This is a genomic window from Paenibacillus sp. 10L310 (assembly GCF_056395745.1).
Genome location: NZ_JBFTKC010000006.1, coordinates 115,343 through 230,685, shown reverse-complemented (window position 1 = coordinate 230,685; position 115,343 = coordinate 115,343). Strand labels below are relative to the sequence as shown.

The following is a 115,343-nucleotide window of genomic DNA, read 5'->3' as shown; positions in this document are numbered from 1 at the left end:
AACGTACACCCTGCTGTCCGTATTTGGAAATATCGGAAAAGGGATCGCCATTATCTTCATGGTGTTCCAGTTCTCCAGCTCCGGCGGTACGTTCCCAATCAGCATGACATCACCCTTTTTCCAAGCATTGAATCCGTTCATGCCCTTCACGTATGCGATCAGTCTGCTGCGTGAGTCGGTCGGCGGCATATTGTGGTCTACTGCCATCAAGGATATTCTGTGGTTGTGTATGTTCATCGCGCTGAGTCTCATTGTTGCTCTCGCTTTGAAACGTCCACTCAGCAGTCTCACCAAACGTTCAGCCGAGAATGCCAAGAAGACCAAAATTATTGCTTAACTCATTTTGCTCAACACTAATTAAGAAAAGGCCATTGGACTTTACATCCAATGGCCTTTTCTCGTTTCATTATATGAATCGATACATTTACTATTTGACTATTTCACTGAGCGTTCCTGTTCCAACTGATTATAGGATTGTTTGATTGTTGTTAATGTTTCTACATGGCGATAGATGTTGTTACTTGCCGTAACGATAACACATAACATGATCAAGCCTATAACCACTTTTTTCCCCAATCCCGGACGAAGGCTGATGACGAAACCTCCACCCAACAGGAAGAACGCAAACAGATAATGTCCCGCATACAGGTACATATCATATTGAAATACAGCCAGACCAAAGCCCACGACGACATGAAGCAAAAAGGCAAACAGAATATATGGCACAATGGTCCACACTTCACGTTCACGAATGCCCTTAATGAAGCCCATGAATGCCAGTAGTAAAACAAAGATACCTGTCATCTGCACATAGATTGGATTGGAACGTGATAGATCCGTAACAAAGGCTGCCATGCCCGGGTCCAGTAAATGCATCTTCGGTGTCAGCATCGGATTAATGGTTAACATGTTCAATGCTTTCCAATGAACAGCGAACTGGAATGGTGTTGCATAGCTTGTTCCACCATTTTGAATGCCCAACAGCCAGTTACTAACCCAGCTACGGCCCCCAAAGGCAACATACTGAATGCCAGTTAATACGACGATGATCAGAACCGCCAGTGCCATGATGCCGATGTATTTTTTCAAATTCGCCTTATTGCGCCATGTATTCATATTAAAGAATGTGGCAGCAGCAAATGGTACGATATTGGTCGAGGTTAGTCCAAAGTTAATCGATGCAAGCAATGCATTGGGTACATAACGTACGTCCTGACGCTCACGAGTATACTGCATGTAAACCACCGACAACAGAATAACGAACTGTACATAAGGATACGAATCCGGGATCAACGCGGTATACATCAGGTATGAACTGAAACCAAACAGTAAGGCAAACAGCAGCGGTACGATGGTCGGTTTATCTTCTTTTTGACTCAGGAACAGATACGCCAGCACCACCGAACCCGCATTCACCAGCGATTGCAAAATTAGAAAGAACCAGTTGCCTCCCAGAAGTTTCGCTACAGCCGCAAGGGTGACTGCGAGAAAGGAAATCAGCGGATGGATCACGGAAGAACTGTTGTCCCCATAATACATTGAAGGATCAAAGTTGAATAAATTAATTGGAAACAGCGTCGTATTAAATGGGCTATACGCCCCAAGCATCTCTGCATTATTTTCAATGTACAGAACATAAGAGCCGTTCATTAAACCATAGAACAGAGCAAATCCCGCAAACAGGTAAAAGGCTGTCCAGTTGGCTCTGCGATTATAAAATAAGTGATCTAAAAAGTTCATGCTTTCATTTCACATCCTGATTAATTAAGTTCTAAAATACCAGTAATAGTAAGCCACCCATAATACATGCCACACCTATCCAGCGTAAAGGGCCCACTGTCTCTTTAAATACCAGCCGAGCTATGATAAGAGTCCACACATATGTTAATGCGTTCGCAGGCAACACTACGGTTAATGGAAGAAACTTCAGCAATACAATATTCAGCAACGCACCAGTTCCGTAGAATCCAAGTCCCATGAGTACATGCAGACGATTGCGACTGGATGCATAAGCTTTCAATCCGGCCCCGCCCAATGCACCGCACATCGTCATGACGATTAATACGGCAATCATCCAGCTATCGATCAACACTGGTTAATGTCACCCCGATTCCAAGCAACACAACTGCTGCCAGCTTTTGCACCGTAATTTCTTCCCCAAGCAAAAAATACCCATAGATTAAGGCAAATACGTAGCTGGCACACATCAGAGGATAAGCAACAGAGAGTTTTTCCAGAGCAAAAGCTTTAATCATCAAAATCGCTCCAAGTCCATAACACAGAAAACCAACACCCAGGTAAATCCACTCGGTTAGTCCCCATTTCCAAAACAATTGACCCGTTGCTGTCAGAAAAGCGGAAACGAGCATCAACCATTTACCAGTATGACGCGATTTTATTTCCCCCACGTTAATGCCTCCATGTCCGGAACACGCTTGTTAATAAAGTATCGTTGACTTACAAGTTGCATGACTGGAAGGTCGGATAAGGAGTCCGAGTAGGAACATGACTGGTCATAATCAATGACCATATTCTTCTCACTCAGATAAGCCTGAATTCGGCGTACCTTCTCTTCCCCTTTGCAGTTGCTACCATCAACTCTGCATGTGTAACCATTCTCATGACGGACAAGTTCAGTTCCAATTACATGATCCACCCAGGGAAAATTATTAAAGTATTTCATATAGGCATGCGGAGATGCAGTTACTAGCAAGACATGATACCCTGCTTCTTTGCGATGTTGCATCTCTACACTAGCCTCGGCAAAAATGGACGTACGCAAGCGAGTATCAAAGAAATGTTCGAGATCTTTTTCAGACATACGCTCAATTTCTTGAAAGTAGGATCGTTTGACTTGTTCAACCGTCATGAAACCTGCCTTGAATAACACGGTATGTAATGCAATGACAGGTAATCTCCATACCTGCCACGGGTAACGGCGAACACCGTAATGCACAAATTGAAACATGGAATCACTGCGTATGATCGTTTTATCAATATCAAAAATTGCGACTTTCGTGCTTTTCACCCTGATCCCCCTCAGCCTTTATTCAAAGATTGCAAAGATTGTAACAACACTTATCACATACAACATAACCGTAATTAATATAGGCTTGTCCTCAAACAGCACACGATCGGGCGAACCTCCCTGGTTCTTCATGTGGATCAGATACAGGTAACGGAACATGCCGTAAATGACCAATGGAATCGTCCACATGAGATGAATGGTACGATCTGAAGTGAATGTAAACAGGGAATAACTGATAATTGTAGCTGTCGTCACAATCGTATTGAATTGATCCAGTAACGTAATGGAGTAGTTATCCAAAACCTTACGGTGTGATCCCGTATTTCCTTCAAGCAACGTAAGTTCATTTCTCCGTTTGCCAATGGCCAGAAATAACGACAACAGCATGGTACAGATCAAAAACCACGGCGTGAATGGCACATGGATCAGCACACCCCCTGCAATGGCACGAAGTACAAAGCCGGCTGCAATGGTCATCATATCCAGGATAACAAGATGTTTCAGCACAAATGAATACGATACATTCAACAGGAAATAGACGATACATAACACCCCGAATAGAGGGTTCATCATGAAGGCCGTTCCTACGGAAAGGATTAATAGAATAATGCCAAACAACAAAGCATGACTCGGATTCACCTGCCCAGAAGCCATAGGACGATACTTTTTCACCGGATGCTGTCGATCCCTGTCCCGGTCTACAAAGTCATTCAAAATATAAACACAGCCTGCAACAAGGCTAAATAGAATAAAACCAAGCAACGTCGCAAGAATGGTTTCAGTCCGAATCTCCTCAAAAGAGAATAGTAACGCAGCAAATAACAGCAGATTTTTAGTCCACTGTTTGGGTCTTAACAATCTGATTAATCCTGACACTGTACTGCCTGTTCCTGTAGCCGGTGAGGACACCGTACTTGTTCGTGATGATAACAATTGTAATAACTCCCTTCAACAACAACTTCTGTATATAACAAATAACGTAAAGATCTAATCATATGTTGCTTGTATAATTTTGTAAAGGGAGTAAATGAAAAAATTCTAATATGGGCATAAAAAAAGAGACCGTTTCCGGTCTCTTCGTTAGTACATGATTGAACTATTGGGTAATGCGATTAAAATTCAAATTGTACGTCGCTCAGACGACGTTTGATCTCAGCAATAACACGTTTCTCTTCCTCTTCACCCTTCGCTTCAAAGGTTACGGAGAAACGAACGAAGTTACCCGCATCATCCCAAGGTACGGATGAGATCAGTTTCTCCCGGATCAGGAATTGGGAGAAATCTTCGCCTGATTCGAAGCGACGTCCGCCAACCACACCTTTTGGTGCTTCTACATACAGGAAGAATGAACCTTTAGGTTTTTCAGCCTGGAAGCCCAAATCGTTCAATGCGGCAACGAGCATGTCATGACGGCGAGAATATTTCTCTGCAATTTTTTCCGTAATTTCAGGGTGATTCAATCCATAAGCAGCAGCCTTTTGAATCGCGATGAACTGACCGGAGTCATTGTTGTCCTTCACGTCGCTGAATGCTTTGACTACAAGCGGGTTACCCGCTACAAATCCGATTCTCCAACCTGTCATGTTGTAGGACTTGGACAGAGAGTGCAGCTCTACGCCGACATCCTTAGCACCAGGTACCGAGAGAAAGCTGAACGGTTTTTTGCCATCATACGTCAATGCTGCATATGGAGCATCATGTACAACCACAACATTATATTTCTTAGCCCATTCAACGACTTCAGTGAAGAACTCCACCGTCGCGCTTGCGCCTGTTGGGTTGTTCGGATAGTTCAGGTAGAGCAACTTCGCACGTTTTGCGATGTCTTCCGGGATAGCCGTCAGATCAGGCAAGAAGTTGTTCTCTTTCGTCAACTGGATGTTGAACACTTCTCCACCCAGATACTTCGTATGTGTACCCATAACCGGGTAACCTGGAACGGTCATGATCGTCACATCACCCGGATTGATGAAGCATGAAGGCATCATCGCCAAAGCCGGTTTTGAACCAATGGAGTGCACGATCTCAGTATCTGCATCGATACCTTCTACGTTGAATACGTTTTTCAGGTAGGAAGCAGCAGCAGCTTTGAATTCAGGAATACCATTGTCGGCATAACCACGGTTCTCAGGTCTGGAAGCTTCTTCTGCAAGTGCAGCTACAATGCCTGCATCAGCCATTTCGTCCGGTTCACCTACACCAAGGTCAATCAGTTCCACATCGGGAAAATCTTTTTTGGCCGAAGCTTTGGCACGTTTGATTTTCTCGAATTTATAAATGTTCGTGTCTTTACCATAGTTGGAGCCACCGATACGGTCGGCAAAATTAGTCTGAATGTAAGTTTCTTGGTATTTATCGATACTCATAACGTTGTTCATCTCCTCATTTGACGCAAATTTCTACACTTTAATATGAAGCATTTGCGTGATCAAAGCCATGGACAAAGTATCCGAACATTTGTACTTTCTTGGAGCTGTTAACGACTGCGTAGCGAGGCGAGCACGTCTTCCATATCTTGCGGAATCGGAGCTGAAAATTCAAGGTATTCTCCCGTTGTTGGATGCACAAATCCAAGAATGGCCGCATGAAGAGCCTGTCCTTGCATTTTGATGCCTTTATTCCGTCCATAAGTTGGATCTCCTACAAGCGGGTGACCAATAAATTTCATGTGAACCCGAATCTGGTGAGTACGTCCTGTCTCCAGTTTCAATTCCAGCAAGGTGTAATCATTAATCCGCTCTGTAACGGTAAAATGCGTAACGGCATGTTTACTGTTACGTTCTGTGACCGTATACATTTTGCGGTCATTGGTATCCCGTCCAATCGGTGCATCAATGGTACCTTGATCATGATTAAGATGACCATGAACAAGCGCAATATACCGTCTATTCACCGTATGTTCCTTCAACTGAGCAGCCAGTGATGCATGAGCACGATCGTTCTTGGCAGCCATGATCAGGCCGGATGTATCCTTATCGATACGATGCACAATACCAGGACGCAACTCCCCATTAATACCCGAGAGGTCTTTGCAGTGATGCATAAGTGCATTAACGAGGGTACCCGACGTGTGTCCTGGTGCCGGATGCACCACAAGACCACGCTGTTTGTTGATCACGATCAGGTCGCTATCTTCATATACCACTTCCAGCGGAATATCTTCGGCAATGATCTCCACAGCAGCTGGTTCTGGAATCTGTAACTCAACCAGATCCCCTTCGGATAACTTGGCATTGGCTTTGACTACAGCACCATTTACCGTAACCATTCCGTCTCCGATCCACAATTGAACTTGGGAGCGAGATACGTTATCCACGGCTTCCGTAATATATTTGTCAATTCGTTCTTTTTTATGTTCAGCGGCAACGGTCCATTCCATACGTTCATTGCCATTCATTAGTTCTTCGTCGTTAATCTGTTCCTTATTCGGATTACTCATGATGTTCATTCCCTTCAATCTTCGCGGCTGCTTTTTCGCGCCGTCCTTCAAGCAATGTCTCCACTATGATCAACCCTACACCGATGCAGATTGCCGAATCGGCGATGTTAAAAATGGGAAACGTATAACTTCCAAAATTAAGTTGTACAAAATCTACAACTTCTCCGGTCAATGCCCGGTCAAGGAAGTTGCCAATTGCTCCACCAAGCACCAAACTAAGCGCCACAGGCAGCAATTTGTGCGGGGTATCTTTTACCTTTTGCAAATACCAAATCAAGGCAACGACCACAATCAACGTAACCACGATAAAGAACCAACGCTGGTCTTGCAGAATGCCAAATGCTGCTCCTGAGTTACGATGTGATGTGATGACAAAGAAATTGCCAATGACCGGAATTTCTTCTCTGAGTTCCATCCGCGTTGCAATCAGATACTTGGTTCCCTGATCCAATAAAAATACGATAAAAGCGAGGATATAATACACCACGTTTGTTTGTCACTCCGTTCTTGTCTTTTCCAAACGATACCAGGCTTACGCCAGACTTGTTTATTGTAGCACAGCTGTTTGGAAATCGTCCACGACGCGCTACATCGCAATGCTTATGGCAAAAACGATAACATTTCCCTTCTGTAATCTTGCCCTCAATGGCACATCCTACAATAGAGTCAAAATCCGGATTTCAGCATGAAAGCAGAAAGGGGAAAATCATGTCACATTTTACTAACGAACAGCTACAATTTCTACGTTCCCAACTGATGTCCGATAAGCGCGATATTGAACATAGACTTTCGGAAAACGAGCATTATGGCCTTGGAGATTCCCTTAAACTACAGACAGGTGAATTATCACCAATTGATAATCATCCTGGAGACATAGCTACGGAGGTGTATGAACGCGAGAAAGATATTTCCCTACTGGAACATGATGAATTCCAATTGGAACGAATCGATTCTGCACTGCACTCCATCGAAGAAGGACATTACGGTACATGTGCGGTCTGCCAGCAACCCATCCCTTATGAACGCATGGAAGCTGTCCCCTACACCAAATACTGCAAAAAACATCAACCAGAAACTGTTGTCTCTGAGAACCGCCCTGTAGAGGAAGAATTCCTTGCCCCGGCATTTGGTCGAACCAGTCTGGACGAGCGTGATGATCAAAATGGCTTCGATGGTGAAGACACCTGGCAGATTGTTGAAAGCTGGGGCACATCGAACTCACCAGCCATGGCTGAAGGACGCGATATCGACAGCTATGATGTTATGGCGATTGAAGCCACCGATGAAGTGGAAGGCTGCGTTGAAGCGTACGAAAGCTTTGTTGCCACGGACATCTATGGTCATGACGTCTCCATCGTGCGCAATCGGCAATATCGCCAGTACCTGGAGAACCGTGAGGGCGAGGGTCTGTTAGAACCGGATATGGAGACGGATGACACGTATTAATTGCATTTTGATATCATTTGCTTTTTTCGCTTAATCGCTTAGTATGTGTTCATATCAAGTTGGCGCTGGACAATGCGCACAATATCAGCGATGTAATCTCCAACAATGGGAAGATTGAGCGCCCCAAGTAGCTGCAAAACGTAAATGATCGTTGCTGCGAAAAAGGTAAACCCAATCGCAATCCCCACACCTCGTGCGGCTCCAGACAACAGGTTAAGTCCAATCAATTTCCATGGTCTGTTCAGCAATTCTGTGTATTGCGCTATTCGTGAACGTTCCAGTTCATTCGCCAGACGGTTCGTCAGGGTATGTAACTCTTCAATTTTGTCATGGGAATTGAGATTATCTGATGTTGATTGTTGTGAAGTGGATGCGGTTTGCTTGTCATGTTCGCTCATGTTTTGGTCAGTTCCTTTGATCAATATAGATTGACTGCACTATAGAATCATTGCCTTATTGCCTAAAAAACAAACGAGCCCAGAACCAGGGAATATGTCCCTGCCTCTGCGGCTCGTTTGTTTATACTCTATATTCTGTCCTAATTGAATGGGACATGCTCCGAATTACGCTTCGATGTAAATACCGATCGATTTGCCTCCGGCTTCAACGCGTTCCATGGACTCATTCGAGCCAAATGTAACTTCGGTTACGAGAACATTTTCACGCAACACATCATCAAACGCCTGAATAGCTTCCTGAAGGGATGCATCCACATCCAGTGTCAAACGTACTCTTTTCTCAATCGGCAGGTCCAGACGTTTCCGGGTATCCTGCACAGCACGAACCACTTCACGGACCCAACCTTCCTGTTCCAAGGCTACCGTGATTTCGGTATTCAGCGCAACCGTCAGACCGTAACCTGATGCTGAAGCAAAACCTGATTTGGCCTGTTTATCAACCAATAATTCTTCGCTCGTTACTTGCAGCTCTTCGCCTTCCGGTGAAACGATGTTCAGTACACCTTCCGAAACCACTTTACGCGTCTCATCGGCTGACATTCCCTTGAAGAAGTTTTGCAGGAACCCTACGTTTTTACCGTATTTCTTACCTGCAACTTTCAGGTTCAGCTTCAATGTAAAGTCAACGAATTCCGCATCATTATGCTCCGTACGGATTCCTTTTACATTGATCTCTTCTTTGATGATCTCTTCATAACTTGTCAGGTCAAAGCCTTTATCCAGGGAAACGATCAATTCAGACAGCGGCTGACGTGTCTTGATGCCTGTTTCGTTACGAACGTTACGGGCAAGTTCAACCACGCGGCGAGCCGTCTCCATATCCTGTTCCAGTCCTGCATCAATCAGCGCTTCGTTAGCTACCGGATAGTCTTCCATGTGCACACTCTCACCTGTTGCAAGGTTCAAATAGATGTCTTCTGCCAGCATCGGTGTGAACGGAGCAACCAACTTCGCGGTAGTCACCAGTACCTCAGTCAATGTACGGTAAGCGTCCAGTTTATCCTCTGTCAGCCCACTTCCCCAGAACCGGTCACGGGAACGACGGATGTACCAGTTACTCAACTCATCAACAAATGCTTCAATCGCTTTGGAGGAGTTCAGATAATCGTTAACCAGCAATGCTTTTTCTACAACCAGGATCAGGCTGTTCAGTCTCGACAGAATCCAGCGATCCAGCTTGTGTGCGGACAGTTGGAACGGGTGCTCCTGTGGATCAAATCCATCAATGGTAGCATAAAGCGTCAGGAATGCATGGGTGTTAACCAGCGTATCCACCATTTTGGATTTTGCTTCCCCTACGATACCTTTGGAGAAACGTTTGCTGTTCCACGGTGCACTGTCAGACAACAAAGCCCAGCGGAATGCATCTGTACCGTATTCTTCAATCACTTCCCAAGGATCGATAACGTTACCTTTGGATTTGGACATCTTCTGTCCGTTCTCGTCAAGAACGTGTCCTGTAGCCATAACCGCTTTGTAAGGCGCTTTGCCTGTCAAAAGGGTAGAAACCGCCAACAAGCTGTAGAACCAACCACGTGTCTGGTCAATCCCTTCACAGATCATATCCGCAGGATACTGCTGTTCGAATACTTCTTTATTTTCAAATGGATAGTGTTGCTGGGCAAACGGCATGGAGCCGCTGTCGAACCAGACATCGATCACTTCCGGTGTACGTTTCATTTCATATTTGCCACAAGAGCTCATGACTTTAACGTCATCCACATATGGTTTATGCAATTCAAGATTCTCAGGCACATCACCTACCGCACGAGCACGCAATTCTGCAATGCTGTGTGGTGCAAATTGTTCGCCAGTCTCCTCGCACACCCAGATGTTCAGCGGAGTTCCCCAATAACGATCACGGCTGATGTTCCAATCCACCAGATCCTCAAGGAATTTCCCGAAGCGACCTTCACGAACGTGACCTGGGTACCAATCCACTTCACTGTTGTTGGCAATCAATTGGTCCTTGATGGCTGTTGTTTGGATAAACCAGCTGTCCATCGCATAGTACAGAAGCGGTGTATCACAACGCCAGCAGAATGGATAGCTGTGCTCATATTTTTCTTTGCTGAACAAACGTCCATGCTCAGACAGATATCTTACGATATCAATATCACAATCCTTCACGAAACGTCCGGCAAAGTCAGTAACCTCAGCGACAAATTTGCCTTCCAAGTCCACCATGTTCACAAAGCTGATCCCATTCTCACGGCATACACGGTAGTCATCTTCACCATGGGCAGGAGCCATGTGTACGATACCCGTACCACTTGCATCCGTTACAAAGCCTGCACCCAGAATGATGTTGGCTTTCTCAGCCTGTACGTAGTTGAACGGAGGATCATACGTTTTGCCAACCAGATTGGCACCTTTCAGTGCACCGATGATCTCATACTCACCCTTGGTATCTTTCATCACTTTTTCAACCAGATTGGTTGCCATGATGTACACTTCATCACCTTGACGAACACGGGAGTAGTCCATATCCGGATTCACGGCAAGTGCAACGTGTGAAGGCAGTGTCCAAGGTGTTGTCGTCCAAGCCAGTACAAATTCTCCGCTGTCATTCAGTTTGAATTTCGCTGTAGCACTCAGATCTTTGACGTCTTTGTACCCTTGTGCAACTTCATGGGAACTCAGTGTTGTCTGACAAGAAGGACAATACGGGCTCACACGGTGACCACGATACAACAGGCCTTTCTCATGGATTGTCGCCAGGATGTTCCATACACTCTCGATGTAGTTGTTATCAAGGGTGATATACGGGTTATTCATATCCGTCCAATATCCGATACCTTCTGTCAGATCACGCCATTGTTGCTCGTATTCGAATACGCTCGCTTTACATTCGTTAATGAATTTCTCCACGCCGTAATCTTCGATTTCCCACTTGTGGGAGATACCAAGCTTTTTCTGTACACCCAGTTCTACAGGCAGACCATGTGTATCCCAACCCGCTTTACGAACGACACGGTAACCTTTCATCGTGTTATACCGTCCAACAAAATCCTTGATTACCCGTCCCAGTACGTGACCGATATGCGGTTTTCCGTTCGCTGTAGGCGGCCCTTCATAAAATACGAAGTTTGGCTTGCCCTCCCGGTTTTCGATGGACCTTTTGAATGTATTCTCCGTTTTCCATTTATCTAACACGCGTAATTCTCTGGCACGTGCCTTCTCTTTGACGTCAACTCGTTGCATGATGATTATCTTCCCTTTCTTTGGTTGGATTGTGGACCGTCCACAAAAAGCGTTTCAATCCCCCTAAATCCCCCTTGCCAAGGGGGACCCCATAGGCGCTCCGCCCTCTGGACACCCGGGATGGGTTGTCGTTGGCGGATCGGTGGCGGTTATGGGCGAGGGTTAATGTGCGTGATGGCGGCCATTTTGCGGCTGTTCCCTGCGTGAACGCCGCATGGCCTTACCACGAGGCGGGTGTTGCCGGGCGCTTTGCTTTCCCGGCGAGCGGCTCTCTCCCTGAGGTCCCTTCGGGCCTCATGAACGCTCGCCTTAGCGAAACCCGTGTGCCGGGTGCTTCGCTCCCCCGGCGGGTGGGCTCTCTCCCTGAGGTCCTTTCGGGCCTCATGGACGCTCACCTTAGCGAAACCCGTGTGCCGGGTGCTTTGCTTTCCCGGCGAGCGGCTCTCTCCCTGAGGTCCTTTCGGGCCTCATGGACGTTCGCCTTAGCGAACCCGTGTGCCGGGTGCTTCGCTTCCCCGGCAGGTGGCTCTCTCCTTGAGGTCCCTTCGGGCCTCATGGACGTTCGCCTTTTTTGGACACAAAAAAGCCCCGTCCCTGGAAAGGGACGAGGCTATACTCGCGTTACCACCCTAATTCTGTTCATCACAAACCACATCCAGGCAAACCTGGGTATGCTCTGTCATCAACAGCGCTTATGCCCCGCTATACTACCGCAGGGTGCCGTTATAACGTACGGCTTACGGTTCGGCTTACACACGGCAATCATAATCACCGCTTCAGCGTCACTTCTCCGGGGAGATATTCGGCTATAACTCATCCATTGGTTTGCACCAACCACCAACTCTCTGAGGGATGAGATCATAACGTACTGAACCCGTCATGGAATCACTATTCATTATGAATATAGTTATAGCCTCTTTGCAGACAAAAGTCAACCAGGCGACAGACTAATAAATTTCTTTCATCTCCCGCTCACGGTCACGCACTTCCTGCTCCCGGCTCTCCAGCACTTCCCAACCATCCTGAGTCAACAGTTCAAGCTGCGCTTCAACAAGCGTGCGGAAACGGGCACGATAAATCGAGGCCTGCTTTTTCAGTTCTTCCACTTCCAAAGCAATTTTGCGAGATTTGCCCAACGATTCGTTCACGATCCGGTCTGCATTTTTCTCTGCTTCCTTCACGATCAACTGCGCTTCTTTCTTCGCATTACCCTTCACATCATCAGCAGCTTCCTGCGCAATGATAATCGTTTTGCTAAGCGTCTCTTCAATTGTAGAAAAATGATCCAGTTTCTCCTGAACGGACAGCAACTGATTGCTCAGCTCTTTGTTCTCGCGAATGACGCCTTCGTAATCTTTGATGACTTGATCCAGGAATTCATTGACTTCATCCTCGTCATACCCGCGCAAACGTCGGGAAAATTCCTTGTTGTGTATGTCCAGCGGCGTTAATGGCATGCTGTCCACCTCCTGTTAAAGTTCCTTCCCGTCCAGAGAAGGTTTGCAGCATATGGGTACCACCCAAGGGGCCGTATCGTTGATGCCTAACCTTGGCAACGTATACGGAATGCAGGATCAGAATTGCATCCTCCAACGTTCATGTAAAGCTTTGACTTAATGTTTATCGGATACACCGCGTATTTTCTACACCTTTATGATAAACATTTCGACAAGAAAGCGGATTTTCCTGCAACAGACTCAGGCAAATTTGCCGATTTTCACTCGGCAACGCCCTTTTTTGGTCATCCCATCCTGTTCCATAACCTTGAAGCGGCCAAATCCCTGAATGGATACGACATCACCCGCTTTTAGCGACTTGGAGGGATCTTCCTCAACTTTCCAGTTCACACGGCAGCGACCAGCTTTGATCGGAGCCAGCACTTTACTGCGACTAAGCCGATACACATCTGCGCAGATTCCATCCAAACGAAGCGAAGCGACCGTAATGTCCATCGTCTCCAGTTTACTCTCTGACCATCGCATCTGATCCAAAGAAAGTAACTCTGTGAACACATGTAACCGATGCACCTGATTCAGTTGAAGCGATAAAAAAGCGCCGGTTTCCGCCGCCACCACTGTATGGCAACCGTCCTCCAGCACTTGGATATCCCCGATCTTTCCACGTTTCATCCCAAGCCCGAGCAGGGAACCCATATAGTCCCCATGCTCCAGCTCCGAGATTTTCTGATCATCAGACGTAATACTGAGCACCTGCATACCCATATCCTCATCATCCAGATACATATAATCAGGTGCAACCAGCGCACGCTTGCGTTCAGCAGCCTCGTAACCACCATCCAGACGAATCTGAACGTCGTTACGGCGATTGGCAAGAGTCTGTAATATAAAAACCTGTCTTGGATCAAGAAAGTCAGTTAGCTTCATGTCATGATACTTACCCGCCTGCTCAACCCAATCCGAAGCCTTATCTACAAAATCCCGCTCATCATGGCTAAAATGTTCGTAAATTTCACCGCTCATCTATGTCACCCTACCCTAATAGTCCGTGTTCAAAAAGACCGGTTTTCAGTACCGAGAAGATGGGATAAAGCTAGAAATGGAGTAGCGGAGCGTAGAAAAAAACTACGTGAGCAACTACAATGTTTCCGAAGGAAACATACTTCGTAAGCCTCCCGCTTATTTCGGCTGAATTCCATATTCGATGCTGACGATGCCACTAGGCATCCTTCGTAATCAAAAGCGGACTTTTTGAACAACCTCTAATATGCAAAATACCGGAGTATGGAGATTAGCCCATTAAGCGCAAGTTGCAGAACGATCAGCGCCACAATCGGGGAAATATCCAGCACACCGAACAAAGGCGGTATAAATCGGCGAAACGGACTTAGATATGGTTCCACTAATTTGCCCAGCCATTCACCGATAAAGCTTTCCCGTGCGTTGGGAAGCCATGACATCAATATGTAGACGATGACCATGTAAAAGTAAATTTGATATGCAAAACCCAAAATATTAACTAACGACTCCAAAAACGGCTCACCTCATTCTGTTATAATCTTGCTCGCTGTCAGCCAGTATTTCCGTAATTGATCCCTGAATTTCAACCGTATCTGGCGTACAGAGAAAAATGTTTCCGCCGATTTTGGAAATACCGCCACCCAATGCATATACCGTGCCACTCAGAAAATCAATAACGCGCAACGCTTGGTCCTGGCGAATTCGTTGCAAGTTCACCACAACGGTACGATGCGAACGCAGATGGTCGGCAATTTCCTGAGCCTCGTCATAAGAACGCGGTTCATACAGGACAACTTTAACATTTTTCTGGGAATGAATGCTCACCACATTATTCCCCCTTTGGTTTCTACGTTTATCGAGACTGGAGGTTTCAGCTTCCTGATGTTCAGATTCATTTTCCTCCTGCGCAGCCATTCGTTCACGTTCCACAATCTCTTCCTCTTCCTGAAGTCCGAGGAAATTCATAAATTTATTCATTACGCCCATCGTGAACCCTCCTCTTTTCCTACGAGAATCGATCCTAGCCGTACCCAGGTTGCACCTTCTTCAATGGCCACTTCAAAATCATTGGACATCCCCATCGACAGCTCAGTCAATGGCTCTGCTGTAAGGGCTTGTCCATTTAATTGATCTCTCAGCTCACGCAATCCACGAAATACGGGACGCGTCAGCTCCGGATCTTCCTCATGAGGTGCCATAGTCATCAGGCCAACGACCTTGAGATTGTTGAACGAACGAATATCACGCAAAAAAGAACTTGCCTGTTCAGGCTGTAATCCATACTTGCTCTCTTCACCCGAAATATTCACCTGCAAAAACGTTTCCACTTGGACGCCAAGTGAAGCAGCTTTTTTATCCAACTCCTTCGCCAATGACAAACGATCCAGTGAATGGATGTAACGAAACTTGCCAATCACGTCTTTCACCTTGTTTGTCTGCAAATGACCGATAAAATGCCAGGTACCCTGCTGACCAAAAGCTTCCCATTTGGCCTGTGCATCCTGCCACCGATTTTCTCCAATATGCTCAAGACCATGATCCAGCACCGATCCCGTTGTTTCAAGTGAGACATATTTCGTGACCGCAATCACATTCACATCATCACGATGACGGTTACTGCGCCGACATGCATCCTCGATCTTCTGATTTACCTGTTGTATACGCTCCTCCAATGACACAGAGGGTCACCTCTCTTCCAGCCCAATCCAGCTCGCCATCCGCCCTGTAACACCATTTTCCTTCCGATAGGAGAAAAATAGTTCGGGATGACAACTTGTACACCATGTTGTACATTCGATATGATCCGGCATTATTCCTGCTTTCATCATAATGTGTCGATTACATTCTTTCAAGTTTAACATCGTTTTACCGTTATTCACGGCTCGATATGCTTGTTTAGAAGCAGAATCCTCGTATTTATCATTAACCGGGGAATCATCAAACCAAACCCGTACATGCTGCATGACCGCCTCATCCACTTCATAACAGCAATCCCCAATCGACGGACCGATTGCAACTCGAATGTCCTGCCTACGGCTGCCATACTCCCGTTCCATCGTCTCCACCATGGATACAGCGATACCCGCGACTGTGCCTTTCCAGCCGGCATGAGCAAGACCTACCGCCTGCTGCACAGGGTCATAGAAATAAAGCGGAACACAGTCTGCGTAGAAAGAAGTCAACAGCACACCAGGCACATTCGTGACCAATCCATCCGTATCCTGCAACGCAGATTCACGATCAAGTAATCCTCTGCTCCGATCTTCAGCGGTAATTACAGCCACATGTTTGCCATGCACCTGCTCTCCACAGGTCCATGCTTCTGCTGCAAAACCAAGCTTCTCGATTACAAGCCTGCGGTTGTTAAGTACAACTTCAGGATCATCCCCCACATGATAAGCACAATTAAGCGTAGCATACGGAACTTTTCCAACTCCACCATGTCTCGTCGTAAACCCGACTGACAGCTGTTCAAATTGCTGTGTCCAGGGCTCAACATATAATAATAACGGATCAGGACCGAAATCTGAATTTGGGTTCTTGGTCCGTTCAAGTAATTCTTTATCCAATACAAAGGGTTCCATTATCTCACCTCACCACTTCCAGTGTACCAAATGAGCCACATTCTGTCTCATTTATATCGTTCGACGCTGATTACGTTCTGACCGTTCAATGCGTTCCACTCGCTCTGTGCGGTTATGCTGCTGTTCATCATACAGGCGCGCTTCGCGATCACGCTCGTCATACGTATTTTCCTTCACCTCATCCATCTTCACCAGTATCACATCTGAACCAATCTTCACAATGTTTCTCCAGGGAATCACCAGATCCGTTCCCCCGCCAAAAAGACCCATAAAACGGCTGTACCCTGGCACAACAATCGCTTCAATTCGTCCCTGCTTCAGATCCAGCTCCAAATCACTGATCTGACCGAGGCGTTTACCATCCGTAATGTTAATGACATCCTTTGTCTGAAAGTCCGAGATTTTCATGCCTCGTGCCGCTACTTCGCTCGTATTTACTTTCATTCATTCCCGCCCCCTGTTATTCCTCTTCTGCCCGTTCTTCACGCTTCTATACAATATATGTTTCAGGGGCGAAAAATGTCCTGTTTTTCATCGAATGTGGAAACGGTCCAAAACAAAAAGACGACCAACGGTATACACTGCCCCGATTGATCGTCCTTCTGCCTTTGCATCGTGTTATGACTTTACATGTTTTTGCATCTGCTGTATCGCTGATTTCTCCAGACGTGATACCTGAGCCTGGGAAATGCCAATTTCATCAGCCACTTCCATCTGGGTTTTCCCTTCGAAAAACCGCATCGACAGAATCATTTTTTCCCGCTGACCAAGACGATGCATCGCTTCACGAAGTGCAATTTCCTCGATCCATGACACATCTTTGTTTCTGTCATCGCTGATCTGATCCATAACATAGATCGGATCTCCACCATCATGATAAATCGGTTCGAAGAGCGAGACCGGGTCCTGAATGGCGTCCAATGCAAAAACAACATCTTCCTTCGGCACATTCAGTACTTCCGCAATTTCAAATATCGTCGGTTCCCGGGAATTTTTATTCGTCAGGCTGTCACGGACCTGAAGTGCTTTGTAAGCAATGTCCCTCAAGGAGCGAGATACCCGAATTGGGTTATTATCACGCAGGTATCGACGGATTTCACCGATAATCATCGGCACCGCGTAGGTTGAAAATTTGACATTCTGGGATAAATCAAAATTATCAATGGCTTTCATCAGGCCGATGCAACCAACCTGGAACAGATCATCGACAAACTCCCCCCGATTGTTAAAACGCTGAATGACACTGAGTACCAGACGCAGGTTGCCATTCACTAATTTCTCTCTTGCTGAGCGATCATGGTGTTGCTGAAGGGAATGAAACAATTCCCTCATTTCAGTGTTGGTGAGGACAGGCAATTTTGCGGTGTCCACGCCACAAATCTCGACTTTGTTTCGGGTCATCGTGATTTACCTCCCAAGGAGAAACATTAATGTACATTATCTCCGGGGCAGGCTTTTTTATTCGTACTTGGCACCCTTGCCAGTAATACCCATTCTGACCAATGATGTATTTCAGACCATTTTATTGAACTCCTTGCGGAGTCTTTTAATGATTCTTTTTTCGAGTCGAGAGATGTAGGATTGGGAGATTCCGAGGAGATCGGCTACATCTTTTTGTGTCTTTTCTTCCCCATCCGTCAAGCCAAAACGAAGCTCCATAATCATTCGCTCACGCTCCGTTAATTTTTCCAGTGCCTTGTGCAAAAGTTTCCGGTCTACCTGCTCTTCAATATTCCGATAGATTGTATCGTTTTCTGTACCCAATACATCGGATAATAATAGTTCATTTCCATCCCAATCAATGTTGAGCGGTTCATCAAAAGAAACTTCAGTTCGGATCTTACTATTACGTCTCAGGTACATTAAAATTTCATTTTCGATACAACGTGAAGCATAGGTTGCCAGTTTGATTTTCTTTTCCGGGTCAAATGTATTAACTGCCTTGATCAATCCGATCGCTCCAATGGAGACCAAATCCTCAATATTGATTCCTGTGTTTTCAAATTTTCGTGCAATGTACACCACCAGACGCAGGTTGCGCTCAATAAGCATCGCGCGAATGGCCGAGTCTCCAGAGGATAATTTTTGCAGCAAAAATTCTTCCTCTTCCCTTGTCAAAGGCGGCGGAAGTGCCTCACTTCCCCCAATATAATAGATCTCTTCACTTTTGAGCCCCAACAAAAATAACAGACGGTAATATTGCAGCTGCGCCACCAGTTTCCATTTCACAAGCATGTACGTTCCTCCTATACCACATTCAGCGGCTTTTCTGTTGCTCCCGCAGAGAGAGCCGTAGACTGCGCAGAAGCAGCGTCTTGCACAAGTTCAGGATGAATCACGGCCTGGTATTTCCCATCCGACGACAAAACACCTCCATCCAGACCAATAAGTACCCTTGTCGTCTCATAACATGTTTCCTCCATCGTCACCTTCACCCGGTCCGGCTTCATTGCCAGCATAAACGCAGTCCCTTTGTTAATGCCCCGATAAGGCACCAGCCGCAGTCGATCCTGCCACTGAAAACTTTCCTGATCAAGCTCCAGAATAAGGTTGTCCGGCGCCTCATCCTTGAGTCTACCCTTCCATGAAGCGGGTAACATGTCTTGCCATAACGAAACCTCCATCACCATGACCGGCATGCGCGATAAGGGATCTGTAAGTTGATTGCCCGTATCCAGAAGGCCTGTACAAGAAATGACTACCTCATCGATGCAGACCTCAACTTTACCCAAATAGGTCGTCATGCGATCCGTTTTCCGTTTTGAGCTCTGCACAGCTTTGAATAAAAACAGGACAGAAAAAAATACGATAAACGTGAACCAGAAAGCAATTTTCAGATCAAATGACATACCGCCAGAAGCCGTGAACCAAATGCCGTTAAACAACTCACCGGAGCTCTGAAGCATGTAATGCACACCCAGAATACCTCCGGCAGCGACAAAATTAATCACATAGAAGGTACCGAGCGTCCTCGCAAAAGCCTGCAGACCTTTAAAACCAAAAGCAATCGTAAGCATGACCAGCGAGAACCCGAACTTGATCAGAAAGGTGAACATAAAATCAAACTCCGGTACAAACATCATGACCACATATAATGCACCCACAATGGCTGACAGCAACCATCGCCACCAAACCAGCTTTGTCTTGCGCATCCAGGCGGTCATTCCGATGAGTGCACCGTCAATACACAGGTTTGTCAAAAAAATCAGATCCACATAAACAACCAAAGTCTTCACCTGCCTGCGCGCAACATATCGAAATACCGGTACCCGATATCCTGATATTCATGAGCATATTCACAAGTATACGGAGCCCCCTGTTCAAAGTCTGTCTAATCATGGGGGTGTGGTTCCAACTTTTTTTGTCGGAATTGCTCAGGCCCTTTGTTCAGATTTTGTTCATTACTGTATGCTATGATATCTAAATAAACAGAAAAAACCCGGTCGCTCCATAAGGAGTACCGGGTTTCCAATAAATTGATTTGCGTATTAATCGTTGTTATTATTGCGTGAACGATTGCGTAAAAATGTCGGAATGTCCAGCTGATCATTGCTCGGCTGATTTCCGAAAGGACGCAGGTTCGGCGAACGCGTATCTGTCGTCTCCGCTGTTGCTGGAGCTGGCTTACGTCCTGGTGGTGGTGGAGCAGGTTTATCTTCAAAACCAGTTGCGATAACCGTAACCTTAATCTCCTCTTTCAGGTCTTCGTCAATGATGGCACCAAAGATCATATTCACTTCCGGGTCGGAAGCAGAAGTTACGATCTCTGCCGCTTCGTTCACTTCATACAGAGACAGATTAACGCCACCCGTAATATTCATGATTACGCCGCGAGCACCTTCAATAGAAGTTTCCAGCAAAGGACTCATAATGGCTTTCCGTGCTGCTTCTGCGGCACGATTCTCACCAGTTGATTCACCAATTCCCATAAGAGCTGAACCACGTTCGTGCATAATCGTTTTGACGTCAGCAAAGTCAAGGTTGATCAGACCCGGTACAGCGATCAAATCAGAGATACCTTGTACAGCTTGACGAAGTACGTTATCCGCTTGACGGAATGCTTCAAGCATAGGAGTCTTTTTGTCTACGATTTCGAGCAAACGATCATTAGGAATCACGATCAGTGTGTCGACTTTTTCCTTGAGAGCTTCAATACCTTGCTCTGCATGGCTGGAACGCTTGCGTCCTTCAAATGTAAATGGACGAGTTACAACACCAACGGTAAGTGCACCACACTCTTTAGCGATTTCGGCAATAACCGGAGCCGCACCTGTACCTGTACCACCGCCCATACCGGCTGTAACAAATACCATGTCTGCACCTTTCAACGTGTTCATGATCAGATCGCGGGACTCTTCCGCTGCTTTTTTACCTACATCCGGGTTGGCACCAGCACCAAGACCACGAGTCAATTTATCACCGATTTGCAATTTATGCTCGGATTTCGCCAGGTGTAACGCCTGAGCATCCGTATTCACCGTAATAAATTCAACACCTTGTACACCATTTTCAATCATACGGTTGACTGCATTGCTTCCGCCGCCGCCTACACCGATGACTTTAATTTGAGCCAAGCTCTCCATCTCGAAATCAAATTCCAACATATTATTCCATCTCCCCCTCAATGTGCATGGATGGCCCGTCCAATTTTTGATTTGAACCGAATCAATTTCATATATCGACGAACGAAAGCGTTTATTTTAGTACCGGCGCATTCAGACGGCTTCAAGAATGTATGAAATGGATCCAACCTGTTATATAAATTCGCTGAACATATTCTTCAGCCGCTCGAACAGACCGGGTTTTTGCTCCGATTCCTGTGCCGAATTTGGCTTCGGACGGTTGGTCGGTTTCTTGTTGTTATTATTGTTGTTGTTGTTATTTCCACCGCCGTTATTGATCGAGGGACGAATGCGCAAACTGCGAATTACACTGTGCAATATGCCGACTCCGCTTGTAAACCCGGGGTCACGCACACCAATATAATCCGGAACTGCAACTCGTACCGAAGCAGCAAGCTCATGCTGAGCGACCTGCAGAACCCCCGGCATAGAGACCGTACCTCCCGTTAGTATATAACCTCCAGGAAGCTCGTTGTAACCAAGACGCTTCACTTCTTGGGATATCATCTGGAATATTTCTTGAACCCTAGGTTCAATAATTGCTGCCAGATCCTCCTGTGAAAACTCCTTGTCTACATTACTGCCAATTCGGGTGACTTTGAACATCACATCCGCAGCAGCATCATCCAACCAGGCGCAACCATATTTCAGTTTCACTTTCTCTGCCTGATCCGTTAACGTGCGTAAGCCATAGGCGATATCATTTGTTACGAATTCCCCACCTATAGGCAACGTTGATGTTGCAACAAGACTGTCTTCTTCAAAAATGGCGATGGTTGTTGCACCTGCTCCAATATCAACAAGCACTGAACCCATCGTTTTTTCATCTTTGGACAAAGCCAGTTGACCCGCTCCAAGCGACATGAGAACCAGATCGCTTACTTTCAGACCCGCTTTTTCCACGCAGCGCAAAAGATTATGTATCGCGGTTTTTGCACCCGTTATGATCGTTGCTTCAACTTCCAGACGAACACCAATCATACCACGGGGGTCCTGTATGCCCTCCAAGCCATCCACAACATATTGCTTGGCGACAACATCAATAATTTCCCGTTCCGGCGGAACTGCAATGACTTCGGCTGCTTTCAACACCCGTTCCATGTCTTCTTCTCCGATTTCACGATCCTCGTTAGACACAGCCACGACGCCGTGACTGCTCATCAGTCCGATATGATTTCCCGAGATTCCAACATACACTTCGGATATTTGAATACCTACCATACGTTCTGCATGATCCACTGCGTTGCGAATCGACTGCACCGTCTGATCGATATCTACGATTACACCTTTGCGAATTCCCTCCGAGTCGGCAGATCCAACTCCTATAATATTAAAGGTTCCATTATTCATTTCCCCAATAATAGCGCGAATTTTGGATGTACCGATGTCCAAACTAACAATGATGTCATTGTTGCTCAAGTCTGTGGCACCTCCTGACTCCAATAGTAAATTACGTTCGAATTTAAACACTCTTAAAACATATTCAACACACTTCAGGCTTTCCCTCTTTTTTCTACAATGTTTTTGGGTGTCAAAATCTGGTTGCCAGACATAAAACATTGAAGAAAAAAGAAGGAGGCAACTCATGTGCCATAAGTTCAAGTGTATCATTTTTTCTTCATCTCAGAAAGAACAAGTTTCATTGCTCTGACGGGGTCAAACCCCGACCTGCCTAGGCTTTCATATTCAGTCCAGCCTCATAATGGCAAAGATCAGGGGCTTGCTCCTGGTTCAGCATCATCTTCCGGGTCATCCGGGATGAAAGGGACATAGGTATCTGCCTCAAGCATAGTGATTTTCCCAGGCCGTTCGGTCTCAATCACCTGATTCAGATACTCCACTTTATCCGATAAAAGAGAGACGGTTGTAATCACTTCAAACTGCGATTTGGTATACATCCGAATCTGATCCGGAAATGAAGGCGTTGGATTCGGAATAATTTCCGAAATATCCGTCGTCAATTCATTCGGAATTTTAGCCAGTGTCTGACTCAGTTTGGCTTTGAGTGGATCATCAGCCTTCCATTGGGTCAATATGGGCTTCTCCACAGCAACACCAATTGTTGCCGGAACCGTCAAGCTTGTCCCACTAGCTAATATCGCTTTGAGCGTACCGTCAGAACCAAGCTCATAAGCAACCGTGGCATATTCCTGAACCTTGATATGGATAATCCCAGGAAATTGCTTGTCCACTGTAACGGTGGAAATCGCCTTGATGGTCTTGAGACGCTCAATAACCTCGGCTGTACTTGTCCCAAAAAATTGTTCGCCTTCTTTCAGTCCGCTTTTCTCCAGCAGTTCTGAAGTTGCTGTATATACATTACCCGTAATTTCAATTGCCGAAATCCGACTCATGGAAGAACGAAAGAATAATACAGCCAGCAATACAATAAATAATAATAAGAGAATAATTACAATTTTGCGGCTTGTGTTTCCTTTTGGCCGATTCTTCTTCAGAACCGGAATTTGACTTTTAGGCATAAGTAGCGCTCCACAAAGCCTCAGGTCCCCTCCCTTCAAGAAGGGGACGCCAAGGACGTTAATTGGCAAAATCCAACTGTTTCGAAACGGGCGACTGTCGCTCAACCGATGCTCCAAGACTTTGGAATAACTTCTCGATCTGATCGTAGCCCCGGTCAATATGATGCACTTGCTCCACAACCGTTTTGCCTTGAGCAGCCAGACCAGCAATTACCAAGGCTGCACCTGCACGAAGATCGGTTGCTTCTACTGTAGCCCCGTACAGACGGGGAACACCACGGATAAATGCTGCGTTCAGATCGACTGAAATATCAGCCCCCATCACATTCAGTTCATCCACATGTTTGAACCGGCCCTCGAATACCGTTTCCTTCATCACACTGAATCCGTCTGCCAAACTGAGCAGCACCATGATTTGCGATTGCAAATCTGTCGGAAACGAAGGATACGGAGAAGTCACAATACGGTCTACTGATTTTGGACGGCTCATACAGCTCACCGTCATTATATCATTGCAGACTGTGATTTGAACACCAGTGCGCTTCAATACATGTATAAGTGAAGTAAGATGAGCAGGATTGCAGTGTGTAAGCGTAACATTGCCTCGTGTTGCTGCTGCTGCAATCATTACGGTTCCGGCCACGATTCGATCCGGTATAATCTCATACGAACAAGGTTTTAGTTTCTCAACGCCATTGATCGTGATTGTGTCCGTTCCTGCACCAATAATGCTTGCACCCATAGCATTCAAAAAGTGTTGCAGGTCCTGGATTTCAGGTTCTCTTGCGGCGTTGCAGATGGTTGTCGTCCCTTTAGCCATAACGGCTGCCATCATGATATTCTCGGTCGCTCCCACACTTGGGAAATCCAAATGAATATCTGTACCCACCAGATTGTGCCCATGACAGATAATCTGTTGGTCCTGCTCTTCAATCAAAGCTCCGAGCGCTTCCAGGCCCCGGAGGTGAAGATCAATTTTGCGTTCTCCAATGGCACAGCCTCCTGGCTGATACACTGACACTTGCCCAAACTTAGCCAGCAATGGTCCCATCAAAAAAATGGAAGAGCGCATCTGCTTCATTAGATCTTCTGGCACATCATATGACCGGATAGACGAGGTATTAATCGTCACTGTTCCCTGTTCATGCCGACACGTGCATCCAAGCCGTTCCAGGATATACAGCATCACTTCAATGTCCAGCAAGTGTGGAACGTTATGCAGTGTAACTTCTCCATCTGCCAACAAACTTGCGGCCATAATCGGTAAAGCGGCATTTTTTGCTCCATGGATGCGTATGGATCCTGAGAGGGGTTTCCCGCCTTCAATCACCAATTTGTCCAATGTATCACCTCCGGGGTTTACCGCTCACCCACTACGAAGACTTCCGGTACCAGGTTAATACCGTTTTGAGATGATATAGTGCTCTGTATCTGCTGCATTAGGGTGATAACGTCCTCTGCTGTTGCTTGGTCTGTATTAACAATGAAATTGGCATGCATGGTGGATACCTGTGCGCCTCCCTGGGTCATTCCTTTCAGCCCTGCTGCTTCAATCAGGCGGGCTGCATGATCACCCGGTGGATTTCGGAATACACTACCTGCACATGCCATCTGCAGTGGCTGTGTGCGGCGCCGGCGGTCTTTGTAAGCCGCCATCGTTTCCGAAATGACGTTGCGCTCTCCATGCTGGAGTTCAAACGTAGCTTCCAGCACAATGCCTCTCCGATCATGCAGAACAGAGTGGCGGTAGGCAAAATCCATGTCCTCCTTGCTGTAACGCACCAATTCCCCTGTCTCCAGTACAATCTCAGCGAATTTGAATATCCGTGACACATCCGATCCATGCGCGCCTGCATTCATGTATACGGCTCCACCGACAGTGCCGGGGATACCGCTGCCGAATTCCAGACCGGTCCATTCCTTTTTGGCAGCAACCACGCTGAGTTTAACAAAAGAATGCGCCGCTCCGGCGGTTACACCGCCTTCGTGAAATTCGGCATAATCAAAGCCCTCGCCTGGTTTCACCACAACACCACGTATTCCTTTGTCCGACACCAGCATGTTTGAGCCCCGTCCAAGTTGCATCCACGGAATCTGATAAGTGTGAAGCAATTGAACGAGATTCATCATCTGCTCTTTATTCTCGGGAATGACCAGTGCATCCGCAGGACCGCCGATCTTCCATGTGGTGTATTTGGCTAGTGATTCGTTTTCAAGAACTCTGCCAACATTATTCTGGGATAGTAACGATATCCACTGAAGCATGTTTGCTTCCTCCTTTGCTTCAAAACCGATGAGCACGGTATGTTCTGTTGTTACAGACCGTGTTCTGGCGCCATGGAACGATGGTCACGATTTATACGGTATCTTATGTCAGCCCCGTCTTGTGTGTGACAATCGCCCACAATCGCACTTTATCGGCGTGTAGCAAGACGCTGAATTTCATGAACAAGCACTTCAGCTGCATCGGGTTTCCCCAGTTTCCGGGATGCTTCAGCCATTCGTTTGCGTCCCGATTCATCATTCATAATCTTGGCGATGGCTTCATACAGGACTTTGCCTGTAAGATCCTTCTCCAGCATCGTGAGTGATGCGCCTCCACCTTCAAGCGTGCGAGCATTGGCTTCCTGATGATTATTAGTCACGTTAGGTGACGGAATCAGAATCGAAGGAATACCCAGTGATGTAATCTCCGCAAGGAATGATGCACCTGCGCGGTTTACAATCAAGGATGTGCAGGCAAGCACCTCAGGCATATTATGCACGTAAGGCAGGACATGCAGGTGGTTTGGCATCGTACCCAATGAGCTACGAATGGCTTCACGCGTTTCATCAAAATAGGTATCCCCTGTAACGTAAACTACATGTACATCATCCAGTTGTTCCAGCAATGGAGCCATGTCCACCATGGCCTGATTGATTGCTTTTGCCCCGCGACTGCCACCAACCACAAGAACAACACGGCTGTTCATCGGTACACCTAACGTTGCAAAACCACGATCACGGCTAGCCTGGGCTACCGTAGTCGCTCGCGGATTACCGGTGTACATCACCTTTTTTGCGCCGGAAAACGATTTTTCAGAACCTTCAAAGCTAACGGCAACCGTGTCCACATAACGCATCAAAAATTTGTTCGTCAGACCAGGGATGGCGTTCTGTTCATGAATTATACTCGGAATCCCCAGTTTTGTTGCTGCATATACCACAGGTCCACATACATATCCACCTGTACCAATCACAACATCCGGTTTGAATTCCTTCAGCATTTTTTTGGACTTGCGTACACCTTGAATGAAACGCATGACCGTTTTCAGGTTGTCGATGGACAATTTCCGCCGAAAGCCCGTAATATCAATGGATTTAAAAGGAATATTTTCTTGGGGAACCAGTTTACTTTCCAGACCTCTGGTTCCTCCGATGTATAGAAATGTAGAGTCCGGGTTCTCCGCCTCGCATTGTCTTGCTATGGCAACGGCCGGATAGATATGTCCACCCGTACCGCCACCGCTTAGAACGACTCGCATCGCATAGTCACCTCGCATAACGGGATAAATTCACTAAAATGCCCAGTGCTGTGAGCATGAGGGTCAATGATGATCCGCCGTAACTGATCAGAGGCAATGTAATGCCCGTAACAGGCATCATGCCAATGACAACACCAATGTTAATAATGACCTGTACGGCGACCATACCTACGATACCAACACCAAGCAGACTGCCGAAGGCATCCGGAACGGTCATGGCTACACGCATCCCTCTCCACACCAGCACCAGAAACAACAATAATACAATCATTCCACCTATAAAGCCGAGTTCTTCGGCCAAAATACTAAAAATAAAGTCCGTTTGCGGTTCAGGTACATAACTGTACTTCTGCCGGCTCATACCCAGTCCCAATCCCGCCAGTCCACCAGGACCAATTGCGTATAAGGATTGAATGATCTGATATCCGGCACCCAGCGGATCGGACCACGGGTCCAAAAACGCTGTGATGCGCTGCAACCGATAGGGTGCTGCAGCAATCAAAGCTGCAAACCCCGCTACGCCGCCAAGAGCAAGCAAGCTCAGATGTTTCATTCGCGCTCCGGCTGTGAAAATAATAAGCATCGATGCGCCCATCATCACGGTGCCAGTCCCCAAATCAGGTTGCAACATAATAATCCCAAAAGCCAACCCGATCAATCCCAGCGGTGGCAGAAGCCCCGATGTGAAGGTTTTGATTTTACCCGGTTCCTTACTCAGCCAGTGAGCGAGAAACAGAATCATGCCCAGCTTCATGAATTCTGAGGGCTGAATACCAAACGAACCAATGCCCAGCCAACTTCGTGCACCACCGCGAACCACACCAATTCCAGGAATGAGCACCGCAATGAGCATAATAAAACAGGCAATCAATATAGGCTTGGCATATTTCCTCCACACCCGGTAGTCTACATTAGCAGTTACGAACATGGCCACAAGCCCAAGCACCGCAAACAGGGCCTGTCTTTTTACAAAATAAAATGAATCGCCATAGTCATGAAAGGCAAGCACCGAGCCCGCACTATATACCATAATAATGCCGATGGCAAGCAATGCCAAAATACAAATCAGCAACCAAATATCTGGTGCCGGTCGCGTCTGTTTCATCAGGAGGCCACCCCTTGCATGGAAGTAGGGGCTTTTCCACCCCCCTACTTACAAGTTATGCGCCGCCTCTTTAAAAATGCGTCCCCGCTCTTCATAGGAAGCAAACATGTCCCAACTTGCACATGCCGGGGATAACAAAACGACATCACCGGCACTGGCAAGCTTCGATGCTTCCTGCACAGCAACGGTTAACGTCCGGGCAGCGTCCTCCTCATTATCGACGACCTTAATTTGCTTTAATCCGGCAAGTTCCGCGACCTTGGCAATTTTTGTCCGTGTCTCGCCAATTGCAACGACAGCTTTTACCCGTTCCTGGAACAAGGGTAACAACTCCATCATGTCTGACCCGCGATCCAAACCTCCAGCAATTAATACGACCGGTTCCTTGAACGAATTCAGGGCCATAACCGTAGCTTTCGAATTGGTCGCTTTGGAGTTGTTGTAGTATGCAGAACCGTTATGCTGCAGGACATATTCAAGTCGGTGTTCAACTCCCTTGAAGTCTGCAAGCGGAGCAGCCAGCACCGCAGGATCAGCTCCTGCCGCTACGGCAATAGCCACAGCAGCCAGTGCATTTTCCACATTAAATCGCCCAGGAAGGCCAATGTCCTCAACGTCGATAATGATGTGGTGATCTTCGTTTTCATCCGCGTAAATTACCTGACGCTTCACATCATCCTCTTCTCCATCCACATAAGGAGGATCTGCATACACACCTGTATCCAATTTCTCTGTCACGGAGAAGGGGATCAATCTGCCTTTGATGTAAGGAATCAGACCACGACATACCGCATCATCCCAATTCAAGATGGCTACGTCGTCAGGCTGCTGATTGGCGAACAGTTTCGCTTTGGCAGCCACATAATCATCCATGTTCCCGTGATAATCCAGATGCGTCTCTGCAACGTTAAGCAAGCTGGCAATCTGAGGACGGAAATCAACCGTTCCTTTGAGCTGGAAACTGCTAAGCTCAACAACCATCCAGTTATCTGGAGAAGCTTGCTCTGCCGCTTCACAGAGAGGTGTTCCGATATTACCGGCAACGATCGGCTTGAGGCCAGCATGCTCCAACATTTTACCCACCCAAGTGGTGGTTGTTGTTTTGCCGTTGGATCCCGTAATCCCGATCATGGGTGCAGCACATAGATGATAAGCAACCTCTACTTCGGTCACCACTTCAATGCCCAATGCCAAAGCTTGCTGCACAGGAGCTGCATGGTATGGGATACCGGGGTTTTTGACAACCAGCTTCACACCAGTGTGAATCAGATCATCCGGATGCCCTCCGCATACAACAGAAATTCCCAAAGCCTCCAATTCGGAAGCTTCGGGACATTGATCTCTCTCTTTTTTATCATTTACTGTAACCTTCGCTCCAGCGCGATCCAGCACTTTGGCGACCTGTACGCCGCTTTTAGCCAATCCGAGCACAACGACTTGTTGTCCGCGATATGATTCAGGATGGTTCATGATCTACAACCCCTTGTTGAGATAAAGTCCAAGAGCGGCCAAAATTGCGCCTACCGCCCAAAAGGTAATAACAACCCGCCATTCTGACCAACCACTTAATTCAAAGTGATGGTGAATGGGGCTCATTTTGAATACACGCTTGCCACGAGTCTTGAAAGATACCACTTGAATGATGACAGACAGGATCTCGATAACAAAAATACCGCCAATGATGACAAATAGAAGCTCTGTTTTGGTTACAATGGCTACCGCACCAATCGCACCGCCAATCCCCAGAGAACCGGTGTCTCCCATAAACACTTTGGCCGGATGTGCATTGTATACCAGAAAACCGAGTACGGCTCCGATCATCGCTGCTGCACACACTGCTGCCGGCATCGACGTGGCTTGCATCGCCACAATGGCAAACGCGCCAAAGGCAATCGCACTTACCCCTGATAGCAAACCATCCAAACCGTCAGTAAAGTTAACCGCATTGGTAATGGCAAGCATCATGAATACGACAAACGGATAATAGAACCATCCGGTCCAGTCAAACGAGAATGACGTTCCCGGAATAGAGATGGCTGTGCTGTGTCCATTCTGGATCAGCAAGAAACACATCACTGCACTGAAGAACAATTGGCCCAGCATTTTTTGTCTGGCCGTCAGTCCCAGCGAACGTTTGAACACAATTTTGATGTAATCATCCAGGAAGCCAATCAGCCCGAATCCCAGCGTAGCCACGAGCAAGACATAAAAGTCTGTATTCTTGACTGCCGAAAATTTCAAAAAGGCCAATGTGAACGCAACTAAAATGACGACTCCACCCATTGTAGGTGTTCCGCTTTTTTTCAAATGGCTCTGAGGCCCATCTTCCCTAACTTGCTGTCCGAATTTCATCCGGCGTAACAGCGGAATCAGGAGCGGTGCGGCAATCACCGCCAGAATAAATGAAACGCCGATTGTTAACAGTAATACCTGAAAATCCATGGGTTCACCCCTCTAGTCTACTCGATTCTGTAATGGTGCTATTAGTAGTGCTTCGACCACGTCTTCCAGCTTCATGCCTCTTGAGGCTTTGAACAAGACAACGTCTCTGGGATGTAGTTTCTCCAGTAGATAACGGGTCATTTCTTCTTTATCTATAAAAGCATGCACAGCCTCTGTAGGCATATGCTTGCTTGCTCCTTCAGCAATCTTGGCTGATAGCGGACCATATACCAGCACCATGTCCATTTTGGCCGATGTGATATACTCTCCGATTCCGTAATGCAGATCCTGCTCTTGGGGACCGAGTTCAAGCATATCACCAAGCACAGCCACTTTCATGCGGTATCCTTTCAGACCTTCTAGTACATCGATTGCGGCCTTCATGGAGGTTGGACTTGCATTGTATGCATCATTCAGCAGGGTTAGACCACTAACGCCTTGCGTAACCTCAATACGCATGCCTGTCAGTTTCAAGCGAGACAATCCCGCGGCAATCTGTTCCGTCGTCACTTTGAAATGACGGGCTACTGCCAAAGCAGCCAGACAGTTAACGACATTATGCGTTCCTAGCAGAGGTAGCGTAAATGCATGTTCTCCAGACTGTTTGGTGGTGAAAACTACCCCGTTCTGCGCATTCATAAGTCCGGTAGGATAGTCATCATTATCGGTTTGCAGACCAAATGTAAACCGCTGCAATCCATCGGGTTGTTTCGTTGCGGGCTCTTCAAGGACTTGTGCAATTAAAGGCTCGTCTCCGTTGTAGATCAGTAACCCGCCAGGCTTCAATCCCGCTACAATCTCGGCTTTGGCTCTGGCAATCTCCAGTCTGGACCCCAGCTGAAGCAGATGTGATTCACCAATATTGGTAATGACCGCTACATCAGGCTGCGCAATAACCGACAGATCGTTAATTTCCCCGCGACCACTCATACCCATCTCCAAAATGATAATCTCGGTATCCGGGTCCATGCTTAGTACAGTCAGTGGTAAACCAATGTGATTATTGAAGTTGCCTTGCGTCTTATGCACTTTAAACGTCGTCGAGAGAATGGCATCCACGATGTCCTTTGTTGTTGTCTTGCCGTTGCTGCCTGTAATGCCGACTACAGCCGCTTTATTCTCCGTTAGATAAGCAGATGCGAGTGCTTGCAGTGCGACAAGTGTGTCGTCAACAACAATGACAGCTCCTTGTGGCGGAATACCATGATCCTTTTGCCAGATCGTGCCTGCAGCCCCCTTCTCTAGACAGGCTTGCACAAATTCGTGTCCGTCAAACCTTTCACCCACTAGCGGGATAAATAAACTGCCTTCCAGAGGTTTACGCGAATCGGTAAACACCCCTTCGACCATTACATTGCCATGAGTAGCAACGTCACTTAATGTTCCTCCACACATCTCGGCCAATTGTGCCAATGTTCTTTTTATCAATTGGATTTGCCCCTTATCGCTTCTTTGGCTATGATTCGGTCATCAAAATCGGTTTTGGTTGTGCCGATAATCTGATAGGTCTCGTGACCCTTGCCCGCAATCAATACTACATCGGCTGGGCTTGCCATTTCAATAGCTTCATGAATCGCCTGGCGTCGATCCACAATCATCATATAACGTTCAGCAGGAACGGATTCTTCAATCAGGCCCTGTTCAATGTCTTTGAGAATCAGATCCGGATCTTCTGTCCGCGGATTATCGGAAGTAACCAGTACAAAATCACTATAATTCGCAGCAATTTTCCCCATGAGAGGACGTTTGGTACGGTCCCTGTCACCACCACAGCCAAACACGCAAATTACACGCCCTTCGGCAAATTCTTTCACCGTCCGCAACACATTCTCCAGTCCATCCGGTGTATGGGCATAATCGACAATAACAGCAAATGGCTGTCCTTCGTCCACTCCTTCAACACGTCCATCCACGCCTGGAACCGTCTCCAGACTGCGCTTGATCTCTTCCAACGGAATACCTTCCACCAGCGCTGCAGAGATGGCTGCCATTGCATTGTACACATTGAATTTCCCTACCATGCGCAAGCGAATATCTGTGTTGCCTGCAAATGTATCTACGTGGAAAGAAGTTCCCTGAGACGTGATTGAGATTTGGGATGCGCGTACATCCGCCTTTTCACCCATGCCATATGTAATCACTTCAGCCGCAGTCACAGAGATGAAATAATCCGCTGCCGGGTCATCTGCATTGATAACAGCGAATTTACGCTGTGAGACATCTTCCGTATAACCGTTACCTAGACGTGCAAAGAATAATCCTTTGGCCCCGCGATATTCCTCCATGGAATGGTGGTAGTCCAAATGATCCTGCGTCAGGTTAGTAAATACCGCAGTACGGAAATTTGTTCCCTTTACTCGCCCTTGTTCCAATGCGTGAGAAGAAACTTCCATAACACAGCAGTCCGTACCCTTCTGAACCATATCATGCAGACTACGCTGCAGATCAAGCGCCTCTGGTGTTGTTCCTGACATCGGGTAGGTGCGACCGTCATACCGCATTTGAATAGTACCGATCAATCCCGTCTTGCGTCCGTAATCACTCATGATTTTTTCAATCAAATAGGTGGTCGTTGTTTTTCCGTTCGTTCCCGTTACACCAATCATATTCATCTTCTGGCTTGGCGAGTCAAAAAAGAAATCTGCCAAAACAGCCATCGCAAATCGGCTATCCTTCACCAGCAATTGTGGTACAGGCAGATCCAGTTGCCGTTCAACCACTAATGCAACTGCACCGGCATTTACAGCTTTTTCTGCATAATCATGACCATCTACTGTATGTCCCGGAAGACAGATAAACAGATCACCCGGTTTTACCTGCCGGGAATCTGTCTGAAGGTTTTGGCATTCTGTATTTGATTCGCCCACGAGGCGGGCGGTGGTCAGCATCGATGCAAATTGTTTTAAAAGCACATGAATAACCTCACTTTTCCAATTATACTTCTGTTTTAACATATGTCTGTATTTATTAATATCGTCAATACAACCCTATAATGAAACGCACTTGAATGAATTTTGTTGCGCTAGAAGCTTCAAACTACCCCTAAGCCCCGTTATTCATCCTTTGTGTGATCATGTGCATCGTTCAGTACATTCCCCATATAAATGCGGATGGTTGATCCCTGATCTACCCTCGCCCCAGGTTTGGGTGCCTGATTAATCACGTATTTACCACTGCCAGACTTCGCCAGCATAAAATTCATGTTCAGGTCTTCGTACAGATCTTCAACAGTAGCTCCTGTCAGGTCTGGGACTGTCACGATTTTGGTTTCACCATACTTGTATTCTTTGGCGACCTGATCCTTCCGAACAGGGACATTCATATAATGCAAAGCATCTTCAAGGATGTTCTGCACAATCGGGGCGGCAACCACGCCTCCGAACTGAATTCCTTTGGGGTTATCAACTGCGGTATAGACCACAATCTGTGGATCATCTGCTGGTGCAAATCCGATAAAGGATACGATATGCTCGGTCGAGGAATAACGTCCGTTGATAACCTTCTGGGCTGTACCTGTTTTGCCACCGACCCGGTATCCATCAATGAATGCTGGACGCCCGGTACCTTTTGCAACAACACTCTCGAGTGCTTCACGTACTTGTTTGGATGTATTCTCCGAGATCACCTGACGAACCAGTTCCGGCTTGGCTTCTTCCATGACTTCTCCTGTGACCGGATGGACCCACGCTTTCGTAACATAAGGCTTGTAAAGTTTACCCCCATTGATGGCCGCTGACACAGCTGCTACTTGCTGGATGGGCGTTACGGATACACCTTGACCAAAAGCCGTCGTTGCAAGCTCGACAGGTCCCACTCTGGACAGTTTGAACAGAATTCCACTGGCTTCTCCGCTGAGGTCGATCCCTGTCTTGGTACCGAAACCAAAGTCTTTAATATAGGAGAAGAGCGATTCTTTGCCCAGCCTCTGCCCCAAAGCCACAAAGCCCGGGTTACATGAGTTCTCCACAACTTGCAAAAAGGTCTGACTTCCGTGGCCGCCCTTTTTCCAGCAACGCAGACGGGCTCCACCCACCTCAACATATCCGGGATCAAAAAATTGATCCTGTTGCAGATTGACCTTTTTCTCTTCAAGCGCTGCTGCCAAAGTAATGATCTTAAATGTTGAGCCCGGCTCGTAGGTCATCCAGATCGGTAAATTGCGATTGTATATCTCCGCTGGATATTGCTGATAATCGGCAGGTTCGTATCCCGGCCTGCTGGACATCCCCAAAATTTCACCCGTTTTGGGATTCATCGCTATGGCCAATGCTGAGTTCGCCTGGAACTTCACCATGGCCTGATCCAGTTCTCTCTCCATGATGGACTGAATGGATTTATCAATGGTCAGCTTGAGGTTAAGGCCGTCCTTCGGTTCCACATACTTCTCGGATGAGCCCGGCATTAGCCTTCCGGCCGCATCGGACAAGTAGGACACACTGCCATTCAAACCATTCAGCTTATCATCATACTTCTTCTCGACACCCGTTAAGCCCTGATTATCAATGCCCGTAAAACCAAGAATATGGGCAGCCAAATCATCATAAGGATAAAAACGTTTATTGTCTTCAGCAACAACGATACCCGGAAGCTTCAAATCACGGATGCGCTGAGCTTTCTCCATCGTAATTTTGCGGCCGCCGGGTTGTAGTCGTACAATGAGTTCTCGTTTCTTGATGGTTGCGAGCACTTTTTCTTCCGTCATCCCAAGCAATGGGGCCAGCGCTTTAGCCGTCGTTTCAGCTTCTTTAACCTGAGCCGGAATGGCCATAATGGTTGGTGTTGTCACATTATAGGCCAGAGAGGTTCCATTTCGATCCAGGATCTCCCCTCGCTTAGCTGAGTAAGGAATATTACGCCGCCAGGATTCTTCTGCTTTTGCTGACAATTCAGGGCCTTCCCCGAGCTGTACATAAGCAAGCCTGATCATCAGGGCCGAAAATAACAAAACTAAAATCATTAAACTCCATAGCAACCTGCGTCGCAGATTTACGCTTGATCCCTTCACGAAAAGATCCCCCCACTCGTCCCAAAATCATGACATTCGTTCCATTCATGAATATTCAGGACAACCGGGGGTTAGAACAAGCTGTCAGAGCTCTCTAAGGAAGCGTAGCTCCGTTTGTTGCTGGATCGTCAGAGGATTCGGATTCATTGGCAGGAGTCTTGTTGTTATCTGTTTCGTCTGTTTCGTCTGTTCCGTCGGTTTTACCTTCTCCGCCCGAAGGCTCTTGTTCCTTCACTTCAGCTTCTGACGACGGATCAGAAGAGATCGGAGCCTCATCGGCTATACCTGTCACTGCAGCTTTGGCAGTTTGCAAGTTCAACTGCACAGTTCTCTGCTCACCTGCGACCTGCTCGGTTTGCTTCACGACATAACCCTCGCCCTTGACCGTAACCCCCACTTTCATGAGAGAAAGTACTTCAAGGGCATCCCGGAGAGATTCACCTGTTAGATCGGGAATCTTCATCTTGCTGCTTTCTTCCGTTAGCAGATAGATTCGTTGGCCTGGATTCATAGAGGCGCCAGCAACCGGATACTGCCGAATTACATTATCACCTTGACCAAGTGTCACATAAGCAATACCTGCGCTTAGAAGCTGGCTTCTGGCCTGTTTGGCTGTCTTGCCACTCAAGTCAGGCGCCTTGGCTTGCACGACAGAGACTTCTTTTGACTTTTTGTCAGGAGTTTTGGCTGTATCTTTGGGTATCCCCATGTATTGAAGAGTCTGGCTGACAATCTTTTTGAACACCGGCGCAGCTGCGGTTCCTCCCCCAATGTTGGTTCCATCCGGTTGGTCAATGACAACAAGTATAGCAATCTTCGGATTATTCACAGGCGCGAATCCAATAAACGATACAACGTCTTTTGACTTGCTGTATGCTCCGTTAACAACCTTTCTTGCTGTACCTGTCTTACCAGCTACACGGTAACCTTCAATATAGGCGTTACGACCGGTACCAATCGTTTGGTCTGCAACCACTTGTTCCAGATAACCGCTCACCAGTTTGGAAGATTCCTTGGAAATCACCTGACGAACAACTTTAGGTTTGATGACTTCCGTTGTTCCATCATTCGGGTTCTTGATCTCCTTCACCAGATGTGGCTCCAGCAATTTGCCGCCGTTGGCAATCGCAGAGATGGCTGCGACCTGTTGAATTGGTGTTACCTGTACAAGACCGTGACCGTAAGCAGCAGTAGCAATCTCGGATTTGTAAACCAGTGGCTTGATCGGGGACGCTGCCTCATTTGGCAGATCAATACCCGTCTTTTTGCCGAAGCCGAATTCGTCTATGTAATGACGCAGACGTTCGCCGCCAAGCATGTTGTAACCCAAGTTAACAAAAGCAATGTTACTTGACCGTTTGACACCTTCGAGATACGAGATCCAACCATAGGAATGACCATTATCACTAATCGGGAAACCACCGATATACATGCGTTTGGATTCAAAACTTGCATTGGGATCGAAGAGTTTTTCTTCAACAGCCCCTGCTAGAGTAACTATTTTGAATGTACTACCTGGCTCATAGATGGATTGAGTAGCATGGTTGATAAAATTCTTTTGATCAGGTGTACTCCCATACGTATTCGGGTTAAAGGTTGGCCAGTTCGCCATCCCTAGAATCTCCATCGTGTTTGGGTCCGCGGCAATGACCGTCATGCTCAGTGGATTATACTTGGCAACGGCTTCTTTCATTGCATCCTCAATGTAGAACTGGATCGTATCATCGATGGTCAGCGTAAGGTTCTTACCGTTCTGAGGTGGCAGATAGTTATCCTGTGAATCCGGAAGTTTAATGCCTTTGGCATCCTTCTGATAATTCAAATATCCATCTGTACCTGTCAGTGCTTCATCATATGAGACTTCAAGTCCATTGACAGCTTTCCCATCACGGCTCATATATCCCAAGAGGTGAGAAGCAAGTGTTTCTTCAGGGTAAAAACGCTTCGACTCCTGAGCCATCACAATTGCATTACGCGCCTTATATTCATCTTGCAGTTCTTCACGCAATTCGTTGACTTGTGCCGCAAGTTCAGGACTTATTTTATAACCTTCACTGCGTACTTCACGTTGCTGATAGAAAATTCCATCTTTATTTTTGGCTGTTACCAGAGCACGCATCTCACTCTCATTTTTCCCTAGAAGGGTAGAGAGTTTCTCCGTGACAACATCCTGTATGCCAAGTTCATCGATCAAGAGGGGATTGACCGAGACCGTGTATGCAGGCGCATCGGTAGCCAAAATATTACCATTTCGATCCGTAATCGTTCCACGTGCAGCCTTAATCGTCTGTTCCCGCTCTACCAAACCGGCTGCCCGTTCCTGCCATACACCGCCATTCACAACTTGAATGAAAAAGATTCGGGTTACGAGTACAAGAAAAAAGAGGGTAATACATCCCCCTATAAGCAACGTGCGCATCTTTATTCTTTTTATCATCGGAACACCTCTTTACTTACTGCTTGCTGTATTCGAGGACGACTCAGTACCAGTTGATTTCGTACTTGTTGAGCGAGGTACATAAATGACATCCTTACCGGAAGCTTCAACGTAACCAAGTTGTTTTGCATTTTCGATGACCTGGTTGTTCAATGTTTCTTTTTCCACCTGTAGGTCTGCAATCGTCTTTTCATACCCCTTAATATCCGAAATAGTGGACTGCGCCTGCTTGTTCAGATCATAGATATGAGCATAACGAGACATCAAGGCTCCTCCAACAAGGATAACTGCAACCAGGGTAATCAGATACAAAATCTTCTCGCGTGCCGGAAGACCCGTACGACGGGTCACCACTTTGGTGGTTTCTTTGTATCGTTGCTGGGTCACACGTTCCTGGGACGCTTTTTCTTTTACAGCGAGATTACCACGTGTATATGCCATACTCCGATTCTCTCCTCCACTCTTGATCTACAATTTCTCGGCTACGCGCAGCTTGGCTGAACGAGCACGTGAATTTTCGGTCAATTCCGTTTCCGTTGGAATCAACGGTTTTCTGTTAACTAAACGCAGGGTCCCCTTGCCGCCGCATACACACAACGGAAAATCGGGTGGACATGTACATTTTTCCAGATAACTGCTGAAAATCTGTTTACATATCCGATCCTCAAGGGAGTGGAAGGTAATAACAGATACACGTCCTCCTGGTGCCAGACAACGAACAGCCTGATGTAAGCCTTCTTCAAAGGCACCCAACTCATCGTTGACGGCAATGCGTAATGCCTGGAAGCTGCGTTTGGCAGGATGTCCACCTGTACGGCGAGCTGCCGCCGGGATGCCTTCCTTGATCAGTTCCACGAGTTCACCTGTCGTCTCAATGGTAGATTGCGCTCGTTTTCCCACGATAACACGGGCAATTCTTCTCGAAAACTTCTCTTCACCATAGCGATACAAAATTCGAGCAATCTCTTCTTCTGGCCACTCATTCACAATCTCTTTGGCCGTCAGCATTGCATCCTGGTCCATTCGCATATCGAGCGGAGCATCGTGATTGTAGCTGAATCCACGTTCTCCTTCATCAAATTGCGGGGATGACACACCCAAGTCGTACAAAATACCGTCGACCTGTGGTGCACCATCCTTCATTGGTACATCCAGATCCTTGAGTACCTGTTCCAGATCTCGAAAATTGGTTTTCACCAATGTTACACGTTCTCCATAAGCCGCGAGCTTCTCGCGAGCATTATCCAAAGCCCAATCATCCTGATCAAGTGCGATCAGACGTCCCCCTGGACCGAGCTTGGAAGCAATCACGGAGCTATGTCCGCCACCGCCTAAAGTGCAGTCCACGTATATACCGTCCTGCTTGATGTTTAATCCCTCTGTTGCCTCTTCTTTGAGTACGGTTATGTGGTGAAACAACCTGCACCCCTCCTGACTTTATAAATCAAAATTAAAATCGACCAGCTTTTCGGCAATGTCGTTGAATGCTTCTTCGGATTGATTGAAATAACTCTCCCATATGCCTTTGCTCCAAATCTCCACCCGGTTCGACACGCCAAGAACAACACAATCCTTGTCCAGCTTGGCATACTCTCTTAAATTGCCCGGCAGATTTACCCTGCCCTGTTTGTCCAGTTCACATTCGGTTGCACCCGAGAAAAAAAAACGGGTAAACGCACGTGCATCAGATTTCATCAATGGCAGTGCTTTGAGCTTCTGTTCCATGACCCCCCACTCCTCCATGGGGTACACGAAAAGACACTGGTCCAAACCCCGTGTGACAACGAAAGACGGTCCCAGAGATTCGCGGAATTTAGCCGGAATGATAACCCGACCCTTATCATCAATGCTATGTTGGAACTCCCCCATAAACATTGGCCCACTCACTCCTCACCCGTTTCTCCCACTTTGCCCCACTTTCCACCACCTAAGCATAATAGATTCGCACAAAAAAATCAAAACCCTTCTTGCATGACTTGATTTTTTAATTTTTCAGCATAAAAAAACGTCCTTGATCCTGTCACTCAGGATCAAAGACGCTTCCCTTAAACGGGCAATCGTATGTCTACCCGCACATGAGCCATATCATCAATAAACCATTCTATACCTATTGAATCATTTCATCAGCTTGTAATTATTGGATAGTGCTTAAAATTTCCAGCTATCCAGGTATTTCTCTTGCTCAGCTGACAAGGAGTCGATGCCAATATGCAGGCTTTCAAGTTTATAGCTGGCAACCTGCTGGTCAATATCATAAGGTACATTAACAACGTTTTTACCCAAGTTTTCATAATTCTCACTTACATAACGCAGACCAAGCGCCTGCAGAGCAAACGTCGTATCCATGATTTCGGCAGGGTGACCATCTGCTGCACCCAGGTTCACAAGACGACCTTCTGCAAGAAGGTACATTTTACGACCGTCTTTGAAACGATATTCCTCAATGTTGCGACGAACTGTGCGAATCGATTCGGAACGTTTAGCCAGTTCAGGTTTATTCACTTCAACATCAAAGTGACCTGCATTGCTCAGGATCGCTCCGTCCTTCATCACATCGTAATGCTCACCTGTGATAACATCCTTATTGCCTGTAACTGCGATAAAGAAATCGCCCAATTTGGCGGCTTCCACCATCGTCATGACCCGGAACCCGTCCATGTGTGCTTCTACCGCTTTGATTGGATCGATCTCGGTTACGATCACATTTGCACCAAGACCTTTGGCGCGCATCGCTACACCTTTACCACACCAGCCATAACCTGCTACCACTACGTTTTTACCAGCGATAACCAGGTTAGTTGTACGAATAATCCCGTCGAATGCAGATTGTCCAGTACCGTAGCGATTGTCAAACAGATACTTGCAGTATGCGTCATTAACCGCAACCATCGGAAACTTCAATTGGCCTTCTTTCGCCAATGCTTTCAAACGAATAATACCCGTTGTCGTTTCTTCTGCTCCTCCGCGAATGGTTGCTGCGAGGTCAGGGCGCTCGGATGCAATAATGGTTGCAAAGTCTCCACCATCATCAATAATGAGATCAGGCTTCACCTCAAGCGCACGCAGTTGCAGTGATTTGAATTCCGCAGGCTCCGGGTTGTACTTCGCATACACCGTAACGCCGTCTTCCACCAATGCTGCGCAAACATCATCTTGTGTAGACAATGGATTGCTATGCGTAATTGTTACTTCTGCACCACCCGCTTGGATCACTTTTGCCAAGTAAGCTGTTTTCGCTTCCAGATGAAGACAAATGGCAACCTTCAGACCTTTGAAGGGCAGATCCTGTTCGAACTGGCGACGAATGCGGTTTAGTACCGGCATATGCGCTTCTACCCAATCAATTTTCAGGTGACCCTCTGAAGCGAGTCCCATATCTTTAACAATACTGTTTTGCAATGCAGGTGTAGTCATATCATATCCTCCTCGTTTTGGTGTTTCTTCTATTATAAAGGGCTCTATAGTGCAATAACCTTGTGCTCTCCAAGGAATTCACTTGAGGCCTTAATCAGTTCATCGATCCACTCGGTGCCATAACGATTCAGGTAAAAGAGTGCATTATGTACTCGTTCCTGTGGTTTGCCCGTTGGGAATAAGGAGTTCTGAATGCCGTTCCAGTGCCTTAGACTCACATTGTGTTTATCTTCGATAGCTTTGTGAGTCTGCTGTTTCAGATACTGCATTTGCTCGTTGATTTTACTCAAATTGGTATCGCCAATTCGTTCCAGCCCCGGATGAATCTCCGCGATCTCATCTAGCAACGGTCCATACAGATCAAGAAACGCCTCCTGAACCTTGTCAAATTGTTCATCTACCTGGAACGTCTCCTGCTGTGCGAGCCATTGCTCCTTCTTTTCTTCCATATGATATTGAACATCCTGAAAAGAAAGTCCATATTGTTTCATATGTTTGTGATGAATATCTTCCATAATGGTGAAAGACAACCGCGGCAACAAAATGGGCATTTGCAGTCCGAACTGACGGAATGCTTCCCGTGTCAAACCCCAATATGCAATTTCACCTTGCCCCAGAATAACGGCGGCTACCGGCAACACGGAATCTTGCATTAATGGTCGTGTCAATACGTTGTTACTGAAGCGCTCCGGATGTTCACCCAGTTCCTGAAGCAAACGTTCCTCTGTGAAAGAAACCAAACCTTTGCGATCACTATATAAACCGTCCTTCAACAACAAGAGCAGACGCGTACCTTCATGAATGTAGAACAGATTGGCTCCATCCTCCGCTACTTCGGCAGGCATAGCATAACCAGCTTGTTGTACCAGCGAAGCACCTTGTGTGTATGCGCTGCGCAGCACTTCATTTTTTCGTATCAACATCTCAAACACGGGCTGTTCCAACCTGCGTAAATCTGGATCCGATGCATCCATTAGAACAAGTCCACTACTCGCAAACAAGGCAGATATCATGCGGGCAAATGCATCACTCAGATTTGAACTGGATTGATGGATCTCTGTGATGCATTTCATCAGTCCTGGTTTATGTATCGTATCAGGTAAAAGATGTTCCACCTGTTCGAGTACATTCATCCACTGCTGCGTATCCACATGAACATTACTCACAGAATCCCTTCCTGCGAATCGCCCTTGTAACTTAACCTTCTTCATGTCTCCCTGATGATCAGGAAGATATGTGTGGTTAACCTCATCCCAGTCATGGTCTTCACCGGCAATCCAAAATACTGGGACTACCGGGCGTTGAAGTCTTTCTTCCGCTTCACGCGCAGCTGCCACTACGCTGGCGGCTTTGTATATGACGAACAGTGGTCCGGTGAGCAGACCGCTCTGCTGTCCTCCTGTAACCACTAGTGCATCTTGTTCTGCAAGACGTGTGATGGACGCATGAACCTCTCCATGGTCGTTCACCCTCTTATTATATATACGTAAATACTCTGCCAGATCACGACGATCAATACGTGTGTTTTCCGATTGGTCCAGCCACTCGGCACGCGCCTGAAGTCCTGATTCCCAGCGAATGTCATACTCGTAAAGGCCACGCGCAGCATCTCTTGAACAGATATAATCTTCTGCAAGTCTTGATCCGCTGCGGAGTGCCTCGGTAATACCGTTCATGAGGTCTGCCTCCTATTCTGCTTCAAAGAGCCTTTCTTGATTGTACCGAATTCAAGGCCGCTTCGTCAAAAGAAAGTGATTAAAATACGAAAAAAACCGCCGAACGAGTCGGCGGCATTTAATACATCAATAATAGCATATCGCATTAATATTCCTATTATACGTAAGGTTCTGCAACCCAGTGACCTTTGGAAACCTCAATCAATTGAGCATTTTCCAGGTTGTACGGGTCATTTGCAGGACCACCAGATCCATTTTGAATCGGGCTCATATGCTCTTCCGGCAGCAAGATGCGACGTTTGTTCGCTTCCACTTCCGGATCAGGTACAGGGATTGCTGAGAGCAATGTTTTGGTATAAGGGTGGATAGGGTTCGCATACAGTTCTTCACTTTCTGCGAGCTCAACCACTTTACCCATGTACATTACAGCGACACGGTCACTGATATGTTTAACCATCGACAAGTCATGCGCGATAAACAGGTAAGTCAAGCCGAGACGTTGCTGAAGTTCTTCAAGCAATTTAACGACCTGTGCCTGAATGGATACATCCAGTGCAGACAATGGCTCATCACAGATGATGAATTTAGGGTCTACAGCAAGTGCACGCGCAATCCCGATCCGTTGTCTTTGACCACCGGAGAATTCATGTGGATAACGAAGAGCATGACTTGGATTCAAACCAACCAGATCAAGCAATTCCTCCACTCGTCTCTTGCGCTCTTTAGAGCTGGAAGCCAGACCATGAATATCGAGGGACTCCCCGATAATATCCATAACATTGAAACGCGGGTTAAGAGATGCATATGGATCTTGGAAAATCATCTGCATATCTTTACGCATTTCTTTCATTTTACGCGGAGACAATTTGTAGATATCCGTTCCGTTGAAGTTAACATTTCCGCCAGTTGGCTCATAAAGACGCAGAATGGTACGACCTGTTGTCGATTTACCACAGCCAGACTCGCCTACAACGCCAAGTGTTTCACCTTCAAAGATATCAAAGCTTACGTCATTGACCGCTTTGAGAATGTTACCTTTACCCAAATTAAAGTACTGTTTCAAGTTTTTCACTTGTACCAGAGGCTTATTGCTACCTTTGATAATACCAGCCGGAGCTGGTTTTTCCTTTTTGGGCTCGTCCAGACGAGGCAAGGCATTCAGCAATTTAATCGTGTATGGATGTTGAGGGTTACTAAAGATTTCAGCAGTTGTTCCTGTTTCAACAACTTCGCCTTCCTTCATAACAACAACACGGTCACACATACCCGCTACGACACCAAGGTCATGCGTAATCAGCATGATCGATGTTCCAAGCTTTTGCTGCATGTCTTTCATGACATCCAGAATTTGAGCCTGAATTGTAACGTCAAGTGCAGTTGTCGGTTCATCCGCAATCAGGAGGGATGGACGACATGCAAGCGCGATCGCAATCATAGCACGCTGACGCATACCACCAGAGAATTGGTGAGGATAATGATTCATGCGGATAGCCGCATTCTTGATACCTACAAGTTCCAACATCTCCAAAGCCGCTTTATTCGCCGCTTGTTTGGACATGTTCTGATGCTTGCGCAATACTTCGGTAATTTGTTTACCAATTTTAATGGTAGGATTCAATGAAGTCATTGGATCTTGGAAGATCATACCGATATCTTTACCACGAATCGCTTCCATTTGTTTGTCTGTCTTATTCAGCAGGTCTTGCCCGTGAAAAGTAATTTCTCCGCTTTTGACCTTCGAAGGCGGGGAGGGAATCAATTTCATGATGGTTTGGGCGGTAACACTCTTACCACTACCCGATTCACCTACGATCCCCAGCGTCTCTCCTTTGCCAAGTTCAAAACTCACATGTTTAACGGCATCAAATTCACCAGAACGTGTTGAGAACGACACACTCAGGTCTTTGACTGTTAAAATCGGCTCCATAATCCCACCTCCTGTTTCTATTTACGTAATTTCGGATCGAGTGCGTCACGCAGACCGTCTCCGAGCAAGTTAAATGCAAGCATCGTAAGAACCATCAGACCTGCTGGGAACCACATCCGCCACGGGAATAGCGTCCAGCCTGTAAGTGCATCATTGATCATAGAACCAAGTGAAGATCTTGGTGCTGATACACCCAATCCAAGGAAGCTCAGGAACGCTTCAGCAAAGATTGCATTTGGAATGGACAATGTCAATGTTACAAGAATCGGTCCTATTGCATTGGGCAGCAAGTGGCGGAACAATTGACGCCCTGTGCTTGCACCCATGGACCTTGCAGCAAGAATAAAGTCTCTGTTTTTGAGTTGCATAATTTCACCACGCACAATCCATGACATGCTGATCCAGCCTGTGATGGTGAGAGCAATGATAATCGTTGTCAGACTTGGTTCCAATACAACCAGCAACAAAATTACAACCAGCATGTACGGCAAGGAGTAGAGGATTTCTGAGAACTTGTTCATAATTCCATCTACACGTCCACCGTAGAAACCCATGATCGCTCCATAAATAACCCCGATTACAAGGTCAATCAAAGCTGCGGCCAAACCTACAGTAAGGGATACACGTGCCCCTACCCAAGTTCTTACCCACACGTCACGTCCAAGCTCGTCCGTACCGAACCAATGCTCCGCACTCGGCGCTGCATTGGAATTCAGCAAATCATTGGAATAATAATTATAACTGGTAAACAAAGAAGTTGGACCAATCACAGAGAAAATCACGACAAGAACCAATACACCTAGACTAATCATAGCAGCCTTATTGGTTGCAAGTCTGTACATAGCATCTTTAAAAAGGGATACACTTTCTTGCGGTTTAACCGCTGCCTGACTAGTCAGGTTCGTGTTCGCCGTTTCATTCTTTTTATTATTCGTGCCAGACAACGTTATGCCCCCTTCCGGCTTTCTAGCTTAATTCTAGGATCAATTAGCACGTAAGCGATATCCGTAAAGAAACGCGCCAACATCAGTAGGATACCATAAAAAATCGTAATCCCCATGATCATGGTATAATCCCGATTTGTGATACTTTCTACGAATACCTTTCCTATGCCACCAATGTTAAAGATCTGTTCAATAACTACGGAACCTGTGATGATATTCGCTGTCATTGGACCAACATAAGTTACTACTGGTAGAATACCGTTTCTTACAACGTGTTTAAACATAATTGCAGGCCATTTCAGACCTTTGGCTTTAGCTGTTTTGATATAATCTGCATGCAAGACTTCAAGCATGCTCGAACGCGTCAAACGAGCGATAAAAGCAATCGGAGATGCAGATAGCGCTGCAACCGGAAGAACGTAATCCAATGGACCATCAAAGCCCATAACGTTAAACCAGCCTAATTTAGTAGCAAAGAGATACTGCAATAGTGACGCAAGCAAGAAGCTCGGAACAGCTATCCCTATGACAGCGAGGATCATCGTGATATCATCAATGAGTTTACGATGGTAAACTGCAGCAATAAGTCCCAGTAAAACACCCACGATAATGGAGATAACAATCGCAAATACTCCAAGCTTCAACGAAGCAGTGAAAGTTTCATTGATCATTCCCGCCACATCTCGATTGAGATATTTCATCGATACCCCAAAGTCTCCCTTAATGATTCCACCCATATACTTCAGGTATTGTTCATACATCGGTTTGTCCAATCCATACTTCTGTTCCAGCAAGGCACGAATTTCAGGTGAAACTTTTTTCTCGGCTGTAAAAGGGTCACCCGGAATCGCCTTCATCAGGAAGAAGGTTGCAGATGCGAGTATGAAAAGCGATAGCAGCATAAATAGCAATTTTTTCAAAACGTACTTAATCAACCCTTGCACACCTCCACAAACAATATTTTGTATACAAATCGATTGTAGAATTAGACTGAAATAAAGTCCAATCCATTTATCGGAAATTTCAAGAATTATAAGGAAAATCGGTGCACATACAAAAAAATCGGGATATATATGGAATTCCACATATATATCCCGAAGTAATCATATTAGACTTCAGAACAACTTATTTCTCTTCCAGATATGCACGAGTGTAGTCAATAGCTCCACTGAAATCAAGTTGTACACCTTTCAGGTAAGGCTTGGTCAACGATACATTAGTGTAGTAATAGATTGGCATTACACCCATTTCATCTTGAACCAGAATTTTTTCAGCGTCAGCAAATGCAGCCATACGTGCAGCTGGATCAGCAGATTTCACAGTGTCTTTAACATCTTTGTCATACTGTTCATTGCTGAACTTGGAGTCATTGTTAGTGTTTCCAGTAGTCCACATTTCCAAGAAGTTGTACGGATCGTTGTAGTCAGCAGACCAACCTGCACGAGCTACTTGGAAGTTTTGGTTTTGACGGTTCTCAAGGAATACGCCCCACTCTTGGTTTTCCGTTTTCACATCAACACCAAGGTTTTTCTTCCACATATCAGCAACAGCCAAAGCAATTTTCGCATGATTGTCACTTGTGTTGTAGATCAAAGTAACTGCTGGCAATGTTGTGTAGCCTTCTTCTTTCATACCTTCAGCAAGCAATGCTTTAGCTTCTTCTACATTTTCAGTGAAGTAATCGTCTTTGTGCTCATCACGGAATTCGCCCTTTTCACCACGGATACCTGGAGGTACAAAGCCAAATGCTGGAATTTGTCCACCTTGCGTTACTTTATCAACAATGAGTTGACGTTCGATGGACATCGCAAATGCTTTACGGATTTTAGCATTGTTAAATGGAGCTTCATTTACATTGAACTGGTAGTAGTACGTACTTGCAATACCAGTAGCTTTGAACTCATCTGGCAACTCTGCTTTTACAGAAGGAATTTGATCTGTTGGAATCTCACCGTTAGGTGCACCAGTGTAATCCAACTGTCCTGATTTGTAAGCTTGCAGTTCGGAAGCACTGCTACTTGTTAGAGACATATTAATTTCAGATAATTTAATATCAGAAGCTGCATGGTAAGCATCATTTTTCTTCACAATAATTTTTTGACCTTTAGCGAATTGATCCATAGTGAATGGTCCGTTAACGATCATGTTTTTGTAGTCTGTGAAGAATTTGTCATTGGTGTCAGCAGATGCATGTACTGGGTAGTACGTGTAAAATGCTGTCAGACCCAAGAAGTAAGGTGTTGGGTTTTCCAACGTTACTTCTAATGTGTGTTCATCAGTAGCTTTAACGCCTACTTGTGAGAAATCTGTGATTTTAGTACCAGTGTATGTTTCATCTTTGCTGAGGTTGTAACCTTCAGCACCTTTGATGTAGTACAATTGGTATGCATATGGAGAAGCTGTTTCCGGTTTCAAAGCACGTTCCCAAGAACGAACAAAGTCTTCGGCAGTGATTGCATCACCGTTACTCCATTTAGCATCCGGGTTCAAGCTAAAAACATATTTCAAACCATCTTCGGAGATTGTCCAGTCTTTAGCTACGCCAGCTTGTTCTTTACCGTTTTCATCGATGCGTACAAGACCTTCATACAAGAATTTCAGAACTGTGTTGGTTTGGCTGTCTTTTGCTTGAGCCGGGTCCAACGTAGGAGGTTCAGCAGTCAGGTTGATTTTCAGAATTTGATCTTTAGCAAGACCATTTCCTTCGTTTGCAGAACCAGTATCGGTGTTACCTGTGCCTTCGTTTTTCGATCCGCACGCTGCAAGTACGGTACCGAACGCCAAAATCAGCGTCAAAAGGACTAATAGACTTTTCCTTTTCATCTAACACGTTCCCCCTAAATTGATATGGTTTATATGTTTATAGATTATACAACCACCGGTCAAAAAAATCTACATTACTTTTTCAGAAAGTAATGTTTTTTTCAGTTTTCGACAAAATCGACACATTTTTCGCCTCTTTTGCGTTATGTAACCTCACATCTGTTGCATGAAGTATCTAAATAATCCAAATAAAGTAAACAAAACATACCCGAAACTCATGATGACGAAAGACATGCGCCATACGGCCCGGAACATTCTACCCCTATCGACCTTCCCTTTTAGTCGATTTTGCGCACCCCCGATGAATCCAAGTGCTACTAGTATGAGTATTAATGTCAGATAAAAACCAAAATTCGAATCAAATGTTAAGTTGAATAACGCTGAAACTGAAAATACAAGAAAAAAAGTGGTTACATCCATTGCCATTCGCAATGCTTTACGTTTGTCTTTTTTCCATACATACATGCCCCAATAGACAAGAAAGAACGGAAAAAAGGGCAATATGCTTAATACAATAAAAAGTCCCATTAATTCACTCCTTCCGGTTGCATTCCTTCAATCAGATGAAGCAGTATTTCATGTGTAGGTGCAACAAGGTCCAACTTCTGTGCCATCTTTATAATATGACCGTTAATTGACCTCACTTCTGTACCACGTCCAGCGAGAACATCTGCAAGCATGGAGGAAGTATTCGTGGCAGTAGAACGACAGACCGATATCAGTTGATCCCACATATCCTGATCCAAACATATTCCACTTGCAGAGTAGATTAACAATACTTCATCATATAACTGGCGCATTAGCCTCTTTCGTTCTTCCTTGACGATCAACTCTCCATTAGGGATTCGCCATAGTGCCGTGAGCGGGTTAATGATTGAATTAATCAATAGTTTCCTGTATATCAGCTTATCGATTTCATTCGACACTGTACAGTCAAATCCTGCCTGCTGCAACGATCCCGACAGAGTAAATGTTCTCTTCTCCTCTATAGAGGTAGAAGCTCCTATATGTATGTTGTACCTCCCCAGCCTAGTTTCACCTGTACCTGCACGAGTCACCTGACTTTGTGTTCGCTTCGCACCTTCTGTTGTAACCGCACTACACAGAAGCGACTTTGGCAAAGCCGCTTGAAGTTTTGTAAGATGGCCCATCCCATTCTGAAAACAAGCGACATTCAGCACATGATCTTGTAATGGAGTAATCTCATCAATGAAATCATCAATGCTTGTCTGCTTAACCATGAGCAGTAACCATTCTCCTGGTGTGTTCTTCCATGTGTCAGTCAGCTTACTTATTGGTTTCGCCTGTATTTGATCCGGTAGAATATGTATCTCCTCGTCTTGTTCCACAATGGTTACTCCATTATGGCTGAGGAGGTCTGCCTGAGCTGTTGTTCTGGTCCAAAATCTGACCTGGTTACCTGACGCCAGCAGTTTCCCGCCATACAAAAGACCAAGTGCCCCCGCTCCTACGATGTCAATGATCATATGATGCACTCCTCTCCGCTTCAGTAGTTTCTCTTCTATTATCTATAATAGAACAAAAACACCAAACTAAAAACCCGTCATACCTGCCGTTGTGTAACGGAGGTGTGGCGGGTTCATACCTGACTTTCACAAATCAAACGTCTGAATTTGTTATTCAATTCGTTCCAGATTCCCGTTGGCATCCATCTTGAAACGTGTCTTAAGTTCCTCTTCTTCTTCGGACAAAAATGCGAGTCTGCGAGCCCGATCCATAATCTGAATCAAAGCTTTGTAGTCGTCATTCACCACTCGGTAATCCGTCTGTACTTCATTCACTTCCTTGGAGAGACGGTCATTCTCAAGACGTAGTTCAAGCAATTCATCTTCTTTCTCCCGAAGCTCCTTCTCCAGCATCTTGAGTTGACGACTACTCTCCTGCACCGTTCCCTTCCATTGTCGCAGGAAGCGGATTACTGCATCCATCGATAATGAATCGTCTGAGATCCCATCTGATTTGTACAGATGTTCTTCAGTGTCCAGTGTAGACAGTGCTGCAACCTGCGGTCCGAGCATAGCTGGTTGCTTTCTGAGATAACTTCGTTTTTGTCGTTGTGCCTTGGCGTTACTGATAGCAGAATCATACTTTTTACGTACACAACTGTTCCAGCGAAAACCGCATGCGGCAGATGTTCTGCCTATTTTTTCGCCCACCTCTTCAAAAGCGGCCAATTGTGTACTGCCTTCCCGAATATGACGCAAAGTAACCTCAGCCAATATCAAATCGTCCTCTGTACTCCAAGCATCCTGTCTCACTGCAGTCATGCTATAATACCCTCCTAACAACATCCTAAAATAACCGTCCGCATTACCGGAAGCCCGGTATGTGAATTAGGTATAAAAGCTGCTTCATTCATTCTTATGCCTCTCATAGAGTTCATAGAATTGATTTCATACTAAAATGTATTTCCACATTCAGGCTTGCTCATACGTGACATACGTAAAACATATCCCTCTATACTTACTTTGAGCAAAAAAAGAATTCGCTTTCATATCCAAATTTGTTTACACGTTTTTCCTTTCCCGGTATAATGTTGTGTAGACAATCTATGAACGTACTTAGGAGAGGAGGATTTACCGTGGCACGCATGTTTCGGGTACTCGGGTTCTTCACGCTTGCAATTGGCCTGATGGCTTTTGCGGGAGATCTGGTCGAAATGGCTTTGCTTTTTTTCCTGCAGACTGCGTTTTTTGTCATTTTGGGATACTTGAAATTTACCGAGCGAACGTACATATTGCTCTTCTGGGGTTATATGATCGTAACATTCACGGGGTTCAGCTACTGGACCGTATTCGAAATGGGTTTGCCGCTCTAATCCACCTGCAGCATCAAAGTGATCCGATATCTGTCGGGTTGCTTTTTTGTTGTGTTCAGATTAAATGAATGTTCATGGTGTTATGTAACCACTAAGGATATTTCACGTATTTGTTTCATATATTGTCTGGAAGACAACAAGCCTGTACGATTGTCATTTAAGAAGTGGAAAGGAGAATGGATCGGTGAAACGTCAACACGGCATTTCCGCCTTTATATTATGCATCATTTTATTCCTCCAGCTACCTTTAGCCTATGCCTATGGAGAGTCTTCACCTGAGGATACACGTGAGATATTACAAAAAAGTCTATCCATCGTTGAAATCGATCACGAAATCGAACGCATCACCGAAAGGCAGAAGCAGCTGGGTCAACAACACGAGACATTATCCGTCCAGCTGCAGGAACAGGAAGAGCAGATACATATTCAGCAAGATCGGGCCGGAGCTGTAGTGAGGTCCTACTATACAGGAGAACGCGACAGCCTCCTCATGACGGTCCTGGGAGCCAGATCATTCAAAGACCTGTTTGTACTGTATGATTATTACCAGATTATTATCGGACGGGATCAGGCTGTGCTGGACAAGTATCAGGACCGTTATCGCAATCTGCAACAGACTTCTACTCAGATTCGTCAGACTACAACAGAATTAACCGAAATGAAGACTAATCTTCAAAACCAGCGGGAACGTGTAGTCGCCTTGCAAAAAGAAGTGGATGCCCAAATAGCCACCAGCGGAGATGCGGCAGCGATTCAGAAACTGATGGATGAATTAACCCTTTATTGGGAGAATATCGGCATCTATGAGGTGAAACGATATTTCAAAGCATTGGCATCTGCCATGCAGAACCTGCCTGATTTTATCCAAAAACAAAACGGAGGTATATCCACGACTGGAACAACGTATACGATTCGAATTGGGCAGGATGAGCTTAATGCATTTCTACGTTCCCAAAATTCAATCTTTGAAGACTTTGCCTTTCAGTTTAACCAGGATAAGATTATAGCTTCCGGTCAGCGGGATCAGTTGCAATTAAGCATTGAAGGACATTATACGGTTGAAAATGAACCGCAAAACTCCATTCGTTTTCATGTGGACAAACTTGTATTCAACCAGCTTGAATTACCAGACACCACTCGCCGAATGCTGGAAAGAGAATTTGACCTTGGGTTCTATCCACAGAAAATCCTCTCGTTTGTGAAAGCAACCGATGTTTCGACAAGTGAAGGCATACTGGAAGTAAAACTAGCTATATCCTTTTAAAGAGGTTGTTCAAAAAGTCCGCTTTTGATTACGAAGGATGCCTTGTGGCATCATCAGCATCGAAGTTGAAATTCAGACTTTTTGAACACGAACTCAAAGTTAATTCGTCGTTCTAATACTGTTTACGTATTGATTCGCTGTAATTTCTCCCTTTAAGAATTGTTGTACTTTTTTATGAAAACGAGTTATTAGAGTATGACTTTCGGTCGTTGCAGCAGGGACATCTTGGGTGGTCGGGAACCAGGATTGTCCTTTTGTCATGTCATAAGGTCCAACGAGTTTCTCAGACGCCAAATCCAGCTCCTGTTGCTTTGCGGGCAACCGGTTAACCTGTTGGTACCATTTCAGCTGTGTCGTAGCGGACGTCATTCCTTCAATCCATCTACTGGCCTCCTCAGCCTCAACCGAACCCGCAGTAATGACAAGACTTCTGGATTTTACAGTTTCCAAGGTTTCGAAAGAAATCCGCTTCAAAGAATCTTTATCAACTGTACTCCCTTGATCCGCATCCAATAATTGAGATAACAATGATACAACCATTGGTATGTCGTTTTGGTCAGCAGTTGGAGAGAACCCTGAATTGGTAGACTCCAGCTTAATAAGGGGCTGAATCTGATTCATCAACTGAATCCCTTGCTGAAGATCCCTTGTTTGCGAATCTAATTGTGTTCGTTTAACTTGATCTGGTGCCATTCTCGGTTCCAAATGATTCAGCCACGCATTTGTCCCGTACATATCATTGATGTTCATTGTAATTAAAGGGGTGCCTTCCGCAATGGCTTGTTGAGTAAGTTTGACCCACTGATCTTTATTGCGAGGTAATGACTCCAGACCAGCTCTCTTCAGAAATGAAGATTGGGCAGCCAGAATGTACGGATCAAAATCAAAAGGCATTCCCCACTGATAACCATTCCACTCTGTCACTCCCCGTAACCCAACTACCGTATCTCCTAGCGACTTTGATAATGTGGTTCCGTTTAACGGATACAGGTACCCTTTTTGGGCATAGTATTGCACTTCCTCACTATCAAGCAGAACAACATCACCGTTCTCTCCTAGTGAAAATTCAAGATCCAAAACATGCTTATATGTATCCGGCTTCTCATTCCGAAGATTAATCTCTACCAGCTGGGAAGCAGCAACTTCTTTAGCTATTTTTTGAAAGGCTTGGAACTCTTCATCCGACATGGCCACTACAATCTCCAGCGGAGCTTGAGCATCTTCATTACGGGACGAAGACCCAGGAAAAGCATCCTTCTCCTGATCGCGTTCCTGATTGAGCTGCGAACCTCTAAAGTCAAAACTCGGTGACAAGATCGTTAACGAAAGCAGCAATACCGCGAATAAAACAACCTGATGTCTACGCTTCATTAACTTCCCTCCCTGTTCACCTAGTTTTTTCCTGCAGCAATTATTGTAACAAATAAGTAGTACTCTTGTCCTACCCTGCCGAAAAACACTTTTTCGGATTTTTGCATAATACGAGCATATCGAGTTCTGTGTAATAACGCTTACTTATTTTTTCAGCAAAAAGCCGGCTCCTGGAGCCGGCTTCAATAACAACATTTTCCGGGAAATAAATCCCCTGAATTTTACAATAAATCAGCTGCAAGTTGTGCCAGCTTGGACCGTTCTCCTTTTTCGAGCATGATGTGTCCGCTGATTCCCTCTTGTTTGAACCGTTCCACGATATACGTCAGACCATTACTGGCAGAATCAAGATACGGATGGTCTATCTGTTCGGGGTCTCCCATCAAAATAATCTTACTGCCTTCACCGACCCTTGATACAATGGTCTTCACTTCGTGGCGCGACAGATTCTGGGCTTCATCAATAATGATAAACTGTCCAGGTATTGATCTTCCACGAATATACGTTAAGGCCTCCACCTGAATACTGCCAAGCCCCATTAGGATTTTATCGATATCTCCGGCTTTTTTGGTGTCAAACAAAAACTCCAGATTATCGTATATCGGCTGCATCCATGGACGAAGTTTTTCTTCCTTCTCACCAGGCAAATAACCGATATCTTTCCCCATCGGAACGACAGGACGAGCAATCAACAGTTTTTTGTATTTATGATCATCCTCTACCTTAAGCAGACCTGCTGCAAGTGCCAGCAAGGTTTTTCCTGTTCCGGCTTTACCGGTGATAGTAACAAGCGGGATGTCATCATTTAAAAGCAGTTCCAGTGCCATGCGTTGTTGTGCGTTACGTGCACTAATACCCCAGACATTATCATTACTGAGGAAAAGCGGCTCCAGCTTTGTTCCCTCTGTGTTCACTTTAAGCAAAGCCGATTTATTGGTTCCCATCTCATCCTTGAGAATGACAAATTCATTCGGATACAACGAATAAGACAACTGCAATGGTTTGATTGGTAAAAAACGATATGTGTAAAACTCATCAATCACTGACGGATGAACTTTTAGGGCCGTATAACCTGGATATAACTCACTGAGTCCTGCCGTCCGATCTGATAAGTAATCCTGTGTGAACAGACCAAGTACATCCGCTTTGATACGCACAAGTACATCTTTACTGACAAGCACGACCTGACGTTCAACTACTTCCTTTTCATTCTCCTCAATCTGATAATTCAGTGCGACAGCCAAAATGCGATTATCGTTGGACACTTCACCAAACATTTCCTGAACTTTCACGAAACTCCGATGATTCAGCTCTACTTTCAGGTTACCTCCATTAGCCAAAGGTACCCCACTGTGCAAGTGACCCAGCTCTCGTAATCCATCTAACAGTCTGGATACATTACGGGCATTACGCCCAATTTCATCGGCATTTCTTTTTTTGGAGTCGATCTCCTCCAGTACAACCGCGGGAATGATTACCTCATGTTCCTCAAAGGCAAATATGGCATTGGGGTCATGCAGAAGCACGTTGGTATCCAATACAAAAATCTTTTTCATTCAATCCCCTCCAAAGCGGCGTCGTTAAAGGCATGAATAGTGTGATCTTTCAGCAGCGGCATGGACAATCATGATCCCATACATAAATGTATTCGACTAGGGCAAAATAATTGTCAACCATTCTGAAAAACTCCAAGAAAGGATGAACATTTATGAAAATATGGGTTTGCACGCTGCTTCTGATCTTTATACTTACAGGTTGCAACAGTTCCACACGTAGCGCTTCGCCGAATCAAGGTACACATGCGAAAGGTTACGGAGGAAATGTAACAACTCAGCAAGATCAAGGGAAAGGATCTCACATGCTCAATGCACAGGAAGATCGGATGAATCCTTCACGTTTGGACCGTCTCAATGAGAATACAGGTGAAGTCCATGATACCAACATTGCAGATGATGCAAAGAGTGGCCGGATGCCAAATGAAAAACGAATCAATCACCTTAAAGCCCTTGCCAAACAAGTAAAAGGTGTTGAAGATGCGAACTGCGTCATACTCGGTAATACAGCTGTAGTTGGCATCGATGTTGATGGTGAACTGGAACGTGCTCGGGTGGGTACCATTAAGTACGCTGTTGCCGAAGCACTTCGCAAAGACCCCGAAGGTATAGATTCCATCGTTACTGCTGATGCAGATGTCACTGAACGAATTAAAGAGATTGGTGAACATATTCGTCAAGGGCACCCAATTTCGGGTTTTGCTTCAGAACTCGCTGACATGGTGGGACGAATTATCCCTCAACTCCCGAAAGACGTCAAAGTCCGTCAAAATCCGGATGAACACATGAATCAAAAACAACAAATGCAGCAGCTGCATTCATCGGACAAAAGACAACAAAAAGCCCAGTGATCTCTCACTAGGCTTTTTTCATGGCAGCAAAAACCTGCTCATCTAATTTCTCAGCAGCACGCTGATCATATATTTTGACATATTGAGGCACAGAGGACAATTGAGCGCCGTAAAACAGAGCATTCCTCACCGCTTCAATTGTAATGTCGAAACAGCACATATTAAATGGAACGTCCAGTAGCGGATCTTGTCGTACCGCAGCACGTCCGTTCACTGCGTACACCGTCTCTTCTCCAAAGACAGTTACCGTAATGAGCGGATTAGTAATCATGTTATTCACTAAACGTGAACGATGATCGATCGCTACACGAAAAGTAGAAGCATTCTCCGCATAAATCCAGGAGATGGCTGTTGAAGTCGGACCTCCGGATTCTACATCCACTGTGCTCAGAAGCACAAAGGTCTCATTCTTGAATTGCTGTAAAAGAGATTCAGTTAATTGTGTGACGGCTTCGGACATTCAACCAGCCCCCTAACCTTCTTTATGCAATTCTTGTACTTGGTTTATGTTATTATAGCATACCGATTAACGTGCTTCCAATCCCAAAAGAATGAAGGTTATTCGCCTGAAGGTGAAGCCGTTACTTTACCTGAAAGTGTATCTTGTAAAGCCTGCTTGGCATTGGCGAGTTCCGTCTCATTAATGTACACATATGGACTTCTCCACTCTCCGGTAACCGGAGTATAATGCACATCCGAAGTGGAAATGTTCCAATACGTTGAGATAAAGTTTTTCATTTGTTCCGATTCCACATCTGTCGTCATATTCTTGTCAACTGCACCAATCACTTTGCTGATCTTTGTAATGCCCCCAAGAGATTTCATCTGATCCAGCATGGAGTTCAGCACTTGGTTTTGACGTTTGTTACGATCAAAGTCATTGGATTCATCAGTCTTTGGATTACAATTGGATTTGCGGTAACGAACAAAATCTAGTGCTGCTTTACCATCGAGATGTTGTGCGCCTGCGACCAGATTGATATCTGTACCATCGGCTGTATCTCTATAACACATATTTTTATCCACAGTCACATCCACGCCACCCACGGCATTGACAGCATCACGGAATGCCTGGAAATTCAGGACGGTTGTATAATTAATATCTACATCCAAATACTTGCCCATCATTTCTTTCATCTGATCCTCTGCATTTTTGCCAGTGGTTTTTTCCTGTGCTTTGAATCTTGGATAATAGGAATTCAGCTTGTTGGATTTGTACCCATCCAATTGAATACGCGTGTCTCGAGGCAAAGATACAATGGTTGCCGTCTTGGTCTTCGGATTCAACGAAGCCACCATAACAACATCTGAGAGATATGTGCCAGTTTCAGGACGGTTATCTGTGCCTAATAACAGCATCGTGATCGGTTTGGTTGTGGCTGACATCCCGGGAGGTACCGGTTTATCGATGCCTGTATCCACGACTTGATTGTATACCCAGTACGCATATCCACCGCCTACCACAATGGCAATAACCAATAGACTTAAAAGGATTCTGCCAAAAGCATTCATTCTCTTTTTCTTCTTAGGCTGCTTGCCCTTGCCATTCTTCGATCCAGAAGCACCCGATTGCGTTGGTGCCTGTCTCCGTGGAGGCAGTCCGTTCGAATTTGAGTTCATATCTTCAACACCTTTATCACATCTGTTTTTGTCTAAATAAAAGACAACCGCTTTCCCTAAGGAAAACGGATGGTCTGTACAAGACAGGATTTATGAGTTTCGAGCGGCAGCTTCCGCTTTTTTCTTTTGACGACCTTCAATAAAATAACGCACTCTCACTAATAACATCAAACCAACTGCCACCAGCAAACATTGAATGATGGGAAGCTTGTCGATCTGAAAAATAAGAAGCATGAATGTGCCCATCGCCATCAAAATATAGAGAACGATTTCCTTACCAAGTGGCAATTTCTGACGTACCCGAAACACCTTATTATATACGTAAGTAATCAATACAAAGATGACGATGTAGGCTACGATCGGGTGTGATGCGAACCATGCTTGCATGCACAGCCAGCTCCTTTCGTGTTCATGCTAGGATAAGTTAACTGGTTGATGGAACAACACCAACAACATTAATTACAAAGCTCTGCAATATGACCGTTTCGGATTCGGATCGTTCTTTTGGTCGCTGTTATCCCCAGATTTTTTTGATCCATTTTTCAATGGTAAAATCCGGGGATAAAGGCGAACGCTTCGCTCCTACAGAATCGATTCCGTATCCTCCACTACTTTAGTGGATTGTAATCAACGCCGATGGTGCATATGTGTTCCATCAAATGCTAACTTATATAGTTTATTTTGTTGTTATTAGGCTTTAGAAGCCATTTTGCGTTGTTTTTCTGCACGCTCACGCTCGGATTTGTTCAGGATCTTTTTACGAAGACGAATAGATTTTGGTGTAATCTCACAATATTCATCTTCATTCAGATATTCAAGCGCTTGTTCCAACGAGAAGATAATTGGAGTTTTAATTTTAACCGTATCATCTTTACCGGAAGAACGAACGTTAGTCAGTTGTTTTTCTTTGCAGATGTTAACAACGATATCATTGTCACGTGTATGTTCACCAACAATCATACCTTCGTAAATTTCAGTACCCGGCTCCAAGAAGAGCGTACCGCGATCTTCAACGCCCATCATGCCATAGAACGTAGATGTACCCGTTTCAGTTGAGATCAACACGCCTTGGTGACGTCCACCCACTTGACCGGATACTACTGGAGCGTAGCTGTCAAATGCATGGTTCATTACACCATAACCACGAGTCAATGTCAGGAAGTTGGTGCTATATCCGATCAAACCACGTGCTGGAATTAGGAACTCCAGACGAACTTGACCACTACCTGTGTTAACCATGTTAACCATCTCTGCTTTACGTGCGCCCAGGCTCTCCATTACGGAACCCATGCTCTCTTCAGGGATATCAATCAACAAACGCTCAACAGGTTCCATTTTCTTACCGTCAACTTCTCTTACGATAACTTCTGGTTTGGATACTTGAAGCTCATATCCTTCACGACGCATGTTTTCAATCAGGATACCCAAGTGGAGCTCACCACGTCCGGAAACGATAAATGCATCCGGGCTATCCGTTTCGTCAACACGAAGGGAAACGTCTGTTTCCAACTCTTTGAACAAACGCTCACGAAGTTTACGGGAAGTTACCCATTTACCTTCACGACCTGCGAATGGACTGTTGTTCACGAGGAACGTCATTTGCAGTGTTGGCTCATCAATTTTCAGAACTGGCAAAGCTTCCGGGTTGTTAGGGTCGGCAATGGTTTCACCAATGTTGATGTCCTTGATCCCTGCAATGGCAACGATGTCGCCTGCTCCTGCTTCTTCCGTCTCAATACGTTTGAGACCTTGGAAACCAAACAGTTTCTCGATACGTGCAGTTTTACTCTTACCATCACGCATAATAACCGTTACCGATTGTCCTTGACGGATCACACCGCGGTTAACACGACCAATGGCAATACGGCCAAGGTATTCATTGTAGTCCATCAAAGTAACGAGGAATTGAAGTGGTTCTTCAACATTTTCGGTAGGGTGTGGGATATGACTAACGATGGTATTGTAGATCGCCATCATGTTGTCATCTTGTTTGGCAGGATCATTATCCATGCTGGATGTTCCGTTCAATGCGGAAGCATATACAACAGGGAATTCGAGTTGTTGATCGTTGGCACCCAGTTCAATGAACAGGTCCAATACTTCATCAATAACCTCAGTCGGACGAGCCGCTGGACGGTCAATTTTGTTTACAACAACGATTGGTGTCAGGTTATGCTCAAGTGCTTTACGAAGTACAAACTTCGTTTGTGGCATACAGCCTTCATAAGCATCAACAACGAGCAATACACCGTCAACCATTTTCATGATACGTTCAACTTCACCACCGAAGTCGGCGTGTCCTGGTGTATCCACAATATTAATCAGGTAATCTTTATAAGTTATAGCCGTGTTTTTGGCCAAAATCGTAATACCGCGTTCACGCTCCAAATCGTTGGAGTCCATTACGCGCTCCTGTACCGTTTCGTGATCTCGGTAAGTACCGGATTGCTGGAGCAACTTGTCAACGAGTGTTGTTTTTCCGTGGTCGACGTGGGCAATAATCGCAATATTGCGAATGTGTTCTCTTGAATGCATGTTTTGTATCCATATCCTTTCCAATTTCAAATCATATCTACTTAAACTTCCCGCAATTTCGCAGGTTACTCACAAAATAAGCGTCGGTGATATCCCGACGCATGTCTATATCCCTTATATTATAGTTTATTATAGGTAAAAATCAAGATATTTCGCACGAAAAGACCACTGGGAATGTTACCAGCCTCTCCCTTGACGTCCTCGTCCAAGTAATAACCAGACTCCACCCAAGATCAAAAGGACAGCAAGTACATAGATTATTCCCGTTTGCAACAAGGTAAATCCGAATAATATGATGGACACCGCACCAAGGATCAAAGCTGCAGGTAACACATATTCCGGTCTTCGTCGTTCAGCCATCCCATATTCGAGTAACCCTATGGCGATCCCTAGCAAGAATGCTGGCCACAGCCTGCTCATAAGTCCAGCACCCCATGTATTCGTTATACTGAATAAAACACCATACACCGTTAGTATGCCGGCAGGAACGAGTGACCACGATGGTGAAATACGCGCATAATATAACGCATGAAGGGCGATGCCTGGCAGCAGGATCAGCAAAGGCCAGAAATTACGACCAATAAATCCAAACACGCCAAACTTGCCAAGCAGAATAATAATTCCCGCAGCTGCAATAAATAGTCCAATCGCTTTTTCATTTCTCATCCTCAATCACCTCTTATACTATGGCTATGTACTTTATTTCTTCATAAACGATACGCATTCCATGCTGACTGTTGATATTCAAACCTGTAATCATGCTTCTAGTGTATCCGATGTTTCGGCAAAAAACTATACTTTATGTCGCACTTTGCGTGCGCCCTTTACCTGTATTACCCTAAAATGTGCAACTTATGATTAGCCCAATGGTTGTTGTATTGACAAGCGTATTCTGTCACCACAAAACCGCCTAAACCGGACGGTTCAGACGGTCATATGTTCAAGCTTTTATCCAAAATTAAACTATGCGTTCTTACGCACAAATTTATGTGCGCCTCCAATCGCAACCACAAGACAAGCCATGGCTACGGGTAGCAGCGTATGTACCTCTGATGCCATACCTCCCAGCCATTCTCCTAACTTGGGGTCTTTCATCACCATCTCACCTGCTGTGAAGGCCAGGATGCCTGATCCGACGAATACAAGAATCGGAAATCGCTTCAACAAACCAACAATTAAGCCGCTCCCCCATACGACGATGGGGATACTGATTGCAATCCCAATGACGATCAGAGCCAAATCTCCATCTGCCAAAGCCGCTATGGCCAAAACATTATCCAAACTCATTACAAAATCGGCAATCAGAATGGTTTGAATGGCTTTCCAGGTCGTAGAAGCTTCTCGAATATGTACTTCATCCTCATTTTGAAGCAGCAGCTTTATTGCAATCCAGAGTAGCAACAGCCCACCTGCCGCTTGGATAAAGGGAATTCCCAGCAATAATACCGCTACAAAGGTTAACACACAACGCAGCAGTACCGCACCAAAAGCTCCCCACCATACCGCTTTTTTGCGTTGTATTGGTGGCAGATCCTTGCTGGCAAGCGCAATAACAACCGCATTATCTCCACTTAATACCAGATTGATCATTAAAATTTCAGTTAACAGCCATAGTGTATCCATGTCCTCATCCCCCCACATTAACTTGTATGTCGGAGTTGTCCATGCTATTCTTAATGATTGAACCGTATATAAGGAGTGACATATATCATGGAGCTATTTAGTCCCACATTCTGGCTGGCTTTGCTGAACGTTGTCTTTATTGATCTAATTCTGGCTGGGGATAATGCCATCGTCATTGGTCTCGCAGCTCGAAATTTGCACCCTTCCGTGCAGAAAAAGGCGATTCTATATGGAACTGGCGGCGCACTTTTGATTCGAATTTTAGCAACAGTTGTTGTTTTATGGTTGCTTAAAGTTCCGTGGCTCTTGCTTGTGGGAGGCATACTTCTGATCTGGATTGCCTATAAATTATTGGCGGATCAGGGAGATGAACACAATGATGTCCAGGCGGGAACTTCCTTGTGGACCGCTATTCGTACCATTGTGATCGCGGATGCAGCCATGGGATTAGATAACGTGATTGCAGTTGCTGGAGCAGCGCAGCAGCATCTCGTGCTTGTCATCCTTGGACTCCTGATTAGTGTACCTATTATCGTCTGGGGCAGTACCCTGTTTATCAAGCTAATTAATCACTTTCCTTGGATCATCTATGTCGGAGCCATTGTTCTCGGGTATACGGCTTCCAATATGATCACTGAGGAACAGCGACTCTTGCCTTACTTTACGGAACATCCGGCATTGCGCATTCTCTTTATCGTTGTGGTTATTGCAGGTGTAGTGTTTGCAGGTTATCGCAAACGCTCCAGCAGTTCCGGCCACAAGGGATCTGGCGGGGAACAGCAGCGCTCCTATTCGTAGGCTAATTTAAACTAAAAATTTCATCCTGAATACAGCAAAGGACTGAACGATATTTCATCGGACAGTCCTTTTTTGCAGTTAACATAGCCCTTATTATGTCAGCTATGCTAATTTTTATTGAGTTTAGAACCAGTCATCCTTCATGCCATTGTCGCCTGTCGGATTCGTTACCACAGAAGTTTCACCGGCGTGCAGTGTGATCGTTTCAGTTTGTTCCACCGCTTGATCCACCCATTCTGACAGATGGCTCATTGTTGATTCTATTTTATCCACAATTCGAAGATTTGGATTGGTTGAAGGTGACTTTGGCACAAAGAGAGTACAGCAATCCTCATATGGCAAAATAGAAATGTCATACGTTCCGATCTGTTTGGACAGGGTAATGATCTCCTGTTTATCCATCATAACCAGTGGTCGCAACAGTGGCAGATCCGTCGCACGACCAATGACATTCATACTCGGAAGAGTCTGACTCGCTACTTGGCCCAGGCTATCCCCGGTGATCAGTGCTAATGCCCGCTCACGCTCAGCAAGTTTGGATGCAATTCGCAGCATTGAACGTCGCATCAGCGTAATAATCAGATTATCCTGACCCAGCTGGGTAAATGCCGTTTGGATCTCCGTAAATGGAACCAGATGCAGCTTGATTGTTCCTGCATGATCAGCAAGGGCACGGGCCAAATCAATGACTTTCTCTTTGGCGCGCTCGCTTGTGAACGGGTAACTGTAAAAATGTACACATTCCACTTCAAGTCCACGGCGCATGGAAGACCAGGCTGCCACCGGGCTGTCTATTCCACCTGATAGCAGTACCATTGCTTTGCCATTCGTGCCCAGCGGAAACCCGCCGACTGCCGGAATGGTTTCGTTGAAAATATAGGTACCCTGATCCCGAATTTCCACTCGCAGTTCAATATCAGGTTGACGAACATCAACACTTAATTGCTGAAACTTCCGAAGGATCGGGGAACCGACCAAATGGTTCATTTCATGGGAAGAGTTCGGGAACTCCTTCCATACCCGCCTTACATTTACCTTAAATGTGGTGCCTTCCTTGAATTCGTCTTCCCTTTCGTCCATAAACGCAACTGCTGTTTTCACAATCTCATCAAGCTCGGATGGAGTAACTTTAACCGGACTAATCGACATCACACCGAATACCCGCTTCAGCACCTTAATCAGTTCAGTATGTGATTCACCGCCAAGATCCACATAGACACGGCCATATTCTTTGCGAAGGCTCGCTCCTGGATAAGGTTTAAGCAAAGCTTTCACCTGTGTAATGATCGTTTTCTCAAATCGGGCACGATTTTTCCCTTTTAACATAAACTCTCCGAAACGGAGAAGTAGCATATCATATTTCATATCCATTACATCCGCCTTTCGAGGGGCCGCAACTGCGCCACCATCTGATGTAAAGCCTGTTCAAGCAAGGCTACATCTTCTTCTGTATGTTCATCTCCAAGACTAATACGCAATCCGCCACCAGCACAAGCTGCATTTCTGCCCATCGCAAGTAATGCCCGACTCGGTTCAGCCGAGCGCGAAGAACAGGCAGATTGGGTCGATATGGTTACGCCAAGTTGCTCCAAGGTGTGCAGCGCCACTTCTGCCTTCATCCCGGGATAGGAGAAGTGTACAATATGAGGTGCACCCTCTGGGCTACTGTTCAATTCAAATTCAGGAATAACACGTATTGTTTCCATCAATCGATCACGGAGCACCGTTGTACGCCGTGCAAAATCAACCTGATCTTCTGCTGCCATTCGTATGGCCTTTGCCATGCCTACCAGCAAGGCCACGTTTTCTGTGCCTGCTCTTAGGCCCTGCTCCTGTGAGCCTCCTGACAATAGTGGCGTAAGCTCCACTCCACTTCGAACATACAGGAGACCTGCTCCCTTCGGTCCACGAATTTTGTGAGCAGACAGACTGTACAGATCTGCACCCCAATCGGCAGGTCTCGCCTCCATTTTCCCAAAGCCCTGAACACCATCCACATGGAAAAGCACGCGTGGTGCTTTCTTTTTGAGCTGTTTACCGATCTCTGCAATCGGATGGATGGCACCTGTTTCATTGTTTACATGCATCAGACTCACAAGCACCGTATCCGGTCTGATCGCGTCTACAACCTGTTGAGCGTCTACCACACCATCGGAATTCACGGGAACTAATGTCACTTCCCATCCCCACTGCTGCAATTGCATAAAACTTTCGTACACCGAGGCATGCTCGGTAGCCGTAGTGATGATGTGTCTGCCTCGTGACTGATAACGTAATGCCGCACCTTTTATCGCAAGATTGTTACTCTCTGTCGCACCGGAAGTAAATACAATCTCTTCAGGCTTAACGCCGATTGCCGTAGCGCATCCAGATCGAGCACGACGCAGCAACTGATCGGCACGCTCTCCATACCCATGGATGGAGGACGGATTACCGAATTGTGTCTCCATAATTTCGGCCATCGTACGAATCACATCAGGATGGGGAGGTGTGGTTGCAGCATAATCAAAATATTTCAAATGAGGTTAGACCTCCCTTATCTCTTCGTTCTTGAACCTACAGTGAGCATTGTAACACGATACCCATACAACACAAAAAGACCAACCGGGAACAGGCGTTTCAAGCGTTTCTGCTCCCACATTTGATCTCATCCTGCCTATCATGTGTTTTCACAACTGTCTATCTGTGAGTTTAGATCACATATTTCGACTGTGCCTTCTCCACCTTGGAGATATAATTCTGAGTTTCGGAAGGCAGACGGTTAAGTACACTCATAAGTTCGCTATCACTCGACACGCCCAGACGTGAAACACGGCCCGGTCCTGCATTATACGCGGCAAGTGCCATCTTCACTTCTCCACCGAAACGCTGGAGCTGAAGGGAAAGATACTTCGTACCCGCATCAATGTTCTGGGCAGGATCAAATGAATTACTCACACCCAGCCCTGCAGCCGTGCCATCCATTAATTGCATGAGCCCTTTGGCACCGGCAGAGGACACCACATTTGGGTTAAAATTGGACTCTGTGTCAATGACGGCCTTGATCAATGATTCAGGAACACCGTATTTGGCACTTGCCTCGGCAATCAAAGATTCATAATCCGTAGGTACAGATGCACCGGAATCCACGATTCCTGTATTGGATGAAGATAATAAAGACTCAACGATGTTATTGGAGACAGAGGACGATCTTGCCGTATTTATATCCGGATTGTACGTGCTTCCGAGTTGCAGCCACAACAGACCATCACTGGATCTTTTGGAGACCGTCGCGGTGGAATCTGTATTGCTCGTCGTATTGGCACCCGTACCTAACAGCCCGTCCATCACATTGGCGAAATCCACTGTTGAACCAGCATCCGATTGTGATCCACTGGTTTGGTTATTCACATTGGACAATTGCAGTTCCAACAACTGCCGCGATCCGTTTGGATCAATCTGCATGAGATATACCCACTCCCGTATAATTTAAGCGTATTATGACCTTATTCTACATCGTTTTACAGCAAGGTTCCATTGTTTTCAAAAAAATATATGAATCTCTCCACATAACCTGCGCATATACGAAAAAAACCTTCTGTAGTTCACCGCATTTGAGTGAGAACAGAAGGCTTTTGAATGAATCATTTTACACGTTAGCGAGCGAATGGAATCATGAAAAAATAACTCAGCGTAGCTACAACACCCAGTCCAATGGACCAGGCTCCCGCTGTCTTACGACCATTCACATAGGCATAGTAACCCAGTACGGCTGCGGCCGGTCCAAGTACGATTGACCACATGAACAAAGACGCGATCCCGAAGGCAAGTCCCATGTAACCCGCAACCTTGCCTGTTGATTCCATGACCCGGTCTGCCTCATGCTTCTCAGGTACAGGCTCTGCCCGTTCGGTACCTCCAGTTCTTACGACAGTCGGAGGAGCGAACTCTGCCCCGTATTCTTCCCGATGTGCTTTTCTGGGATAATCGACGCGCATACGCTGTTTTTCACCGTCAACATTGATTTTAGGGCGATCCTGAAAATTAAACTTATTATCGTCATTTTTCATTGGGAAGCACCTCCGTTATGAATAGGGATGACTGCTCACTTCGGTTTGAACGTGTGACAGCATGTTGCAGAGGATGTACGTGCATGATCATGGTGATCGGAGTCAAATGTCTCACCGGCAAATTCCTCATGCAGACGACGGGTGGCGTGTTGGTCGATGTCAATCATGATGGCATCAGCGTGGCAGAAGTTGTTCTCTCCCCAAAAGTTGCAGTTGGAGACGCTGCATTTGACAATTGGTTTGTCTTGGCTCATTTTTTTATCACCTCGACTACTATTGTCTCCCCGCCACAAACGTGATATTCCCCGTCAAAATGCCAGATGATGACATGATTACACCTCGTCTGATTCTCACTAAAATCACAAAAAAACCGCCACAAGGGCGGTTTCGTCCAATTTCATATTCAGGTTTAAACGTTAATTAGGCGTGATTCCGTTGATTTTGCATACGGCGCTGAGTCAGGTAATCACTTTCATAATATGCCAGATCATCGCGCAATTCTTCGTACGTTTTGGAAACCTCAAGAATGACATCCCGTACTGCACGGATTGGCTTGTCACGGAAACGAATGGCATCTTGTCCTGTGTAAGCGTATCTTCCGTCTTCGGAATAACATTCATTTTTGGGATAGAAAAAGCTGTTTACGCATTGGTGATACGTATTATAAAGAGCCTTTTCGGCAAAATCGACATCAAAGTTGGCACGACGCAGCACAACGCCAAGTTTTTCGTAAGAAACTTCAGAAAAAACGAGCAAATGACGGAGATCTGAAAGAAATCCTTTGTAGAAGGCTGTTGATTCTTCCGTCTGATTCTGATCCAGTTCAGGCAAAGCATTCTCATTCAAAAAATTTTCAATCCGATCGATAGCCGGTTTTAACTTTTCCCTAGTTGACTCACATGTTTTCTGTACATTGGCTGCTGACATAAAGGTAGCTCCCCCTTAAATAAGTCCTTACATATAGGTCGGCCAACGGTGGTTTTCCCCTGACCTTTGAATTCTCAGCTATAATCCTACCATAAAAAGATGACGAGCGGTATCCCTTAATCATGCTTTCCGCTTCTGCCGTTAAACATGCCTATTATACGCAGTTAGACTCGAACCCGCCTGCATAAAAATATCCGCTTTTTCTAACGATAGATATAACCAGTGACAACGACGAAGCACTGTTAATGATTGTTCAAAATGAACGAAGGAGGTTCCATCCACCATGTCCAGACCGAAATGGATTAACTGGGCCCTTGCAGCTGGTGCAGGAGCACTCGCTCTGACGCTCCTGCTTCCAACATCCAATCGTCCCGAACCTAAGCCAGGTGCCCTGTCTGACTCTGCTCATGAGGAGCACACGAGTAAGCATCGTCTGAAAGTGCAGGATGTCAAAGCAACCGATCTTCTGACCCGTATGGATGCCAAGCAACATCTCAGTATCATGCTGGAGAAAACCGCCACAATGAATGCTGCTCAGGTTAGCCGATATGTGAATGATCTCCAAAGTTCACATGAACATATCAGATCCATTCATCTGATGAATACCAATGGCTCATTTAACAAGCCCTTTGATCACGCCTCCACACAAGGAAGCAAGTTGGAACAACAGAAGCTTCAACATTCGCTCAACCTTGCCAAAAAAGCGGTAAACAAACGTCAAAGTTTTGAATCCTCTTCTTTTCCTTTGGGAAAAGAAAAATACTTTGTTATGGGGCAACCCTCCAAAGATGGCAAAAGAGCTGTAATTGCCTTGTTCAGTCAGAACGTATTAAATGCTGTTGAACAACATCAGCGCAAAAATCTGCGCATGATCCCTTATCCGCGTGAGGGTAAATTCAAAATTGAGTCTGTTCACCCGGATACGCTTAACGAAATCACAGTAAAAACTGGACATGATAATGCAAATGCCAGTCATTTTTATGAAAATGAAATCGTCATCCGTTTTCGCCAAGATCCCGGTGAACGGGATCTGCGTATCATTAAATCCGATCTGAGAGCGCAATCTGCGCGCAAGCTGGGATACACGTATGTTTTTCGGTCAGAACACATGAGTTACAAACAATTGCATAGTTATTTCGATAGCAAATGGAATCCACTCTATATGGAGCCCCACTATATGTATTTAACCAATGATACTGTAACTGAACAAACAGATGTAACGATACCCAATGACATTTTGTTCTCCGATTATCAGTGGAACCTGCCTGCGATTGAGACAAACAGAGGTTGGAATATTACCAAGGGAAACAAAGATGTCATCGTAGCAGTAGTTGATACGGGGGTTGATATGAATCATCCTGACCTGAAGGGCAAGCTCCTTGAGGGTTATAATGTGGTCGAGCCGGGAAGCCAACCGATGGATGATGTGGGACATGGAACACACGTCGCAGGCATTATCGGCGCTATTGTCAACAATAACGAAGGCGTGGCAGGCATGAGCTGGTATAACAAGGTACTCCCGGTTAAAGTACTCGACAACTCAGGTTCTGGTACCACATATGCCGTTGCCGAAGGCATCATCTGGGCAGCCGATCATGGAGCCAAAGTTATCAACATGAGTCTAGGCAATTATGCTGATGCGCAATTTCTTCATGATGCCATTAAATACGCTTTTGACCGGGATATCGTCCTGATTGCAGCTACGGGGAACGATAATACCGAGCGTCCAGGATACCCTGCTGCTTATCCGGAAGTATTTGCCGTATCTGCTACGGACCCGGATATGAGCAAAGCTTCCTATTCCAACTACGGGGACTATGTGGATGTGATGGCTCCGGGGTCCAGTATCGCCAGTACCTATCCAAACAATCAGTATGCAGCCTTGTCTGGAACGTCCATGGCTAGCCCTCATGTAGCCGCACTTGCAGGTTTGATTCGTTCGTTGAACCCGGATTTGACCAACACGGAAGTGATGGATTTGATGCGCCAAAGTGTTATTGACCTCGGTGATCCGGGTCACGATAAATATTGCGGCTATGGTCAAATCGATGTCTATAAGGCACTGCAAGCCGCATCAGGCAACAGCGCTCCTTTGCAGTTCTGGCCACAACATGTCAGACAACAAATGGATAATACGATGAAAAAGTATACGCAGTAAGCGTAATGAGGATAATCTGTAAAAAACACAAAAGCAGCTGCGCCCCGGGGCGTACGCTGCTCTTTTTGGTTTATATCCAATTCCCCGGGGCACCCGCTGCGATTAGCGTTTGCGAGAAGTTGTGCGGGCTTTGCTTGATTTTTTCACGGATTTTTTCTTCGGATTATGGCTGGATACATAACAAGGATCTTCTTCTTTGACAACAACAGGATACATGTGGTGATGAATCGGAACACAGTGATGTTTTTTGATCACTTCAATCGGGTGGATTACAGGCACGATTTGTGGGATGTAATAATCCTCAACAACCTGGATCGGGTCACAGACAATCGGGCAAAGCGGTGGACAGTAATGGTTCATTTCAAAACCAACTCCCTTTCTGGTGATACTATAACCTATTGCAACAGATCGAAAGTGGATTGGATGTATGTCCATAGTCCGAAAAATTATATGAGCGGTAGCCTGTCCGCCACTGTCCCACCCTGCCCAGGTGTTACTCTGTCAATGACTTGGCACAGTACACGAAGTCCTTCACACAAAAGCTCAACGTTTGTTACCGTGAAGCAGATACGCAGACTTGGTGTATCCATCTCCCCTACATAACAGGCGGAACCGGGGAGGAAAGAGACCCCTGCAGCAAGTGACTGATGATGCAACTCACGCATATCCAAGTTACTCGGAAGTTGGAGCCACAGATTGAGTCCTCCCTCTGGCAAGCGCCATTGCATGCCCATAGTAGCATGCTCTTCCAGCACTTCAGATGCTGCACACAAGCGAGAATACAATTCATCCCTCAATCGGGATACATAGGCACCGTACTGATTCTGAATGAAAGATTGCAGTGCCTTTTGTGTAAGCAGCGGACTCCCCAGATCCGCCGTAGATTTCGCGGCCACAAGCCGGGTCAATACACTTCCGTCTGCGATGGCGCAGGCTATACGGCAACCGGGAGACAACACCTTGCTGAAGCTTTTGATATATACGACATGACCTGTCCCATCCATCGATTTAATTGAGGCCGGGGGAGGGTCCCGAAAATAAAGATCTGCAAACGGATCGTCCTCCAGAATGAGGCAGTGGTAACTTTGCGCGAGATTAAGAAGTTGTGCTCGTCTTCTTGCGCTCATCGTGATACCTGTTGGATTGTGATAGGTCGGGATCGTATAGATCAGCTTGGGTGGATAGGTATCACATAATCGGGTCAACAGATCAATACGCATGCCTTCGTCATCCATCGGGACCGTAATGATCTTCGCGCCTCTACTCGTAAATACATCAATGGCTCCGGTATAGCTTGGTGCCTCCATGTATACAACATCCCCAGGTCCGACAAAAGTTCGTGCCACAAGATCGATCCCCTGCTGAGCACCACTTGTAATTAACATGCGTTCAGGTGCAGCCTGTAGTCCACGCTCGGCAAAGTGTTCGGCCAAGATCTGTCTAAGCTCCCGATCCCCCTGAAAAGATCCGTAAGCTGCCATACGCTCTGTATGATCAGAGGAGAGTCGGTAGGCGCTGTCGATAATCTCTCGTGTAGGCAACAGTTCAGGCTGAATCGCTGACATATGAAGTTCATACCGCACTTGAGGTGACGTATCAAAATGTCTCCAGAGCTGGGCTCGCGGTAAATAATCCACCAGTGCCATCTGCCAATTCCATGACGTACTGGATTCACTGTTGGCATTGTTTCGTTGCGTTCGGTCCACATCCTCCATCTGATCCACGTTCAATGTACCTCTCACATAACAACCTTTCCCCTGGGAGCAGGTGATCAATTGAATCGCTTCAAGTTCAGCATACGCTTTGGATACAGTGACCAGGCTGACACCCAAATCCGCGGTCATTTTGCGAACAGAAGGAAGTCGGGTTCCGGGTTCAATGAGTCCTGATCTGATGCGATCGGCAATCGTTAGCGCAATCTGCACGTACAATTTGGTACTGCTTCCCCGCTTTAATTCAATATGCATATGTGCTCCCCCAACTGTTATGATCTTCATTTTACTGTTATAGTGTAGTCCGTCTATTATAGTTTATAATATCAGTATAACAGTGAATAACAGGAGATGAGAATAACATGAGTATCCCTTGGTCCAAAATGGCACAAAACACCCCGTCCTCTGTCGTTCGCGACATGCTCCAGGCCGCTCAGGCACCTGGAATGATCTCTCTAGCCGGTGGATTACCAGCCCAGACTTCATTCCCGCTGGAAGCCATACGCGTTGCATATGAAAAAGTATTTATGAGCGGAGCAGCCGCTCTTCAATATGCGGAGACTGAGGGTTACCGTCCTCTTCGCGCCAAAATCGCCGAACGTCTTGAATCCAAGGGCATTCCCGCTTCACCCGATCACATGCTTCTCACTACGGGTTCACAGCAATCCATTGACTTGGTTTGCCGCATCCTTCTCGACCCAGGTGACCGCGTATTGGTTGAATCACCAACCTACCTCGCTGCTCTGCAAGTCATTCATTCCTATCAGGCTGAATCTCACGGCGTAGCCTGTGATGATCACGGCATGTTGCCTGAATCTCTGGAGGAACAGCTCCAGTTGCATCGTCCAAAACTTGTCTATATTAATCCCACGTTCTCCAATCCTACGGGAAAAGTATGGTCGCGAGAAAGAAGACAGCAGGCTGTGGATCTGTGCCGCAAGTATGGTGTACTCATTCTGGAAGATGATCCCTATGGTGAAATTCGGTTTAATCCGGAGCAATTGGATGTCCCTGCTCTCGCAGAACTGGATGCAGTATCCTATGACGGCCCTTCCAACGTTATCTACACCAGTACATTCTCCAAAACGGTAGCACCTGGCCTTCGTACGGGCTGGATACTGGCTGCCCCCGATATTGTCAAAATGGCAGCACGAGCCAAACAAGGTGCTGACTTGCACTCCAGCAGCATTGACCAAAGAGCGCTTCATGCACTACTTGAATCTTTCGATCTGGATGCGCATATCCGCCATATTTCAGAGGATTACGAACAACGCATGAAAACACTGACTACTCTTATGGCAGCCAAAGCTTGGGAAGGTATCTCGTGGAATTCACCTCAAGGTGGCATGTTCTTGTGGCTGCAATTGCCTGAAGGCATGCTTGCAAGCAATCTGTTCACTTATGGAATCCAGGAGAAAGTGTGCATTGTCCCTGGTGATTCCTTCTATGCAGGTACACCAGAGTTAAACCGCATGCGGATCAACTTTACTCATACGGACCCTGAGCTCCTTCCGGAAGCCGTGGAAAGAATGGATCGCGCCATCCAACGTTGGCATGCTTCCTTAACATCGGACAGTGTTGTTACACTGTAATGAACTGTCATAAACGTTTGACTATTCCATTAGCATATGAAGATTAATAACTTGATATGAGAAACAAAAATAAGGCGGCAGGCCCGAGAATATCGGAACTGCCGCCTTATTTTTATAGAACCTGTTATCAACAGGAGTTAAGTTTTTTTAGATGTTCATGGGTCCTTCTGATCAGTCAGGCCATCGGATAATTCATACGAGTTGTCCTCGACTGATAGGTGGACTACATTGTGTTGCAATAGTGTTGTTGTTGCAGTTAGGAAAGCTTACCGTAAGCCGGGTTCTGTGCTCTTCGTGGTTCATACGGGAACTACCCTCCCACCAGAAGCGACAATCATCTATCTAGGCCATACATTGCTGCACAGCTCAAGCGACCAACCTAGACACACCTCGGGCTAAGGTTGCCTCCTCCGAAGAGGCGGCTGTGTCCCATTAGGTCTTGCTCCAGATGGGGTTTACCAGGAACGAAGTCACCAGCGTTCCTCGGGGTCTCTTACACCTCGGTTCCATCCTTGCCTGTGCCGGAAAATCCGGCCATCGGCGGTCCATTTCTGTGGCACTATCCTTCAACTCGCGCTGACTGGACGTTATCCAGCATCCTGCCCTGTGGAGCCCGGACTTTCCTCTCGTAGCAACAAAGGCCACCAGCGATTGTCTGTCAAGCTTTCCGAACAACATTACATAGTATACAGGCATTTAGGTTCCCAGACAAGCTTAATATTACTGGGAGCTGCACAGCAACGATCTTTTTAGATAAACTGGAATACTTCCGTATTTACCTCTGAAGCTGTAACTTGCGTATCATATCGTTTCTCTTCCAAACGGGAACGAAGCCAATCCGCTGTTTTTGGTTTCATAATCTTCTCGGAATTATGTCCCGGGTCGATGATACACATACCTGCCATTAACGCATCATGAGCCGTGTGGTAATCGATATCTCCAGTCACAATAACATCCGCACCTTTGAAGCGGGCAGTGAGCGCGTAACGGCTGCCAGATCCGCTAAGAACCGCTGCTTTTTTGATCTGCTTGTTCAGATCTCCTACTACCCGCACATGAGGCACATTGAATTGGGTCTTCACGACCTCCACTAGCTCACCTAATGTCTTAGGATCCCTAAGGGGTCCCAAGCGTCCCAGACCGAGCGTACGGCCCTTTAAATCCATTGCATAGAGGTCATAGGCCACTTCCTCATACGGATGAGCCTTAAGCATCGCCTGAACGACCTTACTTCTCAGACTTTGGGGTACGATGGTCTCAATACGCATTTCTTCCACACGTTCCATCTGCCCTTGGGTACCGATAAACGGTTGAGTCCCTTCACCAGGTACAAATGTTCCTGTACCTTCCGTGTTAAAGCTGCACTTGTTGTATTGACCGATACTCCCCGCTCCGGCTTCCAGAATGGCCTGAAGAACCTGTTCATGATGGGTACGAGGCACAAAGACAGCCAGCTTGTACAGATGATCTGTGTGTACATCTTCCAGCGATTCTTTACTCTCGATGCCAAGTGCATCGGCCATCCAGTCATTCATCCCACCCTCGGCCACATCCAGGTTTGTATGACTGATATAGACAGCAATATCATGCTTAATCAGCTTTTCATACAATTTACCCATAGGTGTATCTGTACTCAGTGACTTAACCGGACGGAAAATGATCGCGTGATGAGCGATAATCAGGTTGGCACCGATACGAATCGCTTCGTCCACCACCTCATCCGTCACGTCCAAAGCTACTAACACGTGACGGATTTCTTTTTGCAAACTGCCAAGCTGGAGACCAATGCGGTCATCCGGTACAGCCAGATGTTTGGGAGCGAGTTGCTCCATCAGTTGAATTACAGTTTGACCTTTGGCAAACATGCCAAAACCTCCTTCAAGTTTGCGATAAGACGCTCTACCTCAGCCGCCTTGTCCCGGGAAGAATCCTGATCGGATTTGGAGATGGAGTTAACAACCCCTTGCAGTTTGACGATCTCACTTTCCCATTTGGAAAAAAATACATCCGTCGGTCGATCAACCAAATAAGGCCCCATCCGTAGTAGCAAATCTTCCGTCAATTCTGTCCCGCCTTGAAGCGGACGTGCACGATACACCTCTACATTGGCAATCGGGCTTACAGATTGTGGCATCGCCGTTATAATCTCATAAATCTTGCCATCTTCTTCGAGCAACTGTTCTGCTACAACCACCCAGTGATGCTCCAGTAACCAGCGTCTGAGGATATCCTCACCCACATTTGGTTGCAAAATAAGTAACTGGACTCCTTCCAGTTTGGATAAACCTCTATCCAAAATAGAAGCAATCAAGGCACCGCCCATGCCTGCGATGGTGATGACATCCACTTCACCCGCAGAGATCACATCAAGACCGTCTCCACGACGCACCGTGATTTTTTCTTTCAAGCCAGCATCGCTGACTTGTTTGCATGCAGCATCATGAGGGCCAGGATTGACTTCCCCGGCTACTGCACTTGCAGCTTTCCCACTGCGGATTGCGGCTACTGGCAGCAACGCGTGGTCTGAACCGATATCAGCCATCCGGCTGCCATCGGGAATTTGATCATGTATTCGCTGTAATCGATTCGAAAGTTTCATGAAGCACCTACACCATTCATTTAATTTATTGATTTGCATTGAACAAGGAAAAGCGATAAAATAAAATCCAATAAAACATTTCAAGGATGAATTTCCAAAACCAAGAAATCAAGACGTTTAAATTAAAAATAAAGGAGACCCCGCCGCCGCTAAAGCGTCTTGCGGAAAGTCTCCCATAGTTCGATTATTCGAGGAAATCCTTGAGTCGTTTACTACGACTCGGGTGACGCAACTTACGAAGAGCCTTAGCTTCGATCTGACGAATACGCTCACGCGTAACACCAAATACCTTGCCGACTTCCTCCAGCGTTCTCGTCCGTCCATCGTCCAGACCAAAACGTAGACGAAGCACGTTCTCTTCACGTTCAGTCAATGTATCCAATACATCTTCGAGCTGTTCTTTCAGCAACTCATACGCAGCAGCATCCGCCGGAGCAAGTGCTTCCTGATCCTCAATGAAGTCACCCAGATGGGAATCATCTTCCTCACCAATCGGTGTTTCCAGAGAAACCGGTTCCTGTGCAATCTTCGTAATTTCACGAACTTTCTCTACACTCAGATCCATCTCAGCAGCGATTTCTTCTGGTGTCGGTTCACGCCCAAGTTCTTGCAACAGCTGACGGGATACCCGGATCAGCTTATTAATCGTCTCCACCATGTGCACAGGGATACGAATGGTACGCGCTTGGTCAGCAATAGCACGAGTGATCGCTTGGCGAATCCACCATGTTGCATACGTACTGAACTTGTATCCTTTTTTGTGGTCGAACTTCTCAACCGCTTTGATCAGACCCATATTACCTTCCTGAATCAAATCAAGGAACAACATTCCACGTCCAACGTAACGCTTGGCGATACTGACAACGAGTCGTAAGTTAGCTTCAGCCAGACGACGCTTGGCTTCTTCATCCCCGTTCTCAATCCGTTTAGCCAGTTGTACTTCATCATCTGCCGACAACAGTGGCACACGACCAATTTCCTTGAGGTACATACGGACAGGGTCATTGATTTTGATACCTGGCGGCAAGCTCAGATCATCATCAAAGTGGAATTCGTCCTCTCCCTCTCTGGTGTTGTTCTCGGAATCTTCACTAGGACGAAGTGTAACCTCTTCATTATTTTCATTCACTACATCGATACCCAGATCGCTCAGTTGCTCATAGAACTCATCCATTTGCTCTGCATCCTGCTCAAAAGGAGAGAGTTTCTCTATAATTTCCTTGTAATTCAGCGAAGCTCTTTTCTTACCTGATTCAATCAATTGATCTTTAACCTGATCCAGTGTCAATTCTGTTTCTAGTTCAGTATGCTGATCATTCGCCATAATTCGACTCCCTCCTCCCTAGAAACATCTAATCATCAGACGTTCACTGTCTCTCTAGGGCAATCATTTCAATTGCAATCTGTGCCGCGCGTACAGAATCACCTGCCCGCTCTGCAGCAATCATTTCTTCTTTTTTCAAATCGTACTCTTTCTTACGCGGATGCTTCAGCACTTCCCTGATGCAATCATCGAGCATTTGAATACTCCATTCACCTGGACCATCCATCATCGAGATTGAACTGACCGTTTTTTCCAGACGATCGTCATGCAGTGAAGACATAAAACGGCTTGTATCCGACGGTTTGCCTTGCGCATAGTAGGCATATAGATAAGCAGCAATAGCTGCATGATCATCCAAGTTAAAAGCTTCACCAAGATGCTCATTCACGTACTGGGCAGCCTCATCATCCTGCAACATCCAGGCAATCAGTTTGCGTTCGGCAGCGTGATAAGCCGGCAACAGATTGGGTGTAGGCACCTGCCTATTTTGTTGCCTACCATTATTCCACCTTTTCGGGTTATTATCCCCAAACTGGAGGTTATTTTTCATCGCCTCCCGTTCTTCATTACACTCCTGCTTCAATGTTTCGAACGATACGTCCACTTCTGCAGCCAGTTCACGAAGATACACTTCCCTTTCTGTTGGAGAAGGTAAGGGTGCAATCAACTTTACTGCTTCTTTCGAATAGGCGATTTGTCCGCCACCCTCTAGCAGTATATGGCTTTTTTTTAAGTTTATAAGTTTAAATTTTGTAGTTGTCACGGCACCGTCCACAATCTGGTTTCGGAACCGTTCACCACCATGCTTCCGGATAAAATCATCCGGGTCAAGTCCCTCGGGAATGAGAGCCACTTTGACCTGCAATCCAGCTTCCTCAAGAATAGGGAAGTTTTTGAGTGCAGCAGCCTGTCCTGCTCTGTCGCCGTCATAACATATGATGACTTCGTCGCACATCCCTTTGAGCATCAGTGCCTGATTCTCGGTTAACGCAGTGCCCATTGCCGCTACACCATTCTGGATATCCTGGTCCCATGCGGAGATGACATCACCATATCCCTCGAACAAAATGGCTTGTCTTTGTTTGCGAATTGCATTCTTGGCATGATGCAGATTATAGAGAACACGGCTTTTGTTAAATAACCGGGTTTCCGGTGAATTTAGATACTTCGGTTGCCCATCTCCCAATATGCGTCCTGCAAATGCAATCGGCTTACCGCTCCTGCCATTAATCGGGAACATAATCCGGTCTCGGAATCGATCCACATATCCCTGACCTTCATTTCGGGGTGACAGAAGTCCACCCTTTTCCATCTCTTCGAGTGGATAGTTACGTTTCTCAAGAAATTGTACCAGTGTGTCCCAACGATTTGGTGCGAAACCAATCTGGAACTGGTCAATCAACTTGTCGCCAAAACCTCTTGAGCGTAAATACTCCATGGCTGACTTGCCGTGCTCTGTATTTTTCAACAAAAAATGATACAGCTTCGCGGTAAGCTCATAAGCCTCCAACAGACGTTCTGTCTCCGGATTCACATGAGCAGATTCACGCCCTTGCCAGTCCCCCATAGAGATGTGACTTTCTTCCGCCATCGTTTTGACAGCCTCGGGAAAGGATAACCCTTCGATTTCCATCCTGAATTTGATGGCATTTCCGCCCGTGCCGCAACCGTAGCAGTAGAAAATTTGTTTCTCAGGTGTAACGGTGAACGAAGGCGTCTTCTCGGAATGAAAAGGACAGAGGCCTTTCATATACTTCCCCTGTTTGGTCAGATGCACAAATCGGCTCACCGTATCGACAATATCATTCTGCTGTAACACCGATTCAATAATACTTTCGGGTATACCGCCTTGTCCGGTACTCATCTCTGGCCACCTTCATCTCTTCAACACGTAAATATAATTCGATAAACTTACACATTCTCCTGCAAATCTTTTAAAAGTTTTGTCAGTTTATGTTGAAACATTTCTCGATCCTGCTCTGTGAAAGGCTTTGGGCCTTTCCCGTAATGGCCTCTTTTTCGTGCTTTGGCCGCAGTATGACGAGAATCCAACATGAAATCAATGTCACGATCGTTGAACTCACGACCACGAAAGGACAAAACATAACAACGTTTGCCAAGCGCAAGTGCCGCAAGTCCATAGTCCTGAGTGATAACCACATCATATGGCTTAATATGATTAGCAATATACAGGTCTGCGCTCTGATCACTGCGATCCACTTGCACGGTTCGTACCCCTTCTCCTCCTTGAAGCAAATGATCAAATGAAGAGACTAACAATACGGGGATGTTGAAAAGGCGAGCTGTTTGCGCAATCTCGGTTTTGACCGGGCAAGCATCACCATCCACAACAATGTGGCGTATATTTAACTCACTCAAACCCAGACCACCCGGTTTCATAAAATAGCTGCATATTGTTATATACGACCCCGGCCAGGCAAAATCCTTCTGCCGGAACGAGGGAAATCAAAGGCTAAAATACGGAGCGGTTGTCAAAAATACAATTCACAACCCGTTCCGTATATTTATACCCTCATATATCCTTCTTTAATACTGAATTTTAGCTTTGCGCCAAGTCTGTGGAAAAGGACTCATGAAATTCGCCCAATTACCAAACCAACTTGGAAAAATCAGCAAATCCTTTCAAGTCACGATCAATAGCCGCGAGTAAGGCAAGTCGGTTCGCCCGAACAGCTTCATCTTCAGCCATAACCATGACCGAATCGAAGAATGAGGTAATACCATCCTTCCAGGCAGATGCAATAGCCAGTGCTTCAGCAGCATGATGCTGAGTCAACGCCTGACGATATTCTGCATTCGTTTTGCTCCATGCCTCATGTAACTGACGTTCTCCATCTTCTGTGAACAGTTCTGGATGTACGGAAGCATTGGATGCTTTGGCCGCCAGATTACCCACACGGTTGAACGATTCAACCGTTGTTTTGAATGCGTCTCCTGTCATAACAGCCGCCATCAACGCTTCACCTTTTGGTACAACAGCGCTGATATCATCGAATCCGGAAGAAATTACGGCATCCACTACGTCGTAGCGAACTGTTTCGGACAACAATTTTTTCACACGAAGACCAAAGAAGTCTTGCAGATCTTTACGAACCTCTTCATCTGCACGTTTCAACAGGTTCATCTGGGCATGCACTTGAAGTGCTACTCCGAACACGTCTGACAATGTCAGCGGAAGCTTGTGATCCAGCAAAATCTGTACAATACCTGCAGCCTGACGGCGCAGCGCATACGGATCTTGAGAACCCGTTGGAATAATGTTGATGGAGAAACAACCCACGATTGTATCCATTTTGTCCGCAGCACTCACAATGGCACCAACAAGAGAAGCAGGGGATTGATCTCCAGCGAAACGTGGCTGATAGTGTTCAAATACCGCTTTGGCCACTTCTTCTTTTTCGCCAGCTTTACGAGCGTAATCCTCACCCATCACACCTTGCAGTTCCGGGAATTCTCCCACCATCAGTGTCACCAGATCGAATTTGCAGATATCTGCTGAGCGGCTAACGGATTCAGCAACATCACCGGATACTTGCAGTTTGGTAGCAAGTCCATCGGCAATCTTGCGAATACGACGCACTTTATCTCCAACCGTTCCCAATTCTTCCTGGAAGACGATACTTTCCAGCTTCGACAATGCATCCTTAATCTGTAGCTTCTGATCTTCCTCATAGAAGAACTTGGCATCAGACAGACGTGCACGCAGAACTTTTTCATTCCCTTTGGCAATAACGTCCAGTGAATCACTTCCACCGTTACGTACCGTCACGAAGAATGGCAACAATTGTCCTTCATTGTCCAGTACAGGGAAATAACGCTGATGCTCACGCATGGAAGTAATCAATACTTCTTGTGGAATATTCAAGAATGAGGAGTCAAATGTCCCGAACAATACGGTAGGTGTTTCCACCAGGAACAGAACTTCCTCCAGCAAGTCTTCCTTAATCGCAATATCCCATTTTTTCTCCGCAGCCAGTGCCTGAATCTGGGATACAATCATCTGTTCACGTTCCTGGATATCAGCAATGACATGTTCGGAACGCAACACTTCCACGTATGAAGACGGAGTGGAGATCACAGCCTCCTTACCGAGGAAACGATGTCCGCGAGTTACATTACCCGACTTAATACCTGTCACTTCCAGATCGATAACCTCACTGCCGAGCATAGCCACAATCCAGCGGATTGGACGTACAAATTTGAAATCATAGGAAGCCCAACGCATGAATTTTGGGAACGTCATGGCATGTAATACAGAAAGTAATCCTTCGCCAACTACAGAAGCCGTCTCCACACCTTTGCTGCTCTTCGTTGCATAGATATATTCGACACCGTTCAGTTCCTTGAACGTGAACTGGTCCGGTTCAACACCTTGACTGCGGGCGAATCCGAGTGCAGCCTTGCTCCAATTGCCACTGTCGTCCAGGGCAATTTTGCGTGAAGGACCTTTCACTTCTTCCTCGATATCTTCCTGCTTTTCAGCCACATTGTGAATCAAAACAGCCAGACGGCGCGGTGTAGCATATGCATTCACTTCACCATAAGCAATGCGGGATGCGTCAAGCCATTTCACGACACGCTCTTGCAGCTGTGCGATTGCTGTGCGCATAAAGCGTGCAGGTACTTCTTCCAACCCGATCTCGAACAACAAATCCTTAGACATGCTCGGCTCCCCCTTTCTTGATCAGCGGGAAGCCTAGCTTCTCACGCTCTTCCATATATGTTGCAGCGACTTGGCGAGCCAGATTACGAACACGTGTGATGTAACCCGTACGTTCCGTTACACTGATGGCTCCACGTGCATCCAACAGGTTGAACGTGTGGGAACATTTCAGCACATAGTCATATGCCGGGAATACCAGATGCTGCGCCATGGCCTTGTTTGCTTCTTCTTCATGCATGTTGAAGAGTGTAAACAGCATTTTGACATCAGATACTTCAAACGTATATTTAGAGTGTTCGAATTCTGGCTGACGGAATACATCACCATAAGTGATACCTTCCACCCATTCCAGATCAAACACATTCTCTTTATCTTGAATGTAAGAAGCCAAACGCTCCATACCATACGTAATTTCAACAGCTACCGGATTTGTCTCGATCCCACCGACCTGTTGGAAATACGTAAATTGTGTAATTTCCATTCCGTCCAACCATACTTCCCAACCAAGACCTGCACAACCAAGGGAAGGATTCTCCCAGTTATCTTCAACAAACCGAATATCATGTTTGAGCGGATCAATGCCAAGACGTTTCAGACTTTCCAGGTAAATTTCCTGAATATTGTCCGGAGAAGGCTTGATGATGACCTGGAACTGATGATGCTGGTACAGCCGGTTAGGGTTCTCACCATAACGTCCGTCCGAAGGACGACGGGAAGGCTCCACATAGGCCACTTTCCAAGGTTCGGGTCCAAGCGAGCGTAAAAAGGTCATCGGGTTCATCGTACCTGCCCCTTTTTCCGTATCGTATGGCTGGACAATAATACAGTTATGCTCGGCCCAGAATTGTTGCAGCGTTAGAATCATCTGCTGAAAATTCATAATCATGCTCCTTTTCAATGGTTTGTTAGCAAGCTTAGGACGGTGAAGACAACAATAAATAGCCCCCGTCCTACGCCTGTTGTACAGACGTAGGGACGAGAGCTATTCCCGCGGTTCCACCCTACTTGGCTTAGATCAAACAAGATGATCCTGTTCGTTCCAGCCCACTTTTCCGTGTCCATTCATGCTCCCGAGTGCCGTTTCAAAAACCGATTCAGCCAGGCTCCCACCATCCCCGACTCGCTCATTCATGATTCCCAAGTGTTATACAACGACTTGTCTCCATAAATGCAATAAATCCAGTCTTTTACTTTCTCGTTCAATGCATGTCTCATAAAGAGAAATTATATTTCATAATATATAAAATCTAGTATGAAGTCAAGATATAGTTTCATTTCCACCAAAACGCCTCAAATCCCGTACTTCTCCATCTGATCGAGGAAAGAACGGGATTTAAGATTCAGACCAAGCTGATGATCCATAAAGGCACGCATCAACTTTTTGATCTCATCACGGGTAGATTCACTCACTGATATATTCCCCAAGCGCTGCAGATCCAACTGTGCGAACAAACGCAACAACTTCAGAGCCTTTGGACTAACTGACATCGCTGGAGGATCAAAATGTTTGCACGCTCGACACAAGACGCCACCTAGTCTGGGACTTATAAACAACTGCTCATCCGGTCGCTCCTGATTGCAGGAGATGCACTCATCGAACTGTGGACCATATCCGGATGCCTGTAATATTTTCATTTCGTACAGACTTGTAATAACAACCGGATCTTTCTCATCCTTCAACGCCTGCAAACACGCCTTTAACTGTTTGAACCAAAATGTACCTGTCTCTTCATCCTGAAGCACCCGATCCAATAGTTCACACGCATAAGAGGCATAAGAGGCCTTGACCAGATCTTCACGCAACTCATGATAGGATTCAACAATTTCTCCAGCGTTCAGTGTGCCTAGACCTGTATTGCGAAAATATACATATTGACCATACGTAAACGGCTGCACCAGTGCAGCATGTCGGCTCTTGGGCTTTTTGGCACCGCGGACGAGTACCCCTACTTTCCCGCCGCTTTCGGTGCAAAGTGTAATGATTTTGTTCCCTTCGCCGTAGTCCATGCTGCGGATGACAATCCCTTCCACCCTGTATAGCATGCCTCGTCACCTAACCATTCCCGAATCAGCCAGTTATCCTTCGGCTTCTTCATCTTCAATCACTTCCCTTGCATTATCCGACTCCTGTCCTAACGAGTTACACGCCTCGGTATATAACAAATAGGACTCCACATCCCCCGTCATCGCAAAAACCTTCCACGAAAAATCTCGCATCGGAATTTCATCCTCTCTTCGGAAATGACGTCTGCATCTACCAAATAGGATGGAGTCTTGCAAGGTAAACTATGTGTTGCAATTACTGGATACAATTCCGACGATCAGTCACGTCCAAAGCCAAGGTCACGCAGAACCCGATCCTGATTTCTCCAGTCTTTTTTCACTTTAACCCACAGGTCCATGAAAATTTTGGAGCCAAGCAAATTCTGAATGTCGTGTCGAGCTCGTTTACCCACTTCTTTCAGAAGGGCACCTTGCTTGCCGATAATGATCCCTTTTTGGGAATCCCGTTCCACAAAAATGACTGCTGAGATATAAACGACACCATTATCTTGCACTTTCATATCTTCGATCGTTACAGCAATGGAGTGAGGCACTTCTTCACGAGTCATTTGCAGAATTTTCTCACGAATCAACTCGGCACATACAAACTGCTCCGGATGGTCAGTAACCTGGTCATCAGGATAGTACTGTGGACCTTCTGGCAAATACTTGCCGAGCTGTTCCAGCAACGTGCTGACATTGCTGCCAAGCATGGCAGAGACAGGAACGATTTCAGCGAAATCGTGAAGCTTGCGATACGTCTCAATGAGTGGCAACAGTGCTTCCGGCTCAATTTTGTCAATTTTATTCATGACAAGAATGACAGGTGTACGGATGTTTTTCAACTGTTCCGCAATATAACGGTCACCGCCACCCAAGCCTTCCGAAGCATCAATTAGGAACAGTGCTGCTTCTACTTCTCCGAGCGTATTCAGAGCAGTCTGGTTCATGTAATCGCCAAGTTTGGATTGACGTTTGTGAATACCCGGTGTGTCCAGGAATACGATTTGCTGATGTTCGGATGTATACACACCATGAATTTTATTACGTGTGGTTTGTGGCTTGTCCGACATAATCGCAATTTTCTGTCCGATCACTTGGTTCATCAGTGTCGATTTACCTACGTTTGGACGTCCAATAATGGCTACAAAACCGGATTTAAATGCTTGTTTTTTCATATGTTCCTCCTCAGGCGCCTAGGCCTGGAATATTGGTTTATTTTTTGGCAGAATTCAGATCAGAAGGCCCAAAAGCCCAAGGTAACAGTTCAGCAACGGTGGTCACTTGCAGATCACCTTTCAAGTTCCCCAAGATGACTTTCATATCAGGTTCACACAGTTCGTACATGACCTGACGACATACGCCACATGGAGCAATCGGACCATCCGTGTCTCCCACAATGGCAATCGCTGTGAAGCTGCGAGGCTTCTGCCCACCTGCAATGGCACTAAACATCGCTGTACGTTCAGCACAGTTACCTGGTGTATACGCAGCATTCTCAATATTACAACCATGATGCACATGACCTTCACTGTCAAGCAAAGCCGCGCCAACACCAAAATGGGAGTAAGGCGTATACGCCTTCGTACGTGCCTTAATTGCTTCTTGCATTAACAAACTGTTATCCATTAATAATCTCTCCCTTAGGGTGCAATATAAAATCAAACTAGTGCATTTACACTGGACACTCCGCTGTCAGAACAACCTTCCGAGCGCTGTTATCCCCAGATTTTTTTGATCCCTTTTAATAAGGGAAAATCCGGGGATAAAGGCGCACACTCCGTTTCTTCAGGTTTTTTCTGACCTCTCCGTTATCGTGTTTGCATCAAGTAAATTTATATTAGTGTGTAGTATTAAAATCAAATCAAAACAAGGTTAAAACAAAATCAGTACAAATCTAGCCAGCTCATCACCGGCTTAATGAAAACGATACAACCGATGATGACAGCGAATACCGCAGCCAGCAGAACTGCCCCGGCCGCGGTATCCTTTGCCGCTTTTGCCAGCGGGTGGATATGGGGGTGTGCCAAGTCAACCGCTGCCTCTACAGCCGTGTTCATCAATTCAGTCACCAGGACCAAAAAGACAGCGGTCAGCACAAACATCCAATCCGTTCTTGAGATTCTGAAAAAAAAGCCGGCTAAACACATCAAAATAGCCACTCCCGTGTGAACTCTCACATTACGCTGAGTCCGCAACCCATATGCGATTCCTTCCGCAGCATTGCGGAATACCAGACCCCAGGAGCGTCTTCTCATTATCGTGTCAACCCGGCCTGGGCCAATACCGCTTCTTGTTTGCCCATCATTTCAGCCTCACTTGCTTCATCCTGATGGTCGTATCCAAGCAGGTGCAAGAAACCATGGACAAACAGAAAACCAAGTTCACGTTCAAATGAGTGTCCATACTCTTCACTTTGCAGGATGGTCCGTGGTACGGAAATGATGATGTCTCCAAGAACATCCGGCATTTCTTCCATTTCTTCATCTTCGTCCAGCTCATAGATAATATCGAGCTCTTCATCCACCGTCTCGTTCATTGCAAAAGACAATACATCCGTAGGACGGTCAATACCGCGATAATCACGGTTCAACTCATGAATCTGCTCATCGTTCACAAAAGTCAGAGCCACTTCCCCGTCTGCAACACCTTCCGCTTCTCCTGCGAGATTCAGCAACTGTTCCAACATTGCAATCATCGGTTCTGTAATTTCTTTATCCTGTTGTTCATTATTCCATGCCAGATTAAGACTCATTCTTTCATAACTCCTGTCTGCTCATATTAGAGGTTGTTCAAAAAGCCTTACTAGCTTCATCCCATCTTCTCGTTACTGAAACCAACCTTTTTTGAACACGAACTATTATTAAATTAGCCTGCTTCGGGTGAAGTTGGCTTTGTTTTCTTAATCTCCTCCGGATATTCTATCCTGGAGTGGAAGATACCCATCACCGTTTCCTTCAATGTTCTGGCGACGATATCCAGTTCACGCATCGTAAGGTCACAATCATTAAATTGATGATCGTCCAATCGTCCTTTAATAATCTTCTCAATCATGGACTCCACTTGCTCCACTGTCGGTTTGCGCAAAGATCTCACAGCAGCCTCCACACTATCGGCAATGCCAACAATAGCCGATTCCTTGGACTGAGCCTTCGGCCCAGGGTAACGGAAATCTTCTTCCGTGAAATCAGGCTCAACGCCTGCTTCTTCCGCCTGGCGCAGTGCTTTGTGATAGAAATAGTGGAGAAATGTCGTGCCGTGATGCTGTTCAGCAATATCCCGAATAGGTCTAGGCAACTTATAATCCTTCTGCATTTCCACCCCATCGCGCGCATGGGCAACGATAATGGATTTGCTCAGTTTCGGATCAATTGAATCATGTGGATTCTCCATATTGTTCTGATTTTCAATAAAATAGATGGGGCGCTTCGTCTTGCCAATATCATGATAATACGAACCGACTCTGCAGAGCAATCCGTTAGCTCCTATGGCTTCTGCTGCTGCTTCGGACAGATTTCCTACCATAACGCTGTGATGATAGGTACCCGGTGTCTCCGTCAGCAACTTGCGAAGAAGCGGATGGTTCGGATTAGATAGTTCTACCAGTTTGAGCGCTGACAAAATGCCAAATGAAGTTTCAAAAAATGGCATCAGCCCAATAACCAGAATGGCAGTCAGTACGCCACCAGCAAATGCAAACCCAACACCATACAGTGTCGTGGTTCGGTTCCAATCGCCCGAGTCAATCAAAGCCAAGGTGAAGACGGCTATGGACCCGAACAGACAGACCATAATGGCCCCTTTCAGGATCGTTGATCGCTGGCTAGCCTTATGAGTTGCGAAGATCGCAACAAATGAAACCAATACAGCAAAGAAACCTAGTTCGAAGTCAAAAAGTTGACCCTGATGTGTATTCAAAATAATGCTGGACAACATACCGATCAAAATCGAACATACAAAGGCAAGCGAGGTATCCAGTAACAAGGCAATTAACATCGCTCCTACCGCAACAGGTGCAAGGAAGCCAACATAAGACCTCTCATTGGTCTGGATAATCGCCGTCACATGCATAACCACAATCGTAATAATAAAAATGAGAACAAGCATCAACAGCTGGGCATTATTATACTTAAAATGTGTTCCGCTGCCTTGCTGAATATACATCAGAATGGCTGCTGACAACAGGCAGGAAAACATAAGAAGTCCAAGCTGCGGCCAGTAGTTCACTTCATTTTTCAGCAAATCATTCTCACCCAGCAAAGTATACATCTCCGGGGTGATCATCTCACCCTTGGCAACTAATGTGTCCCCTTGCTTGATAAAGACGGTTTGCGTGTTCTCACGCGCCTGTACTTTGGCTTCCTTAGTTCCCTCTTCATCGTAGAAGCGGTTCGCGGTCACCACAAGGCGAGCAAGCTCTTGCACGACCTCACGTTGCGTACGCTTACCAAGAGAGCTGACACTCACCATCTCGGCTACTTTGGCACGAGCAGTGGTTGCATCGCTGATCTGATCCGTCATTAACCGGGCAACAATATCCCTCGCAACCGGCTTCATCTCCTGGATATCATCCGATGTCAGACGTGAGATTTTGATGTAAGTTTCTTCGGGAATACGGTAGCTTTGCTCCTGTACCACATTTCTGATTTCTTCCAAAAGAGTCTCGGAGTATGTACCGGCTTTCCGATTATTATTGATATAGTTGGTCACAAAATCCTTCTGGCGCTGTGGAATTTCATCCCGATAAATATCAATCTTATCCTGACTTGAAATCTGATCATCCTGATTTAATCGATCTACACGATCAAGCAGGGTAGTCATCAAATTTTCGTTTCGCAACTGGACAATCTGAAATATCGGCTGTACCCGTTCAGCAGCTTCTTCCTGTGCTTTGAGTGTGGCCTTGTTATTCGGAATCTGCATGGGCGCAGCAATGTCCACTTCACTCCGTGTCCCTTCCTGAATATCATAGCGCTCAGGGAGCAGTTTGGAAGCCAGACTGACGTAGAAAAGAATCACCAGAAACAAAAACAGAAGATAGCGTGCCCACACGCTATACTTCCATCCTGTAGCCTTATTCTGAAAAGATTTGCCTTTTGACGGTTCCTTCGAGGTCACTTTAGACAATCCCTTTCTATGCTTGATTTTCTGCGGCGTGGTTGTAAGCCACGATAATTTTCTGGACAAGGGAATGCCGTACAACATCTTGCTCGGCAAAATAGACAAATCCAATCTCGTTAACTTCGTTCAAGATCGTATTCGCTTCCACAAGCCCGGATTTCTTACCACGCGGTAAATCAATCTGTGTCACGTCTCCGGTGATGACCATTTTGGAGCCAAAACCAAGACGGGTTAGAAACATCTTCATCTGTTCCGGCGTTGTGTTCTGTGCTTCATCCAGAATGATGAAGGAGTCATCCAGCGTACGCCCCCGCATGTAGGCGAGTGGCGCGATTTCGATTAACCCTCGCTCCAGTGCCTTCGCGGTCTGTTCCTGTCCCATAACGTCATACAGGGCATCGTACAGCGGTCTCAGATAAGGGTCTACCTTCTCTTGAAGATCACCTGGCAAAAATCCAAGACTCTCTCCCGCTTCAACAGCAGGCCGTGTGAGTACAATGCGTTTGACGCTGCCTTCTTTAATTGCGGCAACAGCCAGTACAACAGCAAGGTAGGTTTTACCCGTACCAGCAGGACCAATGCCAAATACAATATCACGTTTTTTAATTGTAGTTACATAGTGCTTCTGTCCAATGGTTTTAACACGGATTGGTTTACCTCGGTATGTCGTTGTAATCTCGCCCTTGAACAGATCCAATAGCTGGTCTGCCCGCATATCCTTGGCAAGTTCAATCGCATACTTCACATCTCTCTCGGTTAACACATATCCATTGCGTATCAATTGCAGTAACACATCAAATAATTGTTCAAGCGATTCCACCTGTTGTGCGTTGCCAAAAATCACAATCTCCGCTTCACGGGATGCAATCTGGGCGGAAATCTCGGATTCAATCAGTTTAAGAAAAGTATCTTGGGGTCCAAAAAGAGATTGGCCCTCTCCCGCACTCTGGAGGGAGATTTGTATGCTGCGTGTTTGCTCTGACAAATATCCTCATTCTCCTTGACTATGGACTAGCGGAAGTTCTTCCGCAATGCTTTCTTCTACTTCAAATAAGACTTTCATATAAACTTTACCATTCTCTTTCTTCTCATGCAAAATTTTTTCACTTATAATTTTTGTTCCTTTGCCGTTTTTGGCGATAATATCGTTCCTTGCTCCTTCCAATCCTTTCGTTCTGGCCCATTCTATCGTCTGTTGTTGCTCATGCTCTCGGGTCTCCAGATCTTTCTCTGTCAGCCAACCCATGGGAAGTGTAAAGGATCGCCACGTTAATGGTTTATGATTACTCTCGGTATCAAATGAACTGAAAGGTGTACTTCCGTACCCCCACAGTTGAATCGCCCAATTCCCCAGCACCATGTAAAGACGTTCTTTGCTCTCACCTGTCATTGTATTATGTTTTTGCACCAGCGGAACCTCTACCTGATACTCACGCCATACCAGACCACGAACTTCGCCTTTGGCAACGATGGTTTTGGTGTTCTCCTCATCTCCGAGAATCCCCGAGATCAATACCTGACCCTTTTTGACACGCATGTCCTTCTGAACAACAGGGCGTCCCTGCTCCGCATAGATTTGAGTGACCACAGCATCTGACTTACTGATCAGATGTCTGGGGTTCAGTAATGGTTCGCGCTTTGGTTGGGCAGATTCTACGACCTGAATGGTAATGGTTGTCCCCTCTTTGCTCACGCCAATCCAGGTTACATCCGGCAGAGCGAGTGCAAGCTGCCTGGAGAGCTTGTCTTGGCTTTGCAGACGGAACCCCCATTGCAAAGGATATATGCCCTCTTTCTTCGCTGCTGCAAGCACCTCGTCGGTGGGAATGGTGACGTTACCCTTGACCTCCACACTCCATACCATGGACGACAACGCAAACAAAGCTGCCACAAAAAACAGCATACCCCCAAGAAAGAACTTCCTCCGCAGTAAACGGGCCGCAAAAAAGGGGAAACCGCTGCGATGGGTTACTTTCACCCTGCAGCCTGTCCGTTTCAACACAGGACGCAACCTGAAAAAATGCGGCAGCAGAATGTTCATCTCTGCCACGCGTCCATCGTGAGCACGCAGGTTCCAAACTTCCAGTCCCTGCTCTGCCACCGTGTTGATTAATGTTTCAATGTCTCCCCCAGTGACCGTGATTCGGACTGCTCCCCGCAGTTTATACAGACTGGGCTGCTTCATCCGTTCCCCTCCACTCCATTCATATGAATATCCAGAATCGTTCCTTCAACAGCTACTTCATCCGGCAAAATATTACGTATCACCAAGGCAGTTCCTTTGATCTCTAACTGGCCTTGGGAAAGAGCCAACACGATACGATCCGGCGTGAAATGGATGACACCGCGATGATTCTCTATATACAGTTGCTTACTGCCGATCAGGGTTAACCGTGGCATATCATAAAGCACATCCTGCGGCAGATCCAACACTTCACTGGTCCATCTGCGCAGCTTGCGGCTGATCCGGGTCATTCGAAGGTCTTCCCCCTTCCTCTACAGTTCAACTTATGCGCAGATTCAAGAATTTATGAAAATTCCGGGGCGTGTTAGGGACGAATGTTGAGAAAAAAGGATAGAACACAGAAAAAGCCGTCTCCGGCGGCTTCATGCTCACCAGAGACGGCTTTATTTCCGTCCAGCAACTTAACTTATTTACAGTTTCCCTCTTGTACCAAACGGCTGTTTGGAACGAGGAGAACCCAGTACTTCTGCCCACAGGACACCTGTGCGAATGTCTGCCGGACGAAGCGGAGACGCTCCCGATCCATCGCTGCTGGTCTCATCCCAACTGGAATCAGACACAACTGGCCGATTCGCAGAAGAGATGCGATTCAAGCGTTCTTCGATCAAACGTTGCTGTTCTTCCATGCCTCTCATCTGTTCCTCAAGTGAATTTGCCATCGCACTCATCGTGCCCTCACTTCTGTAGTCAGTTGCGGGGCGAGAAGATGCAGCAGGCTCCGAATACGGCTCATCATACTGATTCTCATATTGCACGTCATCATACCGATCATCATACTGTTCATCATAGCGGGGGTCTGTAGGTCCGGAAGACTGCTGCGGAGATGAATTGTCTCTTGAACGTTCATCCCGGCCTGAATCACCACTGCCTCCAAATGTAGGCATCCCGTTGGCAGGACGCTTTTTGTTCGGATCAGCCGATTTGGCAGCTTTCCCCAAGAAGGAGAAGAGTGCAAAACCGATGACGGCCACAATATACAGATTATCAAAAATCCATTCAAATAGGCCCATATGCACTCACCGCCTATCTTCCGTTTTTGGAATCACCCTGATCGTTGGAATTCGAACCTTCACCAGGTTTTCCCAATGTGTTACGCATTTGAGTATCCGCTTCAATGTTCTTCAGGTTCATATAATCCATCACACCGATTTTACCGTTACGAAGTGCCTCAGCCATTGCCAAAGGTACTTGGGACTCGGATTCAACAACGCGTGCTCTCATTTCCACTACGCGTGCTTTCATCTCTTGCTCTTGGGCTACGGCCATTGCGCGACGCTCTTCGGCTTTTGCCTGAGCGATACGTTTGTCAGCTTCTGCTTGCTCTGTTTGCAAGAAGGCACCAATGTTTTTACCTACATCAACGTCCGCAATATCAATGGACAGGATTTCAAAAGCAGTACCAGCATCCAGACCTTTGGACAATACAGTACGAGAGATCAGATCCGGATTTTCCAGGACGTCTTTGTGAGAATTGGAGGAACCGTTCGTACTTACGATACCTTCACCAACACGGGCGATGATCGTTTCTTCACCAGCACCACCGACGAGACGATCAATGTTGGCACGAACCGTAACCCGTGCTCTAACTTTAACTTCAATACCATCTTTGGCAACCGCAGAGACAATCGGTGTTTCGATAACTCGTGGGTTAACGCTCATCTGTACGGCTTGTAATACGTCACGACCTGCGAGGTCAATCGCAGCAGCACGTTCAAATTCGAGTGGAATGTTGGCACGTTGTGCAGCAATCAGAGCGTTTACAACACGGTCAACGTTACCACCGGCCAAGAAGTGACTTTCCAGTTGGTTCATTGAAAGTTTAAGACCGGCTTTAGTTGCTTTAATCATTGGATTAACGATACGGCTAGGCGTTACACGTCTCAGTCTCATCGCTACCAGTGTAATAATACTTACGCGTACGCCGGATGCAATCGCTGAAACCCAGAGCATAACCGGGAAAAAGCTGAAGAATACGCTCAATACGATAATACCTACTACCGCAATGAGCAAAATCGTAATCATAGATGTGTCCATTTAATTTCCTCCATTTGCAATTTGAATTTGATAAAAATGTTTGAGAAGACACTCATGAGTCCGCTGCTAAATGAAAGAATACACCACCTCGCTGGCAGCTTCAGCATGTGGTTATGTACATTGCCGAAGCGTTAATCCGCTTCGACAACAGAGCGAGTTACACCGGCAAAGCTTGCTGAACCACAATCCGGGTACCTTCCGCTTTAATCACAATAATCGGAGTATCGATGGGAATAAAATCTCCGTCGGTCACAACGTCAATTCGTTCCCCTTCAAACATCGCTGTTCCCGAAGGACGAAGCGGTGTCAGACTGATTCCTTGCAGACCAACCAGCTCTTTACGTTCTGTGGCTGATGAATAACCCCGATCCGCAGACATGCTATCACTCAGTATGAAGCGATTCCATATCCCTCGATCCTTAAAGAGAATTGAGATGATCGCAATGACTACCAGTGCTGCTCCAAAAGCGATACCCAGAGATACAAATGCATCACTCGTATCATAAGCAGCCCTTACAACACCGGCCACAAGCGCAATTGATCCCAAAATCCCCAGAATACCAAAGCTCGGAATAAACATCTCCAGAATCATCATGATGAGTCCGACGGTAAATAGCACCCATGTCTCTGCTCCGGCAAATCCCGCAATGTAATTACCCGAGAAATACAACACGAAACACACGATACCTACAATACCAGGAACTCCAAAACCAGGAACAATCAATTCAATGATCACACCCGCGATTCCGAGGAACAATAACACAGTCATCACAACCGGATTGGTAAGAAAAGAGGAAATATTCTCCGCTGTTGTTCTTTCTACCTTAAATACGTCATCCTGACTGTAACCGAGCCAAGCTGCCGCTTCTTCCGGTGTGTTGCTGATGTGGTCGGCATAACCAACTTTCAGCGCTTCTTCAGCCGAGAGAGCAATAATTTCACCTTTTTGTTTGGTTTTATTGATCTCTGGCATTTCAACAACGATGTTAACATCCGTCATTCCAGCTGCAATCTTGCCATCACGACCACTGATTTCAGCCGCTCCCTGCATTTTGCTTTTCCAGAATGCAACAAGCTTTGGATCATCAACATGTTTACCCGTACTGTCCACCATTGCTGCCGCACCAATCATACTGCCTGGTGACATTACGATCTTATCAGCATTCAGAGCCAGAAAACTCCCGGCTGAAGCAGCATCTCCACGGACAAATGCAACAGTCTCGATTGGACTGTCCTTAATTAGGGTACCCAATGCTTCTGCAGTGTCGACACGGCCTCCCGGCGTATTGATATCAAGAACGATCAGGCCAGCATTCATCTCTTCTGCTTGCTTGAACCCGCGTTCCATGAACTTGCCAAGTCCCTGCTCGATTGGTTTATCAACCGGAATAATATATACGGCACCACTCTTCTCAGCTGCATGCGCTGACGGTGATCCAATCCAGACAGGAAGCAACAGCGTCAGCAGCATTAAGAGCATCAATGGCCCCGTAAGCTTCTTCCGGCGCTTTCCCTTCACAATAGTCCCCCCTTTTCCATTAATGTTATACTGTCCAGCTTATGGTATTTATTACGTGCAATGCAACATTTCGTTTCAAAATCTTAAAATTATATTTGAAAACTCGATCAATTGCAAGAATAAAAATCCATAATAATATATATTAACCATTAAAAAGGAATTTCGTCACCCTAAGGACATCATGCCTTCTGATAAATGGAAAAAACACCTCCTGACAAGTCAGAAGGTGTTTATTGATTTGCTTTATTGCAGAAATTGTTGAACTGCTTGATTTACCAGTTTGCCGTCCGCTTTGCCTTTAACTTTCGGCATAAGGGCCGCCATGACTTTCCCCATCTCGGCTTTCGAAGAAGCACCGGTTTCCTGGATGGTCTGCTGTACAATAACTTTAATTTCTTCTTCGGTAAGCTGTGTGGGAAGGTACTGGATGAGTACTTCAATTTCCGCTTTTGCATTTGCCGCGAGATCTTCACGGCCCGCTTTGTCAAATTCTTGGAGGGCATCTTTGCGCTGTTTGATTTCACGACTCAGGATATCAAGCACTTCGTTGTCATCCAAATCTCTTTTCAAATCTATTTCAAGATTCTTGATCGTCGAACGAATCAACCGAATGTTGGAGAGTCTGAACTTGTCCTTACTCTTCATCGCTTGCTTCATATCTTCGTTCAATCGTTCGCTAAGATTCATGTAATTAAAATCCTCCTAAAACTTTCTCTTACGAGCAGCCTCGGACTTTTTCTTGCGCTTTACGCTTGGCTTCTCATAATGCTTACGTTTCTTCACCTCAGCCAATACGCCATCTTTAGCGATGGAGCGTTTAAAACGACGAAGTGCAGCATCAATAGTCTCGTTTTTGCGAACTTTAGTTTCAGACACCAGTTTTCCCTCCCTCCGACCAGACCGTCCAAGAGCAATAACACGGTTCATCATCTTACATTATAGGCGAAAGATAATAAAGGTGTCAACCTCAATGTAATGATCACTTATTTGAATCCATTTTATAACTCAAAGGTATTATGAAATGAATTCATTATATAAGCATTTGGTCACACATTCGTGGATTTAATGCATATGACTAAATCCTCAATATTAGTACCCATTAGCTCGTTTATTTGTGAGAATCGGACAGACTTGTTAACACGCCAAGTCTGGTACCACCCAACAAATGGTAATGCAGATGATGAACGGTTTGTTCTCCATCCTTACCACAATTGTTGATTAAGCGATATCCTGTTTCCTCCACGCCAAGACGCTTCGCCGCTTCTTGAGCAGCCAGATGAATCTCGCCGATCAATGGCAGATCTTCTGCAGTAACTTCATTCATGGAAGCAATATGTTTCTTCGGAATGACAAGAACATGTGTCGGTGCAGCGGGCTGGATGTCATGAAAAACGATAACATGGTCATTCTCCAGTACTTTATTGGAGGGAATGCTGCCCTCTACAATTTTGCAAAATAAGCAATCCATAGTTCATACCCTCCTTTGTATTCCAGTGTATGTATTCCCCTCTATCATACTAAAAGTAAAAACCCACGTCCAATCTTTAGACACACAACCAGGTATTCTAGGTCAACTCTCCATCTATCATCGAGCGAACACTATACAACATTGGATGTATACCAAGCTCTTTTATCGAAATATGGTTTTATCACGCACTTTTCCCAATTAAACAAATATGTATGGTTAATGACATACAAAAGGAGATTGGTTAATTTGACCGTTTATCAACATGTGCAGGAACTTATAGGTAATACACCTCTGCTTGAATTAACTCGTTATCCATTACCGGAAGGAATCCGCCTGTTCGCCAAACTGGAATTCATGAATCCCGGAGGAAGTGTGAAAGACCGGATCGGCAAGTTTTTATTGGAGAAGGCCTTGGCACGAGGAGATGTTAAACCAGGTGGAACGGTGATCGAAGCTACTGCAGGCAACACAGGAATTGGTCTTGCAATGGCGGCTGTAGGCCTGAATTTAAAGGTCATTTTCACGGTACCTCAGAAGTTCAGTGTTGAGAAGCAGCAGTTGATGAAAGCCCTTGGTGCTACGGTTGTCAACACACCCACATCCGAAGGAATCACTGGTGCCATACGCAAGGCGGAATCGCTGGCGAAAGAAATACCGGGTTCGTATATTCCAGGTCAGTTCTCCAATGCAGATAACCCACTCGCACATTATGAACATCTGGGTCCTGAGATTTGGCGTGATCTGAACGGGCAGGTGGATGTATATGTCGCCGGAGCCGGGTCTGGCGGAACTTTCATGGGAGTATCTCGCTATTTGAAGGAGCAAAAACCGTTAATTAAAACATGTATCGTAGAACCCGAAGGTTCGATACTCGCAGGAGGTCCATCGGGACCACATCGTACAGAAGGAATAGGGGTCGAAACGTTATCTTCTTTTATGGATGTGAGTTACTTTGATGCCATTCATACGATCTCAGATGAAGATGCCTTTGAGCGGGTAAAGGATCTGGCCTTGTTGGAAGGCTTACTGGTAGGAAGTTCCTCAGGTGCAGCTATGCAAGCCGCATTAAACGAAGCTGTTCACGCAGCTCCCGGAAGTAACATCGTTGTTATTTTCCCGGATAGCAGCGAACGGTATTTAAGCCAAAATATCTATAATGGAGGACAATGAAATGAGACCAAAAACCAAGCTGATTCATGCAGGTATTGTTGGTGATCCACACACTGGAGCAGTGAGTGTACCGATCTATCAAGTAAGCACGTATGAGCAAGAATCGGTTGGCGTACACAAAGGATACGAGTATTCACGAACAGGCAACCCTACCCGTCATGCGTTGGAAGAAGTCATTAAAGAGCTGGAGGATGGCGTTCGAGGTTTTGCTTTTAGTTCGGGCATGGCTGCGATTCACGCTGTACTATCTCTGTTGAAAACTGGAGATCACGTCATTCTGACGGATGACGTATACGGCGGGACTTACCGCATTTTCACCAAGGTGCTGAGTCGTCTGGGGATCGAGTCTACCTTTGTAGATACTACCTCACCACAAGCACTGGAAAAGGCTTTGCAATCCAATACAAAGGCCATTTATGTAGAAACACCTACCAATCCGTTACTCAAGGTCACCGATATTACTGCTGTAGCGAAATGGTCAAAACAACATGAGTTGATGTTCATCGTGGATAACACGTTTAGTACACCTTATTGGCAGACCCCGCTGGCTCTGGGAGCGGATATTGTATTGCATTCTGCAACGAAATACATCGGCGGTCATAGTGATGTCGTGGCAGGACTTGCGGTTGTCAACAGCGAGCAACTTGGTGAAGATCTGCATTTTATTCAAAATGCAATTGGCGCAGTCCTGGGACCCATGGATTCCTGGTTGTTAATGCGAGGTCTTAAAACATTGGGATTACGGATGGAAGCGCAAGAACGCAATACAGAGCAGCTTGTGACATTTTTGAATCAACATCCAGCAGTAAGCAAAGTCTATTATCCCGGGTTGCCCGACCATCCACAGCATAAGCTTGCTTCCACGCAAGCGAGAGGTTATGGCGGTATGGTTTCCTTTGATGTAGGCAGTGCTGAAAAAGTAGATGACGTGTTAAGCAAAGTCCGTTATTTCACATTGGCTGAAAGTCTGGGCGCGGTGGAAAGTTTAATTTCTGTCCCTGCCCGAATGACGCATGCCTCCATTCCTTATGAACGTCGGCAAGAATTGGGGATCACGGATGGTTTGATTCGTATCTCCGTTGGGATCGAGGATGTTGAAGATTTACTTGAGGATTTGAAATCTGCATTAAGTTGAGGGCATTTTGAAGTCCATGCTGGCCGATACTCGCGAATGGGTAGTCGACGATTTTCTAAGGAACACAGGAAGTCTTATTTGGCGTTCAGGCTCTCATTTGAAATTATAAGGATCAGCAGGCACGTTATTTCCCAAAACACCCTCAAAAAAATGCTAAAAACGGCTGTTTATCCGGTTATAACGTGTATCAGATTCCTTAAAATTCTGAGGGCGCTTCAAAGCCTTGAATAAGATGCCTCAGATTCGTCAGCGCTCACATCATGCTCCGCTCCTCCAACCGCGGGTAAGAGAACAGCATTGATTCCACACGAAGCGAAGCTTTTTATCGGAATAGAGAATTAAAGCTATGCGGTGTCTTGATCGTTAGCTCGCACATAGGAACGTTCTCGCATATTCAGGGTAGGTACGCCTCTACTGCGGCAACGTTCAGAGCAGCTTCTGTTTTCAGTAAGTTTAAATACACGTTATGTGCCATCCGTTCATCATCGACCTTACACTAATTAGATTCAAAAAAAGGTCATGCCTTACAGAAGTTCGCTTCTGCACAGGCATGACCTTTTTGGATATTCGGTATGTTGCCAGTTGTATTGCAATGACTATCGCGATACATCAGGCTGAGACTCTGTATGTGATAAGACCTCTCTATTTTATGCTGTACGATGCCATGAACGGAACATCCATCCTCAGCTAGTTATTCTCGAGGATTTTCATAGGGTGCATAAGAATGTGTCACTTTAGTTATGACTGTTTTTTCTAATCTCAATAGTACGGTAAAAGGGTTAATGCTGTAAGCGCAAATAACGGGAGCACCAGTCGGTTAAAACGTCTACGGCCATAACCATAATACGGATAAGGTGTAGGGTAGCCGTAACCTGGATAAAATCCGCGAGTATGACCTATTGGATAGTTTGCTCCAGGCATTGCATTTGGAGCCCAGTTCGCATGATTCACCATGGCTTCCGGTCCAACGGGAACAGCCAGGTAGATCATTTCGTCATCCACATTTTCCATAATGCCATCGTAGTGCATACCGTCATTCATCTGTACACATACATAACGGTGCATGTGTTCCTTACATATTTTCTTTGCTTCCACTTTTTCCACTTGCCAACGCCTCCCTGATTCAGCTCTTGATCACCTTTTCATGGTATTCAGAACTGGGCGAATTGACACTACTGACGAAAAAACACAAAAAAAGAAGCACCCCGTGAGCGGCTTCCTTGGAAGTCTGCTGCGCGGACATCTATTCAGGAAACGTCCTGATCAGATGTCCGCCGGGGTACTTAAATAAAGTTTGTCGGCTTAACTGTAGTATAACAGCGGGATGAACCTGTATCTGTGATGTAACTCACTCCGCTAAGTTATAAAAGCAAGAAAAGAAATATTTTCACAAAAATAACATTCCGTAATAGTGCGTGTTTAATAGGCACCATTCATAATCAAAAGCGGACTTTTTGAACAACCTCTAATATTCATTTTGCTTGGACTATTAGAGGCGCTTCTATGATCTATATTGCTTACACATTGCCCTCTACAGAGTCTCCAAGACCACACGTGAGCCGTTTCCGGCCTCACCTGCTGGAATCACCACAAGTTTGCGCGGCAAGCGTGCACGCAGTTCAGGCACGTGACTGATGACACCAACAGCCAATCGATCGTCATGCAATTTTTCCAGAGACGTAATGACGGTATCCAACAGTTCAGGGTCAAGGGTACCAAACCCTTCATCCAGGAAGAAGAATTGAAGTGGGTACTGACCTCGCAGCTGAATCTGGGCCGACAGTGCCAAGGCCAGTGACAACGAAGTCAAAAATGTCTCGCCACCTGACAGCGTTGATACCGGTCGTTTGACTCCCCCGTTGGCATCATCACAGATCACAAAACCACCACCGGAATCCACCTCCAGTGAATAACGCTGTTTGGTCAGGAAGCGCAGACGCTGAGATGCCGCATGACTAACCTGCATCAGTTGCTCTTCGGCAATATACTCAACAAAAGCATTGCCTCTGAACGCGGATTGCAGCTTGCTGAGCAGTTCGCCTTGACGGCTTACCTCCACCCGCTTGTTCTCCAGTTCGGTCCAGCGAACATGTCGCTGCTCCACATCCTCCAAATCACGTTCTGCACGTGCTTTGGCACGAAGGGAAGCCTCATCCTCAATTCGGATCTGCTGCAAACGTTCGGTGCAGGCTAACCACTGTTCCTCCGATACGACAGCACCACCCAGCTTTTGTTCCAGTTCACGCAACTGGGATGCCAGTTCACGCTCACGTTCACGGTGCTGCTGGATCTCCCCTGCCAGTCGCTCTGCTTCCTGTGAAGGAATTGCCGCGGATACAACAGCATCATCTGAGTCAAACGGAGATTGTTCCAGCAATTGCTTCCACCGTTCCTGTGCTTGTTGCAGATGTTCTGTAGCCGAGGCGGCTGCCTGTTGAGCCATAACGTCTTTCTTAGCTGATTCCTGCTTCAGCGTGTCCGCCTCTTTGAAGCGTTGTGCCGAGTCCGAAGCTGTTTTCCGCAGTCCATCCAGACGAGCCTGAGCCGCAGTAATCAGATCTTCTACCCGTTGCTCCCCAACCCACTGGCGCAAGCGTTCTTCCTTCTCGGCCAGCTGTTTGCTATTGCCCTGCCACTCCGTTTGCCACTGAATCAGTTGTTTGTCCAATTCAACCAGTTTCTGCTGGAGAGATTGAATGATTTGGTCTTTTTCCTCAAGGAACGTCACGCTTTTGTTCAGACGTTCCTTGATGTCTTCGGCGCGCGCATCGCGCTCCTGCATCGCCTGATAGAGGGCCTTGGCCTCCTCCTGAGCGATGCCGGGCAGTTCCGAGGCCCAGCGGCTCTGCAAGGCAGCCGCTGCGGCCTCGCTCTCGGCCAGCTTGCGCTCCGCCTGGGCGAGCCCGGCACGGCCGGCCTCTTGCGCAGCTGCCGCTTCCATGCGGCGCTGCTGCGCGCCCACAGCCGCCTGCTGCAACGCGGCGGCTTCGGTCTGGAGCGGCGCTGCTGCGCCAGCCAGCGCCTGCGCGGCTTCGCGCAGCGCAGCGGCACGCGATGCCCAGCCTGCCGGGGAGCGCCCGTGTTCGGGCGACCCGGCGGGCTCAGGCTCCGCTGCCGCAGGCGCGGCCTCGGCTGCGGCCGGAGCTTCGCCGGCCGCAGCGCCAAGCTGCGTCAGCAGGCTACGACGTTCGTGCAACTGCTGGCGCAGCCCAAAGCGCAGCTCCTGCAGCTCCGCGTGCAGGCTGCGCAGCAGTTCCAGGTCCGCGTCGCCTGCGTGCGGACCTTCTCCCGGCGGCGCAGCCGGGAGCGGGTGATGCGGCGAGCCGCACACCGGGCATGGCTCGCCGTCGTGCAGCTCGGCGCGCAAAGCCGAGGACAGCCGGTGCAGCTCCTGCTCCCGCATCGTGCCACGCAACTGTTCCTCCGCAAGGGCCAGCAGGCTTTGTTCGCGGCTAATATCCTGCTCACAGGCAAGCAAGGCCTCAAGACCTGATGACGCCTGTTCTACCAGATGCTGACGCTGATCACTCAGGCGTTTTTCTTCCTCAGCCGCCGCCTTCAGCTTGTCGGCTCCCTGTTCTGCCGATTGCTTATAGGCCTGCATGTCAGCCTTATTTTGCTGCAACTGCTCCGCGGCAGTATCCACACGATGTTTCAGTTCTAGCGCAGCTTGAAGTTGCCTGCGTTCCTCTGACTTCACTTCATTTGGCTTGAGGCTCTCCTGTAGTTCCTCTCGCCGTTTGCGTCCGCGCTGTTGCAGTTCCTTTTCTTTCTCAAGCTGCTGTCCCAGCGTAGTTTGTTCGCTCTGCCCCTGTTCCAGCAACTGCGCGAGGCGCGAGCAATCGGCTTGAAGTCCGTCCCGTTCACGTTGCAGCTCTTTCGCTTGTTCGAGTTGCTCCAGGCGCAGCAGAAGTTTCGGTTCTTCCTCAGTCATTTGCTTGCGTGCCGTCTCAGCCTTCTCCGCTTCCTGAACAGCCAGACGCTCATGTTCCAGTGCTTGCTGATGAGCTGTCTCGGCAGTATCCTGCCGCTGCTTCTGTGTAGTCATGGCATCTCGAACCGTCTGCAATGCAGGCAGTATTGTATCTGCCGCAACGGATTGTTTCAGCCGTTGTTCGCCTACCTCTATCTGTGGTTCCAGTGCTTTCAGCTTCTGCTGTTCATCCGTCCGGGCCTGCCGTTCGTTACTTAACTCACGAATTTTGCCCAGTTGTTCAGCTTCCTTCACAGCTTCATCCAGCGCTTTGCGGGACAATTCAGACTGCTGAACAGCGGTTTGAAGAAGCCGTTTCGTTTCTTCCAGCGTCTCCTTACTGGCATTGCCCAGTCCCTGTTGCTCCGCAGCAAGAGATTGGTGAACCATATCATTATCCTTGACCCGCCGACTTAATTTGATGGCCAACTGGTCCCCATACTTCTCCAGATGGAATAATCGTTGCAGCATTTGGCGACGTTCACTGCCTTTGAGTGACAAAAACTCGGCAAACTTTCCTTGCGGAAGCACCACTGCCCGTGTAAAATCATCCATCTTCAAACCGATCACATCTTCAACGCAGCGATTCACATCTGCCAATTTGTCGGCAAGTACCTGTTCTTCGCCATTAACCGTCTCTATGAATTTGCTGATCGTGTTACTCACCGAAACTTCATTATTTCGTTTGAAACGTCGCTCTACCCGGAACCTTCGAGTGCCTTCCGCCGACATCAGTTCAAATGTAAAAGCAACCGACAACGAATCCTCTGCATGATTCATAATGCCTTGCGTCCCGTTCACCGCGCGTTCCACTTTTCCGTACATGGCGAGTGTGATGGCATCGAGCAAGGAAGATTTACCACTGCCCGTTGGACCGAAAATACCGAATAGCCCCGTCTCTGTCAGCACGGTAAAATCAATCTCCTGCATCTCCCGGTAACTTTGCAGTCCGGCAACTTTTAATAGAATTGGCTTCATCTTTCCTCGACCTCCTCACGCGCACCCGGCTCGTCTTCATCCACAAGTTCCAGGAAAAGCTGTACCAGGCTGTCTTCCGGTTGTGCACCACCGGTCTGACGCTGATAAAATTTACGGAACAGTTCGTGGACCGGCAGCTCGGATCGTTGTTCCAAAAGTCCTGCTGCAGCCATCTCGGGATACACCGGGCGAATATGAATGATACCTTCATGTGATTTTCGCAGCTGCTGAATCTCCTTCAGGGACATCGCCTCGTCCAGCCACACTTCCATGTCGATAAAAGCCTGTGGATCACGCCCCTCATCCAGCCAGCGATATACTTCTGCCAGACCACCACGGGCCTGCCAACGTACAAGCGGACGCCCGGACGTTAACAAAACTTCTTCTACCTGTGCTGCTCCACCCGGCGCCAGATCAACCATCGTGACAGACTTGCTCTGCCCTGCTTCCGAGAAGCTGTAGGCGAGAGGAGAACCGCTATATCGAATCACACCGTCTCCTTTGACAGCCTGTGCACGATGAAGATGCCCAAGCGCCGTGTATTGCGCACCAGTCGATAAAGATGATGGATCCACCGTGTAGGCCCCACCGATCTGAATCGGACGTTCCGAATCACTCTCAAGTCCGCCGAGCACATAGATATGGCTCATGGCCAAGTTCACGGTATCCGGGCGAAAAGAAGCTGCCAGACGCTGCATTAACATGCCCACCCGGTGACTGTATGCCTGACGAAGCACATTTTCGTCCCCATCTGTTGTCAGCAGTTCATTCAATCTGGCTTCAGAAGGATAAGGTAATGCGGCAATCTGTGCAATTTCTCCGGTTCGCTTTGCATGGATGGTTACCGCTTCTGAAGTAGGCATCCCTACGAGTGTAATGCCCTGTCTGTTCACAAGTGGAGTTACAGAAGCTACACGTTCTGGCTGATCATGATTCCCTGCAATCACCACAAGAGGTCTTCCATGCTCCGTCAGACGTGCTGCCGCTTCATAAAAAAGCTGTTCCGCCGCTGCGGGAGGATTAACCGAATCATACACATCTCCGGCCATCAATATGGCATCTGCCTGCTGCTCATCAGCGACCCTGACGAGTTCATCAACAAAATCTTCCTGTTCACGCAGTCGGCTTCGTCCTTCCAGCGTTTTTCCCAAATGCCAGTCCCCTGTATGCAAAATACGCATCGTCCGTTCCACCCCTCTCCCATATGAAATCCATGGTTTTAAATTCCGATCTTTTACAATTTCACTGCATGTCCACCATCAAAAAAGTACAGCCATTTCCGGTCAACTTTCCGACCCAATATATCTTCAATGGCCCGTCCATACAGATCTAGCTGGAAGCGATAATTTTTGGTGAGTTCATCCAAACCACCACGATGCTCCAATACCCGATCCGTCTTGTAATCAAGCAAGACAAGCTCGCCGTCCACCTCATACAGACAATCGATAATCCCCTGTACAAGCACGGTTTCATTTTCAATCGTTGCCTGCATTTTGCTATCTTCATTTATTATCTGCATATCTGAGTTCGCCGCCCGTTCATGTAGCCATTCCACAGGGGACTGATGTGCCGGAAGTCCATACACAAACGGAATCTCCCGTTTCACCCACGCTGCACGCAATAATTCTTTCCCTGGTTCTGTATTGAAAAATCCGGCCAGTTCTTCAGGTTCGATAGCCGCAGCATGATGGGGCAGCAAAATCTGAAGCTTAATCAATCGCTCAATTGTCTGTTCAATAAGTTGTGAATCAACAGATGATCCATCTATAGGAAGATGCTGCATCAACGTATGATACACGTTCCCCCGTTCTGCCCCTGTCAACTGCGTTGCCTCCATGAATTTGGGACGACGCAGGTGCAGTTTGAAAGACGTACCTGCAGATCCCGCATCCGGAAGGTTCACCGTACCGTTTGAATCTGTCCGTGATCCAGTCTCACGCTCGTTAGATTCATCGGATACGCCACGTAGTACATGGCCTGCTTCATCTTTGGTGTAATTGATTTCTGGGTTGTTGTGAGCCAATAATTTCTCGGACTGTTCTCCCAGTTCCTCCATCACCTCTACGGACTGGATATCCTGCATCGCAAGTAACGTTTTCAACTCCGTGACAGATGTACTGGCTGCTACTTGAGTTGCTGCTTCATAGGGGTACGTCCATGAAAGTCGTTGATCAACCTCGTTGATCAGCCGTGTCTCCTCTTGTTGAAGAGCTACTATGTCTGCACCTTCATCTCCAATGTTTTGGTTAGCCGTATCTTGTGCACTCTTCGTCAGCTCTTCTACAGTTGAAGATGTAACCAACTTCACGGGTTGGACGGCTTTTAGTGCAGCAATTCGTTCTTTCCGTACCTCATTTATCCCGTCTTCTTCTCCGAGTGTCAGATCTACCACATGGTCACGGGATACCTGATCTGCGGAAATAATAGAGATCGCCCATCGTGATTGATCATCTGCAAGACAAGCTGAGAACGAATCATTGCTTCCAGCAAGTTCACGCAGCACAGCCGCATCTGGATGTCTCATCAGGGATGGTCCAATCCAGTCCAGGTAACTCCGTCCAGCAGCAAGCAGATAGTCTGGCAATGCCAATTCAGGGCTATCCTTGACCTGAGACCACGCGAGCGCTTTTTTCGCGGCATCTTTTACAGTACCCAGCAGAATCATTTTCTCTTTGGGACGGGTCAACGCAACATACAGCACACGCATCTCTTCAGCAAGCAGTTCAAATTGCGCACGACGACGAATCGCCAGATTGGCTAATGTAGGATAGGCAACCCGATTCTCACGATCCACAAACCTCGGGCCAAATCCCAATTCCTTATGCATTAGAAACGGTGCGTTCAAGTCTTGCTGATTAAACATCTTGGATATGCCACCGACAAAGACAATTGGAAACTCCAAACCCTTACTCCGGTGAATCGTCATGATACGTACGGCGTTGTCCTGCTCACCAGAACTACTTGCTACAGTCCCTAGGTCTCCCCCGTTTTCCCGCAGTCTGGAAACATAGGTCAGGAAACGGAACAAGCCGCGATTCGCAGTTGATTCCTCATATTGTCGTGCGCGGTCGTACAATGCCTTAAGATTACTTTGACGTTGCAGCCCTCCTGGAAGACCACCAACCCAGTCCAAATAACCGGTTTCCCGATACATACGCCAGATCAGTTCACTTAGACTGCCTTGCCTTGCCTCAAGTCTCCACTGCTCCAATTGACGCATAAAACGAATTAACTTTTGCTGTAATTCCGAGCCTGAGATCTCCGTTATGCCCAAATCCTCACTTGCATGTCCCGCAACACCAGCATCTTGCATTCCATCTGTATGCAATGTATGCACATCGGATTCATAGACATCATCCAGGATCTCTGCCTCGACTGAAGCTGCTGTCTCCCGCTGTCCCTGTTCCATCTCTGCCCAGGCTTCCGGCCACTGCAACTGGACCATATTGGAATCAGGATGATTATCCTGCCGGGATTGTTGTACAGCATTAGTGGAGGAATCGCTCCAATCTCCCGCAGCCGATATAACCGCATCATAGAATGACTGTCTTTTGTCACCAAGCCGAATCTGTGCCAGTTCCTCTTCATCCAGTCCAACAATCGGGGAACGAAGCACGGAAGCAAGCGGAATATCCTGCCTTGGATTATCAACAAGCTGAAGCAGAGACATCATGATTTCCACTTCTGTAGCCTGAAAATAGCCCTTGCTCTGTTCTCCTCCAGCAGGAATTCCCTGCTGTCTGAACTCCTCAATCATGAGCGGAGCCCACATCAAGGTTGAACGCAGCAAGATGACCATGTCACCGTAACGTGCCGGGCGCATCGTTTGCAGAGCTTTGTCATATACATGAAGGGCAGGTTTGTCCGTGTCTCCAACCATCTCCCGAATACGCCTTGCGATTGCCCTCGCTTCCAACTGGGCTGTTTCAAGTTCGGCACTCTCCAGTTCTGCGGAGACCGATGCATCCCCATTCTCATCCGTACTCTCTGTCAGATCAGGACCACCACCCTGACGATCGATCAGCATGAGTTCAGGTGTATACGCCTCATCACCAAGTGTTTCTGACGGGAAGGTAGCCCCATATGCCAGTTGAGCTCGTTCATCGTAAGCAATCTCTGCCACACCTTCGTTCATGAGTTGCCGGAATATCATATTGACCGAATGCACGACTTCTGCTCGACTACGAAAATTCCGCGCAAGATCAATACGTTGACCAGTACGATGCAGACGTTCTTCCACCATTCCGTCCTCATTTGTGCTCGCTCCATACTGGCGATACTTGTTCATAAACAGACCTGGCTCAGCCAACCGGAAACGGTAGATACTCTGTTTGACATCACCGACCATGAATCGGTTACCCGGGTTTTCTCTGGAGATCAGTTTCACGATATCTTCCTGAACCGTATTGGTATCCTGATATTCATCAAGCAACACTTCATCGAATCGCGAACGGTACTCCATAGCCGCATCGGAAGGCATCGACTGTTCAGGCGTTGAATCCTCATGTCGCAAAATGTGAAGACAGTAATGCTCCAGATCACTGAAGTCAACTTGCCCACGTTCCTGTTTGGCCTGTCGATAACGTTCTCCAAATGTACTAACCAACCTCGACAACTCCTGCATGAGTGGTGCCGCTTGCTCCAACTCCTGCCAGAACGCAAACGCACTTCTTCCGAACAATGAACCTTTCAGGTCGGTAACTGCCTTTTTCGCGGCCTCACGGAGTTCCTTCACCTGATCCTGTAAAGCCGGGTCCGTCTGATCCTTTTTGCAAGGTTTCAGTTTGCCAAATGCAGCGGGTTGAAACACTTCAGGCAACCTCTCCCATGGCATAATCTCAACCGCAGACAACAGTTCTTCTACCATCACCAGGTCTTCTTTTAACGTATCTGCATAAGGTGCCGGACCTTCAGGCTGCATGGAAATATGAATGCCTTGACGGAGCAATCCTGCTGCACCACTTAAAGCAAGAGCCGCATCACGCAAAATACTCTGAACCCATGCTGAATGTCCAAGTGCCTCTACACTTTCCACCTGAAAAGCAGACGCCATCTCTGAGAGCCAATGATCCGGCCAGGAATGACTGCGGGAGAAATCATACAAACGTTGCACCAGTCGATGCATCGCATCATCGTTTCGTTCTCCACTGAACCAGTCCACTAATTCGCGGAATGTACTCCCTTCATCTTCTTCGCCATACTTTTCCTCAAATAGTTCTTCAAGCAGTTCCTGCCGCATGATTTCCGCTTCATTTTCATTCAGGATACGGAAAGCCGGGTTCAACGGAATTTGCTGATAATAACGGCGAATGACTTCCATACAGAATGAATGCAGCGTTGTAATAGATGCCCGTCCAAGCAGCGACAGCTGCTTACGCAGATGCTCTTCTCCAGGCTGTTCTTCCAGCGCACGTTCCAACGCTTCCCGAATCCGTTGTTTCATCTCGGCGGCGGCCGCTTTGGTAAACGTAGCTACAAGTAAACGATCCACACTGTATCCTTGGGAGGGATCTGCGATCTTGCGAATAATTCGTTCAACCAGCACGGCTGTCTTGCCTGATCCCGCCGCTGCGGCAACCAGTATGTCTTCTCCGCTTTCCGAGATGGCACTCCACTGGTCATCACTCCAGAAGCTACCCTCCGGTTTTGGCATATTCGTCATGATGTTTCCCCTCCCTTGGTGTGAGATAACATATCCCAGATTTGCTGTTTGCCCGGTTTGGACAACAGGTTATACTCATTTCCTTCTATATTCTCATCAAACTGACAAACAGGCTTATACGGACAGAACGTGCACGCCACTTCCTGCTGAATACGATAAGGCTCAATGGCCACATCCCCATCCGTAATTCGGGTACCAATCTCACGGATATTACTGCGAACCGAAGCAAGCAGCGTATCCCATTGCTCTGGCGTAGCTACAGCGGCGCTACTATAAAAGCTTCCGTCCGCCTTAAGAGCAACTGGAATAATAGCTGAATATCCCTTATCCAGGGTGTTGTCCATTTGAGCGATTGCGTCCCGATCAGCCAGAAGCAAACCTTTCATTTTGAACCGTTTCAGTAGTTCTTGTCCTGCCTGCTCTGATGTCATGCCGTTTGCAGATTGCAACAGCGGGTTATGCACATGGAAATACAACGTTCCTCCCGGCATCGCCGTTTCCCCAAGCCATTCTTCGGCAGCACTAAGCAGCACCTCCAGATAGGTGAGCATTTGCAATGACAGACCATAGTACACTTCATGTAACTTGAGGTCCGTCTGGCTTGATTTATAGTCAATGACACGCAGGAGCAGACCATTCTCTCCTTCTGCGACATCTACACGGTCAATTCGACCCACGATCTCCATCACACAGCCGTTCTCCAGTTCAAAACGTAGTGGCGGCAGTGTTTTATCGGGTCCAAAATCAAGCTCCAATCCAATCGGTTCAAAACTTCCACGTCTGGACTGTTCACCAAGAATAACCGATGCCCGGCTAACAATGTCCTTCAATTTGCGGAAAATATAACCGTATCGCTTGGTGCTTAGCAAAATCTCCCCTTGCAGCTGTGGTGCAATCTGCTCCACCGTTTGCTCGGCTTCCTGACGGCATTGGTCTGGAGTCAAACTGCCCCAACTACGATTTTCTTCGCGCAACCGCATAGCCAGCTGGCTTAGCGCAGCATGAAACAGCTGTCCGATATCAGGAGCCTGAAGGCGATACAATTGCCGTTCTTTGAGGCGCAGCCCATGCGAAGCAAAATGGGAGAACGGACAAGCTACGAAACGCTCCATTCGCGAGACACTCGTCCTCACCTCTGTGCCATACAGTCTGCGACTGGTAGCTGTACGTAATGGTAATGCTCTATTACGATAAAAGATTGATCCCATCAACCGTTCCAGCTGAGGTCTGCTTGTCTCTCGAGATACATGCCAATTGTAGACCGCCCACCACATTTCAGGGATGTCTTCTCCGCGGCGCCATTTGCGCAATTGTCCAATGAGCGTTGACAGACTCTGACCCGGATGGGTGACATAGGACCAATGCGCTTCTTCCGAGTTCGCAACCGGCGGTTGAGCGAGTAATGGCTGTTCTTGTAAACCAAACATCTTCCGTACATGACGGACAATCTCGGAAGGAAGCAGTGCTTTCCCCTCATCATCAGCAACCGGGTAACTCAGCCACAACTGGCTGCTTGCCGCTGTAAGTGCCGTATAGATCAGGAAACGTTCATCCAGCATCTGCCTTGTTGCACCTGGTCCAAGCGCCATGCCTCTTTCCGTCAGTAACGCTCTCTCCAGTTCCGTTAATACGCCATCATCCTGAGGTACGGCGGGTAATTCACCATCAACGGCGCCAAGGATAAATACGTATTTGATGTCCTGAAGTCGTGTACGGTCCATAGAACCAACCAATACCTGATCAAGTGCTGGTGGTACCAGACCCAGCTTCAGTTCCGTCAATCCGGTCTCAATCATCCCGGCAAACAGCGTGATATCCAGCCGTTCATTCCCCATCATATCGACCATCTGATCCAATAAATCCAGCACAGCTCCCCACATCTGCCGATGTTCTCTCGACCGTTCGGGGTCACCTTGTGCCTTAGCTTCAGCAGACATGTTCTCCAGCTTCCATGGGATTTCAGCATCTTCCAGCAATCTGTATAGTGCCTCGCACTGGGCTTTGGCTGTCTTTGCCTTTTTCATTCGCTTCTCAAAAACACCCAAGGAATCTGTAATGACCGTTCGGCAGCTCTCCATTAAAGAAAGCATCTGGTCCCGTCCTCGACTACGGCCATCCTGACCGTTGTCTTCCAGCGACAGGCTTGGTACATACTTCCATGGTTTGCCGTCAGTCCAGCGATACCCGTGAATACCACAAGCCAGTACATAATTCTCAAGCTGGTCCATATCTTCACGAGTGATGGAACCATCACGCGGAAGCAGCAGATCCGTTTTGACACAACGAAATACATCCTCGTAACGCCAGTGGCGCCGAACAATATCCAGTGCGGAACGGATAAACTCGGATAATGGATGATGAAGTTCATTTCTTCTGCGGTCCAGAAAGACGGGTACGCCATAATCCCTGAATAGAGGTTCAGCTATATCAGCGTAGGTATCCAACTGACGAACAAGTACCGCCATGTCCCGATAACGCGCACCTTCGTTTTGTGCCAGGCGCCGCATCTCACGCAGTGCCCCCTCCATCTCAGCTCGTCGGTTCTCCGCTGCAACCAGTCGGATTCCGGAATCAAGGCCTTCACTTTTCCAACGAATTCGCCGGTCGAAACCAGCCTCCAGATGAGCAAGTCCCGGACGATCCTTATATCTCAGTGGAATCTCCGAATCTAGCACGGTTATATCGCTCGGTACACCCAGTTCTTCAGCCATCCCTTTGAGACGCGCATAGGCACTTGCCGTGGGATAAAACAGTTCCAGTTCTCCAGGCAGTGCGCCGTGATCATAAGGACGATCCATTGTCAGGGCAATCGTCACGGATGAGGATTGCAACATCAGCCGACCAATCACACTCATCTCCTGTGGTGTGAATCCCTGAAAACCATCAATCCAGATCTGGGCATCCTGCAGCAATGCACTTTCCGACAAACGATCTGTCAGCTCGGTCAACGTGTCTTCATCATCAATATATAAATTGGTCAGTTCCTGTTCATAGTCACGATATATCAGATTCAAGTCATGCAACTTGTCCTCCAGAATCGGCGAAGTGGATGAGGTATTCCCTCCAGACATCCCTTCTTCCAGCAATGACGGATCAACTTCATAACGTTTAAATTCACTATATAAGTCATTTAATTCGCCTATAAAACCCAGCTGGCTGCCGGATGCACCAAACAGCTTTAATTCTTCCTTACGGCGCTGGATGACCTTGTAGAGCAACATCTTTTTGCCTTCGACTCCGATCGGAATACGAGCAGAACCACCTGCTTCTTGCATTACACGATAGGCTAGACGGCGAAAGCCGAGCACTTCTGCACGCATGGTACCTTTGATTGCTCCAGAAGACACCAATGCCTGCTCTGTTCGAAAAGAACTCTGTTCGGGAACGAGTAAAATCAAAGGTGTGCCTTGCGGCTCCTTTTGAAGCAGGGATGTAATTTCCCGGGTAATCAGCAAGCTTTTTCCGCTGCCTGCCCGGCCAATAACAAAACGAACGGACATGTCTAATCCTCCAAACCACACGTACAAGATTTTAATTCCCAGTATAACATATCTGACTTGGTTCGGAACATACGTTTGCCACTATCCGGTAAAACCGGAGATCATCTCCGTTAACACAGCAAAACAGCAAAAAGCCCGCAGCTATCACACTGTGGACTTTTGACTTGATCTATACTTGATTGGAACGAAAATCATACGATTAATTCTTTTTACTGCGCACTTCGAAAATAGCAAATTTCAGGTAATGTCCTTCATCCACGCCCAAAATTTGTGGGTGATCCTTACCGGCTGCTTTCCAGTCGATCAAACGAAGCACTTTGCCTGCATCTTCTGCTGCATCAGCAATCGTATCTAGAAATAAGTCTGGACGCATGTGATACGAACAGCTGGCTGTTACCAAATATCCACCCTCATTGACCAGTTTCATTCCTTGCAGATTGATATCTTTATAACCGCGACATGCACCTTTAACTGCTGATTTCGTTTTGGCAAATGCAGGAGGATCAAGGATGACCACATCAAATGTTTTACCGCCAGCTGCCAGCGCTTTGGATGTATCCACTTTCTGTTCGGCTGCACGTGCACGTGCGGTACGTTCATCCAGTCCCTTCACTTGTTCACGCAAGTACTGGAATGCATCAGCAACTACGAATTCAACCCGGTCAGTGAAACCGTTCAGCTCCACATTTGTTCGTGCACTCTCAATGGCATGCTCCGAAATATCAAGACAAGTCACTTTTTTAGCTCCATATTTGCAAGCATTCAACGTAAAGCTGCCCGTGTGTGAGAAACACTCCAGTACAGTGGCACCATCCCAATATGGGAATGTAACTACTTTACCACTTTTATTCACAGGCAAGAGCTGCTCTGTGCCATCCTGCTCGGTCGTTTGTAGTGTGATTCCACTCTTGTAGCCCCAACCCTTCATAAGCGGTTCAATGGCTGCACGATTCTCGCGTTGGTCGAAGAAGTAACCTGTCTTCTGCCCTTCCACGATATCCACTTTAATGAGTAGTCCATTCTCTGTAACCGTGACATGTCTTGGGCAATCTCCGTACAGTGGACCTTTGGTCTGCTCCAAACCTTCCAGTTCACGAATCGAGACATCACTGCGCTCGTATATACCTTCCGGCTGCATTACTTCAATGAGTGCCTGTACGATGGCTTCACGGCAACGATCCATGCCAAGTGTAAGCAACTGTACAACGAGAATGCTGCCGAATCGGTCAACGATTAATCCTGGCAGAAAATCAGCTTCGCCGTAAACGAGACGGTATGCCTCTCCATCCTGGATAAAACGTTCCCGGTGACGCAAGCAATCGCGGAAACGCGCTGCAAAAAACGCGGTGTCCATCTGTTCGGACTCCAGAGGTTGATACGCTACAACCCTTACAGTGATCTGAGATGCAGGATTGTAATAACCTGTCGCCAGATAGCGACCTTGATGATTCAATACATTGACCAGATCTCCCGGTTCCGGGTTTCCGTCAACAGAGGCAATTTCATTGTTAAATATCCATGGATGTGCATGTTCAAGCCGCTTTTTGCGACTGCGTTCGAGTGTAACTGATGGCAAGGTAGATCCACTTCCTTTAATTTAATAGTTCAAAAGATAGGTTTGGTGCGGCGCGTAGGTGGCGTTTCGGTTACGAATCGATCTTCCGATCGCTGTTGTCTCCAGATTTTTTTGATTCCCTTTTTTAAAGGGAAAATCCGGAGACAAAGGCGCACGCTTCGCTTCTTCAGATTCGATTTCGTCCCCTCCACTACGTTTGCACGAATCACCGTATCTTTCGAATTGGGGTGCAGCAGTTAAGTGACGTTCCGGTTACGAATCGATCTTCTGATCGCTGTTGTCTCCAGATTTTTTTGATTCCCTTTTTTAAAGGGAAAATCCGGAGACAAAGGCGCACGCTTCGCTTCTTCAGATTCAATTTCGTCTTCTTCGCTACGTTTGCAC

100 protein-coding genes, 1 other RNA gene and 1 other annotated feature (1 of these 102 cut by a window edge) are annotated in these 115,343 nt (G+C 46.6%); of the genes, 10 read left to right on the top strand and 91 right to left on the bottom strand.

The annotated features are described in order from the left end of the window. On the top strand, positions 1-337 hold the 3' portion of the coding sequence (locus AC1DE7_RS16405) for a YhgE/Pip domain-containing protein (RefSeq protein WP_477534804.1). The gene continues 2,339 nt to the left of window position 1, outside the view; the window shows 337 of its 2,676 coding nt (coding positions 2,340-2,676); the start codon falls outside the window, past its left edge; its stop codon occupies positions 335-337. Between the two features lie 98 nt (positions 338-435). Here the strand turns inward: AC1DE7_RS16405 and AC1DE7_RS16400 are convergent, their stop codons facing one another. The 8 genes from AC1DE7_RS16400 to lspA form a co-directional block, all read right to left on the bottom strand. Next, the gene (locus AC1DE7_RS16400; RefSeq protein ID WP_477534803.1) at positions 436-1,740 is read right to left on the bottom strand and encodes a DUF6080 domain-containing protein; all 1,305 of its coding nucleotides are present in this window, start codon (positions 1,738-1,740) and stop codon (positions 436-438) included. A gap of 31 nt (positions 1,741-1,771) precedes the next feature. Continuing rightward, positions 1,772-2,092, bottom strand: a complete 321-nt coding sequence (locus AC1DE7_RS16395; protein WP_477534802.1) for an EamA family transporter — start codon at positions 2,090-2,092, stop codon at positions 1,772-1,774. Continuing rightward, positions 2,079-2,369, bottom strand: coding sequence for an EamA family transporter (locus tag AC1DE7_RS16390; RefSeq protein ID WP_197997836.1), 291 nt, complete (start codon positions 2,367-2,369; stop codon positions 2,079-2,081). The genes AC1DE7_RS16395 and AC1DE7_RS16390 overlap by 14 nt, the downstream gene beginning before the upstream one ends. A gap of 26 nt (positions 2,370-2,395) precedes the next feature. Then, positions 2,396-3,028, bottom strand: coding sequence for an HAD-IB family hydrolase (locus tag AC1DE7_RS16385; RefSeq protein ID WP_036614827.1), 633 nt, complete (start codon positions 3,026-3,028; stop codon positions 2,396-2,398). A gap of 18 nt (positions 3,029-3,046) precedes the next feature. Continuing rightward, entirely contained in the window at positions 3,047-3,937 is an 891-nt protein-coding gene (locus tag AC1DE7_RS16380; RefSeq protein ID WP_074096975.1) for a decaprenyl-phosphate phosphoribosyltransferase, read from the bottom strand. 203 nt (positions 3,938-4,140) lie between these two features. Then, the gene (locus tag AC1DE7_RS16375; protein ID WP_076250778.1) at positions 4,141-5,394 is read right to left on the bottom strand and encodes an LL-diaminopimelate aminotransferase; all 1,254 of its coding nucleotides are present in this window, start codon (positions 5,392-5,394) and stop codon (positions 4,141-4,143) included. Positions 5,395-5,504: 110 nt separating this feature from the next. Next, positions 5,505-6,467 (bottom strand): RluA family pseudouridine synthase, encoded by a 963-nt coding sequence (locus AC1DE7_RS16370; protein ID WP_371129030.1) that lies wholly within the window; start codon positions 6,465-6,467, stop codon positions 5,505-5,507. Then, on the bottom strand, positions 6,460-6,954 hold the full coding sequence (gene lspA / locus AC1DE7_RS16365; RefSeq protein ID WP_017687321.1) for a signal peptidase II: 495 nt from the start codon (positions 6,952-6,954) through the stop codon (positions 6,460-6,462). Before lspA ends, AC1DE7_RS16370 begins: the two co-directional genes overlap by 8 nt. A gap of 221 nt (positions 6,955-7,175) precedes the next feature. Between lspA and AC1DE7_RS16360 the strand changes: the two genes are divergently transcribed. Beyond that, on the top strand, positions 7,176-7,913 hold the full coding sequence (locus tag AC1DE7_RS16360) for a TraR/DksA C4-type zinc finger protein (protein ID WP_076250774.1): 738 nt from the start codon (positions 7,176-7,178) through the stop codon (positions 7,911-7,913). Positions 7,914-7,951: 38 nt separating this feature from the next. Here AC1DE7_RS16360 and AC1DE7_RS16355 read toward each other — a convergent pair whose 3' ends face one another. The 37 genes from AC1DE7_RS16355 to AC1DE7_RS16175 all read right to left on the bottom strand — a co-directional run bounded on the left by AC1DE7_RS16355 (position 7,952) and on the right by AC1DE7_RS16175 (position 51,324). Continuing rightward, positions 7,952-8,311: a DUF5665 domain-containing protein gene (locus AC1DE7_RS16355; protein ID WP_017687319.1), complete on the bottom strand. Its 360-nt coding sequence runs from the start codon at positions 8,309-8,311 to the stop codon at positions 7,952-7,954. 165 nt (positions 8,312-8,476) lie between these two features. Beyond that, complete coding sequence (ileS, locus tag AC1DE7_RS16350) at positions 8,477-11,575, bottom strand: isoleucine--tRNA ligase (RefSeq protein ID WP_282320765.1); 3,099 nt, start codon at positions 11,573-11,575, stop codon at positions 8,477-8,479. 597 nt (positions 11,576-12,172) lie between these two features. Continuing rightward, positions 12,173-12,465, bottom strand: a binding site (T-box leader). 57 nt (positions 12,466-12,522) lie between these two features. Continuing rightward, complete coding sequence (locus tag AC1DE7_RS16345; protein ID WP_017687316.1) at positions 12,523-13,032, bottom strand: DivIVA domain-containing protein; 510 nt, start codon at positions 13,030-13,032, stop codon at positions 12,523-12,525. Between the two features lie 240 nt (positions 13,033-13,272). Then, positions 13,273-14,055: a YlmH family RNA-binding protein gene (locus AC1DE7_RS16340; RefSeq protein ID WP_477534801.1), complete on the bottom strand. Its 783-nt coding sequence runs from the start codon at positions 14,053-14,055 to the stop codon at positions 13,273-13,275. A 239-nt stretch (positions 14,056-14,294) separates the two neighbouring features. Continuing rightward, on the bottom strand, positions 14,295-14,564 hold the full coding sequence (locus AC1DE7_RS16335) for a YggT family protein (protein ID WP_017687314.1): 270 nt from the start codon (positions 14,562-14,564) through the stop codon (positions 14,295-14,297). A gap of 7 nt (positions 14,565-14,571) precedes the next feature. After that, complete coding sequence (locus AC1DE7_RS16330; RefSeq protein WP_017687313.1) at positions 14,572-15,039, bottom strand: cell division protein SepF; 468 nt, start codon at positions 15,037-15,039, stop codon at positions 14,572-14,574. After that, a complete protein-coding gene (locus AC1DE7_RS16325) occupies positions 15,030-15,731 on the bottom strand; it encodes a YggS family pyridoxal phosphate-dependent enzyme (RefSeq protein ID WP_477534800.1) in 702 nt (233 codons plus the stop codon). Before AC1DE7_RS16325 ends, AC1DE7_RS16330 begins: the two co-directional genes overlap by 10 nt. A gap of 6 nt (positions 15,732-15,737) precedes the next feature. Beyond that, a complete protein-coding gene (gene pgeF, locus AC1DE7_RS16320) occupies positions 15,738-16,637 on the bottom strand; it encodes a peptidoglycan editing factor PgeF (protein ID WP_477534799.1) in 900 nt (299 codons plus the stop codon). A gap of 51 nt (positions 16,638-16,688) precedes the next feature. Next, positions 16,689-17,081 carry a YlmC/YmxH family sporulation protein gene (locus AC1DE7_RS16315; protein ID WP_017687310.1) on the bottom strand — a complete coding sequence of 131 codons (393 nt, stop codon included), beginning with the start codon at positions 17,079-17,081 and terminating at the stop codon, positions 16,689-16,691. Positions 17,082-17,255: 174 nt separating this feature from the next. Continuing rightward, positions 17,256-18,038 (bottom strand): RNA polymerase sporulation sigma factor SigG, encoded by a 783-nt coding sequence (sigG, locus tag AC1DE7_RS16310; RefSeq protein WP_017687309.1) that lies wholly within the window; start codon positions 18,036-18,038, stop codon positions 17,256-17,258. Between the two features lie 111 nt (positions 18,039-18,149). Continuing rightward, on the bottom strand, positions 18,150-18,872 hold the full coding sequence (sigE, locus tag AC1DE7_RS16305; RefSeq protein WP_017687308.1) for an RNA polymerase sporulation sigma factor SigE: 723 nt from the start codon (positions 18,870-18,872) through the stop codon (positions 18,150-18,152). Between the two features lie 11 nt (positions 18,873-18,883). Continuing rightward, the gene (gene spoIIGA / locus AC1DE7_RS16300) at positions 18,884-19,864 is read right to left on the bottom strand and encodes a sigma-E processing peptidase SpoIIGA (protein WP_036614861.1); all 981 of its coding nucleotides are present in this window, start codon (positions 19,862-19,864) and stop codon (positions 18,884-18,886) included. 261 nt (positions 19,865-20,125) lie between these two features. Beyond that, positions 20,126-21,241, bottom strand: a complete 1,116-nt coding sequence (ftsZ, locus tag AC1DE7_RS16295) for a cell division protein FtsZ (RefSeq protein WP_017687306.1) — start codon at positions 21,239-21,241, stop codon at positions 20,126-20,128. A gap of 150 nt (positions 21,242-21,391) precedes the next feature. Then, on the bottom strand, positions 21,392-22,678 hold the full coding sequence (gene ftsA, locus AC1DE7_RS16290; protein WP_127545343.1) for a cell division protein FtsA: 1,287 nt from the start codon (positions 22,676-22,678) through the stop codon (positions 21,392-21,394). A gap of 293 nt (positions 22,679-22,971) precedes the next feature. Continuing rightward, positions 22,972-23,739 (bottom strand): cell division protein FtsQ/DivIB, encoded by a 768-nt coding sequence (locus AC1DE7_RS16285; RefSeq protein WP_017687304.1) that lies wholly within the window; start codon positions 23,737-23,739, stop codon positions 22,972-22,974. Between the two features lie 58 nt (positions 23,740-23,797). After that, positions 23,798-25,081, bottom strand: coding sequence for a UDP-N-acetylglucosamine 1-carboxyvinyltransferase (gene murA / locus AC1DE7_RS16280; protein WP_036614867.1), 1,284 nt, complete (start codon positions 25,079-25,081; stop codon positions 23,798-23,800). Between the two features lie 17 nt (positions 25,082-25,098). Next, positions 25,099-26,004 (bottom strand): UDP-N-acetylmuramate dehydrogenase, encoded by a 906-nt coding sequence (gene murB, locus AC1DE7_RS16275; protein WP_405157596.1) that lies wholly within the window; start codon positions 26,002-26,004, stop codon positions 25,099-25,101. Positions 26,005-26,153: 149 nt separating this feature from the next. Beyond that, entirely contained in the window at positions 26,154-27,263 is a 1,110-nt protein-coding gene (gene murG / locus AC1DE7_RS16270; protein ID WP_315372160.1) for an undecaprenyldiphospho-muramoylpentapeptide beta-N-acetylglucosaminyltransferase, read from the bottom strand. A gap of 7 nt (positions 27,264-27,270) precedes the next feature. After that, entirely contained in the window at positions 27,271-28,368 is a 1,098-nt protein-coding gene (gene spoVE, locus AC1DE7_RS16265) for a stage V sporulation protein E (protein WP_074095851.1), read from the bottom strand. A 48-nt stretch (positions 28,369-28,416) separates the two neighbouring features. Then, entirely contained in the window at positions 28,417-29,838 is a 1,422-nt protein-coding gene (murD, locus tag AC1DE7_RS16260) for a UDP-N-acetylmuramoyl-L-alanine--D-glutamate ligase (RefSeq protein WP_405157597.1), read from the bottom strand. 3 nt (positions 29,839-29,841) lie between these two features. Next, entirely contained in the window at positions 29,842-30,810 is a 969-nt protein-coding gene (gene mraY, locus AC1DE7_RS16255; RefSeq protein WP_047843751.1) for a phospho-N-acetylmuramoyl-pentapeptide-transferase, read from the bottom strand. Positions 30,811-30,822: 12 nt separating this feature from the next. Further along, positions 30,823-32,235, bottom strand: coding sequence for a UDP-N-acetylmuramoyl-tripeptide--D-alanyl-D-alanine ligase (locus AC1DE7_RS16250; protein WP_405159409.1), 1,413 nt, complete (start codon positions 32,233-32,235; stop codon positions 30,823-30,825). Next, the gene (locus AC1DE7_RS16245) at positions 32,235-33,722 is read right to left on the bottom strand and encodes a UDP-N-acetylmuramoyl-L-alanyl-D-glutamate--2,6-diaminopimelate ligase (protein WP_405157599.1); all 1,488 of its coding nucleotides are present in this window, start codon (positions 33,720-33,722) and stop codon (positions 32,235-32,237) included. The genes AC1DE7_RS16250 and AC1DE7_RS16245 overlap by 1 nt, the downstream gene beginning before the upstream one ends. Before the next feature lie 140 nt (positions 33,723-33,862). Further along, a complete protein-coding gene (locus AC1DE7_RS16240; RefSeq protein WP_036614879.1) occupies positions 33,863-35,815 on the bottom strand; it encodes a stage V sporulation protein D in 1,953 nt (650 codons plus the stop codon). 94 nt (positions 35,816-35,909) lie between these two features. Further along, positions 35,910-38,252 (bottom strand): penicillin-binding transpeptidase domain-containing protein, encoded by a 2,343-nt coding sequence (locus AC1DE7_RS16235; protein ID WP_405157600.1) that lies wholly within the window; start codon positions 38,250-38,252, stop codon positions 35,910-35,912. A gap of 12 nt (positions 38,253-38,264) precedes the next feature. Further along, positions 38,265-38,693: a hypothetical protein gene (locus AC1DE7_RS16230; RefSeq protein ID WP_036674831.1), complete on the bottom strand. Its 429-nt coding sequence runs from the start codon at positions 38,691-38,693 to the stop codon at positions 38,265-38,267. 27 nt (positions 38,694-38,720) lie between these two features. Next, complete coding sequence (gene rsmH, locus AC1DE7_RS16225; RefSeq protein ID WP_036614882.1) at positions 38,721-39,671, bottom strand: 16S rRNA (cytosine(1402)-N(4))-methyltransferase RsmH; 951 nt, start codon at positions 39,669-39,671, stop codon at positions 38,721-38,723. Positions 39,672-39,689: 18 nt separating this feature from the next. Further along, on the bottom strand, positions 39,690-40,127 hold the full coding sequence (gene mraZ / locus AC1DE7_RS16220) for a division/cell wall cluster transcriptional repressor MraZ (RefSeq protein ID WP_017687291.1): 438 nt from the start codon (positions 40,125-40,127) through the stop codon (positions 39,690-39,692). 273 nt (positions 40,128-40,400) lie between these two features. After that, entirely contained in the window at positions 40,401-41,666 is a 1,266-nt protein-coding gene (locus tag AC1DE7_RS16215; RefSeq protein ID WP_405157601.1) for an adenosylhomocysteinase, read from the bottom strand. Between the two features lie 44 nt (positions 41,667-41,710). Further along, a complete protein-coding gene (bshC, locus tag AC1DE7_RS16210; protein WP_405157602.1) occupies positions 41,711-43,342 on the bottom strand; it encodes a bacillithiol biosynthesis cysteine-adding enzyme BshC in 1,632 nt (543 codons plus the stop codon). A 157-nt stretch (positions 43,343-43,499) separates the two neighbouring features. After that, entirely contained in the window at positions 43,500-45,269 is a 1,770-nt protein-coding gene (locus tag AC1DE7_RS16205; RefSeq protein WP_091028470.1) for an ABC transporter ATP-binding protein, read from the bottom strand. Positions 45,270-45,286: 17 nt separating this feature from the next. Then, positions 45,287-46,168 (bottom strand): ABC transporter permease, encoded by an 882-nt coding sequence (locus AC1DE7_RS16200; RefSeq protein ID WP_477534825.1) that lies wholly within the window; start codon positions 46,166-46,168, stop codon positions 45,287-45,289. 47 nt (positions 46,169-46,215) lie between these two features. Then, entirely contained in the window at positions 46,216-47,148 is a 933-nt protein-coding gene (locus AC1DE7_RS16195; RefSeq protein WP_477534798.1) for an ABC transporter permease, read from the bottom strand. 190 nt (positions 47,149-47,338) lie between these two features. Beyond that, positions 47,339-49,036, bottom strand: a complete 1,698-nt coding sequence (locus AC1DE7_RS16190; protein ID WP_477534797.1) for a peptide ABC transporter substrate-binding protein — start codon at positions 49,034-49,036, stop codon at positions 47,339-47,341. A gap of 153 nt (positions 49,037-49,189) precedes the next feature. Continuing rightward, positions 49,190-49,564 carry a DUF3397 domain-containing protein gene (locus AC1DE7_RS16185; RefSeq protein ID WP_036614898.1) on the bottom strand — a complete coding sequence of 125 codons (375 nt, stop codon included), beginning with the start codon at positions 49,562-49,564 and terminating at the stop codon, positions 49,190-49,192. Continuing rightward, the gene (locus tag AC1DE7_RS16180; RefSeq protein ID WP_477534796.1) at positions 49,564-50,523 is read right to left on the bottom strand and encodes a ketopantoate reductase family protein; all 960 of its coding nucleotides are present in this window, start codon (positions 50,521-50,523) and stop codon (positions 49,564-49,566) included. The genes AC1DE7_RS16185 and AC1DE7_RS16180 overlap by 1 nt, the downstream gene beginning before the upstream one ends. A 150-nt stretch (positions 50,524-50,673) precedes the next feature. Further along, positions 50,674-51,324, bottom strand: coding sequence for an RsfA family transcriptional regulator (locus AC1DE7_RS16175; RefSeq protein WP_036674824.1), 651 nt, complete (start codon positions 51,322-51,324; stop codon positions 50,674-50,676). A gap of 314 nt (positions 51,325-51,638) precedes the next feature. Between AC1DE7_RS16175 and AC1DE7_RS16170 the strand changes: the two genes are divergently transcribed. Beyond that, the gene (locus AC1DE7_RS16170; RefSeq protein ID WP_017687281.1) at positions 51,639-51,875 is read left to right on the top strand and encodes a DUF2626 domain-containing protein; all 237 of its coding nucleotides are present in this window, start codon (positions 51,639-51,641) and stop codon (positions 51,873-51,875) included. A 184-nt stretch (positions 51,876-52,059) separates the two neighbouring features. Further along, positions 52,060-53,139, top strand: coding sequence for a hypothetical protein (locus AC1DE7_RS16165; protein ID WP_315372944.1), 1,080 nt, complete (start codon positions 52,060-52,062; stop codon positions 53,137-53,139). 99 nt (positions 53,140-53,238) lie between these two features. Here AC1DE7_RS16165 and AC1DE7_RS16160 read toward each other — a convergent pair whose 3' ends face one another. Together AC1DE7_RS16160 and AC1DE7_RS16155 are read right to left on the bottom strand one after the other, a co-directional pair. Next, positions 53,239-54,510, bottom strand: coding sequence for an extracellular solute-binding protein (locus AC1DE7_RS16160; protein WP_477534795.1), 1,272 nt, complete (start codon positions 54,508-54,510; stop codon positions 53,239-53,241). Positions 54,511-54,731: 221 nt separating this feature from the next. After that, the gene (locus tag AC1DE7_RS16155; RefSeq protein WP_024628438.1) at positions 54,732-56,066 is read right to left on the bottom strand and encodes a PhoH family protein; all 1,335 of its coding nucleotides are present in this window, start codon (positions 56,064-56,066) and stop codon (positions 54,732-54,734) included. Positions 56,067-56,218: 152 nt separating this feature from the next. Between AC1DE7_RS16155 and AC1DE7_RS16150 the strand changes: the two genes are divergently transcribed. Next, on the top strand, positions 56,219-56,914 hold the full coding sequence (locus tag AC1DE7_RS16150; protein WP_477534794.1) for a YhcN/YlaJ family sporulation lipoprotein: 696 nt from the start codon (positions 56,219-56,221) through the stop codon (positions 56,912-56,914). Between the two features lie 7 nt (positions 56,915-56,921). Here AC1DE7_RS16150 and AC1DE7_RS16145 read toward each other — a convergent pair whose 3' ends face one another. From AC1DE7_RS16145 to AC1DE7_RS16120, 6 genes are all read right to left on the bottom strand, one after another. Next, positions 56,922-57,374: a pyridoxamine 5'-phosphate oxidase family protein gene (locus AC1DE7_RS16145; protein WP_017687276.1), complete on the bottom strand. Its 453-nt coding sequence runs from the start codon at positions 57,372-57,374 to the stop codon at positions 56,922-56,924. A gap of 98 nt (positions 57,375-57,472) precedes the next feature. After that, the gene (locus tag AC1DE7_RS16140; protein ID WP_074095864.1) at positions 57,473-58,534 is read right to left on the bottom strand and encodes an LCP family protein; all 1,062 of its coding nucleotides are present in this window, start codon (positions 58,532-58,534) and stop codon (positions 57,473-57,475) included. Between the two features lie 90 nt (positions 58,535-58,624). Then, positions 58,625-58,921, bottom strand: coding sequence for a YlaH-like family protein (locus AC1DE7_RS16135; protein WP_036614990.1), 297 nt, complete (start codon positions 58,919-58,921; stop codon positions 58,625-58,627). A gap of 303 nt (positions 58,922-59,224) precedes the next feature. Beyond that, positions 59,225-61,069: a translational GTPase TypA gene (gene typA, locus AC1DE7_RS16130; protein ID WP_036674819.1), complete on the bottom strand. Its 1,845-nt coding sequence runs from the start codon at positions 61,067-61,069 to the stop codon at positions 59,225-59,227. Positions 61,070-61,246: 177 nt separating this feature from the next. Then, entirely contained in the window at positions 61,247-61,741 is a 495-nt protein-coding gene (locus AC1DE7_RS16125) for a hypothetical protein (protein ID WP_036614997.1), read from the bottom strand. A 291-nt stretch (positions 61,742-62,032) separates the two neighbouring features. Then, positions 62,033-62,692, bottom strand: coding sequence for a TerC family protein (locus tag AC1DE7_RS16120; protein ID WP_036615000.1), 660 nt, complete (start codon positions 62,690-62,692; stop codon positions 62,033-62,035). Positions 62,693-62,779: 87 nt separating this feature from the next. Here AC1DE7_RS16120 and AC1DE7_RS16115 point away from each other — a divergent pair, with 87 nt between their 5' ends. Then, the gene (locus tag AC1DE7_RS16115; RefSeq protein WP_036615002.1) at positions 62,780-63,490 is read left to right on the top strand and encodes a TerC family protein; all 711 of its coding nucleotides are present in this window, start codon (positions 62,780-62,782) and stop codon (positions 63,488-63,490) included. A 123-nt stretch (positions 63,491-63,613) separates the two neighbouring features. Here the strand turns inward: AC1DE7_RS16115 and thiI are convergent, their stop codons facing one another. From thiI to AC1DE7_RS16085, 6 genes are all read right to left on the bottom strand, one after another. Next, on the bottom strand, positions 63,614-64,855 hold the full coding sequence (thiI, locus tag AC1DE7_RS16110) for a tRNA uracil 4-sulfurtransferase ThiI (protein WP_036615288.1): 1,242 nt from the start codon (positions 64,853-64,855) through the stop codon (positions 63,614-63,616). 5 nt (positions 64,856-64,860) lie between these two features. Next, positions 64,861-66,009 carry a cysteine desulfurase family protein gene (locus AC1DE7_RS16105; protein WP_477534793.1) on the bottom strand — a complete coding sequence of 383 codons (1,149 nt, stop codon included), beginning with the start codon at positions 66,007-66,009 and terminating at the stop codon, positions 64,861-64,863. A 172-nt stretch (positions 66,010-66,181) separates the two neighbouring features. Beyond that, entirely contained in the window at positions 66,182-66,934 is a 753-nt protein-coding gene (locus AC1DE7_RS16100; protein ID WP_340984625.1) for a lytic transglycosylase domain-containing protein, read from the bottom strand. Positions 66,935-67,125: 191 nt separating this feature from the next. Further along, a complete protein-coding gene (locus AC1DE7_RS16095) occupies positions 67,126-67,539 on the bottom strand; it encodes a hypothetical protein (protein WP_477534792.1) in 414 nt (137 codons plus the stop codon). 35 nt (positions 67,540-67,574) lie between these two features. Then, positions 67,575-67,793 (bottom strand): DUF1540 domain-containing protein, encoded by a 219-nt coding sequence (locus AC1DE7_RS16090; RefSeq protein ID WP_074095869.1) that lies wholly within the window; start codon positions 67,791-67,793, stop codon positions 67,575-67,577. A gap of 166 nt (positions 67,794-67,959) precedes the next feature. After that, positions 67,960-68,466 carry a YpuI family protein gene (locus tag AC1DE7_RS16085; protein WP_017687263.1) on the bottom strand — a complete coding sequence of 169 codons (507 nt, stop codon included), beginning with the start codon at positions 68,464-68,466 and terminating at the stop codon, positions 67,960-67,962. A gap of 283 nt (positions 68,467-68,749) precedes the next feature. Here AC1DE7_RS16085 and AC1DE7_RS16080 point away from each other — a divergent pair, with 283 nt between their 5' ends. Further along, positions 68,750-70,624: a S8 family peptidase gene (locus AC1DE7_RS16080; RefSeq protein ID WP_477534791.1), complete on the top strand. Its 1,875-nt coding sequence runs from the start codon at positions 68,750-68,752 to the stop codon at positions 70,622-70,624. A 102-nt stretch (positions 70,625-70,726) separates the two neighbouring features. Here AC1DE7_RS16080 and AC1DE7_RS16075 read toward each other — a convergent pair whose 3' ends face one another. Together AC1DE7_RS16075 and pdxR are read right to left on the bottom strand one after the other, a co-directional pair. Next, on the bottom strand, positions 70,727-70,984 hold the full coding sequence (locus AC1DE7_RS16075) for a hypothetical protein (RefSeq protein WP_036615016.1): 258 nt from the start codon (positions 70,982-70,984) through the stop codon (positions 70,727-70,729). Between the two features lie 86 nt (positions 70,985-71,070). Next, positions 71,071-72,591 (bottom strand): MocR-like pyridoxine biosynthesis transcription factor PdxR, encoded by a 1,521-nt coding sequence (pdxR, locus tag AC1DE7_RS16070; RefSeq protein WP_036615019.1) that lies wholly within the window; start codon positions 72,589-72,591, stop codon positions 71,071-71,073. Positions 72,592-72,698: 107 nt separating this feature from the next. Here pdxR and AC1DE7_RS16065 point away from each other — a divergent pair, with 107 nt between their 5' ends. Next, a complete protein-coding gene (locus AC1DE7_RS16065; RefSeq protein ID WP_036615022.1) occupies positions 72,699-73,928 on the top strand; it encodes an aminotransferase-like domain-containing protein in 1,230 nt (409 codons plus the stop codon). Positions 73,929-74,185: 257 nt separating this feature from the next. Here the strand turns inward: AC1DE7_RS16065 and rnpB are convergent. The 24 genes from rnpB to AC1DE7_RS15945 form a co-directional block, all read right to left on the bottom strand. After that, an RNA gene (gene rnpB, locus AC1DE7_RS16060) (RNase P RNA component class A) lies at positions 74,186-74,595 on the bottom strand. An 82-nt stretch (positions 74,596-74,677) separates the two neighbouring features. After that, positions 74,678-75,793, bottom strand: coding sequence for a Nif3-like dinuclear metal center hexameric protein (locus tag AC1DE7_RS16055; RefSeq protein ID WP_477534790.1), 1,116 nt, complete (start codon positions 75,791-75,793; stop codon positions 74,678-74,680). Next, on the bottom strand, positions 75,769-76,527 hold the full coding sequence (locus tag AC1DE7_RS16050) for a tRNA (adenine(22)-N(1))-methyltransferase (RefSeq protein WP_477534789.1): 759 nt from the start codon (positions 76,525-76,527) through the stop codon (positions 75,769-75,771). The genes AC1DE7_RS16055 and AC1DE7_RS16050 overlap by 25 nt, the downstream gene beginning before the upstream one ends. A gap of 184 nt (positions 76,528-76,711) precedes the next feature. Continuing rightward, positions 76,712-77,851, bottom strand: a complete 1,140-nt coding sequence (gene rpoD / locus AC1DE7_RS16045; RefSeq protein ID WP_017687256.1) for an RNA polymerase sigma factor RpoD — start codon at positions 77,849-77,851, stop codon at positions 76,712-76,714. A gap of 43 nt (positions 77,852-77,894) precedes the next feature. Then, on the bottom strand, positions 77,895-79,715 hold the full coding sequence (gene dnaG, locus AC1DE7_RS16040; protein WP_036615029.1) for a DNA primase: 1,821 nt from the start codon (positions 79,713-79,715) through the stop codon (positions 77,895-77,897). A 47-nt stretch (positions 79,716-79,762) separates the two neighbouring features. Beyond that, positions 79,763-80,251 (bottom strand): YaiI/YqxD family protein, encoded by a 489-nt coding sequence (locus AC1DE7_RS16035; RefSeq protein ID WP_047843776.1) that lies wholly within the window; start codon positions 80,249-80,251, stop codon positions 79,763-79,765. A gap of 208 nt (positions 80,252-80,459) precedes the next feature. After that, entirely contained in the window at positions 80,460-82,535 is a 2,076-nt protein-coding gene (glyS, locus tag AC1DE7_RS16030; RefSeq protein WP_036615031.1) for a glycine--tRNA ligase subunit beta, read from the bottom strand. Then, on the bottom strand, positions 82,528-83,415 hold the full coding sequence (gene glyQ, locus AC1DE7_RS16025; protein ID WP_017687252.1) for a glycine--tRNA ligase subunit alpha: 888 nt from the start codon (positions 83,413-83,415) through the stop codon (positions 82,528-82,530). Before glyQ ends, glyS begins: the two co-directional genes overlap by 8 nt. 410 nt (positions 83,416-83,825) lie before the next feature. Next, positions 83,826-84,578, bottom strand: coding sequence for a DNA repair protein RecO (recO, locus tag AC1DE7_RS16020; RefSeq protein WP_477534788.1), 753 nt, complete (start codon positions 84,576-84,578; stop codon positions 83,826-83,828). Between the two features lie 33 nt (positions 84,579-84,611). Further along, complete coding sequence (locus AC1DE7_RS16015; protein WP_074095877.1) at positions 84,612-84,752, bottom strand: YqzL family protein; 141 nt, start codon at positions 84,750-84,752, stop codon at positions 84,612-84,614. Positions 84,753-84,856: 104 nt separating this feature from the next. After that, entirely contained in the window at positions 84,857-85,756 is a 900-nt protein-coding gene (gene era / locus AC1DE7_RS16010) for a GTPase Era (RefSeq protein WP_047843779.1), read from the bottom strand. Positions 85,757-85,793: 37 nt separating this feature from the next. Beyond that, entirely contained in the window at positions 85,794-86,207 is a 414-nt protein-coding gene (locus AC1DE7_RS16005) for a cytidine deaminase (RefSeq protein ID WP_340386901.1), read from the bottom strand. Between the two features lie 257 nt (positions 86,208-86,464). Then, positions 86,465-86,836: a diacylglycerol kinase family protein gene (locus AC1DE7_RS16000; RefSeq protein ID WP_340984620.1), complete on the bottom strand. Its 372-nt coding sequence runs from the start codon at positions 86,834-86,836 to the stop codon at positions 86,465-86,467. After that, positions 86,836-87,333, bottom strand: coding sequence for an rRNA maturation RNase YbeY (ybeY, locus tag AC1DE7_RS15995; protein WP_036674804.1), 498 nt, complete (start codon positions 87,331-87,333; stop codon positions 86,836-86,838). The genes AC1DE7_RS16000 and ybeY overlap by 1 nt, the downstream gene beginning before the upstream one ends. Before the next feature lie 113 nt (positions 87,334-87,446). Next, complete coding sequence (locus AC1DE7_RS15990; RefSeq protein WP_477534824.1) at positions 87,447-89,696, bottom strand: HD family phosphohydrolase; 2,250 nt, start codon at positions 89,694-89,696, stop codon at positions 87,447-87,449. A 16-nt stretch (positions 89,697-89,712) separates the two neighbouring features. Further along, positions 89,713-90,684, bottom strand: coding sequence for a PhoH family protein (locus tag AC1DE7_RS15985; protein ID WP_477534787.1), 972 nt, complete (start codon positions 90,682-90,684; stop codon positions 89,713-89,715). A 6-nt stretch (positions 90,685-90,690) separates the two neighbouring features. Continuing rightward, a complete protein-coding gene (gene yqfD, locus AC1DE7_RS15980) occupies positions 90,691-91,884 on the bottom strand; it encodes a sporulation protein YqfD (RefSeq protein WP_477534786.1) in 1,194 nt (397 codons plus the stop codon). Continuing rightward, positions 91,881-92,174, bottom strand: a complete 294-nt coding sequence (yqfC, locus tag AC1DE7_RS15975; protein WP_017687241.1) for a sporulation protein YqfC — start codon at positions 92,172-92,174, stop codon at positions 91,881-91,883. The genes yqfD and yqfC overlap by 4 nt, the downstream gene beginning before the upstream one ends. 180 nt (positions 92,175-92,354) lie before the next feature. After that, entirely contained in the window at positions 92,355-92,954 is a 600-nt protein-coding gene (locus AC1DE7_RS15970; protein ID WP_076318858.1) for a hypothetical protein, read from the bottom strand. Positions 92,955-92,967: 13 nt separating this feature from the next. Further along, entirely contained in the window at positions 92,968-93,978 is a 1,011-nt protein-coding gene (floA, locus tag AC1DE7_RS15965; RefSeq protein WP_036615045.1) for a flotillin-like protein FloA, read from the bottom strand. 157 nt (positions 93,979-94,135) lie between these two features. Continuing rightward, positions 94,136-95,458, bottom strand: coding sequence for an NfeD family protein (locus AC1DE7_RS15960; protein WP_477534823.1), 1,323 nt, complete (start codon positions 95,456-95,458; stop codon positions 94,136-94,138). A gap of 282 nt (positions 95,459-95,740) precedes the next feature. Continuing rightward, positions 95,741-96,184, bottom strand: a complete 444-nt coding sequence (locus AC1DE7_RS15955; protein WP_017687237.1) for a GatB/YqeY domain-containing protein — start codon at positions 96,182-96,184, stop codon at positions 95,741-95,743. Between the two features lie 15 nt (positions 96,185-96,199). After that, complete coding sequence (rpsU, locus tag AC1DE7_RS15950) at positions 96,200-96,373, bottom strand: 30S ribosomal protein S21 (RefSeq protein ID WP_005547957.1); 174 nt, start codon at positions 96,371-96,373, stop codon at positions 96,200-96,202. Positions 96,374-96,605: 232 nt separating this feature from the next. Further along, on the bottom strand, positions 96,606-96,965 hold the full coding sequence (locus AC1DE7_RS15945) for a histidine triad nucleotide-binding protein (RefSeq protein WP_024628477.1): 360 nt from the start codon (positions 96,963-96,965) through the stop codon (positions 96,606-96,608). 246 nt (positions 96,966-97,211) lie between these two features. Here AC1DE7_RS15945 and AC1DE7_RS15940 point away from each other — a divergent pair, with 246 nt between their 5' ends. Beyond that, positions 97,212-98,135, top strand: a complete 924-nt coding sequence (locus AC1DE7_RS15940) for a PLP-dependent cysteine synthase family protein (RefSeq protein WP_253502000.1) — start codon at positions 97,212-97,214, stop codon at positions 98,133-98,135. Position 98,136: 1 nt separating this feature from the next. Next, positions 98,137-99,270 carry a bifunctional cystathionine gamma-lyase/homocysteine desulfhydrase gene (locus tag AC1DE7_RS15935; protein WP_282320712.1) on the top strand — a complete coding sequence of 378 codons (1,134 nt, stop codon included), beginning with the start codon at positions 98,137-98,139 and terminating at the stop codon, positions 99,268-99,270. A gap of 759 nt (positions 99,271-100,029) precedes the next feature. Here AC1DE7_RS15935 and AC1DE7_RS15930 read toward each other — a convergent pair. The 6 genes from AC1DE7_RS15930 to AC1DE7_RS15905 all read right to left on the bottom strand — a co-directional run bounded on the left by AC1DE7_RS15930 (position 100,030) and on the right by AC1DE7_RS15905 (position 114,959). Beyond that, positions 100,030-100,374, bottom strand: a complete 345-nt coding sequence (locus AC1DE7_RS15930) for a hypothetical protein (protein WP_036674796.1) — start codon at positions 100,372-100,374, stop codon at positions 100,030-100,032. A 427-nt stretch (positions 100,375-100,801) separates the two neighbouring features. Beyond that, the gene (locus AC1DE7_RS15925) at positions 100,802-104,221 is read right to left on the bottom strand and encodes an SbcC/MukB-like Walker B domain-containing protein (RefSeq protein WP_477534785.1); all 3,420 of its coding nucleotides are present in this window, start codon (positions 104,219-104,221) and stop codon (positions 100,802-100,804) included. Further along, on the bottom strand, positions 104,218-105,402 hold the full coding sequence (locus AC1DE7_RS15920) for an exonuclease SbcCD subunit D (RefSeq protein WP_127545229.1): 1,185 nt from the start codon (positions 105,400-105,402) through the stop codon (positions 104,218-104,220). The genes AC1DE7_RS15925 and AC1DE7_RS15920 overlap by 4 nt, the downstream gene beginning before the upstream one ends. Before the next feature lie 53 nt (positions 105,403-105,455). Beyond that, positions 105,456-109,883, bottom strand: coding sequence for a helicase-exonuclease AddAB subunit AddA (gene addA, locus AC1DE7_RS15915; RefSeq protein ID WP_477534784.1), 4,428 nt, complete (start codon positions 109,881-109,883; stop codon positions 105,456-105,458). Beyond that, complete coding sequence (gene addB / locus AC1DE7_RS15910; RefSeq protein WP_477534783.1) at positions 109,880-113,383, bottom strand: helicase-exonuclease AddAB subunit AddB; 3,504 nt, start codon at positions 113,381-113,383, stop codon at positions 109,880-109,882. The genes addA and addB overlap by 4 nt, the downstream gene beginning before the upstream one ends. A gap of 199 nt (positions 113,384-113,582) precedes the next feature. Continuing rightward, on the bottom strand, positions 113,583-114,959 hold the full coding sequence (locus AC1DE7_RS15905) for a class I SAM-dependent rRNA methyltransferase (protein ID WP_076250690.1): 1,377 nt from the start codon (positions 114,957-114,959) through the stop codon (positions 113,583-113,585). Between the last annotated feature and the right edge of the window lie 384 nt (positions 114,960-115,343).

Excerpts from the sequence above, each read along its gene's own strand:
- AC1DE7_RS16400 (WP_477534803.1), bottom strand. The coding sequence starts at position 1,740 with ATGAACTTTTTAGATCACTTATTTTATAATCGCAGAGCCAACTGGACA.
- AC1DE7_RS16390 (WP_197997836.1), bottom strand. The coding sequence starts at position 2,369 with ATGCTCGTTTCCGCTTTTCTGACAGCAACGGGTCAATTGTTTTGGAAA.
- AC1DE7_RS16375 (WP_076250778.1), bottom strand. The coding sequence starts at position 5,394 with ATGAGTATCGATAAATACCAAGAAACTTACATTCAGACTAATTTTGCC.
- AC1DE7_RS16370 (WP_371129030.1), bottom strand. The coding sequence starts at position 6,467 with ATGAGTAATCCGAATAAGGAACAGATTAACGACGAAGAACTAATGAAT.
- AC1DE7_RS16360 (WP_076250774.1), top strand. The coding sequence starts at position 7,176 with ATGTCACATTTTACTAACGAACAGCTACAATTTCTACGTTCCCAACTG.
- AC1DE7_RS16355 (WP_017687319.1), bottom strand. The coding sequence starts at position 8,311 with ATGAGCGAACATGACAAGCAAACCGCATCCACTTCACAACAATCAACA.
- ileS (WP_282320765.1), bottom strand. The coding sequence starts at position 11,575 with ATGCAACGAGTTGACGTCAAAGAGAAGGCACGTGCCAGAGAATTACGC.
- AC1DE7_RS16345 (WP_017687316.1), bottom strand. The coding sequence starts at position 13,032 with ATGCCATTAACGCCGCTGGACATACACAACAAGGAATTTTCCCGACGT.
- AC1DE7_RS16340 (WP_477534801.1), bottom strand. The coding sequence starts at position 14,055 with ATGAGCGGTGAAATTTACGAACATTTTAGCCATGATGAGCGGGATTTT.
- AC1DE7_RS16330 (WP_017687313.1), bottom strand. The coding sequence starts at position 15,039 with ATGGGCGTAATGAATAAATTTATGAATTTCCTCGGACTTCAGGAAGAG.
- pgeF (WP_477534799.1), bottom strand. The coding sequence starts at position 16,637 with ATGGAACCCTTTGTATTGGATAAAGAATTACTTGAACGGACCAAGAAC.
- AC1DE7_RS16315 (WP_017687310.1), bottom strand. The coding sequence starts at position 17,081 with ATGAAAGTAAATACGAGCGAAGTAGCGGCACGAGGCATGAAAATCTCG.
- sigG (WP_017687309.1), bottom strand. The coding sequence starts at position 18,038 with ATGACCCGAAACAAAGTCGAGATTTGTGGCGTGGACACCGCAAAATTG.
- sigE (WP_017687308.1), bottom strand. The coding sequence starts at position 18,872 with ATGCTTGTGAAATGGAAACTGGTGGCGCAGCTGCAATATTACCGTCTG.
- ftsZ (WP_017687306.1), bottom strand. The coding sequence starts at position 21,241 with ATGTTGGAATTTGATTTCGAGATGGAGAGCTTGGCTCAAATTAAAGTC.
- AC1DE7_RS16285 (WP_017687304.1), bottom strand. The coding sequence starts at position 23,739 with ATGCCTAAAAGTCAAATTCCGGTTCTGAAGAAGAATCGGCCAAAAGGA.
- murB (WP_405157596.1), bottom strand. The coding sequence starts at position 26,004 with ATGCTTCAGTGGATATCGTTACTATCCCAGAATAATGTTGGCAGAGTT.
- murG (WP_315372160.1), bottom strand. The coding sequence starts at position 27,263 with ATGCGAGTCGTTCTAAGCGGTGGCGGTACGGGTGGACATATCTATCCG.
- spoVE (WP_074095851.1), bottom strand. The coding sequence starts at position 28,368 with ATGAAACAGACGCGACCGGCACCAGATATTTGGTTGCTGATTTGTATT.
- murD (WP_405157597.1), bottom strand. The coding sequence starts at position 29,838 with ATGAACCATCCTGAATCATATCGCGGACAACAAGTCGTTGTGCTCGGA.
- mraY (WP_047843751.1), bottom strand. The coding sequence starts at position 30,810 with ATGGATTTTCAGGTATTACTGTTAACAATCGGCGTTTCATTTATTCTG.
- AC1DE7_RS16235 (WP_405157600.1), bottom strand. The coding sequence starts at position 38,252 with ATGATAAAAAGAATAAAGATGCGCACGTTGCTTATAGGGGGATGTATT.
- AC1DE7_RS16230 (WP_036674831.1), bottom strand. The coding sequence starts at position 38,693 with ATGGCATATACACGTGGTAATCTCGCTGTAAAAGAAAAAGCGTCCCAG.
- mraZ (WP_017687291.1), bottom strand. The coding sequence starts at position 40,127 with ATGTTTATGGGGGAGTTCCAACATAGCATTGATGATAAGGGTCGGGTT.
- AC1DE7_RS16215 (WP_405157601.1), bottom strand. The coding sequence starts at position 41,666 with ATGACTACACCTGCATTGCAAAACAGTATTGTTAAAGATATGGGACTC.
- bshC (WP_405157602.1), bottom strand. The coding sequence starts at position 43,342 with ATGAACGGTATTACCGAGGCACTCCGCAGCGGATCAAGACTTGCAGAA.
- AC1DE7_RS16205 (WP_091028470.1), bottom strand. The coding sequence starts at position 45,269 with ATGGAGCCGATTTTAACAGTCAAAGACCTGAGTGTGTCGTTCTCAACA.
- AC1DE7_RS16190 (WP_477534797.1), bottom strand. The coding sequence starts at position 49,036 with ATGAAAAGGAAAAGTCTATTAGTCCTTTTGACGCTGATTTTGGCGTTC.
- AC1DE7_RS16185 (WP_036614898.1), bottom strand. The coding sequence starts at position 49,564 with ATGGGACTTTTTATTGTATTAAGCATATTGCCCTTTTTTCCGTTCTTT.
- AC1DE7_RS16180 (WP_477534796.1), bottom strand. The coding sequence starts at position 50,523 with ATGATCATTGACATCGTAGGAGCGGGGGCACTTGGTCTTTTGTATGGC.
- AC1DE7_RS16175 (WP_036674824.1), bottom strand. The coding sequence starts at position 51,324 with ATGACTGCAGTGAGACAGGATGCTTGGAGTACAGAGGACGATTTGATA.
- AC1DE7_RS16160 (WP_477534795.1), bottom strand. The coding sequence starts at position 54,510 with ATGAAGCGTAGACATCAGGTTGTTTTATTCGCGGTATTGCTGCTTTCG.
- AC1DE7_RS16155 (WP_024628438.1), bottom strand. The coding sequence starts at position 56,066 with ATGAAAAAGATTTTTGTATTGGATACCAACGTGCTTCTGCATGACCCC.
- AC1DE7_RS16150 (WP_477534794.1), top strand. The coding sequence starts at position 56,219 with ATGAAAATATGGGTTTGCACGCTGCTTCTGATCTTTATACTTACAGGT.
- AC1DE7_RS16145 (WP_017687276.1), bottom strand. The coding sequence starts at position 57,374 with ATGTCCGAAGCCGTCACACAATTAACTGAATCTCTTTTACAGCAATTC.
- AC1DE7_RS16140 (WP_074095864.1), bottom strand. The coding sequence starts at position 58,534 with ATGAACTCAAATTCGAACGGACTGCCTCCACGGAGACAGGCACCAACG.
- AC1DE7_RS16135 (WP_036614990.1), bottom strand. The coding sequence starts at position 58,921 with ATGCAAGCATGGTTCGCATCACACCCGATCGTAGCCTACATCGTCATC.
- typA (WP_036674819.1), bottom strand. The coding sequence starts at position 61,069 with ATGCATTCAAGAGAACACATTCGCAATATTGCGATTATTGCCCACGTC.
- AC1DE7_RS16120 (WP_036615000.1), bottom strand. The coding sequence starts at position 62,692 with ATGGATACACTATGGCTGTTAACTGAAATTTTAATGATCAATCTGGTA.
- AC1DE7_RS16115 (WP_036615002.1), top strand. The coding sequence starts at position 62,780 with ATGGAGCTATTTAGTCCCACATTCTGGCTGGCTTTGCTGAACGTTGTC.
- thiI (WP_036615288.1), bottom strand. The coding sequence starts at position 64,855 with ATGAAATATGATATGCTACTTCTCCGTTTCGGAGAGTTTATGTTAAAA.
- AC1DE7_RS16100 (WP_340984625.1), bottom strand. The coding sequence starts at position 66,934 with ATGCAGATTGATCCAAACGGATCGCGGCAGTTGTTGGAACTGCAATTG.
- AC1DE7_RS16095 (WP_477534792.1), bottom strand. The coding sequence starts at position 67,539 with ATGAAAAATGACGATAATAAGTTTAATTTTCAGGATCGCCCTAAAATC.
- AC1DE7_RS16090 (WP_074095869.1), bottom strand. The coding sequence starts at position 67,793 with ATGAGCCAAGACAAACCAATTGTCAAATGCAGCGTCTCCAACTGCAAC.
- AC1DE7_RS16085 (WP_017687263.1), bottom strand. The coding sequence starts at position 68,466 with ATGTCAGCAGCCAATGTACAGAAAACATGTGAGTCAACTAGGGAAAAG.
- AC1DE7_RS16080 (WP_477534791.1), top strand. The coding sequence starts at position 68,750 with ATGTCCAGACCGAAATGGATTAACTGGGCCCTTGCAGCTGGTGCAGGA.
- AC1DE7_RS16075 (WP_036615016.1), bottom strand. The coding sequence starts at position 70,984 with ATGAACCATTACTGTCCACCGCTTTGCCCGATTGTCTGTGACCCGATC.
- pdxR (WP_036615019.1), bottom strand. The coding sequence starts at position 72,591 with ATGCATATTGAATTAAAGCGGGGAAGCAGTACCAAATTGTACGTGCAG.
- AC1DE7_RS16065 (WP_036615022.1), top strand. The coding sequence starts at position 72,699 with ATGAGTATCCCTTGGTCCAAAATGGCACAAAACACCCCGTCCTCTGTC.
- AC1DE7_RS16055 (WP_477534790.1), bottom strand. The coding sequence starts at position 75,793 with ATGTTTGCCAAAGGTCAAACTGTAATTCAACTGATGGAGCAACTCGCT.
- AC1DE7_RS16050 (WP_477534789.1), bottom strand. The coding sequence starts at position 76,527 with ATGAAACTTTCGAATCGATTACAGCGAATACATGATCAAATTCCCGAT.
- rpoD (WP_017687256.1), bottom strand. The coding sequence starts at position 77,851 with ATGGCGAATGATCAGCATACTGAACTAGAAACAGAATTGACACTGGAT.
- dnaG (WP_036615029.1), bottom strand. The coding sequence starts at position 79,715 with ATGAGTACCGGACAAGGCGGTATACCCGAAAGTATTATTGAATCGGTG.
- AC1DE7_RS16035 (WP_047843776.1), bottom strand. The coding sequence starts at position 80,251 with ATGAAACCGGGTGGTCTGGGTTTGAGTGAGTTAAATATACGCCACATT.
- glyS (WP_036615031.1), bottom strand. The coding sequence starts at position 82,535 with ATGTCTAAGGATTTGTTGTTCGAGATCGGGTTGGAAGAAGTACCTGCA.
- glyQ (WP_017687252.1), bottom strand. The coding sequence starts at position 83,415 with ATGAATTTTCAGCAGATGATTCTAACGCTGCAACAATTCTGGGCCGAG.
- recO (WP_477534788.1), bottom strand. The coding sequence starts at position 84,578 with ATGCTATACAGGGTGGAAGGGATTGTCATCCGCAGCATGGACTACGGC.
- AC1DE7_RS16015 (WP_074095877.1), bottom strand. The coding sequence starts at position 84,752 with ATGCGAGATTTTTCGTGGAAGGTTTTTGCGATGACGGGGGATGTGGAG.
- era (WP_047843779.1), bottom strand. The coding sequence starts at position 85,756 with ATGAAAAAACAAGCATTTAAATCCGGTTTTGTAGCCATTATTGGACGT.
- AC1DE7_RS16005 (WP_340386901.1), bottom strand. The coding sequence starts at position 86,207 with ATGGATAACAGTTTGTTAATGCAAGAAGCAATTAAGGCACGTACGAAG.
- AC1DE7_RS16000 (WP_340984620.1), bottom strand. The coding sequence starts at position 86,836 with ATGAGAAGACGCTCCTGGGGTCTGGTATTCCGCAATGCTGCGGAAGGA.
- ybeY (WP_036674804.1), bottom strand. The coding sequence starts at position 87,333 with ATGAGTCTTAATCTGGCATGGAATAATGAACAACAGGATAAAGAAATT.
- yqfD (WP_477534786.1), bottom strand. The coding sequence starts at position 91,884 with ATGAAGCAGCCCAGTCTGTATAAACTGCGGGGAGCAGTCCGAATCACG.
- yqfC (WP_017687241.1), bottom strand. The coding sequence starts at position 92,174 with ATGACCCGGATCAGCCGCAAGCTGCGCAGATGGACCAGTGAAGTGTTG.
- AC1DE7_RS15970 (WP_076318858.1), bottom strand. The coding sequence starts at position 92,954 with ATGGGCCTATTTGAATGGATTTTTGATAATCTGTATATTGTGGCCGTC.
- floA (WP_036615045.1), bottom strand. The coding sequence starts at position 93,978 with ATGGACACATCTATGATTACGATTTTGCTCATTGCGGTAGTAGGTATT.
- AC1DE7_RS15960 (WP_477534823.1), bottom strand. The coding sequence starts at position 95,458 with ATGCTCTTAATGCTGCTGACGCTGTTGCTTCCTGTCTGGATTGGATCA.
- AC1DE7_RS15955 (WP_017687237.1), bottom strand. The coding sequence starts at position 96,184 with ATGAATCTTAGCGAACGATTGAACGAAGATATGAAGCAAGCGATGAAG.
- AC1DE7_RS15945 (WP_024628477.1), bottom strand. The coding sequence starts at position 96,965 with ATGGATTGCTTATTTTGCAAAATTGTAGAGGGCAGCATTCCCTCCAAT.
- AC1DE7_RS15935 (WP_282320712.1), top strand. The coding sequence starts at position 98,137 with ATGAGACCAAAAACCAAGCTGATTCATGCAGGTATTGTTGGTGATCCA.
- AC1DE7_RS15925 (WP_477534785.1), bottom strand. The coding sequence starts at position 104,221 with ATGAAGCCAATTCTATTAAAAGTTGCCGGACTGCAAAGTTACCGGGAG.
- AC1DE7_RS15920 (WP_127545229.1), bottom strand. The coding sequence starts at position 105,402 with ATGCGTATTTTGCATACAGGGGACTGGCATTTGGGAAAAACGCTGGAA.
- addA (WP_477534784.1), bottom strand. The coding sequence starts at position 109,883 with ATGACGAATATGCCAAAACCGGAGGGTAGCTTCTGGAGTGATGACCAG.
- addB (WP_477534783.1), bottom strand. The coding sequence starts at position 113,383 with ATGTCCGTTCGTTTTGTTATTGGCCGGGCAGGCAGCGGAAAAAGCTTG.